The sequence below is a fragment of the Agromyces sp. NPDC057679 genome, from assembly GCF_042799635.1.
In the GTDB taxonomy this organism is placed as follows: domain Bacteria; phylum Actinomycetota; class Actinomycetes; order Actinomycetales; family Microbacteriaceae; genus Agromyces.
Map to the genome: position 1 here is coordinate 112,846 of NZ_JBHVIK010000002.1, position 112,209 is coordinate 225,054.

Annotated in this window: 107 protein-coding genes and 1 tRNA gene (1 of these 108 only partly in view); 71 read left to right on the forward strand and 37 right to left on the reverse strand. The window is 70.3% G+C overall.

All coding sequences use genetic code 11. From position 1 onward, the window contains the following. The 7 genes from ACFVAJ_RS07420 to dnaA all read right to left on the reverse strand — a co-directional run. Positions 1 to 120: the 5' portion of a DUF3566 domain-containing protein gene (locus tag ACFVAJ_RS07420; protein WP_376942686.1), read on the reverse strand. It extends 285 nt beyond the left edge of the window; the window shows 120 of its 405 coding nt (coding positions 1-120); its start codon is at positions 118 to 120; its stop codon lies off the left edge, out of view. After that, entirely contained in the window at positions 113 to 2,638 is a 2,526-nt protein-coding gene (gyrA, locus tag ACFVAJ_RS07425; RefSeq protein ID WP_376944594.1) for a DNA gyrase subunit A, read from the reverse strand. Before gyrA ends, ACFVAJ_RS07420 begins: the two co-directional genes overlap by 8 nt. Positions 2,639 to 2,723: 85 nt before the next feature. Continuing rightward, positions 2,724 to 4,739, reverse strand: a complete 2,016-nt coding sequence (gene gyrB, locus ACFVAJ_RS07430) for a DNA topoisomerase (ATP-hydrolyzing) subunit B (RefSeq protein ID WP_376942688.1) — start codon at positions 4,737 to 4,739, stop codon at positions 2,724 to 2,726. A gap of 123 nt (positions 4,740 to 4,862) precedes the next feature. Beyond that, positions 4,863 to 5,354, reverse strand: coding sequence for a DUF721 domain-containing protein (locus tag ACFVAJ_RS07435; RefSeq protein ID WP_376942690.1), 492 nt, complete (start codon positions 5,352 to 5,354; stop codon positions 4,863 to 4,865). Next, positions 5,347 to 6,591, reverse strand: a complete 1,245-nt coding sequence (gene recF, locus ACFVAJ_RS07440; RefSeq protein WP_376942692.1) for a DNA replication/repair protein RecF — start codon at positions 6,589 to 6,591, stop codon at positions 5,347 to 5,349. The genes ACFVAJ_RS07435 and recF overlap by 8 nt, the downstream gene beginning before the upstream one ends. A gap of 156 nt (positions 6,592 to 6,747) precedes the next feature. Then, a complete protein-coding gene (dnaN, locus tag ACFVAJ_RS07445) occupies positions 6,748 to 7,899 on the reverse strand; it encodes a DNA polymerase III subunit beta (RefSeq protein WP_376942694.1) in 1,152 nt (383 codons plus the stop codon). 508 nt (positions 7,900 to 8,407) lie between these two features. Next, the gene (dnaA, locus tag ACFVAJ_RS07450; protein WP_376942696.1) at positions 8,408 to 9,829 is read right to left on the reverse strand and encodes a chromosomal replication initiator protein DnaA; all 1,422 of its coding nucleotides are present in this window, start codon (positions 9,827 to 9,829) and stop codon (positions 8,408 to 8,410) included. A gap of 440 nt (positions 9,830 to 10,269) precedes the next feature. Here dnaA and rpmH point away from each other — a divergent pair, with 440 nt between their 5' ends. From rpmH to ACFVAJ_RS07490, 8 genes are all read left to right on the forward strand, one after another. Beyond that, the gene (rpmH, locus tag ACFVAJ_RS07455) at positions 10,270 to 10,407 is read left to right on the forward strand and encodes a 50S ribosomal protein L34 (RefSeq protein WP_022889115.1); all 138 of its coding nucleotides are present in this window, start codon (positions 10,270 to 10,272) and stop codon (positions 10,405 to 10,407) included. A 7-nt stretch (positions 10,408 to 10,414) separates the two neighbouring features. Then, positions 10,415 to 10,771 carry a ribonuclease P protein component gene (gene rnpA, locus ACFVAJ_RS07460; RefSeq protein WP_376942698.1) on the forward strand — a complete coding sequence of 119 codons (357 nt, stop codon included), beginning with the start codon at positions 10,415 to 10,417 and terminating at the stop codon, positions 10,769 to 10,771. A gap of 1 nt (position 10,772) precedes the next feature. Further along, positions 10,773 to 11,225 (forward strand): membrane protein insertion efficiency factor YidD, encoded by a 453-nt coding sequence (gene yidD, locus ACFVAJ_RS07465; RefSeq protein WP_376942700.1) that lies wholly within the window; start codon positions 10,773 to 10,775, stop codon positions 11,223 to 11,225. Positions 11,226 to 11,234: 9 nt separating this feature from the next. Further along, positions 11,235 to 12,200, forward strand: a complete 966-nt coding sequence (gene yidC, locus ACFVAJ_RS07470; protein ID WP_376942702.1) for a membrane protein insertase YidC — start codon at positions 11,235 to 11,237, stop codon at positions 12,198 to 12,200. Positions 12,201 to 12,202: 2 nt separating this feature from the next. After that, entirely contained in the window at positions 12,203 to 12,703 is a 501-nt protein-coding gene (locus ACFVAJ_RS07475) for a protein jag (protein ID WP_376942704.1), read from the forward strand. Positions 12,704 to 12,719: 16 nt separating this feature from the next. Then, positions 12,720 to 13,355: a 16S rRNA (guanine(527)-N(7))-methyltransferase RsmG gene (rsmG, locus tag ACFVAJ_RS07480; protein ID WP_376942706.1), complete on the forward strand. Its 636-nt coding sequence runs from the start codon at positions 12,720 to 12,722 to the stop codon at positions 13,353 to 13,355. Positions 13,356 to 16,332: 2,977 nt separating this feature from the next. Next, positions 16,333 to 17,292 (forward strand): ParA family protein, encoded by a 960-nt coding sequence (locus ACFVAJ_RS07485; RefSeq protein WP_376944596.1) that lies wholly within the window; start codon positions 16,333 to 16,335, stop codon positions 17,290 to 17,292. Further along, entirely contained in the window at positions 17,292 to 18,281 is a 990-nt protein-coding gene (locus tag ACFVAJ_RS07490; RefSeq protein ID WP_376942708.1) for a ParB/RepB/Spo0J family partition protein, read from the forward strand. Before ACFVAJ_RS07485 ends, ACFVAJ_RS07490 begins: the two co-directional genes overlap by 1 nt. A gap of 108 nt (positions 18,282 to 18,389) precedes the next feature. Here ACFVAJ_RS07490 and ACFVAJ_RS07495 read toward each other — a convergent pair whose 3' ends face one another. From ACFVAJ_RS07495 to ACFVAJ_RS07520, 6 genes are all read right to left on the reverse strand, one after another. Further along, entirely contained in the window at positions 18,390 to 19,403 is a 1,014-nt protein-coding gene (locus ACFVAJ_RS07495; RefSeq protein ID WP_376942710.1) for an ATP-grasp domain-containing protein, read from the reverse strand. A 39-nt stretch (positions 19,404 to 19,442) separates the two neighbouring features. After that, a complete protein-coding gene (locus ACFVAJ_RS07500; protein ID WP_376942712.1) occupies positions 19,443 to 20,795 on the reverse strand; it encodes a PLP-dependent aminotransferase family protein in 1,353 nt (450 codons plus the stop codon). Between the two features lie 113 nt (positions 20,796 to 20,908). Then, positions 20,909 to 21,232, reverse strand: coding sequence for a thioredoxin (trxA, locus tag ACFVAJ_RS07505; RefSeq protein ID WP_022889105.1), 324 nt, complete (start codon positions 21,230 to 21,232; stop codon positions 20,909 to 20,911). An 81-nt stretch (positions 21,233 to 21,313) separates the two neighbouring features. Continuing rightward, positions 21,314 to 22,300, reverse strand: coding sequence for a thioredoxin-disulfide reductase (gene trxB / locus ACFVAJ_RS07510; RefSeq protein WP_376942714.1), 987 nt, complete (start codon positions 22,298 to 22,300; stop codon positions 21,314 to 21,316). Positions 22,301 to 22,460: 160 nt separating this feature from the next. Then, a complete protein-coding gene (murJ, locus tag ACFVAJ_RS07515) occupies positions 22,461 to 24,077 on the reverse strand; it encodes a murein biosynthesis integral membrane protein MurJ (protein ID WP_376942716.1) in 1,617 nt (538 codons plus the stop codon). Next, entirely contained in the window at positions 24,070 to 26,517 is a 2,448-nt protein-coding gene (locus ACFVAJ_RS07520; RefSeq protein ID WP_376942718.1) for a DUF6049 family protein, read from the reverse strand. Before ACFVAJ_RS07520 ends, murJ begins: the two co-directional genes overlap by 8 nt. A gap of 115 nt (positions 26,518 to 26,632) precedes the next feature. On the opposite strand from ACFVAJ_RS07520, the gene ACFVAJ_RS07525 reads away from it, so the two are divergent. The 6 genes from ACFVAJ_RS07525 to dnaB all read left to right on the forward strand — a co-directional run bounded on the left by ACFVAJ_RS07525 (position 26,633) and on the right by dnaB (position 31,864). Then, entirely contained in the window at positions 26,633 to 28,066 is a 1,434-nt protein-coding gene (locus ACFVAJ_RS07525; RefSeq protein ID WP_376942720.1) for a CCA tRNA nucleotidyltransferase, read from the forward strand. A 212-nt stretch (positions 28,067 to 28,278) separates the two neighbouring features. Further along, positions 28,279 to 28,662, forward strand: coding sequence for a 30S ribosomal protein S6 (rpsF, locus tag ACFVAJ_RS07530; protein WP_376942722.1), 384 nt, complete (start codon positions 28,279 to 28,281; stop codon positions 28,660 to 28,662). Between the two features lie 5 nt (positions 28,663 to 28,667). Next, on the forward strand, positions 28,668 to 29,186 hold the full coding sequence (locus ACFVAJ_RS07535) for a single-stranded DNA-binding protein (protein ID WP_157423766.1): 519 nt from the start codon (positions 28,668 to 28,670) through the stop codon (positions 29,184 to 29,186). Between the two features lie 45 nt (positions 29,187 to 29,231). Next, positions 29,232 to 29,492: a 30S ribosomal protein S18 gene (gene rpsR / locus ACFVAJ_RS07540; protein ID WP_022889097.1), complete on the forward strand. Its 261-nt coding sequence runs from the start codon at positions 29,232 to 29,234 to the stop codon at positions 29,490 to 29,492. 11 nt (positions 29,493 to 29,503) lie between these two features. Then, the gene (rplI, locus tag ACFVAJ_RS07545; RefSeq protein ID WP_376942724.1) at positions 29,504 to 29,956 is read left to right on the forward strand and encodes a 50S ribosomal protein L9; all 453 of its coding nucleotides are present in this window, start codon (positions 29,504 to 29,506) and stop codon (positions 29,954 to 29,956) included. 534 nt (positions 29,957 to 30,490) lie between these two features. Next, entirely contained in the window at positions 30,491 to 31,864 is a 1,374-nt protein-coding gene (gene dnaB, locus ACFVAJ_RS07550; protein ID WP_376944598.1) for a replicative DNA helicase, read from the forward strand. A gap of 67 nt (positions 31,865 to 31,931) precedes the next feature. On the opposite strand, the gene dinB is transcribed toward dnaB, so the two are convergent. Together dinB and ACFVAJ_RS07560 are read right to left on the reverse strand one after the other, a co-directional pair. Beyond that, the gene (dinB, locus tag ACFVAJ_RS07555; RefSeq protein WP_376942726.1) at positions 31,932 to 33,128 is read right to left on the reverse strand and encodes a DNA polymerase IV; all 1,197 of its coding nucleotides are present in this window, start codon (positions 33,126 to 33,128) and stop codon (positions 31,932 to 31,934) included. Between the two features lie 160 nt (positions 33,129 to 33,288). Continuing rightward, positions 33,289 to 33,729 carry an iron chaperone gene (locus tag ACFVAJ_RS07560; protein WP_376942728.1) on the reverse strand — a complete coding sequence of 147 codons (441 nt, stop codon included), beginning with the start codon at positions 33,727 to 33,729 and terminating at the stop codon, positions 33,289 to 33,291. 295 nt (positions 33,730 to 34,024) lie between these two features. On the opposite strand from ACFVAJ_RS07560, the gene ACFVAJ_RS07565 reads away from it, so the two are divergent. The 5 genes from ACFVAJ_RS07565 (at position 34,025) to ACFVAJ_RS07585 (ending at position 37,113) form a co-directional block, all read left to right on the forward strand. After that, the gene (locus tag ACFVAJ_RS07565) at positions 34,025 to 34,363 is read left to right on the forward strand and encodes a PadR family transcriptional regulator (RefSeq protein WP_376942730.1); all 339 of its coding nucleotides are present in this window, start codon (positions 34,025 to 34,027) and stop codon (positions 34,361 to 34,363) included. A 2-nt stretch (positions 34,364 to 34,365) separates the two neighbouring features. Beyond that, a complete protein-coding gene (locus ACFVAJ_RS07570) occupies positions 34,366 to 34,731 on the forward strand; it encodes a DUF1048 domain-containing protein (protein WP_376942732.1) in 366 nt (121 codons plus the stop codon). Next, on the forward strand, positions 34,728 to 35,516 hold the full coding sequence (locus tag ACFVAJ_RS07575; protein WP_376942734.1) for an ABC transporter ATP-binding protein: 789 nt from the start codon (positions 34,728 to 34,730) through the stop codon (positions 35,514 to 35,516). Before ACFVAJ_RS07570 ends, ACFVAJ_RS07575 begins: the two co-directional genes overlap by 4 nt. Further along, positions 35,516 to 36,280, forward strand: coding sequence for an ABC transporter permease (locus ACFVAJ_RS07580; protein ID WP_376942736.1), 765 nt, complete (start codon positions 35,516 to 35,518; stop codon positions 36,278 to 36,280). Before ACFVAJ_RS07575 ends, ACFVAJ_RS07580 begins: the two co-directional genes overlap by 1 nt. Positions 36,281 to 36,528: 248 nt before the next feature. Next, entirely contained in the window at positions 36,529 to 37,113 is a 585-nt protein-coding gene (locus ACFVAJ_RS07585; RefSeq protein WP_376942738.1) for a GNAT family N-acetyltransferase, read from the forward strand. An 83-nt stretch (positions 37,114 to 37,196) separates the two neighbouring features. On the opposite strand, the gene ACFVAJ_RS07590 is transcribed toward ACFVAJ_RS07585, so the two are convergent. After that, the gene (locus ACFVAJ_RS07590; RefSeq protein WP_376942740.1) at positions 37,197 to 37,562 is read right to left on the reverse strand and encodes a cupin domain-containing protein; all 366 of its coding nucleotides are present in this window, start codon (positions 37,560 to 37,562) and stop codon (positions 37,197 to 37,199) included. Between the two features lie 62 nt (positions 37,563 to 37,624). Here ACFVAJ_RS07590 and ACFVAJ_RS07595 point away from each other — a divergent pair, with 62 nt between their 5' ends. The 6 genes from ACFVAJ_RS07595 to ACFVAJ_RS07620 all read left to right on the forward strand — a co-directional run bounded on the left by ACFVAJ_RS07595 (position 37,625) and on the right by ACFVAJ_RS07620 (position 43,779). After that, positions 37,625 to 38,068, forward strand: a complete 444-nt coding sequence (locus ACFVAJ_RS07595; protein WP_376942742.1) for a YdeI/OmpD-associated family protein — start codon at positions 37,625 to 37,627, stop codon at positions 38,066 to 38,068. Between the two features lie 32 nt (positions 38,069 to 38,100). Further along, entirely contained in the window at positions 38,101 to 38,631 is a 531-nt protein-coding gene (locus ACFVAJ_RS07600; RefSeq protein ID WP_376942744.1) for a putative immunity protein, read from the forward strand. Next, the gene (locus ACFVAJ_RS07605; RefSeq protein WP_376942746.1) at positions 38,624 to 39,547 is read left to right on the forward strand and encodes a methyltransferase family protein; all 924 of its coding nucleotides are present in this window, start codon (positions 38,624 to 38,626) and stop codon (positions 39,545 to 39,547) included. Before ACFVAJ_RS07600 ends, ACFVAJ_RS07605 begins: the two co-directional genes overlap by 8 nt. A gap of 136 nt (positions 39,548 to 39,683) precedes the next feature. After that, positions 39,684 to 41,195 (forward strand): MATE family efflux transporter, encoded by a 1,512-nt coding sequence (locus ACFVAJ_RS07610; RefSeq protein ID WP_376942748.1) that lies wholly within the window; start codon positions 39,684 to 39,686, stop codon positions 41,193 to 41,195. 91 nt (positions 41,196 to 41,286) lie between these two features. Further along, entirely contained in the window at positions 41,287 to 41,658 is a 372-nt protein-coding gene (locus ACFVAJ_RS07615) for a hypothetical protein (protein ID WP_376942750.1), read from the forward strand. A 207-nt stretch (positions 41,659 to 41,865) separates the two neighbouring features. Beyond that, entirely contained in the window at positions 41,866 to 43,779 is a 1,914-nt protein-coding gene (locus ACFVAJ_RS07620) for an FAD-binding monooxygenase (RefSeq protein WP_376942752.1), read from the forward strand. A 15-nt stretch (positions 43,780 to 43,794) separates the two neighbouring features. Here ACFVAJ_RS07620 and ACFVAJ_RS07625 read toward each other — a convergent pair whose 3' ends face one another. Continuing rightward, on the reverse strand, positions 43,795 to 44,505 hold the full coding sequence (locus tag ACFVAJ_RS07625) for an IclR family transcriptional regulator (RefSeq protein ID WP_376942754.1): 711 nt from the start codon (positions 44,503 to 44,505) through the stop codon (positions 43,795 to 43,797). A gap of 195 nt (positions 44,506 to 44,700) precedes the next feature. Between ACFVAJ_RS07625 and ACFVAJ_RS07630 the strand changes: the two genes are divergently transcribed. From ACFVAJ_RS07630 to ACFVAJ_RS07650, 5 genes are all read left to right on the forward strand, one after another. Further along, on the forward strand, positions 44,701 to 46,530 hold the full coding sequence (locus ACFVAJ_RS07630; RefSeq protein ID WP_376942756.1) for an oleate hydratase: 1,830 nt from the start codon (positions 44,701 to 44,703) through the stop codon (positions 46,528 to 46,530). 279 nt (positions 46,531 to 46,809) lie between these two features. Next, complete coding sequence (locus ACFVAJ_RS07635) at positions 46,810 to 48,423, forward strand: Re/Si-specific NAD(P)(+) transhydrogenase subunit alpha (protein ID WP_376942758.1); 1,614 nt, start codon at positions 46,810 to 46,812, stop codon at positions 48,421 to 48,423. Beyond that, the gene (pntB, locus tag ACFVAJ_RS07640) at positions 48,416 to 49,837 is read left to right on the forward strand and encodes a Re/Si-specific NAD(P)(+) transhydrogenase subunit beta (RefSeq protein ID WP_376942760.1); all 1,422 of its coding nucleotides are present in this window, start codon (positions 48,416 to 48,418) and stop codon (positions 49,835 to 49,837) included. The genes ACFVAJ_RS07635 and pntB overlap by 8 nt, the downstream gene beginning before the upstream one ends. A 103-nt stretch (positions 49,838 to 49,940) precedes the next feature. Then, entirely contained in the window at positions 49,941 to 50,534 is a 594-nt protein-coding gene (locus ACFVAJ_RS07645; RefSeq protein ID WP_376942762.1) for an HdeD family acid-resistance protein, read from the forward strand. Beyond that, positions 50,531 to 50,827, forward strand: a complete 297-nt coding sequence (locus tag ACFVAJ_RS07650) for a hypothetical protein (RefSeq protein WP_376942764.1) — start codon at positions 50,531 to 50,533, stop codon at positions 50,825 to 50,827. Before ACFVAJ_RS07645 ends, ACFVAJ_RS07650 begins: the two co-directional genes overlap by 4 nt. Positions 50,828 to 50,839: 12 nt before the next feature. Here the strand turns inward: ACFVAJ_RS07650 and ACFVAJ_RS07655 are convergent, their stop codons facing one another. From ACFVAJ_RS07655 to ACFVAJ_RS07665, 3 genes are all read right to left on the reverse strand, one after another. After that, positions 50,840 to 51,745 (reverse strand): hypothetical protein, encoded by a 906-nt coding sequence (locus tag ACFVAJ_RS07655; protein ID WP_376942766.1) that lies wholly within the window; start codon positions 51,743 to 51,745, stop codon positions 50,840 to 50,842. A 114-nt stretch (positions 51,746 to 51,859) separates the two neighbouring features. After that, positions 51,860 to 53,242 carry an adenylosuccinate lyase gene (gene purB, locus ACFVAJ_RS07660; protein ID WP_376942768.1) on the reverse strand — a complete coding sequence of 461 codons (1,383 nt, stop codon included), beginning with the start codon at positions 53,240 to 53,242 and terminating at the stop codon, positions 51,860 to 51,862. Further along, positions 53,239 to 53,766, reverse strand: a complete 528-nt coding sequence (locus ACFVAJ_RS07665; protein ID WP_376942770.1) for a low molecular weight protein-tyrosine-phosphatase — start codon at positions 53,764 to 53,766, stop codon at positions 53,239 to 53,241. The genes purB and ACFVAJ_RS07665 overlap by 4 nt, the downstream gene beginning before the upstream one ends. A 68-nt stretch (positions 53,767 to 53,834) precedes the next feature. Between ACFVAJ_RS07665 and ACFVAJ_RS07670 the strand changes: the two genes are divergently transcribed. The 3 genes from ACFVAJ_RS07670 (at position 53,835) to ACFVAJ_RS07680 (ending at position 56,844) form a co-directional block, all read left to right on the forward strand. After that, positions 53,835 to 54,749, forward strand: a complete 915-nt coding sequence (locus tag ACFVAJ_RS07670; protein ID WP_376942772.1) for an aminoglycoside phosphotransferase family protein — start codon at positions 53,835 to 53,837, stop codon at positions 54,747 to 54,749. 104 nt (positions 54,750 to 54,853) lie between these two features. Continuing rightward, positions 54,854 to 55,273, forward strand: coding sequence for a hypothetical protein (locus ACFVAJ_RS07675; protein WP_376942774.1), 420 nt, complete (start codon positions 54,854 to 54,856; stop codon positions 55,271 to 55,273). Continuing rightward, positions 55,270 to 56,844 (forward strand): hypothetical protein, encoded by a 1,575-nt coding sequence (locus tag ACFVAJ_RS07680; protein WP_376942776.1) that lies wholly within the window; start codon positions 55,270 to 55,272, stop codon positions 56,842 to 56,844. Before ACFVAJ_RS07675 ends, ACFVAJ_RS07680 begins: the two co-directional genes overlap by 4 nt. On the opposite strand, the gene ACFVAJ_RS07685 is transcribed toward ACFVAJ_RS07680, so the two are convergent. Further along, positions 56,810 to 57,193 carry a phage holin family protein gene (locus ACFVAJ_RS07685; RefSeq protein ID WP_376942778.1) on the reverse strand — a complete coding sequence of 128 codons (384 nt, stop codon included), beginning with the start codon at positions 57,191 to 57,193 and terminating at the stop codon, positions 56,810 to 56,812. The two genes, ACFVAJ_RS07680 and ACFVAJ_RS07685, sit on opposite strands and share 35 nt — an antisense overlap. A 52-nt stretch (positions 57,194 to 57,245) precedes the next feature. On the opposite strand from ACFVAJ_RS07685, the gene ACFVAJ_RS07690 reads away from it, so the two are divergent. The 4 genes from ACFVAJ_RS07690 to ACFVAJ_RS07705 all read left to right on the forward strand — a co-directional run bounded on the left by ACFVAJ_RS07690 (position 57,246) and on the right by ACFVAJ_RS07705 (position 62,072). Beyond that, positions 57,246 to 58,355 (forward strand): histidinol-phosphate transaminase, encoded by a 1,110-nt coding sequence (locus ACFVAJ_RS07690; RefSeq protein WP_376942780.1) that lies wholly within the window; start codon positions 57,246 to 57,248, stop codon positions 58,353 to 58,355. 16 nt (positions 58,356 to 58,371) lie between these two features. Beyond that, positions 58,372 to 59,505 (forward strand): thiamine pyrophosphate-dependent dehydrogenase E1 component subunit alpha, encoded by a 1,134-nt coding sequence (locus ACFVAJ_RS07695; protein WP_376942782.1) that lies wholly within the window; start codon positions 58,372 to 58,374, stop codon positions 59,503 to 59,505. Positions 59,506 to 59,621: 116 nt separating this feature from the next. Continuing rightward, positions 59,622 to 60,581, forward strand: a complete 960-nt coding sequence (locus ACFVAJ_RS07700; RefSeq protein ID WP_376944600.1) for an alpha-ketoacid dehydrogenase subunit beta — start codon at positions 59,622 to 59,624, stop codon at positions 60,579 to 60,581. A 57-nt stretch (positions 60,582 to 60,638) separates the two neighbouring features. Beyond that, the gene (locus ACFVAJ_RS07705; protein WP_376942784.1) at positions 60,639 to 62,072 is read left to right on the forward strand and encodes a dihydrolipoamide acetyltransferase family protein; all 1,434 of its coding nucleotides are present in this window, start codon (positions 60,639 to 60,641) and stop codon (positions 62,070 to 62,072) included. Positions 62,073 to 62,102: 30 nt separating this feature from the next. On the opposite strand, the gene ACFVAJ_RS07710 is transcribed toward ACFVAJ_RS07705, so the two are convergent. Beyond that, a complete protein-coding gene (locus ACFVAJ_RS07710; protein ID WP_376942786.1) occupies positions 62,103 to 62,591 on the reverse strand; it encodes a GNAT family N-acetyltransferase in 489 nt (162 codons plus the stop codon). A gap of 163 nt (positions 62,592 to 62,754) precedes the next feature. Here ACFVAJ_RS07710 and ACFVAJ_RS07715 point away from each other — a divergent pair, with 163 nt between their 5' ends. The 17 genes from ACFVAJ_RS07715 (at position 62,755) to ACFVAJ_RS07795 (ending at position 79,749) form a co-directional block, all read left to right on the forward strand. Continuing rightward, positions 62,755 to 63,882, forward strand: a complete 1,128-nt coding sequence (locus ACFVAJ_RS07715) for a metal ABC transporter substrate-binding protein (protein WP_376942788.1) — start codon at positions 62,755 to 62,757, stop codon at positions 63,880 to 63,882. Positions 63,883 to 63,887: 5 nt separating this feature from the next. Further along, on the forward strand, positions 63,888 to 64,673 hold the full coding sequence (locus tag ACFVAJ_RS07720) for a metal ABC transporter ATP-binding protein (protein ID WP_376942790.1): 786 nt from the start codon (positions 63,888 to 63,890) through the stop codon (positions 64,671 to 64,673). Between the two features lie 50 nt (positions 64,674 to 64,723). Further along, positions 64,724 to 65,767 carry a metal ABC transporter permease gene (locus tag ACFVAJ_RS07725; RefSeq protein WP_376942792.1) on the forward strand — a complete coding sequence of 348 codons (1,044 nt, stop codon included), beginning with the start codon at positions 64,724 to 64,726 and terminating at the stop codon, positions 65,765 to 65,767. Continuing rightward, complete coding sequence (locus tag ACFVAJ_RS07730; protein ID WP_376942794.1) at positions 65,767 to 66,609, forward strand: metal ABC transporter permease; 843 nt, start codon at positions 65,767 to 65,769, stop codon at positions 66,607 to 66,609. Before ACFVAJ_RS07725 ends, ACFVAJ_RS07730 begins: the two co-directional genes overlap by 1 nt. Then, positions 66,606 to 67,028 (forward strand): Fur family transcriptional regulator, encoded by a 423-nt coding sequence (locus ACFVAJ_RS07735; RefSeq protein ID WP_376942796.1) that lies wholly within the window; start codon positions 66,606 to 66,608, stop codon positions 67,026 to 67,028. Before ACFVAJ_RS07730 ends, ACFVAJ_RS07735 begins: the two co-directional genes overlap by 4 nt. Positions 67,029 to 67,381: 353 nt before the next feature. Continuing rightward, on the forward strand, positions 67,382 to 68,743 hold the full coding sequence (locus ACFVAJ_RS07740; protein WP_376942798.1) for a glycine betaine/L-proline ABC transporter ATP-binding protein: 1,362 nt from the start codon (positions 67,382 to 67,384) through the stop codon (positions 68,741 to 68,743). Beyond that, positions 68,740 to 69,690, forward strand: a complete 951-nt coding sequence (locus tag ACFVAJ_RS07745) for an ABC transporter permease (protein WP_376942800.1) — start codon at positions 68,740 to 68,742, stop codon at positions 69,688 to 69,690. The genes ACFVAJ_RS07740 and ACFVAJ_RS07745 overlap by 4 nt, the downstream gene beginning before the upstream one ends. Positions 69,691 to 69,778: 88 nt before the next feature. After that, entirely contained in the window at positions 69,779 to 70,672 is an 894-nt protein-coding gene (locus ACFVAJ_RS07750; protein WP_376942802.1) for a glycine betaine ABC transporter substrate-binding protein, read from the forward strand. A gap of 235 nt (positions 70,673 to 70,907) precedes the next feature. After that, positions 70,908 to 72,281, forward strand: a complete 1,374-nt coding sequence (locus ACFVAJ_RS07755) for a glutamate decarboxylase (protein ID WP_376942804.1) — start codon at positions 70,908 to 70,910, stop codon at positions 72,279 to 72,281. A gap of 10 nt (positions 72,282 to 72,291) precedes the next feature. After that, the gene (locus ACFVAJ_RS07760; protein WP_376942806.1) at positions 72,292 to 73,863 is read left to right on the forward strand and encodes an amino acid permease; all 1,572 of its coding nucleotides are present in this window, start codon (positions 72,292 to 72,294) and stop codon (positions 73,861 to 73,863) included. Continuing rightward, complete coding sequence (locus ACFVAJ_RS07765) at positions 73,860 to 74,534, forward strand: YrhK family protein (RefSeq protein ID WP_376942808.1); 675 nt, start codon at positions 73,860 to 73,862, stop codon at positions 74,532 to 74,534. Before ACFVAJ_RS07760 ends, ACFVAJ_RS07765 begins: the two co-directional genes overlap by 4 nt. Positions 74,535 to 74,762: 228 nt before the next feature. Beyond that, entirely contained in the window at positions 74,763 to 74,999 is a 237-nt protein-coding gene (rpmB, locus tag ACFVAJ_RS07770; protein WP_157423720.1) for a 50S ribosomal protein L28, read from the forward strand. Then, the gene (gene rpmG, locus ACFVAJ_RS07775) at positions 74,999 to 75,166 is read left to right on the forward strand and encodes a 50S ribosomal protein L33 (protein ID WP_157423719.1); all 168 of its coding nucleotides are present in this window, start codon (positions 74,999 to 75,001) and stop codon (positions 75,164 to 75,166) included. The genes rpmB and rpmG overlap by 1 nt, the downstream gene beginning before the upstream one ends. A gap of 3 nt (positions 75,167 to 75,169) precedes the next feature. Beyond that, a complete protein-coding gene (gene rpsN, locus ACFVAJ_RS07780) occupies positions 75,170 to 75,475 on the forward strand; it encodes a 30S ribosomal protein S14 (protein ID WP_022889040.1) in 306 nt (101 codons plus the stop codon). Between the two features lie 201 nt (positions 75,476 to 75,676). Further along, positions 75,677 to 77,050: a PxKF domain-containing protein gene (locus tag ACFVAJ_RS07785; RefSeq protein ID WP_376942810.1), complete on the forward strand. Its 1,374-nt coding sequence runs from the start codon at positions 75,677 to 75,679 to the stop codon at positions 77,048 to 77,050. 204 nt (positions 77,051 to 77,254) lie between these two features. Beyond that, positions 77,255 to 77,542 carry an HU family DNA-binding protein gene (locus tag ACFVAJ_RS07790; protein ID WP_022889039.1) on the forward strand — a complete coding sequence of 96 codons (288 nt, stop codon included), beginning with the start codon at positions 77,255 to 77,257 and terminating at the stop codon, positions 77,540 to 77,542. Between the two features lie 230 nt (positions 77,543 to 77,772). Further along, positions 77,773 to 79,749: a cytochrome c oxidase assembly protein gene (locus ACFVAJ_RS07795; protein WP_376942812.1), complete on the forward strand. Its 1,977-nt coding sequence runs from the start codon at positions 77,773 to 77,775 to the stop codon at positions 79,747 to 79,749. 18 nt (positions 79,750 to 79,767) lie between these two features. Here ACFVAJ_RS07795 and ACFVAJ_RS07800 read toward each other — a convergent pair whose 3' ends face one another. Then, positions 79,768 to 80,814, reverse strand: coding sequence for a hypothetical protein (locus tag ACFVAJ_RS07800; RefSeq protein ID WP_376942814.1), 1,047 nt, complete (start codon positions 80,812 to 80,814; stop codon positions 79,768 to 79,770). A 193-nt stretch (positions 80,815 to 81,007) separates the two neighbouring features. Here ACFVAJ_RS07800 and ACFVAJ_RS07805 point away from each other — a divergent pair, with 193 nt between their 5' ends. After that, the gene (locus ACFVAJ_RS07805) at positions 81,008 to 82,315 is read left to right on the forward strand and encodes an ATP-dependent RecD-like DNA helicase (RefSeq protein WP_376942816.1); all 1,308 of its coding nucleotides are present in this window, start codon (positions 81,008 to 81,010) and stop codon (positions 82,313 to 82,315) included. Positions 82,316 to 82,498: 183 nt separating this feature from the next. Continuing rightward, complete coding sequence (locus ACFVAJ_RS07810; protein WP_376942818.1) at positions 82,499 to 83,818, forward strand: serine hydrolase domain-containing protein; 1,320 nt, start codon at positions 82,499 to 82,501, stop codon at positions 83,816 to 83,818. Positions 83,819 to 83,830: 12 nt separating this feature from the next. On the opposite strand, the gene ACFVAJ_RS07815 is transcribed toward ACFVAJ_RS07810, so the two are convergent. Then, a complete protein-coding gene (locus ACFVAJ_RS07815) occupies positions 83,831 to 84,412 on the reverse strand; it encodes a YdeI family protein (RefSeq protein WP_376942820.1) in 582 nt (193 codons plus the stop codon). A gap of 108 nt (positions 84,413 to 84,520) precedes the next feature. Between ACFVAJ_RS07815 and ACFVAJ_RS07820 the strand changes: the two genes are divergently transcribed. The 5 genes from ACFVAJ_RS07820 (at position 84,521) to ACFVAJ_RS07840 (ending at position 88,828) form a co-directional block, all read left to right on the forward strand. Further along, a complete protein-coding gene (locus ACFVAJ_RS07820) occupies positions 84,521 to 85,363 on the forward strand; it encodes a class II glutamine amidotransferase (RefSeq protein WP_376942822.1) in 843 nt (280 codons plus the stop codon). Between the two features lie 127 nt (positions 85,364 to 85,490). Further along, positions 85,491 to 85,997 carry a hypothetical protein gene (locus tag ACFVAJ_RS07825; RefSeq protein WP_376942824.1) on the forward strand — a complete coding sequence of 169 codons (507 nt, stop codon included), beginning with the start codon at positions 85,491 to 85,493 and terminating at the stop codon, positions 85,995 to 85,997. Between the two features lie 88 nt (positions 85,998 to 86,085). Next, positions 86,086 to 86,697 (forward strand): DUF305 domain-containing protein, encoded by a 612-nt coding sequence (locus ACFVAJ_RS07830; protein WP_376942826.1) that lies wholly within the window; start codon positions 86,086 to 86,088, stop codon positions 86,695 to 86,697. 109 nt (positions 86,698 to 86,806) lie between these two features. Then, positions 86,807 to 87,535 carry a DsbA family protein gene (locus tag ACFVAJ_RS07835; RefSeq protein WP_376942828.1) on the forward strand — a complete coding sequence of 243 codons (729 nt, stop codon included), beginning with the start codon at positions 86,807 to 86,809 and terminating at the stop codon, positions 87,533 to 87,535. A gap of 147 nt (positions 87,536 to 87,682) precedes the next feature. After that, complete coding sequence (locus ACFVAJ_RS07840; protein WP_376942830.1) at positions 87,683 to 88,828, forward strand: peptidoglycan-binding protein; 1,146 nt, start codon at positions 87,683 to 87,685, stop codon at positions 88,826 to 88,828. Positions 88,829 to 88,838: 10 nt separating this feature from the next. On the opposite strand, the gene ACFVAJ_RS07845 is transcribed toward ACFVAJ_RS07840, so the two are convergent. Next, positions 88,839 to 89,477, reverse strand: a complete 639-nt coding sequence (locus ACFVAJ_RS07845; RefSeq protein ID WP_376942832.1) for a TetR/AcrR family transcriptional regulator — start codon at positions 89,475 to 89,477, stop codon at positions 88,839 to 88,841. Positions 89,478 to 89,747: 270 nt separating this feature from the next. Between ACFVAJ_RS07845 and ACFVAJ_RS07850 the strand changes: the two genes are divergently transcribed. The 7 genes from ACFVAJ_RS07850 to ACFVAJ_RS07880 all read left to right on the forward strand — a co-directional run bounded on the left by ACFVAJ_RS07850 (position 89,748) and on the right by ACFVAJ_RS07880 (position 98,596). Next, the gene (locus ACFVAJ_RS07850; protein ID WP_376942834.1) at positions 89,748 to 91,385 is read left to right on the forward strand and encodes an ABC transporter substrate-binding protein; all 1,638 of its coding nucleotides are present in this window, start codon (positions 89,748 to 89,750) and stop codon (positions 91,383 to 91,385) included. A gap of 64 nt (positions 91,386 to 91,449) precedes the next feature. Then, a complete protein-coding gene (locus tag ACFVAJ_RS07855; protein WP_376942836.1) occupies positions 91,450 to 92,331 on the forward strand; it encodes an ABC transporter ATP-binding protein in 882 nt (293 codons plus the stop codon). After that, positions 92,328 to 93,134 carry an ABC transporter ATP-binding protein gene (locus ACFVAJ_RS07860; RefSeq protein WP_376942838.1) on the forward strand — a complete coding sequence of 269 codons (807 nt, stop codon included), beginning with the start codon at positions 92,328 to 92,330 and terminating at the stop codon, positions 93,132 to 93,134. Before ACFVAJ_RS07855 ends, ACFVAJ_RS07860 begins: the two co-directional genes overlap by 4 nt. Next, a complete protein-coding gene (locus ACFVAJ_RS07865) occupies positions 93,131 to 94,114 on the forward strand; it encodes an ABC transporter permease (protein WP_376942840.1) in 984 nt (327 codons plus the stop codon). Before ACFVAJ_RS07860 ends, ACFVAJ_RS07865 begins: the two co-directional genes overlap by 4 nt. A gap of 67 nt (positions 94,115 to 94,181) precedes the next feature. Next, positions 94,182 to 95,141: an ABC transporter permease gene (locus ACFVAJ_RS07870; protein WP_376944602.1), complete on the forward strand. Its 960-nt coding sequence runs from the start codon at positions 94,182 to 94,184 to the stop codon at positions 95,139 to 95,141. After that, entirely contained in the window at positions 95,138 to 97,480 is a 2,343-nt protein-coding gene (locus ACFVAJ_RS07875) for a glycoside hydrolase family 3 N-terminal domain-containing protein (RefSeq protein ID WP_376942842.1), read from the forward strand. Before ACFVAJ_RS07870 ends, ACFVAJ_RS07875 begins: the two co-directional genes overlap by 4 nt. 180 nt (positions 97,481 to 97,660) lie before the next feature. Further along, complete coding sequence (locus ACFVAJ_RS07880; protein WP_376942843.1) at positions 97,661 to 98,596, forward strand: CorA family divalent cation transporter; 936 nt, start codon at positions 97,661 to 97,663, stop codon at positions 98,594 to 98,596. An 80-nt stretch (positions 98,597 to 98,676) separates the two neighbouring features. Here ACFVAJ_RS07880 and ACFVAJ_RS07885 read toward each other — a convergent pair. Further along, positions 98,677 to 98,747: transfer RNA gene (locus ACFVAJ_RS07885), tRNA-Gly, on the reverse strand. Between the two features lie 138 nt (positions 98,748 to 98,885). Here ACFVAJ_RS07885 and dcd point away from each other — a divergent pair. Then, positions 98,886 to 99,491: a dCTP deaminase gene (dcd, locus tag ACFVAJ_RS07890; protein ID WP_376942845.1), complete on the forward strand. Its 606-nt coding sequence runs from the start codon at positions 98,886 to 98,888 to the stop codon at positions 99,489 to 99,491. Between the two features lie 130 nt (positions 99,492 to 99,621). Then, a complete protein-coding gene (locus ACFVAJ_RS07895) occupies positions 99,622 to 100,122 on the forward strand; it encodes a hypothetical protein (protein WP_376942846.1) in 501 nt (166 codons plus the stop codon). A gap of 34 nt (positions 100,123 to 100,156) precedes the next feature. Here the strand turns inward: ACFVAJ_RS07895 and ACFVAJ_RS07900 are convergent, their stop codons facing one another. Continuing rightward, a complete protein-coding gene (locus tag ACFVAJ_RS07900) occupies positions 100,157 to 101,092 on the reverse strand; it encodes an alpha/beta fold hydrolase (RefSeq protein ID WP_376942848.1) in 936 nt (311 codons plus the stop codon). A 69-nt stretch (positions 101,093 to 101,161) separates the two neighbouring features. Between ACFVAJ_RS07900 and ACFVAJ_RS07905 the strand changes: the two genes are divergently transcribed. Next, entirely contained in the window at positions 101,162 to 101,818 is a 657-nt protein-coding gene (locus ACFVAJ_RS07905) for a TetR/AcrR family transcriptional regulator (protein ID WP_376942849.1), read from the forward strand. A 142-nt stretch (positions 101,819 to 101,960) separates the two neighbouring features. On the opposite strand, the gene fdxA is transcribed toward ACFVAJ_RS07905, so the two are convergent. Genes fdxA through ACFVAJ_RS07955 form a run of 10 tightly spaced genes read right to left on the reverse strand, consistent with a single transcriptional unit; the run spans position 101,961 to position 112,027 of the window. Then, positions 101,961 to 102,302: a ferredoxin gene (gene fdxA, locus ACFVAJ_RS07910; RefSeq protein ID WP_157423705.1), complete on the reverse strand. Its 342-nt coding sequence runs from the start codon at positions 102,300 to 102,302 to the stop codon at positions 101,961 to 101,963. After that, entirely contained in the window at positions 102,299 to 103,732 is a 1,434-nt protein-coding gene (locus tag ACFVAJ_RS07915; RefSeq protein WP_376942850.1) for an FAD-dependent oxidoreductase, read from the reverse strand. Before ACFVAJ_RS07915 ends, fdxA begins: the two co-directional genes overlap by 4 nt. Beyond that, entirely contained in the window at positions 103,729 to 104,499 is a 771-nt protein-coding gene (cobA, locus tag ACFVAJ_RS07920; protein WP_376942851.1) for a uroporphyrinogen-III C-methyltransferase, read from the reverse strand. Before cobA ends, ACFVAJ_RS07915 begins: the two co-directional genes overlap by 4 nt. Further along, entirely contained in the window at positions 104,496 to 105,428 is a 933-nt protein-coding gene (locus tag ACFVAJ_RS07925) for an ABC transporter permease (RefSeq protein ID WP_376942853.1), read from the reverse strand. Before ACFVAJ_RS07925 ends, cobA begins: the two co-directional genes overlap by 4 nt. After that, positions 105,418 to 106,161: an ABC transporter ATP-binding protein gene (locus ACFVAJ_RS07930; protein WP_376942855.1), complete on the reverse strand. Its 744-nt coding sequence runs from the start codon at positions 106,159 to 106,161 to the stop codon at positions 105,418 to 105,420. Before ACFVAJ_RS07930 ends, ACFVAJ_RS07925 begins: the two co-directional genes overlap by 11 nt. A gap of 4 nt (positions 106,162 to 106,165) precedes the next feature. Then, the gene (locus ACFVAJ_RS07935) at positions 106,166 to 107,257 is read right to left on the reverse strand and encodes an ABC transporter substrate-binding protein (protein ID WP_376942857.1); all 1,092 of its coding nucleotides are present in this window, start codon (positions 107,255 to 107,257) and stop codon (positions 106,166 to 106,168) included. 30 nt (positions 107,258 to 107,287) lie between these two features. Beyond that, positions 107,288 to 108,607 (reverse strand): sulfate adenylyltransferase subunit 1, encoded by a 1,320-nt coding sequence (locus tag ACFVAJ_RS07940; RefSeq protein WP_376942859.1) that lies wholly within the window; start codon positions 108,605 to 108,607, stop codon positions 107,288 to 107,290. Continuing rightward, positions 108,607 to 109,527: a sulfate adenylyltransferase subunit CysD gene (gene cysD, locus ACFVAJ_RS07945; protein WP_376942861.1), complete on the reverse strand. Its 921-nt coding sequence runs from the start codon at positions 109,525 to 109,527 to the stop codon at positions 108,607 to 108,609. The genes ACFVAJ_RS07940 and cysD overlap by 1 nt, the downstream gene beginning before the upstream one ends. Beyond that, positions 109,524 to 110,282, reverse strand: coding sequence for a phosphoadenylyl-sulfate reductase (locus ACFVAJ_RS07950; RefSeq protein WP_376942863.1), 759 nt, complete (start codon positions 110,280 to 110,282; stop codon positions 109,524 to 109,526). The genes cysD and ACFVAJ_RS07950 overlap by 4 nt, the downstream gene beginning before the upstream one ends. Continuing rightward, a complete protein-coding gene (locus ACFVAJ_RS07955) occupies positions 110,279 to 112,027 on the reverse strand; it encodes a nitrite/sulfite reductase (RefSeq protein ID WP_376944604.1) in 1,749 nt (582 codons plus the stop codon). Before ACFVAJ_RS07955 ends, ACFVAJ_RS07950 begins: the two co-directional genes overlap by 4 nt. Positions 112,028 to 112,209: the final 182 nt, after the last annotated feature.

The following is a 112,209-nucleotide window of genomic DNA, read 5'->3' on the forward strand; positions in this document are numbered from 1 at the left end:
CACGAGGAACGACAGCTTCACCGCCGACCAGAAGTCGATGTAGACGAGCCGCAGGCGCACCTGCTTGGCCGGGGCGCGTTTGCTCGACTTGCGGGCCAGCTTCTCGGCGACGCTACTCATTGACGGTTACTCCTTCTCCGGCGGATTCGGCCGCTTCGGTCTCTGCGGCCTCCTCCACGAGATTCCGTTCGGAATTCTTCGCGATGGCGATGATGCGGTCGTCCACCGCGAACTTCGCGAAGACGACGCCCATCGTATCCCTGCCCTTGGCAGGAACCTCGGCGACATCGGAGCGTACCACCTTGCCGCTGGCAAGAACCACCAGCACCTCGTCGTCGGATCCGACGATGAGCGCACCGGCGAGATCGCCGCGATCCTCGTTCAGCTTCGCCACCTTGATGCCCAGTCCGCCGCGGTTCTGCAGGCGATACTGGTCGACCGCGGTGCGCTTGGCGTAGCCGCCCTCGGTGACGACGAACACGTACTGCGCGCCGTCGAGGTCGGCCGCGACATCCGGCTCATTCTCAGCGACCTCACCGGCGGCTCCCGACCCCGGCACGACCGAGGCCTCGAGCAGCGCGTCTCCGTCGCGGAAGCTCATGCCCTTCACACCCGAGGTCGAGCGGCCCATCGGACGCAGCGCCTCGTCGGTCGCCTCGAAGCGCAGCGACATGCCCTTCTTGGAGACGAGGAGGATCTCGTCGTGCTCGTCGACGAGCATCGCCGAGACGAGCTCGTCGCCCTCGCGGAGCTTGATCGCGATGACGCCCCGCGAACGGTTGGTGTCGTACTCCTCGAGCGCGGTCTTCTTCACGAGCCCGTCGTGGGTCGCGAGCACGAGGTACTTCGCCACCTCGTAGTCGCGGATGTCGAGGATCTCGGCGATCTCCTCGTCGGGCTGCATCTCGAGCAGGTTCGCGACGTGCTGGCCCTTCGCGTCGCGGCCGGCCTCCTGGATCTCGTACGCCTTCGCACGGTACACGCGGCCCATGTTCGTGAAGAACAGGAGCCAGTGGTGCGTCGTCGTCACGAAGAAGTGCTCGACCACGTCGTCGGCGCGCAGCTGCGCGCCCTTCACGCCCTTGCCGCCGCGGTGCTGCGAGCGGTAGTTGTCGCTGCGCGTGCGCTTCACGTAGCCGCCGCGGGTGACGGTGACCACCATCTCCTCTTCGGGGATGAGGTCTTCCACCGACATGTCGCCGTCGAAGCCGGGCATGATGTGCGTGCGGCGCTCGTCGCCGTACTTGTCGACGATCTCGGCGAGCTCTTCGGAGACGATCGTCCGCTGGCGCTCGGGCCGGGCGAGGATGTCCTTGAAGTCCGTGATCTCGGCCTCGAGCGCCTCGGCCTCGTCCATGATCTTCTGGCGCTCGAGCGCGGCGAGCCGGCGCAGCTGCATCGCGAGGATCGCGTCGGACTGCAGGTCGTCGATGTCGAGCAGGCCCTTCAGGCCGGTTCGTGCATCGTCGACCGTCGCCGAGGCGCGGATGAGCGCGATGACCTCGTCGAGCGCGTCGAGCGCCTTGAGGTAGCCGCGCAGGATGTGCATGCGCTCCTCCGCCTTGCGAAGGCGGAACTGCGTGCGGCGGACGATGACGTCGATCTGGTGGTCGACCCAGTGCGCGATGAAGCCGTCGATCGAGAGCGTGCGGGGCACGCCGTCGACGATCGCGAGCATGTTCGCGCCGAAGTTCTCCTGCAGCTGCGTGTGCTTGTAGAGGTTGTTCAGCACGACCTTCGCCACCGCGTCGCGCTTCAGCACGATGACGAGGCGCTGGCCGGTGCGGCCCGAGGTCTCGTCGCGGATGTCGGCGATGCCGCCGATCTTGCCGTCCTTCACGAGGTCGGCGATCTTGATCGCGAGGTTGTCGGGGTTGACCTGGTACGGCAGCTCGGTGACGACGAGGCAGGTGCGGCCCTGCAGCTCCTCCACCGAGACGACCGCGCGCATCGTGATCGAGCCACGACCGGTGCGGTACGCGTCGGTGATGCCCTTCACGCCGAGGATCTGCGCCCCGGTCGGGAAGTCGGGTCCCTTGATGCGCTGCAGCAGCGCCTCCTGCAGCTCCTCGCGGGATGCCTCGGGGTGCTCGAGGTACCACTGGGCACCCGAGGCGACCTCGCGGAGGTTGTGCGGCGGGATGTTGGTCGCCATGCCGACCGCGATGCCGACCGAGCCGTTGACGAGCAGGTTCGGGAACCGGGCCGGCAGGATCGACGGCTCCTGGGTGCGGCCGTCGTAGTTGTCCTGGAAGTCGACGGTCTCCTCGTCGATGTCGCGCACCATCTCGAGCGCGAGCGGAGCCATCTTGGTCTCGGTGTACCGGGGGGCGGCCGCGCCGTCGTTGCCGGGAGAGCCGAAGTTGCCCTGCCCGAGCGCGAGCGGGTAGCGGAGGCTCCACGGCTGCACGAGCCGCACGAGCGCGTCGTAGATCGCGGTGTCGCCGTGCGGGTGGAACTGGCCCATCACGTCGCCGACGACGCGGGCGCACTTCGAGAACGCCTTGTCGGGGCGGTAGCCGCCGTCGTACATGGCGTAGATGACGCGGCGGTGCACCGGCTTCAGTCCGTCGCGCACCTCGGGCAGCGCACGGCCCACGATCACGCTCATCGCGTAGTCGAGGTACGAGCGCTGCATCTCGAGCTGCAGGTCGACCTGGTCGATCTTGCCGTGGATGCCGGGGGCGTTCTCGTCGGCGCCGTTCGCGCCGGGATCGATCACATCAGATGTCAAGGAAACGCACGTCCTTCGCGTTCTTCTGGATGAAGTTGCGGCGGCTCTCGACGTCTTCGCCCATCAGGGTCGAGAAGATCTCGTCGGCGGCGGCCGCGTCGTCCATGGTGACCTGCAGCAGCGTGCGGGTCTCGGGGTTCATCGTGGTCTCCCACAGCTCCTGGTGGTTCATCTCACCGAGACCCTTGTACCGCTGGACGCCGTTGTCCTTCGGGATGCGCTTGCCGGCCGCGACGCCCGCGGCGAGCAGGGCATCGCGCTCCTTGTCGGAGTACACGTACTCGTGGTCGGCGTTCGTCCACTTCAGGCGGTACAGCGGCGGCTGCGCGAGGTACACGTACCCGAGCTCGATGAGCGGCCGCATGTAGCGGAACAGCAGCGTGAGCAGCAGGGTCGTGATGTGCTGGCCGTCGACGTCGGCGTCGGCCATGAGCACGATCTTGTGGTACCTGGCCTTCTCGGTGTTGAAGTCCTCGCCGATGCCGGCGCCGAACGCCGTGATCATCGCCTGGACCTCGGCGTTGCCGAGCGCTCGGTCGAGACGCGCCTTCTCGACGTTGAGGATCTTCCCGCGCAGCGGCAGGATCGCCTGCGTCTCGGGGTTGCGCCCCTGGACGGCCGAGCCGCCGGCCGAGTCGCCCTCGACGATGAAGATCTCGGAGAGCGACGGGTCCTTCGAGGAGCAGTCCTTCAGCTTGCCGGGCATGCCGCCCGACTCGAGCAGGCCCTTGCGCCGGGTCGCCTCGCGCGCCTTGCGTGCGGCGATGCGCGCGGTCGCCGCCTGGATGGCCTTGCGGATGATCTCGCGGGCCTGGGTCGGGTTGCGCTCGAACCAGTCGCCGAGCTGATCGGCCGTGACCTTCTGCACGAACGACTTCGCCTCGGTGTTGCCGAGCTTCGTCTTCGTCTGGCCCTCGAACTGCGGCTCGCTGAGCTTCACCGAGATGACGGCGGTCAATCCCTCGCGGACGTCGTCGCCGGAGAGGTTGTCGTCCTTCTCCTTGAGGATGCTCTTCTCGCGGGCGTACTTGTTGACCAGCGTCGTGAGGGCCGCACGGAAGCCCTCTTCGTGCGTGCCGCCCTCGTGCGTGTTGATCGTGTTCGCGTAGGTGTGCACCGACTCGGTGTACGCCGTCGTCCACTGCATCGCGACCTCGAGCGCGATCTTGCGTTCGGTGTCCTCGGTCTCGAACGAGATGATCTCGTCGTTCACGACGTCGGACTTCTTCGCCCGGTTGATGTACTCGACGTAGTCGACGAGGCCGCGCTCGTAGTGGAACGTGTCGGTCCGCGGGCCCTCGAGCGGCGCGTCGGTCACGTTCTCGACATCGGCCGGATCCGCCGGATCGGCGGCGTGCCGGAGGTCGGTGAGCGTGATGCGCAGGCCCTTGTTGAGGAACGCCATCTGCTGGAGGCGCGCCCGCAGCGTCTCGTAGTCGTACTCGACCGTCTCGAAGATCTCGGGGCTCGCCCAGAACGTCGTCGTGGTGCCGGTCTGGTCGCTCGCCTCGTCCTTCGAGAGCGGAGCGAGCGGCACGCCGATCTCGTAGGCCTGCCGCCAGACGTGGCCCTCGCGTCGGACCTCGACCTCGAAGCGCGACGACAGCGCGTTGACGACGGACGCGCCGACGCCGTGCAGGCCGCCCGAGACCGCGTACCCGCCGCCGCCGAACTTGCCGCCGGCGTGCAGCACGGTGTGGACGACCTCGACCGTCGAGCGGCCCTCGGTCTTGTGCACTCCCACCGGGATGCCGCGACCGTCGTCGACGACGAGGATGCCGCCGTCGGCGAGGATCGTCACGTCGATCGCGCTCGCGTAGCCCGCGAGCGCCTCATCGACGGAGTTGTCGACGATCTCGTAGACGAGGTGATGGAGTCCTCGTGGCCCGGTCGAGCCGATGTACATGCCGGGCCGCTTGCGTACCGCTTCGAGGCCCTCGAGAACCTGGATCGCGTCTGCACCGTATTCGGGCGCGCTCTCGGGCTTCGTCGGTTCCGCTGTCATGGGTGAATCAGGCTCCAAACCGTCGCATTGGCGACTCTCGATCCTATCAAAGAGGCCGTCGTGAAAGGCCGTGAAAGGCCGCTCTCGCGCAATGAATCGGGTTCAGTGACCGTTTTCGTCTTCTCAGCCGTAGGTATCGCGTGGGCCGCGCCCTGGAACCGATCTGGGGCCCTTTTTCCAGGTGGGGGCGTCCGGCCCTTGGAAGCGGATGGTCTCGACTCCGGCCCCGGGGTACCTCGAGACGATCTCGGTGACGAGCTGGGTGCGCATCAGTCGGAGCTGCGTCGCCCATGCCGTCGACTCGCACCGCACCTGCAGCACGCCGCCCTCGATCGCGATGGCCTCGGAGTGGCGCGCCGTGTCTTCGCCGACGATCTCGGCCCACGAGGCGAGGACGTCGTGCTGCGACAGGGGACCCGTCCACCCGAGCTGCGCGCTCAGGCCGTCGAGCGTCGCGCCGAGCGCCTTCGGGTCGCGCCCAGGGGTGAACGGCTGGTTCTCGCTGTCGTCGCGGGTGCGCACCCGGGTCGCGCGCCCGGCCCGCAGCCGGGGCTCGCCGCCGAAGATCTCGCGGAAGTGCCGGTACACCCGCGATGCCTCGGATGCGTCAGCCATCGGCCTGGTCGCCCTCTCGATCGGATGCCTCGTCGGCGGCCTGTGCGGCGGCGGCGAGTTCGTTCTGCTGGGGCGCCTCGACGATGCGCCCCGACTCGATGTGCACGATACGCGCGACGAGCGGGGCCGGCACGTCCTCGAGGACGGCCGCGGTGACGAGCACCTGTTCGAATCCGGCGATCGCGCCCGCGAGCCGCTCCCGGCGGAGCCGGTCGAGCTCGGCGAAGACATCGTCGAGGACGAGCACCGGATCGCCCGTGCTCGAGTCGCGTCGGAGCAACTCGGCCGAGGCGAGTCGCAGCGCGAGCGCGAACGACCACGACTCGCCGTGACTCGCATAGCCCTTCGCCGGCAGCCCGTTGAGCAGGAGGAGGACGTCGTCGCGGTGCGGGCCCACGAGGGTGACCCCCCGCTCGAGCTCCTTTCCGCGCAACGCGCCGAGCGCGGCGGCGAAGCGATCGGCGGTGGGCGCCGTCGAACGAGGCGTGCCCGATGCGGCCGGACCTGCATCGGCTCCGTCATCGCCCTCGGCGTCTCCGCCGTCGATCGAGAGCACCGCACGGAGCTCGGGGCGGTGGTCGGCGTCGACGATCGAGCGGTAGGCCGCCGCCACGGGATCGCCGAGCTCGGCGATGAGCGCGAGGCGCTGGTCGATGAGCTCGGAGCCGAGCGCGACGAGTCGTTCGTCCCAGATGTCGAGCGTCGTGAGCTTCTCGGCGGCGAGCCCCCGGGCGCGAGCGCTCTTCAGCAGGGTGTTGCGCTGCTTCAGCACGCGGTCGTAGTCGGCCATGACGCCGCCGAGGCGCGGGGTCCGCTGCACGAGCAGCTCATCGAGCATGCGCCTGCGGACGCCCGGCTCGCCGCGGACGATCGCCAGGTCTTCTGGAGCGAACAGCACGCTGTGCGCGTAGCGAGGGAGTTCGCGGGTCTTCACGGGCGAGCGGTTCAGCTGGGCCCGGTTCGCACCCTGACGGTTGAGCTGCAGCTCGACGAGCAGCTCTCGGTCGCCGTGCGCGAGGAGCGCCCGGACGATCGCCGCGTCGGCACCCGCCCGGATCAGCGCCTGATCGCCCGAGACCCGGTGCGACCCGAGCGTGGCGAGGTAGCCGATCGACTCGACGAGGTTGGTCTTGCCCTGGCCGTTCCGGCCGACGAGCACCGTCGCGCCCGGCCCGAGCTCGAGCTCCGCGCGCTCGTAGTTGCGGTAGTCGGTGAGGGAGAGTCGGGCGACGTGCACGGGCACCGCTCCTCTCGTTCGACCACGCCTACGCTACCGGCGTCCGCCGACACGGAGGCACGCGGCATCCACCCGATCATCGACCGTAGCCGGCGACGCAACACGACCCGGCGCGAGTCGGTCGGACCGGATCGCGTCGGCGCGGCGCCGAGCGGATCAGCGCAGCAGCAGGTTCGGCTGCAGCAGGTACCGGTAGCTGTCGGCGCCGGCCTGCTCGCGCGAGGTCTGGCTCGTGATGAGCACCGGGCCGGGCTTGTTCGGGTTCTCGGTCTTGGTGAACGAGATGCGAACGAACTCCGAGTGCACGGCGCCGAGCCCGTCGAGGAGGAACTGCGGCTTCAGCGACACGACGGTGTCGTCACCGGTCAGGATCGCGTCGATCGACTCGGATGCCTGTGCCTGCTCCGAGCCGATCGCCTCGAGGGTGAGGCCGTCGGCCGTGAAGCTGTAGCGCAGCGCCGCCTCGCGCTCGAGGACGAGGGCGACACGACGCGTCGCCTCGATCAGATCGGCGGTGTTCATGACCGCGTAGTTGTCGACCGTCTCGGGGAAGAGCCGGCGGACAGGCGGGAAGTTGCCCTTGATGAGCAGTGACGTGACGGTCTTCTTGTCGGCGCTGAAGGCGATGAGCTCGCGGTCGTCGCGGCTGGTGATCGCGACGGAGATGTTGCCGGCGTTGCCGAGGGTCTTGCCGACCTCCTGCAGGGTGCGCGCCGGGACGAGCGCGGTGATCGCCTCGTCGCCGGCGGCGACGTTGCCGCCGTCCCAGTCGATCTCGCGCACGGCGACGCGGTAGCGGTCGGTCGCGACGAGGCCGAGGCTGTTCTCGCGCACCTCGAGCTGGACGCCCGTGATGACCGGGGTCACGTCGTCGCGCGACGCGGCGACGGCCACCTGGGCGACCGCGGCCGCGAACTCCTCGGCGGGCACGAGTCCGGACTGCTCGCCGATCTCGGGGATCGACGGATACTCCTCGACCGGCATCGACAGCAGCGTGAAGCTCGCGGAGCCGCAGCTCACCGAGATGCGGCTCTCTTCGGTCGCGATGCGGACGGGGGCGTTCGGGAGCCGGCCGGCGATCTCGGCCAGGAGGCGACCCGAGACGAGCACGGTTCCGGGCTCTTCGACGTCGGCCTGGATCTCGGTCTGCGACGACACCTCGTAGTCGAAGGAGGACAGCACGAGTCCATCGGTGGTCGCCTTGATGAGGACGCCGGAGAGGATCGGCAGCGTCGTGCGCTGCGGAAGCAGCTTCACGGCGAAGGACACGGCCTCACTGAAGACGTCGCGGTTGACCTGGAACTTCACGGTTCTCCCGTCGTGGATGTCGCTTGGTGGCTCCCATGCTATCCGCACGACTGTTGACGGCGTCGGAGAATCCGTCGATCGCGAGGTCGCTTCGACCCGACCGTGCCACCGCTCGAGCCTCGCCGACGACGAGGTTGTGGGAATCGCCCCTTAAACAACTCTCTCTTAACGGTGTTAACCGTTGTGGAAACTGTGGATGGTGTTCAGAGACCCGCGGAACGACGCCGATCGCGGGCTGTTCGATCTGTGCACGGTGTGTGGATTCGAACGCGGTCACGTCGGGGCCGACTCGAACGCAGCACACCGTTCTGCACAGGCCGGCGACGCGTCTCAACAGTCATCAGGCGGTTGCTCGTTAACAATCCACAGGTTCTCCACAACTGTGGGAAGCGTGCTGAGATCGGTCTGCACGGGCGCTGCAGAGCGTTTTCGGGGTCGTCGAACGGGCGTGTCGTCACGCGGGTGAGATCCCGAACCCGCGACGCCGGCACTCGACCACCGAATGGGATCAGCGGTAGCGGGTGGTCTGCTTGATGCGCGCGGTGAGCTCGGTCACCTGGTTGTAGATCGAACGTCGCTCCTTCATGAGCTCCGAGATCTTCTTGTTCGCGTACATCACCGTCGTGTGGTCGCGGTTGCCGAACAGCTGACCGATCTTCGGCAGTGAGAGGTTCGTGAGCTCGCGGCAGAGGTACATGGCGATCTGCCGAGCCGTCGCCACCGCCTGCGAACGGCTCGAGCCGTACAGGTCGTCGACGGTGAGCTTGAAGTAGTCGGCCGTCGCCGTGATGATGTCGACCGGCGCCACCACGTTGTCGGAGTCGTCGGTGATGAGGTCTTTCAGCACCGTCTGCACGAGGGGCATGTCGACCGGCGTGCGGTTGAGGCTCGCGAAGGCGGTCACGCGGATCAGGGTGCCTTCGAGCTCGCGGATGTTCGACGAGACCTTCGACGCCATGTACTCGAGGATGTCGTCGGGCACCTGGAGTCGCTCGGACTGCGCCTTCTTCCGGAGGATCGCGATGCGGGTCTCGAGGTCGGGCGCCTGGACGTCGGTGATGAGGCCCCACTCGAAGCGGCTGCGCATGCGGTCCTCGAAGCCGGTGAGGTGCTTGGGCGGGACATCCGAGGTGATCACGACCTGCTTGTTGTGGTCGTGCAGCGTGTTGAAGGTGTGGAAGAACGCCTCCTGCGTCTCCGCCTTGCCCTGCAGGAACTGGATGTCGTCGATGAGCAGGATGTCGATGTTGCGGTACCGCTGCTGGAACAGCGAGCCGCGGTTGTTCGCGATCGAGTTGATGAAGTCGTTCGTGAACTCCTCGGAGGAGACGTATCGCACGCGGATGCCGGGATACAGGCTCATCGCATAGTGGCCGATGGCGTGGAGGAGGTGGGTCTTGCCGAGGCCCGAGTCGCCGTAGATGAAGAGCGGGTTGTACGCCTTCGCCGGCGCCTCGGCCACGGCGACCGCGGCGGCGTGCGCGAACCGGTTCGACTGTCCGATGACGAAGCTCTCGAACGCGTACTTCGGATTGAGGCGGGTGTCGCGCGAGGAGACCGGGCTCGTGTTCTCGAACACCGACTGCGGGGACGCCGGCATCTCGACGGGGTCGGGCTCGTTGCCGTAGCCCGGCTGCACGTCGGCCGTTCGCGCCGCCTCCTCGAGCTCGGGGTTCACCACCACGTAGAAGGAGGTGACCGGCGACGGCGCTTCGACGGCGCTCATCGCGGAGAGGAGGGACACCCGCATGCGCTGGTTCAGCATGCTCGCGGTGAAGTCGTTCGGCACCTCGAGGTAGAAGGTGCCGGCCGCGATGCCCTTCGGCTCCACCAGGTTCAGGAACCCCTGGAGCATCGGGGTGATCGCGTCGTCGTCTGACAGTCGATCGAGGATCGTCGCCCAAGTGTCGGAAATGGGCTGTTCTGTCATCGTTCCCCGCAATCAGGTTCTGGTGGTCTCGTGCGCCGCTCATCGATCCCCCATCGACGAAAGCAAGCGGCGCGAGGCGAGTGTTCACAGTGTTATCCACCCCCTGTGGGGAGATTCGGGGACTTGCCCGTGTTTCCGCGCACGAAGCTGGGGATAACTGGTGTCAAACGCTATCCGAGGAAGGCCCTGCCGACAAATGCCGATTCGAGGATTCGATGGCGTCGGCGTGTCGTTCCACAGGTGATGTCGAGGTTCACGGGATACTGTCGGGTTCGAACTCCACCTCCATCTCGGCGTCTCGGTTTGACCGTTCGCGTGCGAGGCCGTAGTTTTAATCAGTTGACCCAGCCCTTTCGGGCACCCAGTTTTCCCGCCGCCGAGCTGCAGCACCTGTCGCAGCCACTTCCCGGCGAGGAGATTCGACCAGCCGGAGAAGAAGAATGAGCAAGCGTACGTTCCAGCCGAACAACCGTCGTCGTGCCAAGAAGCACGGCTTCCGCCTTCGCATGCGCACCCGCGCGGGCCGTGCCATCCTGTCGGCACGTCGCGCCAAGGGCCGCACCGAACTCTCCGCATAGTTCTTCGGTGCTCGCCAAAGCCAATCGCATCACGAACGCCGACGACTACCGAGTCATCGTGCGCCGTGGTGCGAAGGTCGCCGGTGCCCACACCGTGAGCTATGTGCGCTCACGGGAGTCGGGCACCGACGCGCGCTTCGGCTTCATCGTTTCGAAGAAGGTCGGCGGCGCAGTTCGCCGAAACCTCGTCCGTCGCCGGCTCAAGGCCGCGTGCCACGAGGTGCTCGGCGACGGTTTCGGCGGAGTCGACATCGTCGTGCGAGCGCTGCCGTCCGCGGCAGCCGCCGACTGGGCGGCGCTCCGTTCGGATGTGTTCGGCGCCGTCTCGGACCGCCGCGTCCAAGACCGGGTGAAGGGCGGATGACATGCGTGATGCCCTGCTCTTCGTCGCGCTCATCCCCCGGAACGCCGGGGTCCTCCTGATCCGCGGCTACCGCAAGCTGATCTCACCTCTCTACGGCGACGTCTGTCGCTACTACCCCTCGTGCTCCGCCTACGGACTCGGCTCCGTGCAGCAACGAGGTCTTCTCGTGGGCTCGGCCCTCACCGCGTGGCGGATCCTCCGCTGCAACCCCTGGTCGCCCGGCGGCATCGACGATGTGCGCGCCGCCCGCCACCAGCGCTACCGCGTCACCGGCTTCGGCTGGGTCCTGCCGGCAGCTTGGGTTCACGCGGATGCCTCGGCGCCCGCGCCGCACGCGCACCTCCACAAGCACGACCACCACGTGGCATCCACCGGTCTCGACCCGGTTCAGTCTTCGACCCGCAACGATGCGGCGATCGTCACCGCCTCCCCCACCATGTCCCGGAAGGACTGACACCGCCAAATGGACATCATCAGCCTGATTCTCTGGCCCATCAAGTGGGTCATCGAGCTGATCCTCGTTGCGTTCCACTCGCTGTGGACCTTCATCGGCATGGATCCCGACGGGGGTGTCACCTGGGTCCTCTCGATCGTCGGTCTGGTGATCGTCGTCCGAGCCGCGCTCATCCCGATCTTCGTCCGACAGATCAAGAGCCAGCGCCGCATGCTCGAGGTGGCGCCGCAGCTCAAGAAGATCCAGGACAAGTACAAGGGCAAGAAGGACCAGTACTCGCGCGAGGCCATGTCGCGCGAGACCATGGAGCTCTACAAGAAGACGGGCACCAACCCGCTCTCCTCGTGCCTCCCCCTGCTGCTGCAGATGCCGATCTTCTTCGGCCTCTTCTCGGTGCTCAACGACGCGCAGCACGACAAGGCCGGCGTCGGCGTCTTCACGCAGGAGCTTGCGAACTCGTTCGCCAACGCCGAGTTCCTCGGCGCCCCGCTGAAGGCGACCTTCATCGGCGAATGGAACCTCATGGTCGCCGGCGACGCCTTCAGCGTCAACGTGATGATCATCGCCCTCACGATGATCGTGCTCATGACCGCGTCGCAGTTCATCACGCAGCTGCAGATCGTCTCGAAGAACATGTCGCCCGAGACCAAGGCGAGCCCCATGTTCCGCCAGCAGCGCATCCTGCTGTACCTGCTCCCCCTGGTCTTCGCGTTCTCGGGCGTCGCCTTCCCGCTCGGCGTCATGTTCTACTGGCTCGTCTCGAACTTCTGGACCATGGGCCAGCAGTTCGTCGTCATCCGCAACATGCCGACGCCGGGCAGTGACGCCGCGAAGGCCCGCGAGGCCCGTCTCGCGAAGAAGGGCAAGCTCGTCGTCGAAGACAAGCCCGAAGGCGCCATCGCCGTCGAAGAGCCCAAGAAGACTCAGCGTCAGCAGCCCATCGGCAAGGCGCGCGCCAAGAAGCAGGGGAAGTAACCATGACCGACGTGCAGCACGACGCAGCAGCCGAGCGCTCGACCTCGCAGCTCGAAGAAGAGGGCGACATCGCCGCCGACTACATCGAGGAACTGCTCGACATCACCGACCTCGACGGTGACATCGACATCGATGCCCGCAACGGCCGCGCGTACATCTCGGTGAACGCCGGTGAGGGTGCGAACCTGAACCTGCTCTCGAAGCCCGACACCGTCAGCGCACTGCAGGAGCTCACCCGCCTCGCCGTGCAGACGAAGACCGGTGCCTTCTCGCGCCTGATCCTCGACATCGGCGGCTCGCGCGACGCGCGTCGTGACGAACTGGCTTCGCTGGTCACCCGTGCCGTCGAGCGCATCGAGGCCGGCGCGGCCGAAGCCTCGCTCCCCCCGATGTCGTCGTACGAGCGCAAGCTCGTGCACGACCTGGTGGCCGAGCACGGCTTCCACTCGGAGTCGCGCGGCGAGGGTGCCGATCGGCACACCGTCATCACCCGCGGCGCCTGAGGTCTCGCACGGAACGATGATCGACGGACTCGAACCCGAACCCGCCGCGGCCGCGGAACTCTTCGGACCGCACCTCGAGAAGGGGCGTGCCTTCACCACGGCGCTCGCGCGGCACGGTGAGGAGCTCGGGCTCATCGGTCCACTCGAACTCCCCCGGCTGTGGACGCGACACGTACTGAACAGTGCGCTCGTCGCGCCGCTGCTTCGACCCGGACGCGTGGGCGACGTCGGCTCGGGCGCAGGCCTCCCCGGTCTGGTGCTCGCGATCATGCGGCCTGACGTCGAGTTCACGCTGATCGAGCCGATGGAGCGCCGCGTCGCGTGGCTCGAGCGTCAGGCGGCGGAGCTGGAACTCGCGAACGTCACGGTCATTCGTGCCCGCGCCGAGGAATCGAAGCTCGGCGACTCGCTCGACCAGGTGACTGCACGGGCCGTGAGCGCGCTGCGCACCCTCATCCCGGTCACCGCTCCCCTGCTTCGTGCCGGCGGCGAGCTCGTGCTCATGAAGGGCGCAGGTGTCGACGGCGAGATCGGTGCGGCCGAGAAGGTCATCCGCAAGTACAAGCTGAGCGACGTCGAGGTTCTGGTCCTCGGCGAGGGAGTCGTCCCTGACTCCGAAGTGACCCGCGTCTTCCGCGCGAAGGTCGACTGACCCGGAGAAAGTCGTCGCCGGCCGCTGCGCCGATGTTTCACGTGAAACACTGCGTCGGGCCCGTGGATCGGAGTTGTACTCCGACCCCACGGGCCCGTTGTCGTCTGGGCGGTTCGTGGCGCGAGAAGGGTGCTGCGGCGACGTGCGCGATTCCTGTCGGCGTGATCGGGGACAGCCTGGTGGCGGTCGCCTTCCTCGCGGCCATCCGTCGTCGAGGTGCTCGCACCCCGGACTGCGTCGGTCCATCGGTATGACGCGTGGCGAAGGGGTCATGCGATCTGTGGCCGTCCACTCCCCTCCCTGCCTCGAACGTCGTAGGTCGAGCCCTCGCGCGAGCGATCCCCGCTGCGTTCTTCTGAACGTGACCGGCTGACGGCTCGCGGAGCAAGCGCGATCACATCGATTGCCGCAGCGGAAATTGAGCTGCGGGCAGCGACGTCGGTGTTCTCGACGGTTGAGAGACAGGGGACTCCGGATGCGGGGCATTGGGTGGTGAGGCGGATGGGCGCCATGAACGCGTCGGTTGGAATGGGCTCCTGCCACGTCGTGGTGCTCGAGCAGGCCTGGCGCGTGGTGAGACGCAGCACGACCGACCGGCGGAGACAGCAGCCGAGTTCATCGATGACAGGGCGCCACAGACTGTACGTGTCGAGGCCGCCCGCGATCGGCTGTGGGAGGAGTACTGGCCCGATCGCATCAACAGAGAACGCTCGAACTGCTCGCGCCCGGATGAGCCGACGATCGTCTGCCTCGGGCTCGCGGTCGGCGCTGCGGTGGTCCATCGCGATGGGCATGCGGTGTTGACGTGTGCTGTTGGGGTGCGGTCAGGCGGTGGAACTCACGTGGTGGTCGCGGCGGTCGATCATCAGGGTCGCCGCGGCGCCGTGGCGAAGGTCCCGCCAATCCACTCGAGGACCAAGATGGCGCGATCGTCGTGCCCGGCATCCTTCCGTTCGCTTGCTTCGCGGTTGCCTGATGGTGCAGGAGGGACGCCCGGCTCTGTCGCTGATGATCGGCTTGTCGCGTGGAGGTGCTTCGTGCACGAGAGCTCCGGCACGTGCGGCGCGCCCGCGGGCTCTGCCATCGAGTGGTTCGAGGCGTTGGAAGTGAGCCGAGGAGATGGTCATTGCAGCGCGCGGCTTGGGGTCGGATCAGGGGTGTGTCTCCGCAAGGCCCGTTGCCCGATCGAGGTACCGGCTGTGACGTGCGCGAGGGCCCTCACCGCCGCTCCCGGACCTCCTCATGGGCTCGCAGCCTGCGGAACTGGTGTGTCGGGAGCCGCCCGCCTTCGCGGAGGAGGGACGGGGGCGGCGGGAGTTCGTCGATGACTGGACGATCGCATCGGATCTGGACCGCCGGCGTCGATGACCTCGCACCGACCCGGTGAGACGAGGCTCCACCTCCTGTGCACGGGGATGGAAATCCAGCGGATGCGAGTTGAGGCGGTGCCCGAGGTCGCGCTCGAGACGACTTCTGCGTTGCTCAGGGCCCTCCCCTCCCGCGTCGCCCGCGACCGACCCGATCCTTCAGTTGTTCGGGCCGATCGAGCACGCGACACATCGACGATGTTTCACGTGAAACGTCAACGCGCCGCGCGGTGGGAACAGCCGTGGTCTCGTCGGCCGTCGTCGCGTAACGAGCACTCAGAGACACCCTGTCACTCGGGGCAGCCGTGCGCATGCTCGCGCAGCGCAGTGAGACTCGATCACGCATCCGGGCGATGAATCTCAGCGGTCGGCGGGAGGCCCGGGCATGGGCGCGAGCGCTCCAACACTCATCACCGTGGGCGCAGGGGTGGGAGCGCAGCCGCTCCCCCGAGCCTCACGGATGTTTCACGTGAAACGTCGAGGACCTGGATCAGCGGGAGGAGGCGTACTCAACTGCAACCGCTGCATGGTGCCGAACGGTGAGGCAACGGCGAAGCGAATGGCGCGCCGTTCTGCCGGAGCACGCCTGCAGGATGCCTTCATCGGCGGACGGGCACGATGCCGAAGCACCTTGGGCCGACCGACTCTTGGGGAACGGAGCGATGCGGAGCGCATGTGCGAGTGGGCAGCAGATGTTTCACGTGAAGCTTCGCGGGCACGCCTTGTCGGGAGCGGCCGCCGTCCATTTTCGGGCGCACGGTTGAGTTGCTCGATCGACATCCTCGATGGCGGCCTTTTCGACCGGCGCAAGTCAGTCGGGCCGGTTAGGCTTATCTCTCGGGTCGCGCCCGCGAAACTGGGCGCAGGCGCATCATCGGTTTGGAGCAGAGGGCATGACACCTGGCGGGGGACGTGGATGGTTTCATCGCAAACGCCCCCACCAGAACGACGCCGCTGCAGACCTGAACACCGCGGATGACTCGTCGGTCGTACCCGACCCGGTCGTTGCCGCCGCTCCCGCCGCGGGCGTCGAGGCCCCGATCGCTCCGGCTGATCAGGCGAGCAACGGATCGGCACCCTCGTCGCTGAATGACGAGTCAACTGAGCAGACCCGGCTGCAGACCCAGGGCACCTCGGCGGGCATCGACTGGGACGCCGCGACGGCCGCGGCGCTCTCGGATGATCCGGTGGAGGGCGGCGCATCGACGGTGTATGCCGTTGAGCACGCGCATGGGCCCGATCGGCTGCTCGAAGATCTCATTCGCGAGATCGTCGGCGACGCCGCGGTCGATACCGCCACTGCCCTGCAGACCGCGCCGGTCGCGGTGCAGCAGCATGTGGATGAGGTCGTGACAGCAGCGGAAACGAGCAGTGCAGCGACTCCCCTCAGTGATGAGAGCACGATCGGCGACCCGCGTCAGACGCTGGAGGATCCGCAGCACGCCGGGTCCACGCCGTCGATGTCTTCGCTCTCGAACCTGACACCGCCCGCGGTGGAGCAGCCTGAGGTCGAGCTCACTGGAGCCACAACGGGAGACTCCATTGCGAACGCAGAGGATGAGCTCGTCGAGCCCGCAGAAATTTCTCCGGCTTCGCCGGTGCAGACCACCATGGAGTCGGCGGTGCCCGCACCGGTCCAGCCGGCCGAAGCCCCCGATGTTTCACGTGAAACATCGATCGATCACGGAGGAACTCCCCTGGCCTACGAACTTGCCGATGAAACGCGTCGGCGCATCGCGCTCGAGGAATCGGTGCTGCCGTTGCCGCCCGCTACACGCGTGCTCACGATCTCGAACCAGAAGGGCGGCGTCGGCAAGACGACCACCGCGGTGAACTTGGCCGCGGCGCTCGCCCGCTCGGGCGCGAAGGTGCTGGTCATCGATCTCGACCCGCAGGGCAACGCCTCGACTGCACTCGGCGTCGACCACCGTTCTGAGCAGAAGAGCGTCTACGAGGTACTCGTCGCCGACCTCCCGCTGGCCGAGGTCATCCGGCCGTCGACCGAACACGAGCGGCTCGACTGCGTTCCGGCGACCATCCACCTCGCCGGAGCCGAGATCGAACTCGTCTCGCTCGTGGCCCGTGAGCAGCGCTTGCGCCGTGCACTCGACACGCACCTCGCAACGATGGAGCGTCCCTACGACTACGTCTTCATCGACTGCCCGCCTTCGCTGGGCTTGCTGACGATCAACGCCTTCGTCGCGGCGCGCGAGGTGCTCATCCCCATCCAGTGCGAGTACTACGCGCTCGAAGGCCTCTCGCAGCTGCTCAGCAACATCGAGTTGATCGAGAAGCATCTGAATCCCGAGCTCCGTCTCTCCACGATCCTGCTGACGATGTACGACTCCCGCACCAACCTCGCCCAGCAGGTCGCTCAGGAGGTGCGCGACCATTTCCCGGTCCAGACGCTGCAGACCATCATTCCGCGGTCGGTGCGCGTCTCCGAAGCTCCCAGCTACGGCCAGAGCGTCATCAGCTACGACTTCGCCTCGACCGGATCCCTGTCTTACCGAGAAGCCGCCGCCGAGATCGCCCGTCGCGGCGCGGCCACCCCTGAGGAGTCGAACTGATGGCAAGCAAGCGAACTGGACTCGGCCGTGGCATCGGCGCGCTGATTCCGAGTGGTGACGACGCGACGCGGGCGAGCCGCCCGGTCGACGTGTTCTTCCCTGACTCCGACACCGCCACATCCTCCTCCCCCGTCGCGGTCGCGGTCGTCGAGCAGGCTGCCGAGACCGAGGGTCTCGTCGCGGTGCCCGGCGCGCGCCTCGCGCGCCTCGATCCGAACGACATCGTGCCGAACGCGGTGCAGCCGCGAAGTGTGTTCGACCCCGAAGACCTCGCCGAGCTCGTGCACAGCGTCCGCGAGTTCGGGGTGCTGCAGCCGATCGTCGTTCGCCCGCACCCCGACCAGGCCGGCAAGTACGAGCTCGTCATGGGCGAGCGACGACTCCGTGCGACCAAGGCCGCCGGCCTCGACACGATCCCGGCGGTCGTCAAGGACACCGCGAACGAGGACATGCTGCGCGATGCGCTCCTCGAGAACCTCCACCGTTCGCAGCTCAATCCCCTCGAAGAGGCGTCGGCCTACCAGCAGCTGCTCTCGGATTTCGGCATCACGCAGGAGCAGCTCGCCACCCGCATCGGTCGCTCGCGACCGCAGATCTCGAACACCCTCCGACTGCTGAAGCTGCCCGAGCCGGTTCAGCTTCGCGTCGCCGCCGGTGTGCTGACGGCGGGTCACGCTCGCGCGATCCTCTCGGTCGGTGACACCGAGGAGATGCAGCGCTTCGCCGACAAGATCGTGAACGAGGAGCTGTCGGTTCGGGCGGCCGAGTCGATCGCCACCAAGGAGCCGAAGCCGTCGCGACTCAAGCCATCTGCTGGCAAGCGGCAGGACTTCCTCGACGACCTGGCGACCCGACTCGGTGATCGCCTCAACACTCGGGTGAAGATCGCGCTCGGCGCTCGAAAAGGCCAGATCAGCATTGATTTCGCGACGGTCCAGGACTTGCGTCGCATCCTGAGCGAGCTCGGCGAGGAACTCGACGGGGTCTGATCGCGATTTCGTCGCAGAATCGCTCCTGACGAACTGAAATCGTAGATTTCGAGCGTCCGGAGACACGAGAACGGGGGTGGCCACGGCCACCCCCGTTCGTCGTTCAGCTCAACTTTCGGACGAGTCCGAACCCGAGTCCGAATCCGCCGACGCGACCGAGCCCGAAACCGACCGAGCGTGCGCGGTGCGGACGAGCTGTCCGTAGATCGACGCCGCGTCCGATCCGGATGCCTCGATCGCGAGGGGCACGAGCGAGGTCTCGGTGAGACCCGGCAGCACGTTCGCCTCGAGGAACCACGGGGTGCCCGAGGCATCCACGATGAAGTCGATGCGAGAGAGGTCGCGCAGGCCGAGGGTGCGGTGCGCGACGACCGCCGCCTCAGTCACGGCCGCGAGCTCGGCCTCGCCGAGTCGCGACGGCGTGTAGAAGGTGGTCTCCCCCGCGTTGTAGCGAGCCTGGAATCCGTAGATGCCCGTGGTCGGCTCGATCTCGACGGCGGGCAACGTGGTGGGGCCGTCACCCGCATCGATGACGGTCACGGCGATCTCGGTGCCGACGACGCGTCGTTCGACGACGGCGACGTCGGCGTAGGTGAACGCCTCCACCATGGCTCGGGGAAGCTCGTCGGTCGTCTCGACGATGGTCACGCCCTGTGCCGATCCGCCCGAGGCCGGCTTCACGACGAGTTCGCCGTCGAGCTTCTCGCGCACGACGCGCAGCACGCTCGAGGCGCCGAGCTCGCGGAATGCCTCGTGCGACAGCACGATCGACTCGGGCACGGCGACCCCGGCTTCGGCGAGCAGCGAACTCGCGACGGGCTTCGACCAGGCGCGCCGCGCGGCCTGCCCTGACGAACCCACGGTCGCGACGCCGAGCGCCGCGAGCAGGTCGAGCAGCGAACCGTCCTCACCGCTCGACCCGTGCAGCGCGGGGAACACGACGTCGGGTCGCTCGGCAGCGAGGTAGGGCAGCAGCCCGGCGTCGGGATCGCGCAGCGTCACTCGGTGCCCGGCCGCGGTCAGGGCGTCGGCGACGCGACGACCCGAACGCAGCGAGACATCCCGTTCATGCGAGATGCCACCCGCGAGAACGACGACGTGCAATCCGTTGGATTCGCTCATGATCAGGGATTCTCCGCTCAGCGAGGTTGGGATCGAGGGCTACTTGAGGTCGGACGGCGGAGCGGACTCGAAGCCCGCGCTCGGCGGCAGCTGCAGCGTTCCCGTGCCGGCGAAGGTGTCGAGCAGGTCGAGTTCGCCGTTCACGACGGTCGCGAGGCGACGGATGCCGAGCCGGATCGCGTCGGGCGTCGGATAGCAGAACGACAACCGCATCGCGTGGCGGCCGCGGCCGTCGGCGAAGAAGGCGGTGCCGGGCGTGTACGCGACGAGCTCCTTCACCGCACGCGGCAGCATCTGCTTCGAGTCGAGCACGTCGGGCATGGTGACCCAGACGTAGAAGCCGCCGTTCGGGTTCGTCCACGAGAGCTGCGGCAGGTACTCCCCCAGCGCCTCGATCATCGCGTCCTTGCGTTCGCGGTAGACACCGCGGAAGGTATCGATCTGCGCGCGCCAGTCGGCGGTGGCCAGGTACTCGGAGACGACGAGCTGGCTGAATGACGACGGCGAGAGGATCGCCGACTCAGCGGCGAGGATGAGCTTCTCACGGATCGCGTGCGGCGCCAGCGCCCAGCCGACCCGGAAGCCCGGCGCGAGGGTCTTCGAGAAGGAGCCGAGGTAGATGACGCCATCGGCATCGAGCGAGCGCAAGGCGTTCGGCGCCGGCTCGTCGAAGTGCAGCAGGCCGTACGGGTTGTCCTCGAGCACGAGGATCTCGTTCGAGCGGCAGATTTCGAGGATCTCGGGGCGGCGCTCGGCGGAGAGCGTGACGCCGGCCGGGTTGTGGAAGTTCGGGATCGTGTAGAGGAACTTGATGCGCCGGCCCTGGCCGCGCAGGTGCGCGATGGTCTGGCGGAGTGCCTCGGGGATGAGGCCGTTCTCGTCCATCGCGACGTGCATCACGCTCGCCTGGTACGAGCGGAACACGCCCATCGCGCCGACGTAGGACGGCGCCTCGGCGAGCACCACGTCGCCGGGGTCGAGGAAGAGCTTCGCGACGAGGTCGAGCGCCTGCTGCGAGCCCGTCGCCGTCACGACGTCGTCGACCGCTCCGCGGATTCCCTCGATGGCCATGACCTCGAGAATCTGCTCGCGAAGCGCGGGAATCCCCTGACCAGAGCCGTATTGCAGTGCAGTCGGGCCCTGCTCGCGCATGACCTTGTCCATCGAGGAGACGATCAGATCCTGCGGGAGGGCGGAGACGAACGGCATGCCGCCGGCGAGCGAGACCACCTCGGGGCGCGACGCGACGGCGAACAGGGCTCGAACCTCGGAGGCGGCCAGGCCGGCGGCTCGCTCGGCGTAGTTCGCGTACCAGGGGTCGAGGTTGTTGCCGGTCCGCTGGGGGACGCCGTCAGAGGTCACTGCGAGTTCCGTTCTGCTCGGGATTTCCATGCTAGTTGCCGGTGAACCGGCGAAATGACGGATGCCACGTGGCATCCGCCGTGGGGATGCGAAAGACCCGCCCGGCATTCGCCGGACGGGTCTTCGTACGAATCGACCGCCGACTACGCGATGTAGGCGGCGAGGTCGGCCTCGAGGGCCGGCTTCGGCTTGGCGCCGACGAAGCTCTGCACGACTTCGCCGCCCTTGAACACCTTGAACGCCGGGATCGCGGTGATCTGGTACTTCATGGCGAGGTTCGGGTGCTCGTCGACGTTGAGCTTGACGATGTCGATCTTGTCGGCGTGCTCGGTCGCGATCTGGTCGAGGATCGGGCTGACGGCGCGGCACGGGCCGCACCACTCGGCCCAGAAGTCGACGATGACGGGCTTGTCGTTGTTGAGGACCTCCTGCTCGAAGGTGGCCTCGGTCACTGCACGTGCGGACATTGCGTTCTCCTTAGTGGAAGCGTGGAAGCTGGGTGGGATCCGGTGACGCGGAACCCCGGTGGGATGCCGCGTGTCGGGCGTCTATTCGGCCGCGACGCCGGCGAGCTCGGGGGCGGCCACTGGAGCAGCCTCCTCGTCGTCGCCCGACTCGAGCGCGGCGAGGTAGTGCTCGGCGTCGAGGGCCGCTGCGGCGCCCGAACCTGCTGCGGTGATCGCCTGGCGGTAGCTGGGGTCGATGACGTCGCCCGCGGCGAACACGCCGGTCACGCTCGTGCGGGAGCTGCGCCCGTCGACCGCGATGGTGCCCTCGGCGGTCAGGTCGAGCTTGCCGTGTACGAGGTGGGTGCGGGGGTCGTTGCCGATCGCGACGAACAGTCCGTCGAGGTCGAGGCCGCGCTCCTCGCCGTTCACGGTGTCGCGCAGGGTGACGCCGGTGACGGCCTCGGTGCCGTGGATCGCCGCGATCTCGGCGTTCCAGATGAACTCGATCTTCTCGTTGTCGAAGGCGCGCTGCTGCATGATCTTCGAGGCCTTGAGGGTGTCGCGGCGGTGGATCACGTAGACCTTGTCGGCGAAGCGCGTGAGGAAGGTCGCCTCCTCCATCGCCGAGTCGCCGCCGCCGACGACCGCGATCGTCTTCTGGCGGAAGAAGAAGCCGTCGCAGGTCGCGCACCACGAGAGGCCGTGGCCCGACAGCACCTCTTCTTCGGGCAGGCCGAGCTTGCGGTAGGCCGAGCCCGTCGCGTAGATGACCGCTGCGGCCTCGTGGGTCTCGCCGTTGCCGAGCTTGACACGCTTGACCGGTCCGTCGAGCTCGAGCTCGACGACGTCGTCATAGACGACCTCGGTGCCGAAGCGCTCGGCCTGCTGCTGGAAGTTCGTCATCAGGTCGGGACCCATGATGCCCTCGGGGAACCCGGGGTAGTTCTCGACCTCGGTGGTGTTCATGAGCTCGCCGCCGATCTCGACCGAGCTCGCGATGAGCAGGGGTTTCAGCTGCGCGCGGGCGGCGTAGATCGCGGCGGTGAAGCCGGCCGGGCCCGAACCGATGATGATGATGTCGCGCAACGATGCTCCTTGATGCTCTCAGCGGTGCGTCAGTGATGCGGCCCCCGGAGATTCCGGAGGTCACGCCATGGTCAACACAGTCTAGGCGCCCGGTATTCCGGCCGCCTGAGCGCGCGCAGTGTGTGACGGATGCCTCGGGCGACCCCGATCGCGGAGCGGCTCAGCGTCGGCGGAGGCGGGTGAGGAGCGGCTCGGCGAAGCCGCGCAGTTCGGGCGAGCGCAGCAGCCAGAGACCGCCGAAGTAGAGCCCGGTCATGACCACACCGATGATCGCCATGGAGACGATCGCGCCCACGCGGCTCGAGACTGCGAAGCCTCCCTCGCTCGTACCGCCGAGGGCGACGAGGAGCACCAGGCCGACGATCACGGGGGCCACGAGCGCGACGAGCGAACGGAAGAGCGCACGGCCGATGCGGCGGCCGTCGAGCGTGCCGAGGCGGCGGCGCAGCAGCACCGTCGCGAGGGTGAACTGGGCGACCACGGCAAGTGTCGTCGCGAGGGCGACGCCGACACCGATCCAGGCGATCGGAAGGAGGAGGCACGCGAACGCGGCGATCGAGAACACGATCACCTGGAACAGCGTGAAGAAGAACGGGGTGCGTGTGTCGTTCAGTGCGTAGAAGGTGCGCTGCACGACGAAGAGCAGGCTGAAGGCCACGAGGCCGATCGCGAGCGCGATCAGGATGTTGCCGATGGCGGACGCTGCCGCGAATCCGGACTGGAAGACCGCGCCGAAGGGGTAGGCGACGACGATGAGTCCGGCGGCGGCGAGGGCGAGGATCACGAGCACGCCGCGCAGGGCGCTCGAGAGGTCGTTCCGCACCTCGTCGAGATTCTCGATGGCCGCGTGCTCGCTCATGCGGGTGAAGTACGCGGTGGCGATCGAGACGGTGATGACCGAGTGGGGCAGCATGAACACCAGCCATGCGGTGTCGAAGGCGGCGACCGAGGCACCCTGACCGGTCGCGACGAAGAGCACGCGCGTCTGCACGATGCCGGCGAGGGTCGTCAGCAGGAGCATGCCGAACGTCCATCCGGCGAGCTTGCCCGCAGTACGCAGTCCGACGCCGCGCCACGCGAAGTCGGGTCGGTAGCGGAGCCCGACGCGACGCCAGAACCAGAACAGCACGACCGCCTGGACGACGATGCCGAGCGTCGCCGAGCCCGCGAGCAGGACGACCATGCCTCCGGTCCAGTCGCCGACGTCGCGAAGACCGTCGGGGTCGAAGCCGAAGGCGAACCCGAATGCCACGAGCCCGGCGATCGCGACGACGTTGTTCAACACAGGCACCCAGGTGAACGGGCCGAAGCTGCGACGTGCGTTGAGCACCTCGCCGAGCAGGGTGTAGAGGCCGTAGAAGAAGATCTGGGGCATGCACCACCAGGCGAACGCGATGGCGAGCGGCAGGATGTCGGCGTTCGAGCCGGCGTAGAGCGAGGTGAGGAGCGGCGCGGCCGCGGTGGCGAGCACGGTGGCGCCGAGCAGGATCACCATCGCAAGGGTGAGGAGTTTGTTGATGTAGGCGCCGCCGCCGTCTGCGTGGGTCGAGGCCCGGACGATCTGCGGCACGAGCACCGCGCTGAGCACACCGCCCGCGACGATCACGTACACGGTGTTCGGCAGGCCGTTCGCGACCGCGAACGCATCGGCGCTGACCGACGGCACCACGCCGATGGTGGCGGCGAGCACGATCGCTTTCACGAAGCCGAGGATGCGGGAGACGAGCGTCCCCGATGCGAGGAACAGGCTCGCGCGGCCGATACGGTCGTCAGTCACGCTTCGGGTCCTCGGGGTCGGAGTCGGGTTCGGTGTGCTCGACGGCGTCGGCAGTGTGCGCCGGAGCATCCGTCGTGTCGAGCGGCTCGGTCGTCTCGACCGCTTCTGCCTCATCGGGGGCGGCGGTTCCGGCCGCATCCGCCGCGCGCTGCTTGCGGCGACGGCGGATGTTGCGCCAGATCCCGAAGCCGAAGAAGAGCACCAGCGCGGTCGCGAGGATGCCGGCGCCGAGGCCCTCCCAGTCGGCCTGCACGTTGCCGGTGATGAAGACGGTGCGCCCGACGGAGACTCCGGTCGGAGACGAGAGGGAGATCGCGATGGTCACCTCGCCGCGTCCGACGCCCGCGGTGATCGGCACCTGCACGGTGCTGCGGGACTCGGCGGGGATGTTCGCGGTGACGCTCTCCTCGACCACGAGTCGGCCGTTCGACGGGTCTGCCGAGACGATCACGGTCACCGGGTACGGAAGCGCGTTCAGCACCGTCACGGGCAGTGGCGTCTCGCGGGCGAAGATGTTGACGCTCGAGGAGGGCACGACCGACACGGATTCGGTCGTCGCGCGGCGCGCGGTGAGCCATTCGGCGACCGCGGTCTCCCACGCCGCCCGGTCGGAGAGCCAGGCCACATCGAGCATCGCGAGGAGGTCGCGGCGGACCGGGTCGTTCAGCAGCGCAGGGTCGTCGAGCACCGTCGAGAACTCGGCGACCGAGTCCGCGGCAGCGAGCATCCGCTGGGCGGAGTCGACGCGAGAGGCGTCCTCGGCGAGGTCGACGAGCGCGCGGGACGTCGGCGGGGCGCCGATCGCCTCGGCCAGGCCCGCGGTTCGTGCCGAGGATGCGCCGGTCAGCTCATCGAGCGTCGCGGCCACCCGGGTCGAGTGGTCCCCCGCGTCGCGGCCGAAGGTCGCGAGCAGCGCCGAGGGTGAATCGCCCGAATCGAGTGCGAGTTCGGCGAGGAGGTGTCCGGTCGCCGAGCGCCACTCCGTGTCGGAGTCGGCGACGGATGCCTCGCGCAGCGGCGCGGTCAGCCGTGCGTCGGCGACGACGGCGGTCGAGCCGTCGATCGAGGCGGCGGCGCCGACGCGGCCGCCGGGGGCGGTGACGTTGCCGGGCGACAGGATGGCCGTCGTGAGCCCCGCCGCGTCGAGCACGGCCAGATCGCCTGCGGCGACGGTGTCGTCGGCGGGCCAGGCGATGTCCGTCCGCGTGTAGGGCCAGTCGAGCAGCATCTCGGTGCTCGGCACCTCGCCTGGGGCGGGCGGAGTGGGTTCGGGCTCGGCGGTTTCGCCGGGAGCGGGCGTCGCCGTGGCGCCGTCGGCCGGCGCCACGGTCTCGCTCGCCGGGTCGCCATCGCCCTCGGGCGCGGGCTGCTCGGGGAAGTCGGCGGGGTCGAGCACGTCGACGAAGCCGGTCGGCGCGAGCAGGTCGTCGAGGCCGAGCTGCGCCTGCAGCGCGACGTCGGCGTCTGCATACGCGAGCGGGAATATCTCATTGCCGGCCTGGCCGAGCCGGTCCAGCCACTCGACGGCCGACGCGGGCGCGGAGCTGCCGAGCACCCGGATCGAGGCGATGATGCGGGGGTCGACGCCGATCGCGACCGGTCGCCCGGCGACCGCGTCGAGCTGCCGGTCGAGGAGACCGAGCGGCGAGGTCCACTCCTCGAGCGTCTCGGCATCGAACAGCCCGGAGGAGCTCGCGGGCACCGTGAGCGGGTAGACGAGCGCGACCGACGTGGCGCTCGTGGCCGGTGCCGCGGACGTGGCGAAGGCGTCGGTGCCGGAGGCGACGAGCATGTCGTCGACCACGAGTTCCGCGCCGAGCCCGAGGACGGGTGCGTCGCCGGCAGCGGCGATCGCCGAAGCCGGCACGGTGAAGGAGACGAGGGTGCTCGATCCCGCCGGGACCGGTCGGGTCTCGGCCTCGCCGAGCGCAACGCCGTCGGGGGCGGTGCCCTCGTCGGTCGCGCCGGCACTCGCCAGCCAGGCGTCGAGCTCGTCGGAGTCGTCGATGTCGCCGTCGGCGCGGGTGAGACGCAGAGTGCCGGCGGCGAGGGCCTCGGCGGTGGCGTTCTCGACCTCGACCTGCACCGTCAGCGGCTGCCCGGCGGTGACCGTCGTCGCGCTCGCAGGCGCGACGTGCAGTGCGATCCCCTCCGGGTCCTCCGCGGGGGCCTGAATCGGGACCGGGGCGGCGCGGCGTTCGCCGTCGGGCCCGCCCGCGACGGCCAGCGCACCGAGCGGTGCGGCGACCACCGCGCACACCGCGGCGGCGGCGATGCCCAGCGCGACGCCGCGACGGCGTCCGGTGCCGGTCGTTCGCGCCGATGCGTGCGCCGCGTCGCCCGAGTGAACGGCCCGCCCCGTGGCATCCGCCTCGCCCACCGACGCCGTCGCCGGAAGCCGATCGCCGCGCGCGCGCGCAGGAGTCGAGTCGGCTGCCATGCAGGCGATTCTACGGTGACCGAGCCCGGCATCCGCTCGACGCGTTCCCGCCCGGCAACCGCTCCCCGCGCCGCCGACCCCGCCCGCTGAACATGGCCCGCTTAACATGGGAGGCATGCAGAGTGTCGCCGCAGCCCTCGACCGCCTGGCCGAGGCGGCGGCTTCGCCGACCGTCGCGAAGCTCGCCGCGGCGTTCGAGCAGGCGGGCCATGAACTGGCGCTCGTCGGGGGCCCCGTCCGCGACGCGTTCCTCGGCCGCGCGATGAACGACCTCGATTTCACGACGGATGCCACGCCCGACGAGATCCTCGCGATCGTCAAGCCGATCGCCGAGGCCCACTGGGACATCGGCCGTGCCTTCGGCACGATCGGCGCGAAGGTGGCCGGCGAGACGGTCGAGATCACGACCTACCGGGCCGACGCGTACGACGGCGACTCGCGCAAGCCCGAGGTGGTCTTCGGCGACTCGCTCGAGGCCGACCTCACCCGGCGCGACTTCACCGTGAACGCGCTCGCGCTGCGGCTGCCCCAGCTCGAACTCGTCGACCCGTCGGGCGGCGTCGAAGACCTCGTCGCGAAGGTGCTGCGCACCCCGGCCTCCCCCGAGCAGTCGTTCGGCGACGACCCGCTGCGCATGCTCCGTGCCGCGCGATTCGCCTCGCAGCTCGGATTCGAGGTCGAGGACGCCACGACGCAGGCGCTGAGCGACCTCGCCCCCGAGATCGACCGCATCTCGGCCGAGCGCGTGCGCGACGAGCTCGCCAAGCTGCTGCTCACCGATGCGCCGCGACCCGGGCTCCGCCTCCTCGTCGACTCGGGGCTCGCCGCCCGGGTGCTGCCCGAGCTGCCCGCGCTGCGCCTCGAACGCGACGAGCACCACCGCCATAAGGACGTGTACGAGCACAGCCTCATCGTGCTCGAACAGGCCATCGACTACGAGCGCGAGCGCGACGTGCCGGGTCGCCCCGACCTCGTGCTCCGGCTCGCGGCGCTGCTGCACGACATCGGCAAGCCGGCGACGCGCCGCTACGAGCCGGGCGGCGCCGTGAGCTTCTACCACCACGACGTGGTCGGTGCGAAGCTCGCCCGCAAGCGCCTGCGCGCACTGCGCTTCGACAACGACACGGTCGCCGCGGTCTCGCGCCTCATCGAGCTGCACCTGCGGTTCTTCGGCTACACCGACGGCGCGTGGACGGACTCGGCCGTGCGCCGCTACGTGCGCGACGCGGGCGATGCCCAGCAGCTCGAGCGGCTGCACATCCTCTCCCGCGCCGACGTCACGACCCGCAACCGGCGCAAGGCCGACCAGCTCGCGTTCGCCTACGACGACCTCGAGGAGCGCATCGCCGTGCTCGCCGAAGAGGAGGAGCTCGCCGCGGTGCGGCCCGAGCTCGACGGCCAGCAGATCATGAAGCTGCTCGACATCAAGCCGGGACCCGTCGTCGGCGAGGCCTACAAGTACCTGCTCGAGGTGCGGCTCGACGAAGGCCCCATCGGTGAGGATGCCGCGGCCGATCGCCTGCGCGCCTGGTGGGCCGCTCGCGAGTGACCGTGGACCGGGCCGCGCGCGTGCTCGCCTTCGCCGCCTCTCGGCGGAGTTCGAGGCATCCTCGCTGTCGAATGGCGCGAGCGCGGGGCATCCGTTACCATTGACAGGTTGCCCGTGCGCCTCGATTGCGAGGCCTCCTCGGTGCGACGTATGCACAACCCTCCTGTTGCAGAGATCCTGCAGCCGCTGAGTCCGAAGGAGGTGGGTTAGTCATGCACCAGTACGAGCTGATGGTCATCCTCGATCCCGAGATCGACGAGCGCACCGTTGCTCCCAGCCTTGACAAGTTCCTCAACGTCATCCGTAACGATGGCGGCACTGTCGACAAGGTCGACATCTGGGGACGTCGTCGCCTGGCTTACGAGATCAACAAGAAGTCCGAGGGCATCTACGCCGTCGTCGACTTCACCGCCGAGTCCGCGACCACCAACGAGCTCGACCGCCAGCTGAACCTCAGCGAGGCCGTCATGCGCACGAAGGTGCTCCGCGCAGAAGAGGCGATCGCCCAGGTCGCCGCTCACGCGAAGGCTCAGGAGGCGAAGGCCGCCAAGAAGGCCGCCGCCGCCGCCAAGGCCCCCGCCAAGAAGGACGCCTAGTCCCCATGGCCGGCGAGACCATCATCACCGTGGTGGGCAACCTCACTGCAGATCCCGAGCTGCGTTACACGCAGAACGGTCTGGCGGTTGCCAACTTCACCATCGCCTCCACTCCTCGTACGTTCGACCGTCAGGCGAACGAGTGGAAGGACGGTGAAGCGCTGTTCCTGCGCGCGAGCTGCTGGCGTGAATTCGCCGAGCACGTCGCGGGTTCACTCACCAAGGGTTCCCGGGTCATCGCTTCCGGGCGTCTCAAGCAGCGTTCCTACGAGACGAAGGAAGGCGAGAAGCGCACCACCATGGAGCTCGAGATCGACGAGATCGGTCCCTCGCTCCGGTACGCCACCGCTTCCGTGACTCGTGCGCAGTCGAACCGCGGTGCGGTCGGCGGCGGTGGCTCCTTCGGGGGCGGCCAGTCCGACGACGCGTGGGCGCCCAGCGCTCCCGCAGCCCAGCAGCAGCAGGGCGGCGGGGATGTCTGGAACACCCCCGGCACCGGCTACGGCGACGAGACCCCCTTCTAATATTCGGCGGGCCCTGCGGCCCGCATCCTCAAGACAGGAAAACCAATGGCTGGAAAGAGCAGCGGCGATCGCCGCAAGCCGAGCCGCGGGAAGGGCGCGAAGAACGCCGCCCCGGCGAAGTCGATCAAGGTCGGCATCATCGACTACAAGGACGTTGCGACCCTTCGCAAGTTCATCTCGGAGCGTGGAAAGATCCGCGCCCGTCGCATCACCGGTGTCTCCGTGCAGGAGCAGCGCCTCATCGCCCGCGCCGTGAAGAACGCGCGCGAGATGGCCCTCCTGCCCTACTCGGGCTCCGGCCGCTAAGGAGCACGACAATGGCAAAGGTTATTCTCACGCACGAGGTCACCGGCCTCGGCACGGCCGGCGACGTCGTCGAGGTCAAGAACGGCTACGCGCGCAACTACCTGGTTCCCCAGGGCTTCGCGACGCCGTGGACCCGCGGTGGCGAGAAGCAGGTCGAGCAGATCAAGGCCGCCCGTGCGGCTCGCGCCCTGCACTCGCTCGAAGACGCGCAGGCCCTCAAGGCCAAGCTCGAGGCGGGCAAGGTCAAGCTGGCCGTCAAGGCCGGCCTCGGCGGCCGCCTGTTCGGCTCGGTGAAGACGGCGGATGTCGCCGACGCCGTCGAGGCCGCTGGCCTCGGCTCGGTCGACAAGCGCAAGATCCAGATCCCCACGCCGATCAAGTCGGTCGGCGACCACGAGGCGACGGTTCGTCTGCACGACGAGCTCACCGCGACGATCATCCTTCAGGTGGTCGCGGCGAAGTAATCGCCCGAGATCGCGAGCGGCGGTCGGGAGCTTCGGCTCCCGGCCGCCGCTTCGTCGTTCCGAACCGTCCGTCCGTCGCACTCGAGCGTGTCCCGGACGGGTGCCGTGCGCGTGCGGAATCCCAGGCGGCACCTACACCCGCGCGGGGTTCGCGCGCAAGTCCACATCCGGGTTCCCTGTGACTGTTGTACACAGGTGGAGAACCGGCTGGGGAATGTTCCTGAAGAAGTTTTTCCCCACAGGTGTGCAAAGTATTTTTACCTGATCAGCACAGAATTCAACTCGTGTAATTCACATGAATTCCACAGTTCTCCACAGGTGGAGTACACATGTTGAACGGCGTTTCGCCCAGATTATCCCCAGAGTTATCCACAGGCTGGCTTGTGCTGTGGACGAGCCGCTCATATCGTGAAGCAGCGTCCCACGAACAGTGGATCTTCTCGCGTCGATGAGCCGGTGTCGGTGGCTCCGATGACACTGAAGTGCGGGCGCGGGACGCTCGCCCGCACGAGCTCGAAAACGGAGGTCATGGAGTTGTCGATCGCGCACATCGGGCTCGCCGAACCGGTCGATGAGACCGACGCCCGACGAGGCGAACGCGTTCCTCCTCACGACCTCCTCGCCGAGCAGAGCGCCCTCGGCGGCATGATGCTCTCGAAGGACGCCGTGGCCGACGTCATCGAGACGATCCGGGGCATCGACTTCTACGTGCCCAAGCACGAGGTCATCTTCAACGCCGTGCTCACGCTGTATTCGCACGGCGAGCCGACCGACGTCATCGCCGTCACCGACGAGCTGACGAAGACCGGCGATCTGCAGCGCGCGGGCGGAGTCGAGTATCTCCACACCCTCACGAGCCTCGTGCCGACCGCCGCGAACGCCGGCTTCTACGCCTCGATCGTCGCCGAGCGCGCGCTGCTGCGCCGTCTCGTCGAGGCGGGCACCCGCATCGTGCAGATGGGCTACGCCGGCGAGGGCGAGGTCGTCGACCTCGTCAACAACGCCCAGGCCGAGATCTACTCGGTCACCGGCTCGGTCGAGACCGAAGACTACGTGCCGCTCTCCGAAGCGGTCACCGTCGCCATCGACGAGATCGAGGCGGCAAAGCACACCGACGGCAAGTTCACCGGCGTCCCGACCGGCTTCGCCGACCTCGACGACCTGACGAACGGGTTCCACCCCGGGCAGATGATCATCGTCGCCGCCCGCCCCGCCATGGGCAAGTCGACGCTCGCGCTCGACTTCGCCCGTGCGGCGTCGATCACCAACGGCCTGCCGTCGGTCTTCTTCTCGCTCGAGATGGGCAAGAGCGAGATCGCCATGCGCCTGCTCTCGGCCGAGTCGAACGTGCCGCTGCAGAACATGCGCAAGGGCACCGTCGACTCCCGCGACTGGACGACGATCGCCTCGACCCGCGGCCGCATCAACGACTCCCCCCTCTACATCGACGACTCCCCCAACATGACCCTCGTCGAGATCCGCGCGAAGTGCCGCCGACTCAAGCAGAAGGTCGGCCTGAAGATGGTCGTCATCGACTACCTGCAGCTCATGACGAGCGGCAAGCGCGTCGAGAGCCGCCAGCAGGAGGTCTCGGAGTTCTCGCGAGCGCTGAAGCTGCTCGCGAAAGAGCTCCAGGTGCCGGTCATCGCCCTCTCGCAGCTGAACCGTGGCCCCGAGCAGCGCGCCGACAAGATGCCCGCGATCAGCGACCTCCGTGAGTCGGGCTCGATCGAGCAGGACGCCGACATGGTGATCCTGCTGCACCGCGAGGCCGCGTACGAGCGCGACAGCCCTCGCGCAGGCGAGGCCGACCTCATCGTGGCGAAGCACCGTAACGGTCCGACCCGCACGATCACGGTCGCGTTCCAGGGCCACTTCTCCAAGTTCGCCGACATGGCGCCGATGTAATTCGGCCCTCGAGCGTCCCCGTGTCGGCGTTCGGTCGAGCGCCCCGCCGCACGAGATGAAGAGCGCGCTATTCGTGTTCGGGCAGCAGCGGCGCCTCGATGCCGGGGTTGCGGCCGAGCTGGGCGGCGCGGGAGACCGATGTCGCACCGAAGCGGTCGCGCACGCTGTCGAGTACGGTGTCGAGGCGGTGCCCGTCGCCCCAGTCGATCGGGAGTTCAGGGGGCATCTCGTCGGAGCGGGACAGCTGTGAGAAGGACACGCCGATCAGGGTGATGCCGCGTGCGTCGATCTGCGGCTGCGCGGCGTCGAGGAGACCGCGGGCGAGGTCCAGCAGCACCGAGGTGCGGTCGGTCGGCGTGCGCAGGCTGCGCGAGCGCGTCGCCCTCGTGAAGTCGCCGAAGCGGAGGCGGAGGACGACGGACCGGCAGGCGCGGTCACGGTCCCGCAACCGGCGCGCGAGCCGGTCGATGATCTGCGTGAGGATGAGGTCGAGCTCCTCGGGCGACCGCGGATGCGCGCCGAGTGCTCGTTGCGACCCGATGGATCCGCGGCGCCGGGTCGTGTCGACGGGTCGGGGGTCGCGCAGGCGGGCGAGTGCATGGAGGTGCGCGCCGACCGCGCGACCCAGCAGCCGCTCGGCCGTCGCGGCCTCGAGCTCGGCGAGCTCGCCGACGGTTCGGATGCCGAGGCGGTGGAGCTTCTCGGCCGTGACGGCACCCACCCCCCAGAGACGTTCGACCGGGAGCGGCAGCAGGAACTCCTGCTCGCGCTCGGGCTCGACGATGAGCAGCCCGTCGGGCTTGCTCACGGCGCTCGCGACCTTCGCGAGGAACTTGGTGCGCGCGACGCCGACCGAGATCGCGAGCCCCGCCTCGGCGCGGACGCGAGCCCGGAGCCGCATGGCGATCTCCTCGGGCGTCCCCGAGAGCCGGCGCAGTCCGCCGACCTCGAGAAAGGCCTCGTCGATCGAGATGCCTTCGACGAGCGGGGTCGTATCGCGGAAGATCGCGAAGACCTCCTTGCTCGCCGCCGAGTACGCGTCCATGCGGGGCGGCACCACGATGGCGTCGGGGCAGAGCTCGCGCGCCTGCCGCCCGCCCATCGCGGTGCGCACCCCCCGTGCCTTCGCCTCGTAGCTCGCGGCCAGTACGACGCCACCGCCGACGATGACGGGGCGGCCGCGCAGGGCGGGCGCGTCGCGTTGTTCGACCGAGGCGTAGAACGCGTCGAGGTCGGCGTGCAGCACGGTCGCCTCGCCCCGCATGGCGTCTCCCGTCGTTCGATCCGCCGTTCGCACGTCGACCGATCACTGGGAGCCGGGGCGCGATCGCGCCCCGATCGCGGCCTCGATCAACGAGAGGATCGTCGCATGGGCCGCCGACATGCTGCGCCGCCGCTCGGCGGGGCCGGCCCCGCCGAGGCGATCAGTGGTCCGAGCCGGCCTTCCGAATGACCTCGGCGATGCGTGCCTCGACCTCGGGGGTCCACTTCAGGAGTGCGAACGAAGTGACCCAGAGGTCGCCGTCGTCGAGGTTCGCGGCCTCCTCGAACCCGAGCGTCGCGTACCGCGTGGTGAACTTCGACGCGGCCTTGAAGAAGACGACCACCTTGCCGTCAGCGTCGGTGTAGGCCGGGAACCCGTACCAGGTCTTCGGCATGAGGTGCGGCGCGACCTCCTTGACGATGCGGTCGATGCCCTCGGCGAGCTCCCGGTCCTCGGCGGGCATCTCGGCGATGGCCTCGCGGATCGCCTTCTCGCCGGCTTCGCGGTTCTTGCCGGCCTTCGCCTGCGCCCGCAGTTCAGCGGCGCGCTGCTTGACGGCGGCGCGTTCCTCGGTCGAGAGTCCGTCGGTCTTGGCGGCCATGATCTGCTCCTTCTTGCGTGTGTCATGCGGTGTGATTCCCACGCTACGGAGCTTTGCCGGCGGGCGCTTCTCGAATCCTGATCGCCTTGATCGCGACCCGCGACCCGCGACCGCGACCGTTGCCGATCGCGGGCGGGGCGTCGCCGTTCGCCGTTCCGCGGAGGCATCCTCGAATCTCTTCGAGAAGTTTGGTATTCGGTGTTGCTAAGTACCGGTACTCAGTGTTACTTTGTAGTGGTAGTCAGCAACACTGATTACCAGCACCACTAAGTAGTGAAAGCGAAAGGAGCGTTCCATGGGCAAGCAGATGACCGAGATGCTCAAGGGCACGCTCGAGGGCATCGTCCTCGCGATCCTCGCCGAGCAGCCGGCTTACGGCTACGACATCACGGCGCGGCTGCGAGAGCGCGGCTTCACCGACATCGCCGAGGGCACGATCTACGCCCTACTGGTTCGGGTCGAGCAGCGCGGTCTCGTCGACGTCGAGAAGGTGCCTTCCGAGAAGGGCCCGCCGCGCAAGGTCTTCACGCTCAACGAGCAGGGCCGAGGCGAACTCGCAGAGTTCTGGAGGACATGGAGCTTCCTCGCAGAACGTATCGAACAGCTCCACCAGACCGACGAATTGGAGAACTGATCATGGCTGCCAAGTGGATCGAAGCCCTCACCGGCTCGCTCGAGCAGAAGAAGCAGTACAAGCAGTACAAGGCCCGCATCGAGGCCCTCCCCGAGCCCTACCGCGGCAGCGCCAAGGCGCTCGACCGGTACTTCATGTACGCCGGCGGCATCACCGACGGCGACACCATGGTGAAGATGCTCGAGGACTTCGCCGACCTGTGGGAGCGCGCGGCGATCGACGGCACGCCCGTCGCCGAGATCGTCGGCGACGACCCCGTCTCCTTCGCCGAGGAGTTCACGCAGGCGTACGGCGGCAAGCAGTGGATCGACAAGGAGCGCACTCGCCTGAACACGGCGATCGACGAGGCGAAGAAGGAGCAGTCATGAGCACCGTCACCGAACCCGCCATCCGGGTCCAGGGCATCGAGAAGTCCTTCAAGGACCTCCAGGTGCTGAAGGGCGTCGACTTCGAGGTCGCACGGGGCAGCATCTTCGCCCTCCTGGGCTCGAACGGCGCCGGCAAGACCACGCTCGTGCGCATCCTGTCGACGCTCCTGAAGTCCGACGCCGGCACCGCGACCGTGCACGGCTTCGACGTCGCCGGGGCGCCCGGCGACGTGCGCGAGTCGATCAGCCTGACCGGGCAGTTTGCCGCGGTCGACGAGGTGCTGAGCGGCCGGGAGAACCTCGTGCTCATCGCGAAGCTGCGGCACCTCAAGAACCCGGGTGCGATCGCCGACGAGCTGCTCGACCGGTTCTCGCTCACCGAGGCGGGCGGCCGCAAGGCCGCCACGTACTCGGGCGGCATGCGCCGCCGGCTCGACATCGCGATGAGTCTGATCGGCAACCCGCCGATCATCTTCCTCGACGAGCCGACCACCGGCCTCGACCCGCAGGCGCGCATCGAGGTGTGGCAGACCGTCAAGGAGCTCGCCGACCGCGGCACGACGGTGCTGCTCACGACGCAGTACCTCGACGAGGCCGAGCAGCTCGCCGACCGCATCGCCATCCTGCACGAGGGCACGATCATCCAGAACGGCACCCTCGCCGAACTCAAGCAGCTCCTCCCGGCCGCCACGGTCGAGTACGTCGAGAAGCAGCCGACGCTCGAAGAGGTCTTCCTCACGCTCGTCGGCGCCGGCGCCGGCAACGACAACGGAAAGGATTCATGATGACCTCCCACGTCCTGAGCGACACCCGGGTTCTCACGGGCCGCTCGCTGACCCACATCCTCCGCAGCCCCGACACGATCATCACCACCGCGGTCACGCCGATCGCGCTGATGCTGCTCTTCACCTACGTGCTGGGCGGGGCCATCAACACGGGGTCCGACGAGTCGTACATCGACTACATGCTCCCCGGCATCCTGCTGATCACGATCGCGTCGGGCATCGCGTACACCGCGTACCGACTGTTCCTCGACATGCAGGGCGGCATCTTCGAGCGGTTCCAGTCGATGCCGATCTCCCGGTCGAGCGTGCTGTGGGGCCACGTGCTCACCTCGCTCGTCTCGAACCTGATCTCGGTCGCGATCGTCATCGGCGTCGCACTGCTCATGGGGTTCCGCACCGGAGCATCCGTGCTGGTCTGGCTGGCGGTCGCGGGCATCCTGGTGCTCTTCACCCTCGCCCTGACCTGGCTCGCGGTGATCGCCGGCCTCTCGGCGAAGACCGTCGACGGCGCGAGCGCCTTCAGCTACCCGCTGATCTTCCTCCCGTTCATCAGCTCGGCCTTCGTGCCGACCGACTCGATGCCCGCTCCGGTCGCCTGGTTCGCCGAGAACCAGCCGGTGACCTCGATCGTGAACTCGATCCGGGCACTGTTCGCGGGGCAGCCCGTGGGCAGCGACATCTGGGTCGCACTGGCCTGGCTCGTCGGCATCCTCGTCGTCGCCTACGTCTGGGCGATCGCGATCTACAAGCGCAAGATGAGCTGACGGCTCCTCGAGCGCAACACCTCGAACGCCGCCCGGCCCCTCAGGGGGTGCGGGCGGCGGCGTCGTTCCGCAAGGTGCAGGTCGCGCTCGCGGACCTGATGACGTCGCGAATATCAATCGAGCGGCACGCCTGAATCGCAGATAGGGTCTCCGAGCATGGACATGCTGAATGGCGAGGAGATCGCGCCGGTGGGGGAAACCACGCGTCAGCGCCTCTGCGTCGCCCGACCTCCTGCGACGGAGTCCCCGTGACGTCGCATGTGATCCGCCCGCTCACGCCCGAGACCTTCCCGGCGTGGCTGGCGCTCGCGAAGAAGCACAACGGGGTGTGGGGCGGTTGCTACTGCTCGTACTTCCACGACGACACCGAGCAGACCGTGAAAGACGAGCACGACCGAGCGACCTTCAAGCAGCGACTCGTTGCGGAGGGCGTCGCACACGCAGCGCTCGTCTTCGACGGCGATGACGCGATCGCGTGGTGCGAGTACGGCAGCCCGGTCGAGCTGCCGAACATCTACCATCGCAAGCAGTACGACGCGGGCGAGACGAAGCCGGCGCCGTGGCGCATCACCTGTTTCTTCGTCGACCGCGACCACCGGCGGTCGGGCGCCGCCCGCGAGGCACTGGATGGCGCGCTCGAGCTGATCGCGCAGGCCGGCGGGGGCGAGGTGGTCTCGTTCCCGAACGAGCTCGCCCCCGGCAAGAAGACGTCGTCGTCGTTCCTTCACAACGGGACGAGGACAATGTTCGAGAAGGCCGGGTTCACCTTCGAGCGTCATATCGGCAAGAGCAAGACGGTGATGCGGAAGACGGTCCTCCCGGCCCACGGCTGAGGCCCGGGGCGTCCGATCCACACCCGCCGGTGGCATGCGCCTCGCCCCCACGGAGGGCGTCGTCGTTTCACCGGTGAAATCGCTCAGTCGAGCTCGCGCAGCGGCGAGGTGCGTTCGCCCCCGGCATCCCCGGTGTTGACGGTGCCGCGGCGCTCGATGAGCACGGCGTGCACCTCGGCGTCGGCCCGCGGGCAGTGCTCCACGCCCTTCGGCACCACGAAGACGTCGTCAGGGCCGAGCACCACCTCGCGGTCTCGCAGCTGGATCGTGAGCTGACCGCTCAGCACGAGGAACAACTCGTCGGCATCTGGGTGCGTGTGCCAGACGAACTCGCCGAGGAGCTTCACCACCTTGACGTCGGTCTCGTCGACGCTCGCGAGCCGGTGCGGCTGCCAGGGCTCGGCGATCGTCGCGAGGGCCGTCTTGAGATTGCGTACGTCTTCGTTCACGGGTCGAGCCTACGAGGGCGGGTCGGATGCCGCGAGGGAGGGCCTGCGGCAGGATGGGCCCCATGGCAGAGCAGTTCACCGCGATCGTCGAACCGCACGAGAAGATGCGCGGCCTCGAGGTGCCGCCCGAGGTCGTGGAGGCGCTCGGCGGCGGCGCGCGCCCGCGCGTGGTCGTCACGATCGGCGACCATTCGTGGCGCACGCGCGTCGCGATCATGCGGGGGCGCAACCTCATCGGCTTCAGCAACGCGAACCGCGCGGCGACCGGCGCGGAGGTGGGCGACGAGGTCGACATCGAGCTCGAGGTCGACACCGAGCCGATCACCGTCGACGAACCGCCTGAGCTCACCGAGGCCCTCGAGGCCGACCCGGCGGCGCGCGCCGCCTTCGACGGGCTGACCCTGAGTCAGCGGCGCCAGCACGCGCGGGTGATCGAGCAGGCGAAGGGCGCCGAGACCCGCGTGCGCCGAGTCGAGAAGCTGCTCGCCGAGCTGCGCGGCGCCTAGGCCGCGTTCCGCCCGGTGGTAGGAATGGCAGGGTGCCGATCCTTCCGAAAGAACGCGACCCCCGGCTCATCACGATCCGTCGTGGCGGAACCCTGAGCGACGAGGACCACCGTCGGCTCGCCCAGTGGGCGATCGCCTGCTCCGAGCACGTGCTGCCGCTCTTCGAGCGCGCCCGGCCCGACGACCCGCGCCCGCGCGAGGTGCTCGAGGTCGCCCGCGCCTGGGTGCGTGGCGAGGTGCCGATGCGCGAGGCGCACCATGCGGCGTTCCACGCGAACGCCGCCGGTCGCGACCAGTCGGCGTCGGTGAAGTTCGCCGCGCTGTCGGTGGGCCAGGCGGTTGCCGTGGCGCATGTCGCCGAGCACGAGCTGGGGGCGGCCGCGTACGCGATCAGGGCGGCGGTGGCCGCCGCGGTCGAGCAGGGCGGTGCGGATGCCGCGGAGCCCGCCCGGCTCGCGGAGCGCGACTGGCAGCGCGCGCAGCTTCCGCCCGAGATCGGCGAGCTCGTGCTCGAGGACCAGCTGCGCCGGAGCCCCATCTGCTGGCACGTCTTCGATGACTGAACGGCTCGGCCGGGCCTACTTCGCGGTGCAGGCCGTCGCCGGTCTGGTGTGGTGGCTCGCGGTGTTCACCGTGCCATTCGTGCGGCAGGCCACGCTCGGCGGGCTCGATCCCGTGATGGTCGCCGTGCTCGACATTCCGCTCTTCGTGGGTGCTTCGGCGGTCGCCGCGCGCGGCGTGCGTGCAGCGGGCTTCGTCGCGACGGGGTGGACGCTCGTGGTCACCGTCGGTCTGGCGGTGTACGCGACGCTGAGCACCGAGGCCGGCTGGGGCGTGCTGCTCATGGGGGCGGCGTCCGTGGCATCCGTGGTGGCGCTCTGCCTGATGGTGCTCGGGCGCGTGCCGACCGAGTGGATGCTCATCGGGCCGTTCCGGTTCCGTCGCGCGGACGCGACGGCGAAGCCGGGCGCGCACCTCGCGGCGACCGCCGCGCAGATCGTGGTCTTCTGGGGAATCCTGCTCGGGGTCGTGCCGGTGGTGATCGCCTGGCTCGAGCGGCGCTGGGGCCTGGCCGTCGACGCGCCCGACTGGCTGGTTCCGTTCGGTGCCGTGGCGTTCGGCCTCGCGAGCGCCCTCGGCATCTGGTCGGCGGTCGCGATGTCGATCCGTGGCGCCGGCACTCCGCTGCCGGCGGCGACGGCGAACCTCCTGGTGATCGCCGGACCGTACCGCTTCGTGCGCAACCCGATGGCGGTCGCGGGCATCACGCAGGGCGTCGCCGTCGGGCTGATGCTCGGCTCGTGGCTGGTCATCGTGTACGCGGTCGCGGGCGGGCTGTTCTGGAACTTCGTGGTGCGCCCGCTCGAGGAGGCCGAGCTCGAGGCGCGGTTCGGCGACGAGTTCCGCCGGTATCGCGCGGCGGTACGGTGCTGGGTGCCGCGGTTCGCGGGGACGGCACTCGAGGTGTCGCGCACCTGACGTCGACGCCGCGTGACGTGGGCACCCTTCAGTGCGCCAGGAGTGAGAGCACGGGCTCGTCCCGTCGAATCGGTTCGATATGCTTTCTGGCAACGCAAACATCTGAAGCCCCCGCAGAGACCCGCCGAGAGTTCACATGACCACCTCCCTCACCACCGGCGCCCCCTGGCGTGTCATCCTCGTCTTCGCGACCCCGCTGCTCATCGGCAACATCGTGCAGCAGCTCTACCAGGTCGCCGACGCGATCGTCGTCGGGCGGTACCTCGGCATCGACTCACTGGCCGCGGTCGGCGCGACCGGGTCGCTGCTGTTCCTGCTGCTCGGGTTCGCGTGGGGCGTGACCTCGGGGTTCGCCATCCCCACGGCGCAGGCGTTCGGTGCGGGTGACCACGACGCCGTGCGCCGTTCGGTGGCGACCGGCACGATGATCACCGCGGTCATGAGTGCCGCGCTCACGGTCGGTGCCCCGTTCCTCGCCGAACCGACGCTGCGGCTGCTGCAGACGCCTGAGGAGCTCATCGTCGAGGCGACCGTGTTCACGCAGGTCAGCTTCCTCGGGGCATCCGCCGTGATGTTCTTCAACTACCTCTCGGCGGTGATCCGGGCGCTCGGCGACTCGCGCACGCCGCTCGTCTTCCTCACGATCGCGTGCGTCCTGAACGTCGGCCTCGTCGTGCTGATGGTGGGTCCGCTCGGCTGGGGCGTCGCCGGAGCCGCGTGGGCGACGGTCGTCGCACAGGGCGTCTCGGTCGTGCTGTGCCTCGTGTACGTGCGTCGCCGCCTGCCCGTGCTCCGGCTTCGCCGCGCGGACTGGCGGGTGTCGGGCGGCGAGGTGCGCGAGCACCTGCGCATCGGCATGGCCATGGGCGTGCAGACCTCGATCATCGCGATCGGCACCCTCACCGTGCAGGTGGCGCTCAACGAGCTCGGCGCCGACGCGGTCGCCGCCTTCACCCTGGGTTCGCGGGTCGAGTCGATCGCGGTCGCGCTGCTCTCGTCGCTGGGCCTGGCCGCCTCGATGTACGCCGCGCAGAACCTCGGTGGCAGACGGCCCGACCGGGTCCGTCGCGGCGTCGTGCAGGCGACCTGGATGGCGATCGGCGCCGCGGTCGCGGTCGGTGCCCTGCTCATCCTGTTCGGCGAGCAGCTCGTGCGCCTCTTCGTCGGCGAGGGATCCGATGCCGTGGTCGAGGCCGCGACCCTCATGCTCTCCATCGACGGCTTCACCTACTCGCTGCTCGGGGTGCTGTTCATCCTGCGCGGCGTGCTGCAGGGCCTCGGCTACACCGTCGTGCCGACGGTGACGGGCGTCATCGAGCTCGTGATGCGCGTCGCGGCCGCGGTCGTGCTGGGCACGATGTTCGGCTTCGTGGGCGTCGTGCTGAGCAACCCGCTCGCCTGGCTGGGGTCGGTCGCGCTCCTCGTTCCCGCCTACATCCGCGAGCACCGACGACTCGGGCGCCTGCCGGTCGAGCCGCTCGCCCCGACCCCGACCACGCCGATCGCCGTGATCGGGCCGGTCGACGGCTCGATGACGGTCGACGCGGTCGTGACGGGGTCGGTGCCGGTGCAACGGCCCGATGCGACGGTCGCGTCGATCGAGGACGACCAGGACCCCGACCTCGCGTCGACCGTCGAGCGCGGCTGACGGGCGGCTACGGGCGGCTCGTGGCTCGCTGCCGCAGAGCGCCCCATGGTGGGGATAGCCGCGCGCGGGCAACGGGCGTACCGTCGAGCGCATGACGAAGCTCATCGAGAACCTGGCGGATTCGGTGCCCAGGTGGGGCGCGAAGGTGGCCTACGGCGAGAAGTCGACGATCGACGGGCGCGAGTTCGTTCCGGTCGCGCTCGTCGCCTTCGGCTTCGGCGGGGGTGAGGGCTCCGGTGACATGCCGGAGACCGAGAAGACCCCGGGCGGTCGTGGCGAAGGCAGCGGTGGCGGTGGCGGCGGTTACGCCGTGCCGATCGGGGCGTACATCGCCGGACCCGACGGACTGAGGTTCCGCCCCAACACGATCGCGCTCGCGGTGGCGGCGGTGCCGCTCGTGTCGGCGATCGGCGCCGGCCTGGCCATGATCATCGGCGCGAGCCGGTTCACCCGCGCCCGCTGACCTGAATCGCGTACTGCCGAGGTGACGATCGTCGCCGCGCCCGGCCGCAACGGCCGGTCCGCGCCGATCGCCGCCCGGCTTGTGCTGCGCCGCGCCGCGATCTACCATTGCCTCGCGCGATAAACGAATAGCACGTTCGATTATCGAATACTGCGAGACATCCGGAACCGAAGGATGCCTCGTCACGACGATGTGAGGAGCCCTCCCGTGCAGTTCCACCACCACGGCTACGTGTCCGGCGACCCGCGGGTGCAGCCCGCAGCAGGCGTCGGCCTCGACCGCCCCGAGGAGCTGCCCGACGAGGTCGACGTGCTCATCGTGGGCTCGGGCCCTGCGGGCATGCTCCTGTCGGCGCAGCTCTCGCAGTACCCCGACGGCGTCACGCGCATCATCGAGCGCCGCGACGGCCGGCTCGTGCTGGGCCAGGCCGACGGCATCCAGCCGCGAAGTGTCGAGACCTTCCAGGCGTTCGGCTTCGCCGAGCGCATCATCGCCGAGGCCTACAACATCGGCTACATGAACTTCTGGGGCCCCGACCCCGCCGAGCCGCAGAACATCATCCGCACCTCGCGCACCGAGGACTACGGGTACAAGATCAGCGAGTTCCCGCACCTCATCGTGAACCAGGCGCGCGTGCTCGACTACTTCGCCGAGGCGGCCGCGCACGGCCCGGGCCGCATCACGCCCGACTACGGCATCGAGTTCACGGGGCTCACCGTGCACGAGGACGGCTCGGCCGAGGCCGGCGAGTACCCGGTCGAGGTGCGGGTGCGGTACACCGCGGGCGAGCGAGCCGGCGAGGAGCGCACGGTGCGCGCGAAGTACGTCGCCGGCTGCGACGGCGCGCGCAGCGGCGTGCGCGAGGCGATCGGCCGCAAGCACGTCGGCGGCATCTCGGCGCACGCCTGGGGCGTCATGGACGTCGTCGTGAACACCGACTTCCCCGACTGGCGCACGAAGTGCGCGATCAACTCGGAGGCGGGCAACATCCTGCACATCCCTCGCGAGGGCGGGTACCTCAGTCGCATGTACATCGACCTGGGGGCCGTGGCCGAGGATGACGACCACGAGGTGCGCAAGACGCCGATCGAGGCGATCATCGCCAAGGCCAACGACATCCTGCACCCCTACACGCTCGACGTGCGCGACGTCGCCTGGTTCAGCGTCTACGAGGTCGGGCACCGGGTCACCGACCACTTCGACGACCGGTCGAGCGACGACGAGGATGCCTCGCCGCGCGTGTTCCTCACGGGCGACGCGTGCCACACGCACAGCGCGAAGGCCGGGCAGGGAATGAACGTCTCGATGCAGGACGGCTTCAACCTCGGCTGGAAGCTCGGCTCGGTGGTCTCGGGCCTCGCACCCGAATCACTGCTCTCGACCTACTCGGCCGAACGGCAGCCGGTCGCGCAGCAGCTCATCGACTTCGACCGCGAGTGGTCGTCGCTCATGGCCCGCAAGCCCGAGGAGATCTCGGACCCGCAGGAGCTCGCGACCTTCTACCTCGGCACCGCCGAGTTCCCCTCGGGCTTCATGACGCAGTACGCCCCGTCGATGATCACGGGCGACGCCGCGCACCAGGCGCTCGCGAGCGGGTTCCCGATCGGCAAGCGCTTCAAGTCGTCCGAGGTGTCGTTCGTGTGCGACGGCAACGTCGTGCACCTCGGTCACCACGCCAAGGCCGACGGCCGCTGGCGTCTCTACGCCTTCGCCGACGCCCCCGCGGCGGGCGAGGCATCCGGCCTGACCGACTGGGCCGAGTGGATCTCGACGTCGCCCGACTCGCCGATCGAGCGGTACACGCCCTCGGGCGCCGACGTCGACGCCGTGTTCGACATCAAGGTGATCTTCCAGCAGGGTCACGAGGAGATCGATATCACTCGGGCGCCCGAGGTGTTCCGGCCGAAGACCGGCCCGCTCGGCCTGATGGACTGGGAGAAGGTCTTCGCGGCGGGGCCGAGCTACTGGTGCCGCACCGACATCTTCGAGGAGCGCGGCATCTCGCGCGACGGCGCGATCGTGGTCGTGCGTCCCGACGGGTACGTCGCGCACGTGCTGCCGCTCACCGCGACAGCCGAGCTCGCCGACTTCTTCGCGGGGCAGATGGTGCCGCGGCGCTGACCGGGCGGTGCGGGCTCAGGCGCCCGACGCCCGCCCCAGGTTCGATGACGCGAGCTGCAGCCGCTCGGCGAGCTCGGCCTCGGGCTTCGGGAACGACACGTGGATCACCGCGATCGCGGCGGGCGGCTGCCCCGGCAGGTTGAGGGGCACGGCGACCGAACGCAGCGAGGGCACGACCTCGTCGTGGCTCACGGTGTACCCGCGCGCCCGGCTCTCGGCGATCTCGGCGCGCAGCGTCTCGGGGACGTCGTCGGGCCAGCGCGACTCGGGCAGGCCCATGAGGATCGCCTTGCCCGGCCCCCCGCGGGTGATCGGATGCCGGTGGCCGGGCCGGTACGACACCGCGGCGGTGCGGCGGGGCGAGGCGCTCACGAGGGTCACCGCCTCGTCGCCGTCGAGCAGCACCGCGAGCAGGCAGGTCATGCCGAGCTCCTCGGCGACGTCGGCGAGCTCGGGGAGCGCGAGCTGCTGCAGGTCGCGCTGCACGCCCGCGGCGAGGGCGGCGAGGCCGGCGCCGAGCCCGATCCGTCCGGCGGCGTTGCGCGAGGCGAGCCCGTGGTGCTCGAGGGTGCGGAGCAGGCGGTAGGCGACCGACCGGTGCACGCCGAGCTCCGCGGCGACCTCGTCGATCGAGAGCGCGCGGTCGGCGTCGGCGACGATCTCCAGAATGCGGATGCCGCGGCTCAGTGTCTGCGATCCCGCCTGCGCCGTCGTGTCTGCCGCCATGCGTCCGATACTAGAACGCCCCGCTCGATCATCGGACGCTCGCGGCGCGGACTTCGGAGACGGATGCAGCAGGCAGGGCGCCTGCAGGTCCGTGTTCCCCCGACCTGCACATCCGTGCGGGTGCATTCGAGGCGTGCGCAGGTAGCGTCGAAAGCGGTGCGCTGCGCATCGTCGCAGCGCGACGAAGGGGGAAGCATGTACTACAGCAGTGGCAATTACGAGGCGTTCGCGCGTCCGCGCAAGCCCGAGGGGGTCGACGGCAAGTCGGCGTGGTTCGTCGGCGCGGGGCTCGCGTCGATGTCGTCCGCGCTCTTCATGATCCGCGACGGGCAGCTGCCGGGCGACCGCATCACGATCCTCGAGCGATTGCCGCTGCCGGGTGGTGCCCTCGACGGCATCAAGCGCCCCGAGAAGGGCTTCGTCATCCGCGGCGGCCGCGAGATGGAGGACCACATGGAGTGCCTGTGGGACGCCTTCCGCACCGTGCCCTCGCTCGAGATCGAGGGCGCGAGCGTGCTCGACGAGTTCTACTGGCTCAACAAGGACGACCCGAACTTCTCGCTCTGCCGCGTCACCGAAGCGCAGGGGCAGGACGCGCACACGAACAATCTGTTCGGCCTCGACGACGCCGCGCAGAAGGACATCGTGCGGGTGTTCCTCGCGACCCGCGAGGAGATGGAGGACAAGCGCATCGACGAGGTGTTCTCGAAGGACTTCCTCGAGAGCAACTTCTGGCTCTACTGGCGCACGATGTTCGCCTTCGAGGAGTGGCACTCGGCCCTCGAGATGAAGCTCTACATCCACCGCTTCGTGCACCACATCGGCGGCCTGCCCGACCTGTCGGCCCTCAAGTTCACGAAGTACAACCAGTACGAGTCGCTCGTGCTGCCGCTGTACACGTGGCTGCTCGACCAGGGCGTGACCTTCCACTTCGACACGCAGGTCACCGACATCGACTTCGCGTTCGAGGGCGGCAACGGGCAGGGTTCGGATGCCACGAAGCGGGCGACGCGCATCCACTGGGTGCAGGGCGGGGTCGAGGGCGGAGCCGATCTCGGAATCGACGACTTCGTGCTCGCGACCATCGGCGGGCTCACCGAGAACTCCGACGAGGGCGACCAGCACACCCCCGCGAAGCTCGACGAGTCGCCCGCGGCGGGCTGGGCGCTCTGGCAGCGCATCGCGGCGAAGCATCCCTCGTTCGGCCGGCCCGAGGTCTTCTGCGGCGACATCGAGAAGACCAAGTGGGAGTCGGCCACAGTGACGACGCTCGACGCCCGCATCCCGGCGTACATCGAGAAGATCGCGCAGCGCGACCCGTTCAGCGGCAAGGTGGTCACCGGCGGCATCGTCACCGCCCGCGACTCGGCCTGGCTCATGAGCTGGACGGTGAACCGTCAGCCGCACTTCACGCAGCAGCCCGCCGACCAGATCGTGGTGTGGGTGTACGGGCTCTTCGTCGACGTGCCAGGCGACTACACGGGCAAGACGCTGCAGGAGTCGACGGGCGAGGAGATCACCCGCGAGTGGCTCTACCACCTCGGCGTGCCCGTCGACCAGATCGACGAGCTGGCCGCGAACGCGGCGACGGCGGTGCCCGTGATGATGCCGTACGTCACGAGCTTCTTCATGCCGCGCAAGGCGGGCGACCGCCCCGACGTGGTGCCCGCGGGTGCGCAGAACTTCGCGTTCATCGGCCAGTTCGCCGAGACCACCCGTGACTGCATCTTCACGACCGAGTACTCGGTGCGCACGGGCATGGAGGCCGCCTACCGGCTGCTCGGCATCGACCGCGGGGTGCCCGAGGTGTTCGGCTCGACCTACGACGTGCGGCACCTGCTCAAGGCGACGAGCCGCCTGCGCGACGGCGCCGAGGTCGGGCTGCCCGGACCGAAGTTCCTGCGCGAGCGGCTGTTCACCCGGCTCGACGGCACCCAGGTCGGCGAGCTGCTGACCGATTTCAAGCTCATCCCCGAGCACGGCGGCACCGTGGTGCGCGAGCGGGCCGACGACGCGATCGAGTGAGCCGTGCGGGGCATCCGGTGGTCGTCGACGACCGGATGCCCCGCATCGCCGCCGCGGCGAAGTTCCGCGCGGCGAAAGATCCGCGATTCCTTCGCGGCGATTCGGCGAGATATTCGTGCCGACGTTCGCCGGAGCGCTCTACGCTGAGGCCAGCACCACCCCGATGTGGTGCCGACATGCAGCACCGTCGCCGCAGCGGCTCAGCCGGCACCGCGATGACGGTGCTGCACGCTGGTCCGCGCACCCGACGCGGACGCTTCGATGAAGAAGGAGAGCCGCATGACGCGCATCGGTGTCGTCACCGAGCAGCCGCCCGAGACCAGGGTCGCTGCGACCCCCGCGACGGTGAAGCAGTTGATCGCCCTGGGGTACGAGGTCGTCGTCGAGGCCGGTGCCGGCCATGCGTCGGCGTTCGCCGACGACGCGTACCGCGAGGCGGGGGCGACGATCGTCGAGGGCGCCGAGGCGCTCGCGAGCGGACTCGTGCTGAAGGTGAACGCCCCCACCGAGGCCGAGATCGCCGGGCTCGAGCCCGGGGCGACGATCGTCGGCCTGCTCGCCCCGGCGTTCAAGCCCGAACTGCTCGAGGCGCTCGCCGCGCGCGGCGTCACGGCCCTCGCGATGGACGCGGTGCCCCGCATCTCGCGGGCGCAGTCGATGGACGTGCTGAGCTCGATGACGAACATCGCGGGCTACCGCGCGGTCGTCGAGGCGGCGCACTCGTTCGGCCGCTTCTTCACCGGGCAGGTCACGGCCGCGGGCAAGGTGCCGCCCGCGAAGGTGCTCGTCGCGGGCGCCGGCGTCGCCGGGCTCGCCGCCATCGGCGCGGCCTCGAGCCTCGGCGCCATCGTGCGCGCGACCGACCCGCGCCCCGAGGTCGCCGACCAGGTGAAGTCGATCGGCGGCGAGTACCTCAAGGTCGAGGTGGAGGTCGAGCAGTCGACCGACGGCTACGCGAAGGCGACGAGCGAGGCCTACGACCGGCGCGCCGCCGAGATCTACTCGGAGCAGGCCGCCGACGTCGACATCATCATCACGACCGCGCTGATCCCCGGGCGCGCGGCGCCGAAGCTCATCACCGCGGCCGACGTCGCGAGCATGAAGTCGGGCAGCGTCATCGTCGACATGGCCGCGGGCATGGGCGGCAACGTCGAGGGCTCGGTCGCGGGCGAGAAGGTCGTCACGCCGAACGGCGTCACCATCCTCGGGTACACCGACCTCGCCTCGCGCCTGCCCACGCAGGCCTCGCAGCTCTACGGCACGAACGTCGTGAACCTCGTGAAGCTCCTCACGCCCGGCAAGGACGGCGAGGTCGTGCTCGACTTCGACGACATCGTGCAGCGCTCGGTGACCGTCACCCGCGACGGCGCGGTCACCTGGCCCCCGCCGCCGGTGCAGGTCTCCGCCGCGCCCGCGGCCGCGGCACCCGCTGCGAACACCGCGCAGGATGCCGCGCCCGCCCCCGAGCCGAAGCGGCCCATGTCGCCCGTGAAGAAGGTCGTGCTCGTCGCCGCGGGCATCGCGGCCCTCTTCGCGGTGAACGCGATCGCGCCGCCGCCGTTGCCGCAGCACTTCACGGTGCTGGTGCTCGCGGTCGTCGTCGGCTTCTACGTGATCGGCAAGGTAGCGCACGCGCTGCACACGCCGCTCATGAGCGTGACCAACGCGATCTCGGGCATCATCGTGGTCGGCGCGATGGTGCAGATCACGAGCGACGTGCTCGTCGTGCAGATCCTCGCAGCGATCGCCGTGCTGCTGGCCAGCATCAACATCTTCGGCGGCTTCGCCGTGACCCGACGCATGCTCGCGATGTTCTCGGCGGGCGCCGCCCCGAGGGGCGCCACGTCGAGCGCCGCCGCGACCGACGCCAAGACTGGAGCCGACCGTGCCTGAGACCACGACCCTGCTGACCCCGGCGTCGATCGCCGGAGCCGCCTACATCGTCGCGGCCCTGCTGTTCATCATGAGCCTCGCGGGGCTCAGCAAGCACGAAACCGCCAAGGCCGGTGTCAGCTACGGCATCGCCGGAATGGTGATCGCGCTCGTCGCGACCGTCTACGCCACCTTCGCCGGCGCCTGGGGTGAGCCGCACGTCACGACGGGGCTGATCCTGCTCGTCGTCGCCGTGCTCATCGGCGGTGCGATCGGCCTCTGGCGGGCCCGGATCGTCGCCATGACCGGCATGCCCGAGCTCATCGCGCTGCTGCACAGCTTCGTCGGCCTGGCCGCCGTGCTCGTCGGCTGGAACGGCGCGCTCGAGGAAACCGGCATGACCGGTGCGCTCCTCGACATCCACCACGCCGAGGTCTTCATCGGCGTCTTCATCGGCGCCGTCACCTTCACCGGCTCGATCGTCGCGTTCCTCAAGCTCTCGGCGCGCATGAAGTCGGCACCGCTGATGCTGCCGGGCAAGAACGCCCTCAACCTCGGCGCCCTCATCGCGTTCGTCGTCCTCACCGTCTGGTACGTCATCACCCCAGAGCTCTGGCTGCTCGTCGTCGTCACGGCGCTCGCCCTGGCGCTCGGCTGGCACCTGGTGGCCTCCATCGGCGGCGGCGACATGCCGGTCGTCATCTCGATGCTGAACAGCTACTCGGGCTGGGCGGCCGCGGCCGCGGGCTTCCTGCTGAACAACGACCTGCTCATCGTCACCGGTGCGCTCGTCGGCTCCTCGGGTGCGTACCTCTCGTACATCATGTGCAAGGCGATGAACCGCTCGTTCATCTCGGTGATCGCGGGCGGCTTCGGCATCGCCGCGCCCACCTCGTCGGGCGAGGTCGAGGGCGAATCGCGCGAGATCACGGTCGAGGATGCCGCGGAGCTGCTGCGCGACGCCTCGTCGGTCATCATCACTCCCGGCTACGGCATGGCGGTGGCGCAGGCGCAGTACCCGGTCGCCGAGCTCACGAGCCGCCTGCGCGAGCGAGGGGTGCAGGTGCGATTCGGCATCCACCCCGTCGCCGGCCGCCTGCCCGGGCATATGAACGTGCTGCTCGCCGAGGCGAAGGTGCCGTACGACATCGTCGAGGAGATGGACGAGATCAACGACGACTTCCCCGAGACGACCGTCGTGCTCGTGATCGGCGCGAACGACACCGTGAACCCCGCCGCCGCCGAGGACCCGGGCAGCCCCATCGCCGGCATGCCGGTGCTGAAGGTGTGGGAGGCGAAGAACGTCGTCGTCTTCAAGCGATCGATGGCCTCCGGCTACGCCGGTGTCGCGAACCCGCTGTTCACCCGCGACAACGCGCAGATGCTCTTCGGCGACGCGAAGCAGCGCGTGGAGGACCTGCTGCGGGTGCTGTGAGTCCCTGAGCGGATGCCTCGTGCGCGGCCCGCACGCGGCATCCGCTCAGTTCGGTCCCGCGTAGGATGGATCGGTAACCCCCTCCGACGTGAAAGAGGTCGCCGTGGCCACCGCCCGCGATGCATCCCCGGAGCGCCCGCAGTACTGGGTCGTCCCGGTCGTCCGCGGACTCCTCGCGGTCGTCCCCGCCGTGGTCATCACCTTCTCGCCGAACCACTCGCCCGAGCTCGGGCTGCTTGTGTTCGGCATCTGGGCGGTCGTCTCCGGCCTCGTCGTCGGGGCGCTGAGCCTGCGCCTGCTGGTCGGTCGCGGCATCCGCTCGCTCTTCGCGATCAACGCCGTCGTCACCGTCGTCGCCGGCCTCCTCGCGCTCTCGGTGCCGGGCGGGCTGCCGTTCCTGCTCTACCTCGTGAGCGTCTGGGCGGCCGTCACCGGTTTCGTCGAGCTCTACGCCGGTCTCCGCTCGCGCGGCCGCACCTCGGCGGCCCGCGACTGGATCGCCGTCGGCGCCTTCACCGCGATCCTCGCGGTGGTGTTCCTCCTCCTCCCGCCCGACGCCGTCACCGCGGTCGGCCTGCTCGGCGGCTATCTCGTGATCCTCGGGGTGTTCCTCGTGATCGGCGGCCTCTCCTTGAAGTGGGCCGCGAACCAGACCGCCGACGGCCCTGCCGCGGCAGGAGCGGAGCAGCAGTCGTGACCCAGTCCCCCGGTGAGTACCAGCCGAGCCGGCAGGACAGGCTCCGCCCGGCCGAGTACGTCGGCGGCGCCGCGATCGCCGCGATCTTCGTCGGCGTGATCTGCCTCGTCGCGACGCGCGACTGGACGATCACCCTCATCGGCGCCGGCGGCGTGTTCATCATCGTGCTCGTCGCGCTCGCGCTCCTGCAGATGGCGATCAAGCCGAACGCCGACGAGCGCGCCGAGCTCGGCGAGGGCGACGGCGAGACCGGCCCGGGCGAGCCGCCCGCACCGCAGGGGCCCGCGCACTGAGCGGAGGCCGCGTCAGCCACCCGCGCGCACGAGGCGCCCGAGTTCGGCGCCCTCGCGATCGAGCAGCACCAGCTCCTCGTCGTCGAAGGCGGCACGGCGGGCGCCCGCGACCCATCCGGGGGCCGGCGCCCCGTCGCATCCGATGAGCGTCGAGGCGCCGGAGATCACGAGCAGTTCGCCGTCGCCGTCGACCGCCCAGCGTCCGCTCTGACCGTTGCAGCCGTCCGACCCGGTCCACTCGCCGGCGGCGAGGAAGACGACGTGCGGGTCGGATGCGTACGATGCTCCGGCGGGCTCCCACCGGCCGAGCAGATCGTCGGCGCCGGCCGCAGCGAGCGTGTCGGGGAGGGGCGCCGCATCGGCGAAGAACGCGCGCACCGCGTCGTCGATCACCGGAGGTTCGGCGAAGAAGTCCGCCACCGTGTCGATCGGGTCGGGAGCGCCGTCGATCGCGAGCGAGGCGACGGGCTCGCCCTCGGCGTCGAGCAGCTGCCACCCGTCGTCGGCGGCCCGGTAGGAGGTCGTCTCGTCGAGCCAGGCGATCGTCGGGAACCCGCCGTTCGCGCAGTCGTCGCTCGCGCTCATGGTCTGCGCGAGGAAGGTCCGCTCCCCCGCGAGCCACCCGCCGCCGATCATGCCGCAGTCGCGCCAGAGCGAGAATTCCGGCGCGTCGAGGCGCAGCCACGTGTCGGGGCCCTCGCCCGCGGCGTCCGAGACGCGCCACATGCCGATGAGTCCGATCGGGTCGGACGTGGCGGCCGTCGACGTGGGCGCCGTCGCGGCGGTCGTCGGGGCTTGCGCCGCGCCGGCGGTCGCGCAGCCGGCGGTGAGGCATGTTGCGACGGTGGCCAGCACGAACGCCGCGAAGCGGCCGCGACGAGGTGAACCGGACGCGGCCCGCTGTGCAGTGCTGGACATGCTCGGCTCCTTCGCGCTCACCCGGTCTGTGTGCCGGAACGTGCCCATCTTGCACGAACGGCAGGCCCCGCACCGAGCGAGGCCCGCCGGAGCCCGGCCTGAGCCGGTGCCGGCCTACGGCAGCCGGTCGACGAGCTCGTCGGCGATGCCGACGTACGACGCCGGGGTGAGCGCGAGCAGGCGCGCCTTCGCCTCGTCGCCGATCTCGAGGCCCTCGACGAATGCGGCGAGATCCTCGGCGCCCACGCGCTTGCCGCGGGTGAGCTCCTTGAGCAGCGCGTACGGGTCGGCGATCGTCGAGCGGCCCGCGACGACCTCGGCGCGGATCACCGTCTGGATCGCCTCGCCGAGCACCTCCCAGTTGCCGTCGAGGTCGGCGAGCAGCAGCGCGCGGTCGAGGTCGATCTCGCCGAGGCCGCGCTGGATGTTGTCGAGCGCGAGCATCGAGTGGCCGAAGCCGACGCCGATGTTGCGCTGCGCCGACGAGTCGGTGAGGTCGCGCTGCAGGCGGCTCGTCACGAGCGTCGCGGCGAGCGAGTCGAGCACGGCGCTCGAGAGCTCGAGGTTCGCCTCGGCGTTCTCGAAGCGGATCGGGTTGACCTTGTGCGGCATCGTCGACGAACCCGTCGCGCCGGCCGCGGGGATCTGCCGGAAGTAGCCCAGCGAGATGTAGGTCCAGATGTCGGTCGCGAGGTTGTGCAGCACGCGGTTCGCGTGCGAGATCTTGCCGTAGAGCTCGGCCTGCCAGTCGTGCGACTCGATCTGCGTGGTGAGCGGGTTCCAGGTGAGGCCGAGCGACTCGACGAACTCCTGCGACACGGCCGGCCACGAGACATCCGGCGCGGCGACGACGTGCGCGGAGAAGGTGCCCGTCGCGCCCGAGAACTTGCCGAGGTACTCGGTCGCCTCGACCTGCGCCGCGATGCGGCCGAGCCGGTGCACGAAGACCGCGAGCTCCTTGCCCATGGTCGAGGGGGTCGCCGGCTGCCCGTGCGTGCGGCTGAGCATCGAGGCATCCCGGTGCTCGATCGCGAGCGCCTGCAGCGTCGCGATGACCGCGCGGTACTTCGGCAGCCAGACCTGCTGCACGGCGTCGCGCACGGTGACCGCATACGAGAGGTTGTTGATGTCCTCGGAGGTGCAGGCGAAGTGGGTGAGCTCGGCGATCGCGTCGAGGCCGAGGTCGGAGAGGCGGCGGCGCACGTAGTACTCGACGGCCTTCACGTCGTGACGGGTGGTCGCCTCGAGGGTCGCGAGCTCGTCGATGTCGGCCTGGCCGAAGTCGGCGACGACCTGGCGCAGGCTCGCCTTCTGGTGCTCGGAGAGCGCGGCGGCGCCGAAGAAGCCGCGGTCGGTCTGGGCGATGAGCCACTCGACCTCGACGTGCACGCGCGCCCGGTTGAGGCCCGCCTCGGAGAGGTGCTCGCCGAGCTCGCCGACCGCCGAACGGTACCGGCCGTCGAGGGGGCTGAGCGGCTGGGGAGGCAGCGAAGTCATCGGATTCCTTGTCTGAGAGCGGGTGCGAGTTGGCGGAAGAGCGCCTGGGTCGACCGTTCAATCATCTCAAGGACTCGATCGAACATTCCCGCATCGGAGTAATAGGGGTCGGGCACGTCCTGCAGGTTCGCGAGTTCGGGCTCGAATTCGAGGAGCAGGCGCACCTTGTGCTGCTCGGCCGAACCGGTCGCCCAGTTGCGCAGGATCCGGGCCTGACCGCGGTCGAATGCGACGACGAGGTCGAGCTCGGGGAAGTCGCCGGCGTCGAACTGCCGGGCGCGGTGGTGGGTGCCGTCGTAGCCGGCCCTCGCGAGCGCCTCGACCGTGCGCTGGTCGGCGGGTTCGCCGACGTGCCAGTCGCCCGTCGCAGCCGATTCGATCGCGAGCGCGCCGCCGAGGCCCGCCTGCTCGGCGAGGGAGCGCAGCACCACCTCCGCCATCGGAGACCGGCAGATGTTGCCGGTGCACACGAACGAGACTCGGAAGGGCTGCGCGGCGTCCCCCGCGGGTTCCGCTCGCGTCATGGCATCCATTGTGGAGGAGAATGCCTCTTTCAGGAACGGGTTGCGCCCCGAAAGCGAGAGGCGATGAGATGACGGATGCTCCTGCGCCCGAGCTGCACGTCGACGCCGAGCTCGTCGCGCGGCTGATCGAGACGCAGCACCCCGAGTTCGCCGGGCCCCTGGAGTTCGTCGCGAACGGCTGGGACAACGCGATGTACCGCCTCGAGGCCGGGGGCGCCGTGTACGGCGTGCGCCTGCCGCGACGGCGGATCGCCTCGCCGCTCGTCGAGCACGAACAGCGCTGGCTGCCCGCGCTCGCCGTGCGGCTGCCCGTCGCGGTGCCGGCGCCGATCCGGGCAGGGCGCCCGGCGCCCGAGCTCGGCTACGACGCACCGTGGAGCATCGTGCCCTGGTTCGACGGAGTGAACGCAGCGGGCCGCTCCCCCGCTGAACGCGCCCAACTCGGCCCGGTTCTCGCCGCCTTCGTCGACGCCCTGCACACGCCGGCCCCCGCGGACGCGCCGCACAACCCCTACCGCGGCGTCCCGCTCGCCGCTCGCGACGCCTCGGTGCGCGAGCGATTCGCCCGCGGGAGCCTCGACGGCGTGCTCGGCGCCCGCACCGCACGCCTCCACGAGGTCTGGGAGGACGCGCTCGCCGCGCCGGTCTGGACGGGCGCGCCGACGTGGCTGCACGGCGACCTGCATCCGGGCAACCTCGTGCTCGAGGCATCCGGCGCCCTCGCAGCCGTGATCGACTTCGGCGACCTCACCGCCGGCGACCCAGCGACCGACCTCGCGACGGCGTGGCTGACCTTCGACGCCGCGGGCCGGGCCGCCTTCGTGCGCGAACTCGAACGGCGCAGGCCCGTCGATGCCGCGACCTGGCGCCGCGCCCGTGGGTGGGCCGTCGTCTGGGGCAGCGCGGTCGTCGATGCGCTCGACGGCTCGGGCCCGATCGCACGACTCGGCCGCAACGCGCTCGAGCAGGTGCTCGTCGACTGACGTCGGCTCGCCGATCGCTCCTCCACAAGGAGCGTCCGGCCTCGCTGCGTACGGCTCGCTCATGCTCCGGCGGCGAACGCCGTCGCGGTCGGCAATCTGGCCGAATGGATGCCTCGGACGCCCTGATCGCCGCCCTCACGGGCCGCACCGCCACCGTGCAGCGCATCGAGTCCGCCGTCGCTGTGCGCACGCGCCTCGTCGCACTGCGCACCGACCTCGGACAGGCCGCGGCGATGCTGCCGCCCGACGGCGGGCGGTGGCGCTCCGAGGCGGCCGATCGCTACGCCGAGCGACTGCACGAGCTGCGAGCGCGGGTGCTCGGCGGCGTCGACCGACTCGATGCCGCCGCCGCCGACCTCGACGAGCGCATCCGCCGTATGGAGGCGGAGCTCGCCGCGTACGAGCAGGCCGAGCGCGACGCGGAGGCGCAGGCTCGGGCCGCTCGTGCGGCGGCGCTTGCCGAAGAGGCACGGCTCGCGCGCCGCGCGGAGGAGCGTTCCGACGGGGTGGAGGCCCGGCCGTGAGCGACGCCATCACGATCTCGGGCGGCGGCTCGACCGTCGTCGCGACCGACGAGCTCTTCACCGACGCCGCACGCCTCGGCGGCGCCGCGACCGCCGTCGCCGCGGCCCGGGCGCAGGCCGGGGTGCTCGCGGCCGAACTCGACGCGATCGGGGCCGACCTGGGCGGCGGCTGGGCCGAGCCGCGGCCGGCAGCGCTGCTGCACGAACTCGAGGGCGAGCTGCGCCGATGCGAGGCCGACGGCGAAGAACTCCGCTCCGCGCTCGTCGCGAGCGCCGAACGATACGGGTGGACGGAGCGCGCCGTCGACGGACTCTGGCAGTTCGGCGGGGGTGTCGTCGCGCATCTGCTGGGCTCGGCGCTCACGACGCCGGCCGGGCTGCTCTTCGCGGGCGGCATCGCGCTGACGGCGGGTCTCGACTCGGCCGCGGCGAACGCGTGGGGCGGCACGCCGCTGCGCGACTGGCTCGCCGCGAACCAGGAGCTGCTCTCCGATCCCAACTTCGTCCGGGCCGTCCGGGCAGCGGTCGACTCGGCCGACGAGTTCGCCGTCGGTGCCGTGCAACTGCCCGGCGGCAGCGGGCTGGCCGCGGCCTTCGGCGACTTCGTGAACGCACCCGAGAGCGCGTCGATACTCCTGGGCGTCGCGGCGCTCATCGGGTCGAGGGCGCTGGTCGACGGGCCGGTCTCGGTGCGCCGGGCCGAGGGCGGTGACCGTGCGGGCGACGGCCGCGCGCCGGCCGGGCACCCGAGCGCCGGCACCGAGCGCAGCGTGCAGGCGCCGCACGGCTTCGCCGAGCTCGCCTCGCGCATCCCCGGCGGCGAGGGGCCTCAGATCCGCATCGAACGGTACGGCGAAGCCGGAGATCCGCGATGGGTGGTCTACGTCAGCGGCACGGTCGATCCCGCGCTCGTCGCGGGCGAGCAGCCCTTCGACATGGTCTCGAACCTCCACGGCATCGCCGACGACTCGCCGCTCGATGCGCTCCGCGGCGCCGGGGCCGAGTCGGGAGCGGGCGAGCGGGCCGTCCGCGCGGCGATGGCGGCCGCCGGAATGGCGCCGGGCGACCCCGTGTACTTCGCGGGTCATTCGGGCGGCGGCATCATCGTGCACGAGCTCGCGAGCGACCCGGGGATCAACGCGATCGGCGGGATGAATCTCGGCGGCCCGGGCGACTCGGCCCCGACGCGCGACGGGGTGCCGGTGCTCGACGTCGCCCACGACGAGGACCTCGTTCCGGCGGTCGGCGGGTCGGGTGCGCCGTCCCCCGAGCGCACGACCGTCACGCGCAGCGTGCTCGGCGACGGGCACCGCTTCGAGGGCGCGCTGCCGGCCCACTCGCTCGAGGCCTACCGCGGCACGGCGGCGCTCATCGACGCCTCGGAGGCGCCGCAGCTCGTCGAGCTCCGCGAGCTGCTCGCCTTCACGGGCGGCGGTACCGGCGCGGTCAGCGAGTGGATCGCCGAGCGCGACCCGGCGGGTACGCCCGAGCCGTCGCCCGAGCCGACGCTGGGGCGGGCGGGCGGAGCCGGGTCGCTCAGTCGCTCGACGGACGCACCACGAGGCCGATGAGCCAGCTGATCAGCCCGAGCACGAGCGCGCCGAGCACGCCCCACCAGAAGCTCTCGACGACGAGGCCGAAGCCCATGAGGCCGCTGATCCAGTCGACGAGCAGCAGCAGGAGGCCGTTGACGATGAACGAGATGAGGCCGAGCGTGAGGACGTAGATCGGGAAGGCGACGATCCGGATGAAGGTGCCGACGATGGCGTTCACCAGGCCGAAGATGGCGGCGACGAGCAGGTACGTGAGCACGGTCGCGAGCTCGGTGTCGTCGTACGGCACCACGCTGACACCCGAGACGATGAGCGTCGTCAGCCAGAGTGCGAGGGCGACGACGATGACCTTGAGGATGAACCGCATGCCTCCACTCTGTCAGACGGGGCAACGGAGGCGAAGGGGTACGGTGGATCGCGTGAACGCACCGGAACCGCGAGGGGCAGGCGTTCGCCTGCGCCCCGAGATCGCCGCACTCCCGCCGTATCGCCAGGGCCGCCCCGCCCCCGCCGACGGGTTCAAGCTCTCGAGCAACGAGAACCCGTTCGATCCGCTGCCGTCCGTCGTCGAGGCGGTCGCCGACGCGGCCTCGACGATCAATCGCTACCCCGATGCCACGGCGCTCGCGCTGCGCGAGCGGCTCGCCGGGCGCTACGGGGTCACCGCCGACGAGGTGCTCGTCGGGGCCGGCTCGGTGGCGCTGCTCGCTGCACTCATCCAGGCCGCGGCCGCCCCGGGCGACGAGGTCGTCTACTCGTGGCGCTCGTTCGAGGCCTACCCGGGCCTCGTGACCGTGTCGGGCGCGACGAGCGTGCAGGTGCCGAACCGGGCCGACCACGGGCACGACCTCGACGCGATGGCCGCGGCCGTGACCGACCGCACCCGCGTCGTCATCGTCTGCTCGCCGAACAACCCGACCGGCGTCATCGTCACGGCTGCCGAGTTCGAGGCATTCATGGCGAAGGTCCCCGCCGACCTGCTCGTGCTGCTCGACGAGGCCTACATCGAGTTCGTCCGCGACGACGCATCCGTCGACGGGGCGACCCTGCTCGGCCGGTACCCGAACCTCGTCGTGCTGCGCACCTTCTCGAAGGCCTACGGCCTCGCCGGCCTCAGGGTCGGGTACGCGATCGGCCCCGTGGCGATCCTCGACGCGGCCCGGGCGACGATCACCCCGCTGAGCGTGACGGCGGCCTCGACCGCCGCGGCACTCGCCTCGCTCGAGCCGGCCGCCGAGGCGGAGCTGCTCGAGCGCGTCGGGGTCATCGCCGAACGCCGCGACCGCGTGCGCGCGGCGCTGCTCGCGCAGGGATGGCCCGTCCCGGTCGCGCAGGGAAACTTCATCTGGCTGCCCGCGGGCGAGGCCACGGCCGAGGTCGCCGAGCGGCTCTTCGATGCCGGGCTCGTGACGCGCGCATTCCCGCCCGCGGGCATCCGCGTGTCGATCGGCGAGGAGGAGGCTGTCGATATCCTCCTCCGGATTCTCGGTGAGCTTGTACCGGCTTCACAAGTAGGGCGTCCCGAGTAGCGGGTAGCGTGGAACGGTGGCAGCCCGCGAGAGAGACTTCACCGCGCCGACGGTTCAGCTCCTGACCCCCGAGGGCCAGTTGCGCCCGACCCCCGAAGCCGAGGCGTACCTGCCGCTCGTCGAAGCACTCGACGACGCGACACTGCAGCGCTTCTACCGCGACATGACGGTCTCGCGCCGGCTCGACGTCGCCGGCGCGAACCTGCAGCGGCAGGGGCAGCTGGCGCTCTGGGTGCCGAGCTCCGGCCAGGAGGCCGCGCAGGTCGGCTCCGCCCACGCAGCACGCCCGCAGGACCACCTGTTCCCCTCGTACCGCGAGCACATCGTCGGCATGATCCGCGGCCTCGACCCCGTGCGCATCCTCGCGCTCCTGCGCGGCATCACGCAGGGCGGCTGGAACCCCGAGGAGAACGGCAACTTCCATCTCTACACGCTCGTGCTCGCCTCGCAGACGCTGCACGCCACGGGCTACGCGATGGGCCTGCAGTTCGACGGCGCGACCGCGACGGGCGACCCCGAGACGGATGCCGCGGTGCTCGTCTACTACGGCGACGGCTCGACCTCGCAGGGCGACGCCAACGAGGCGCTCGTCTTCGCCTCGAGCTACGAGACGCCGCAGGTCTTCTTCATCCAGAACAACCAGTGGGCGATCTCGGTGCCGGTCTCGCGGCAGTCGCGCAGCCCGCTCGCGCTGCGCGGCGGCGGCTTCGGCATGCCGGGCGTGCGCATCGACGGCAACGACGTGCTCGCGAGCTACGCCGTCACCCGGCAGTCGCTCGAGGAGGCCCGCGCGGGCCAGGGCCCGAGCCTCATCGAGGCGCTCACCTACCGCATGGGCGCGCACACCACCGCCGACGACCCCACGAAGTACCGCACCGACGACGAGGTCGCCTACTGGGCCGAGCGCGACCCGATCGCCCGCTACCGCACCTGGCTCGAGAGCCGCGGCGCCTCGGCCGCGTTCTTCGACGAGGTCGACCAAGAGGCATCCGACGTCGCCGCCGACGTGCGCCGACGCGCACTCGAGCTGACCGGCCCGAGCCGCGCCGCGATCTTCGAGCACGTGTACAGCGAGCCGCACCCGCTCATGGTCGAGCAGCACGCGTGGCTCGACGAGTTCGAGAACTCGTTCGACGGAGACGCGGCATGACCGGCCGGATCGACGAGGAGGTTCGCGTGACCGACGCACCCGAGGCATCCGCCCCTGCCTCTGTCCCTGCCCACGAGGAGCCCGCCGGCGACGTGCGCGGCGTGCAGACCCTGTCGATGGCGAAGGCCATCACCGCGGGCCTCCGCGACGCCATGCGCGCCGACGAGAAGGTGCTGCTCATGGGCGAGGACATCGGGCCGCTCGGCGGCGTGTTCCGCGTCACCGAGGGGCTCTCGGCCGAGTTCGGCGAGAAGCGGGTGCTCGACACCCCGCTCGCAGAGTCGGGCATCATCGGCACGGCCATCGGCCTCGCGATGCGCGGCTACCGGCCGGTGTGCGAGATCCAGTTCGACGGCTTCATCTTCCCCGCATTCGACCAGATCACGACCCAGCTCGCCCGGCAGACGCTGCGCCACGAGGGCAGGGTCGCGATGCCGATCGTCATCCGCGTGCCGTACGGCGGGCACATCGGCTCGATCGAGCACCACCAGGAGAGCCCCGAGGCGTATTTCGCGCACACCCCGGGCCTGCGGGTGGTCAGCCCGTCGAACCCGCACGACGCGTACTGGATGATCCGCGAGGCGATCGAGTCGCGCGACCCCGTGCTGTTCTTCGAGCCGAAGAGCCGCTACTGGCCGAAGGGGCCGGTCGACCTCGACCACGCCGGGCTGCCGCTGCACGCGAGCCGCGTGGTCCGCCAGGGCACCGACGTCACGGTCGTCGGCCACGGCGCGATGGTGTCGACGCTGCTCCAGGCCGCCGACGTCGCCGCCGAGGAGGGCACGAGCATCGAGGTCGTCGACCTGCGCTCCCTCTCCCCCATCGACTACGGACCGCTGCTCGAGTCGGTGCACCGCACCGGCCGGCTCGTCGTCGCCCAGGAGGCGTACGGCAACGTCTCGGTCGGCTCCGAGATCGCCGCGACCGTCGCCGAGCGGGCGTTCTACTCCCTCGAGGCGCCGGTGCTGCGCGTGTCGGGCTTCGACACCCCGTTCCCGCCCGCCTCGCTCGAGACCGAGTACCTGCCGAGCCCCGACCGGGTGCTCGAAGCCGTGGACCGCGCGCTGGCCTACTGACACGACACGACTCAGACATGTCGCTGATGGCATGACTCGACTGCGAGGGTAAGACAGATGAGCGAGATCCGATTCCCACTTCCCGATGTCGGCGAGGGCCTCACCGAGGCCGAGATCGTGCAGTGGCGTGTCGCGCCCGGCGATCGCATCGCGCTCGACCAGGTCTTCGTCGAGATCGAGACGGCGAAGTCGCTCGTCGAGCTGCCGAGCGCGTTCGAGGGCGTCGTCTCCGAACTGCTCGTCGAAGAGGGCCGGACGGTCGACGTCGGCACCCCCATCCTGGTGATCCAGACGGATGCCGCGGGAGCGGCGCCGGCCGCCGAGCCGAGCGGTGACGGGGCGGGGGCCGCTGCGTCCGCGGTCGCGCCGGCCGCTCCTGCACCCGCACCGACCGCCGCGACCGCGCCCGCCGTCGCCGAGGAGCGCGGTGGAGCCGTGCTCGTCGGACACGGATCCTCGGGCCCCGTGGCGACCCGTCGCCGCAGGCACCCCTCACCCGGCGGCGCGCACGAGAAGCTCGCGGCCCCGCCCGCTCCCCCGGTCGCCGCTCCCCCGGCGCCCGCTGCGGCACCCGTCACGGCCTCCGCAGCCGCCGCCGCGCCCGCCTCTCCGACCCGCGCCGAGTCGCGCGTGCCGGTGATCGCGAAGCCGCCGATCCGCAAGCTCGCGAAAGACCTCGGCGTCGACCTCTCCCGGGTCGCCCCGACGGGTCCGATCGGCGAGGTCACACGCGACGACGTCATCCGCGAGGCGAGCCAGGCGAGCGTCTTCCGCAACATCCAGACGCCCGAGGCGCCGGCCGATCGCGAGACCCGCATCCCGGTGAAGGGCGTGCGCAAGGCGATCGCGAACGCCATGGTGCAGAGCGCATACTCGGCGCCGCATGTGTCGGTGTTCGTCGATGTCGATGCCACCCGCACCATGGAGTACCTGAAGCGGCTCAAGGCCTCGCCCGACTACGCCGGCATCAAGATCTCGCCGCTGCTCATCATGGCGAAGGCGATGCTCTGGGCGGTGCGCCGCAACCCGACCGTCAACGCGCAGTGGACCGACGACGAGATCATCGTCAAGCACTACGTGAACCTCGGCATCGCCGCGGCGACCCCCCGCGGGCTGATCGTGCCGAACGTGAAGAACGCGCAGGACATGTCGATGGTCGAGCTCGCGGCCGCGCTCGAGCAGCTGACGCTCACGGCGCGCGAGGGCAAGACGCAGCCCGCCGAGATGCAGGGCGGCACGATCACGATCACGAACATCGGCGTCTTCGGCATGGACACCGGCACCCCGATCCTCAACCCCGGCGAGGTCGGCATCGTCGCGCTCGGCACGATCAAGCAGAAGCCGTGGGTCGTCGACGGCGAGGTGCGTCCGCGCTTCGTGACGACGATCGGCGGCTCGTTCGACCATCGCGTCGTCGACGGCGACGTCGTCTCGCGCTTCGTCGCCGACGTCGCCTCGATCATCGAGGAGCCGGCGCTGCTGCTCGAGTAGCGCCCGCCTCCCCAGTGCCGCGTCGCCGCGCTAGAGGCGGTACTCGGAGGTGATCGTGTCGGGCGTGCGGCTGGCCTCGACGAAGCCGACGCGCTCGAGCGTGCGACGCGCGGGCAGGTTCGCGACCTCGGCCGAGGCGCGCACGACGCGGGCGAGACCGGTCGACCGTGCGAGCTCGACGGCGGCCAGCACGGTGTGGAACGCGAGCCCCTGGCCGCGCACCGCCGGGACGAGGCCGAAGTCGAACTCGACAGCGCCGTCGGCGTCGGGAGGGCCGAACAGGTTCACTCCCCCGATGGCGGGACCGTCTTCGCCGCGGCGCACCAGGTAGGGCCCGAAGGGCATGGGGTCGCCGTTCAGGCGCACCGCGCGCACGTACTCGGCGAGGAGCTCGGGCTCGTCGGTGAAGGCGTAGGCGCCCTCCCACCCGTCGTGAGGATCGACCGCGCCGGACAGCACGCGCTCGGCGTCGGCGACGGTGAATCGGTGCAGCGTGATCGGGGCCGTCGTCGTATCCACGTACTTCACTCTCGCATGCGCCGCTGACAGGCGCCAAGTGTTGTTCACAGGATGACGTGGAATGCCCGGTGAACTCTTCGGGTTGCGTCGAGTGGCGGCTCGCACAGTCCGCCGGTGTCCAGATGGTTTTGACAATCATTATCAATAAGCGTAGGTTCGAAGCATGGAAACGCGCACCCGGACCTCCAGCCGTCGCCCCGTGACCTTGATCGGGGCGGGCGGCCTGTTGGCGGCGAGCGTCATCGCCCTCGCGGGCTGCGCGAGCCCCGGTGCATCCGCCGGTGGCGACGGGCCGAAGATCGTCGCGACGACGACCCAGGTGGGCGACTTCACCCGCGAGCTGCTCGGCGGCGACGCCGAGCTCACCCAGCTCCTCTCCCCCGGCCAGAGCGCGCACGGCTTCGACCCGTCTGCGGCGCAGCTGCTCGCCCTCACGAACGCCGACGCGCTCGTCGTCAACGGCGGTGGCCTCGAGAGCTGGCTCGACGACGCCATCGAGGCGTCGGGCTTCGACGGCGTGCTCATCGACGCGAGCACCGGCATCGAGCTGTTCGGCACCGACGACCACGCGCACGACCACGACGACGAAGCGGACGCTGCGGAGGATGCGCGCGACCACGACCACGACCACGACGACGACGCCGGCACGGACGCGGCCGACGCCCACGCCGACGACCACGACCACGCCGACGACCACGAGGGCCACGACCACGGCGACGGGAACCCCCACATCTGGACCGACCCCGAGCTCGCCGAGGACATGGTCGAGAACATCGCCGACGGCCTCGCGACGGTCGACGGCCTCGACGCCGCGAACCTCGAGGCGAACGAGACCGCGTACCTCGCGAAGCTCGAGGCGCTCGACGACTGGATCGCCGACAACGTCGAGCAGGTGCCGGCGGCCGAGCGGCTGCTCGTGACGAACCACGACGCCTTCACCTACTTCGTCGACGCCTACGAGGTGACCTTCGTCGGCAGCATCATCCCGAGCTTCGACGACAACGCCGAGCCGAGCGCGGCCGAGATCGACGATCTCGTCGCGAAGATCGAATCGACGGGCGTGGCCGCGGTGTTCTCCGAGGCATCCCTGTCGCCGAAGGCCGCGGAGACGATCGCCGCCGAATCGGGCGTCGCGGTCTACTCGGGGCCCGATGCGCTGTACGGCGACTCGCTGGGCGAGGCCGGCAGCGAGGGCGCGACGTACCTCGGCAGCCAGCTGCACAACGCGCGGCTGATCCTCGAATCGTGGGGCGTCGTGCCTACCGCGCTCCCCGCCGCCCTGCAAGGATGACTCGCATGAGCGACTCCCCCGTACTCCGCCTCGCCGGTGCGGCCTTCACGCACCCGGGCGGATCGGGCGTCTCGGGGCTCGAGCTCGAGATCGCGCCCGGTGAGGCGGTCGCGCTCATCGGCCCGAACGGCGCCGGCAAGTCGACGCTCTTGAAGGGCGTGCTCGGGCTCGTGCCGCGCACGGCCGGACAGATCGACGTCGGCGGCGTGCAACTCGGTGCGGGCCGGGCATCGCATGCCGCGAGCGGCATGGTTGCGTTCCTCCCCCAGTCGGCCGACCTCGACCCCGACTTCCCGATCAGCCTCGAGCAGGTCGTCATGCAGGGCCGCTATCGCGGCCTCGGCCTGTTCCGGTGGCCGGGCCGCGGTGACCGGGCGGCCGTCGCGCGGGCCCTCGAGACGGTCGGCCTGGGCGATCTCGCGAAGCGCCAGTTCGGCGAGCTCTCGGGCGGACAGCGCCAGCGCGGGCTGCTCGCCCGCGCCCTCGCCTCCGACCCCGCGCTCCTGCTGCTCGACGAGCCGTTCAACGGCCTCGACCAGCCCAACCGCGACGCGCTCGTCGACACCCTGCGCGAGCTGAAGGCCCGCGGCGTCGCCGTGCTGGTCTCGACGCACGACCTCGAGCTCGCGAGACTCGTCTGCGACGCGGTCGTGCTCGTCAACGGCACGCAGCTCGCGTTCGGACCGGTCGACGAGGTGCTCACCCTCGGCAACGTGCAGGAGTGCTTCGAGGGCGTCGAGGTCGAGATCGACGAGCACACCCTCGTCGTTCCCGGGCACGAGGGCCACTGAATGCCGAACGACGCATATAGTCGTCGCCGATCGCGGGGGAGGGGCCGAGGATGTCGCTGACCGACGCGCTCTTCACCGCGTTCTCGATTCCGTTCATGGCGCGCGCACTCATCGTGATGCTCGTCCTCGCGGTCGTCGCCGGGGTCGTCGGGGTGCTCGTGAACCTGCGCGGACTCGAGTTCATCAGCGACGGGCTCACGCACGCCGTGTTCCCCGGCCTGGCCATCGGACTCGCCGTCGGCGGCGCGAGCGGGCTCCTGCCCGGTGCCGCGATCGCGGCCCTCGCCGGCGCGCTCGCGCTGACCTGGCTCGACCGGGCCGGCATCACCTCGGACGCGGCGATCGCGATCGTGCTCACCGCGACCTTCAGCGTCGGCGTCATCGTGGTCTCGAAGAGCGATGACTACGCGGGCGAGCTCGAGGCGCTGCTCTTCGGGCGAGTGCTGACCATTCCGCCCGATCAGGTGGTGCCGCTCGTCGTCGTGAGCCTCATCGCCCTGCTCGCCGTCGTGCTGACGCTCAAGCAGCAGCTCTTCCGCGCCTTCGACGCGCGCGGCAGCCGTGCGGCCGGCGACTCGGTGCTCGTGCTCGACCTGGTGCTGAACGCCGCGATCGCGCTCGTCGTGGTCGCCGCGGCGGCGACGGTGGGCACGCTGCTCGTGCTGGCGCTGCTGATCGTGCCGGGCGCCGTCGCACGGCTCGTGACGCGACGGCTGTGGTGGCTCTTCCCCGCGGCCGCTGCGTTCGCCGCGCTGAGTGCCTGGGTCGGGCTGTCGGCCGGGTTCGCGATCTCGGTGGGGGCGGGGATCGACGTCCCGGCCGGTGCGACGATCGTCGGGGTGTTCGTGCTCGGGTACGCACTGGTGCTCGCGGTCGCGTCGTGCGTTCGTGCCATCGGCGCCCGCCCTGCGGGGAGCCGACCGGCCCCGACGCCGCGACCCCGTTCGGGAGGAGATCGCACGCTCGGGAGGATGGAATCGGGGATCGCCTCCTCCCGATCCGCCGAAGTCCTCCCCAACGCCACGGCGACGGCGGCGGCGGCGGCGACGCCCACTGCGACGCGGAAGCCCGGCTCGACGGGGGAGGAGCGCTGATGGGCTACTTCGAACGCGCCCTGTTCGCCGCCATCGTGATCGGCGTCGGTGCCGGGTTCGTCGGCGCGCTCGTGGTGCTGCGCAAGCGCACCTTCTTCGCGCAGGCGCTCACTCACGGCACGTACCCGGGCGCGGTCGCCGCGGCGGCGCTCGGCGTGAGCGTGCCGGCGGGCGCTGCGGTCGCCTCGGTCGTGCTCGTCGTGATCATGGCCGGCATCGCGCGCGTGCGCCGTCAGGGCGCCCAGGTCGCCGCGGGCATCGTGCTCACCGGCGGCTTCGCCGCGGGCGCGCTCCTGCAGTCCCTCATCCCGGGGCTGCCCGTGCGGGCCGAGAGCCTGCTGGTCGGCTCGATCCTCACCGTCAGCGACGGAGACATTCTGCTCGCGGCATGCGTCGCGCTGCTCGCGGTGGTGCTGGTCGCGCTGTTCGGCAAGGAGATCGCGCTCTCGACGTTCGACCCGGCGGGCTTCCGTGCGATGGGCTACCGGGAATGGCCGATCGAGCTGCTCGTGCTCGGGCTCACCGCGGCCTCCGTCGTCAGCTCGCTCCCGGCGGTCGGCGCGATCCTCGCGATCGCGCTCATCGCGGCCCCGGCAGCGGCCGCGCGCCTCGTGGTCGGCTCCTTCCGCGGGGTGCTCGTCGTCGCCCCCCTGATCGGCGCGGCGTCGGGGGTGCTCGGCGTGCTCGCATCCCGCGCCTTCGCGATCGCCGCCGGCCCGGCGATCGCCCTCGCCGCGACCGCGTTCTTCCTCCTCGCACTGGGACTCTCCAAGCTTCGAGGGCTAGCGTGGAGACGGACCGACATCCCCGTCGAGACCGCGGAGGGCGCACGAATCGCATGAAACGCAACACCTGGCAGCGCGAGGCCGTTCGCGAGGCGCTCGATTCGACCGAGGGCTTCATCAGCGCGCAGGCGCTGCACTCCGCGCTGCACGCGAGCGGTTCGCCGATCGGGCTCGCGACGGTCTACCGCGCGCTCGGCGACCTCGCGACGAGCGGCGAGGCCGATTCGCTGCAGTCGCCCGAGGGCGAGGCGCTGTACCGGGCGTGCTCGACGACGGGACACCATCACCACCTCATCTGCCGCAACTGCGGGCTGACGGTCGAGATCGCGGCCGACGAGGTGGAGGCGTGGGCGAAGGGCATCGCGGCCGAGCACGGCTTCACCCAGGCGGCCCACGTGGTCGACGTCTTCGGGCTCTGCGCGAACTGCACGCAACTCGCCGCCCGAGAGCCCGGCGCCGTCGGCGCGGGGGAGTAGGCCCGAAACGAAAACCCCGATCAGCGCCGAATAGCGCGGCTCGATTGGGTTCTTCCGCGTTTCATCGATAGCGTGGACGACGGTCCTGCGAGACCGATCGCCCAGTCCGCGGTTCGATATTCCCGAACGGGAATCCTCGGAGCGTATGGTTCGGCGGTGAGGCATCCGGCCCCGATGGCCGGACGCGACGACGCCCTGTTTCGCCCGACGATCGCATTTCGCGCCGGGCTTGAGTCCAGGGCGTCCGATTCACCGCCAACCCGGCCGTGACCCACGAGTTCGGCGCACCACCGATTCGACCGCGCAACCCTACGCCTGCGCGGTGATCGGCGCGCCCTCAGGGAGCCCGATCCATGCCAGACAACCCGAACACCGGCTCACCGTTGCCGGAGACCACCGCGCTCGAGGTGCGCCACCTCACCAAGTTCTTCGGACGGAAGCCGCGCGAGGCCCTCGAGCGCCTGAAGCAGGGCGCGGGCCGCGACGCGGTCGCGGCGCTCGGTACCGCCGCCGTCATCGACGCCGACTTCGACGTTCGCCGGGGCGAGATCTTCGTCGTCATGGGCCTCTCGGGCTCGGGCAAGTCGACCCTGATCCGAATGCTGAACGGGCTCGTCGAGCCGACCGACGGCACCGTCACGGTGATGGGGGAGCAGATCTCCGACGTCGCACCCAAGCGCCTGCGCGCCGTCCGTCGGCGCCGGGTCTCCATGGTGTTCCAGCACTTCGCGCTGCTGCCGCATCGGACCGTCCGCGAGAACGCCGCCTACGGGCTCGAGATCCAGGGCGTCCCGCTCGCCGAGCGGCGAGCCCGCGCCGACCGGATCCTCGACCGGGTCGGTCTCGGGGGATGGGGCGACAAAATGCCCGACGAGCTCTCGGGCGGCATGCAGCAACGCGTCGGCCTCGCCCGCGCCCTCGCCTCGGACACCGACATCCTGCTCATGGACGAGGCCTTCTCGGCCCTCGACCCGCTGATCCGCCGCGAGATGCAGGAGCAGCTCGTCGAGCTGCAGCAGGAGCTCGGCAAGACGATCGTCTTCATCACCCACGACCTCAACGAGGCCATGTTCCTCGGTGATCGCATCGCCGTCATGCGCGACGGCCGCATCGTGCAGCTCGGCACCGCCGAGGAGATCCTCACCGACCCCGCCGACGACTACGTCGCCCAGTTCGTGCAGGACGTCGACCGTGCGCGGGTGCTCACCGCGGGCAACGTCATGGAGGCACCGCGCGCCGTGGTGACCGCGTCGGCGGGCCCGCGCGCGGCGCTGCGGTCCATGCGCGACCTGCAGACGTCGATGGTGTTCGTCGTCGGCAACGGCCGGCGCCTCCTGGGTGTCGCCCACGACCGCGACGTGCTGCGGCTCGTGCAGCGCGGGGAGCGGGATCTCGCGGGCGTCATCAGCGACGACCACCCCGTCGTCGGCGTCGACGAGCACCTCTCCGAGCTCTTCGGGAGCGCCGTCGAGAGCCAGCTCCCGCTCGCCGTCGTCGACGACCAGGGCCGTCTCCTCGGTGCCGTGCCGAGGGTCACGCTGCTCGCCGCGCTCGGCAACGTGCCGACCGACACCGCCGAGCAGGCGATCATCGCGACCCCGGCGACCATCCCGGTCGACGTCATCACGGCGACGCTGCATCGCACGGCGGCGGCCGAGGCCGCGACGGCCGATGCCGCACCTGCGCCCGCCGCGGGGGAGAGGAGCCCGGCATGAACGACTTCCGCCTGCCGCTCGGCGAACTCGCCGAGTCGGTCATCGACTTCGTGACCGACGTCTTCGGCGGCTTCTTCGCCGTCGTGCGCGCGATCTTCGCGGGGCTCTACGACACCGTCGACCTCCTGCTCTCGGCCCCGCCGTTCGGCGCGATCATCGCCGTGTTCGCGGCGCTCGCCTTCCTCCTGCGGGGGTGGAAGCTCGCCGTCGGCACCGTCGTCGGCCTGCTCGTCATCGTCGGCGTCGACCAGTGGGAGAACGCCATGGACACGCTCGCACTGGTGCTCGTGGCCAGCGCGATCGCCATCGCGGTCGCCGTCCCCATCGGCATCCTCGCCGCACGATCCGACACCGCGTCGAAGATCATCCGCCCGATCCTCGACTTCATGCAGACCATGCCCGCCTTCGTCTACCTGATCCCGGCGCTCATCCTGTTCCGGGTCGGCGTCGTGCCCGGCATCGTCGCGACGATCGTGTTCGCCATGGCGCCCGGCGTGCGGCTGACCGAGCTCGGCATCCGCGGCGTCGACAAGGAGGTGGTCGAGGCCGGCCACGCCTTCGGCTCCTCGCCGTGGCGCATCCTCCGCCAGATCCAGCTGCCGCTCGCGATGCCGAGCATCATGGCGGGCGTCAACCAGGTCATCATGCTCTCGCTCTCGATGGTCGTCATCGCGGGCATGGTCGGCGCGGGCGGCCTCGGCGGCCAGGTCGTGCAGTCGCTCACCCGGATCGACGTCGGCCTCGGCTTCGAGGCGGGGCTCTCCGTCGTGATCCTCGCGATCATCCTCGATCGGCTCACCGGGGCGCTCGGCGGCCTGCGCGGTCGCCGTGCGAAGCGGGTCAGGCGATCGGATGCCTCGGCGCGCGACCCGCAGCCGCCCGCGCCGGGTTCTGTGCCCGAGCCCGCCGCGAACGGGGCGGGCCCCGTGGCATCCCTCGCGCCCTGACCGCTCGAATCGCTCACCCGACCCGCCGCGCGGAATCGCGCGGCGCTCCCCAACACCCGTGCCACAGCACACGGGAGGAAAGGAACACATGAAGAAGCGCACACTCACCGGAGCACTCGCACTCGGGACGGTCTCCGTGCTCGCCCTCGGCGGCTGCGCCGCCGGCGCCGACGCCGCGACGCTCGAGAACGGCGACCAGCAGGAGGTCACCATCGCCGTGTTCAACGGCTGGGACGAGGGCATCGCCGCGAGCGAGCTCTGGAAGGCCGTGCTCACCGAGCAGGGCTACGACGTCACCCTCGAGTACGCCGACCCCGCCCCGGTCTACTCGGGCCTCACCACCGACGACTACGACGTCACGCTCGACACCTGGCTGCCGACCACCCACGCCGACTACATCGACCAGTACGGCGACGAGCTCGTCGACCTCGGCGCCTGGAACGAGGACGCGAAGCTCACGATCGCCGTGAACGCCGACGCCCCGGTCGACTCGCTCGAGGAGCTCGCCGCGAACGCCGGCGCCTTCGGCAACAAACTGGTCGGCATCGAGCCCGGCTCGGGACTCAACCGGGTCACCGAGGAGGAGGTGATCCCGGCCTACGGCCTCGAGAAGATGGAGTACCTCACGAGCTCGACGCCCGCGATGCTCTCCGAGCTCACGGCGGCGACGAAGGCCGGCGAGAACATCGCCGTCACGCTGTGGCGCCCGCACTGGGCGTACGACGCGTTCCCGCTCAAGGACCTCGCCGACCCCGAGGGTGCACTCGGCGACGCCGAGGGCATCCACGCCTTCGGCGGCAAGACCTTCGTCGAGCGCTACCCGACGCTGGCGATGTGGCTCGCCGACTTCGAGATGGACTCCGAGCTGCTGTTCTCGCTCGAGAACGCGATGTTCAACGAGGCCGACACCGACGACTACGGCCCCGTGGTCGAGGCGTGGATCGACGAGAACCGGGAGTACGTCGACTCGCTGACGGAGTGAGCCGCACGCGCTGACGGCGCAGAACGGGCGAGGGGATGCCACGGAGCATCCCCTCGCCCGTCGTCGTTCAGCCGTGCGTGGGCGCGGATTCACGCGATCTCCATATCGCCGGAGCGGGGTCGCGGACTACGATCGCAAATGGATGCGGATTTCCGGGGGGAACGGATCCGCCCGTCGCGCGTCCGCGGCGCCGTCGACTCGGTGCCGCGAGCACTCACGCCCGGGAGGGATGACGATGGCCGAGCAGGACGACAACGCGTACACGCCGAGGTTCGCACGACCCGGTGAGGCGACGATCACCGACCGGCATCGGATTCCGCCGGGGGAGTCGCTGCCGCAGACGGCCTACCAGATCATCCGCGACGAGGTCATGCTCGATGGCAATGCGCGCCTGAACCTCGCGACCTTCGTCACCACGTGGATGGACGACGAGGCCAAGGCGCTCTACACCGAGGCCTTCGACAAGAACATGATCGACAAGGACGAGTACCCGCAGACCGCGGCGATCGAGGAGAAGTGCTGGCGCATGATGGCCGCCCTCTGGAACTCGCCCGATCCCGAGGGCACGATCGGCACGTCCACGATCGGGTCGTCGGAGGCGGCCATGCTCGGCGGCCTCGCGATGAAGCGCCGGTGGCAGCAGGCGCGCCGCGCCGCCGGGAAGGACGCCTCGAAGCCGAACATGGTGATGTCGAGCGCCGTGCAGGTCTGCTGGGAGAAGTTCTGCAACTACTTCGACGTCGAGCCGCGCTACGTGCCGGTGAGCGACGAGCACCCGATGCTCGACGGTTCGCAGCTCGAGCCGTACATCGACGAGAACACGATCGGCGTCGTCGTGATCATGGGCGTCACCTACACGGGCGCGTACGAGCCGGTCAAGGAGATCTCCGAGGCGCTCGACGCACTGCAGGCGAAGACCGGGCTCGACGTGCCGATCCACGTCGACGGCGCCTCCGGGGCGATGATCGCCCCGTTCCTGCAGCACGACCTCGAGTGGGACTTCCGCCTGCCCCGGGTGCACTCGATCAACACCTCGGGGCACAAGTACGGCCTCGTCTACCCGGGTCTCGGCTGGGTCGTCTGGCGCACCGCCGACGTGCTGCCCGACGACCTCATCTTCCGGGTCAGCTACCTCGGCGGCGAGATGCCGACGCTCGCGCTCAACTTCTCGCGACCGGGCGCGCAGGTGCTGCTGCAGTACTTCCTCTTCCTGCGTCTCGGCGTGACGGGGTACACCGCCGTGCAGCAGGCCTCCCAGGACGTGGCGCTGTACCTCTCGAAGGGGATCGGCAAGATCGACGCGTTCGAGCTCATCAGCGACGGCAGTGACATCCCGGTGTTCGCGTGGCGGTTGAAGGCCGGCCACACCGACAACTGGAACCTCTATCACCTGCAGGACCGCCTTCGTCAGAAGGGATGGCTCGTGCCCGCGTACCCGCTGCCCGACGACCTGAGCGACCGCACCGTGCAGCGCATCGTCGTGCGCAACGGCCTCAGCATGGACCTCGCCGCGGAGCTGCTGCGCGACATCGAGACCGAGACCGCGTACCTCGACGCGCTCGAGTCGCCGATGCCCGTCGAGGGTCAGCGGCCCGGATTCCACCACTGAGGCGGCCGGCATGTCCGCAGATGCGACCGCCTCGACGGATGCGTCGGGGCGGGCCGCCTCCAACCATCCGCTCGCCCCGCGCAGCGCCGTCACGAGCTTCCTCGGGGTGGGACAGCTCGCCCTGCTCACCCTCGTCGTCGTGGCGAGCCTGCGCTCGCTGCCGGCGATGGCGGTCTTCGGCCTCGGCAGCGTGACGCTCTACATCATCCCGGCGATCTTCTTCCTCGTCCCGACTGCGCTCGTCGCCGCTGAACTGGCCACCGGGTGGAAGGGCGGGGTCTACATCTGGATCCGGGAGGCGCTCGGCAACCGCTGGGGGTTCACGGCGGTCTGGTTGCAGTGGATCCAGAACGTCGTCTGGTACCCGACCCAGCTCTCGTTCATCGCGGCGGCGCTGGCGTTCGTGTTCTTCGATCCGAAGCTCTCGAACTCGGGGTTCTTCACCGCCGTGGTGATCCTCGTGCTCTACTGGGGCTCGACGCTCATCACGCTGCGCGGCGGCAACCTGTTCGCGAAGCTCGGATCATGGGGCGGCATCCTCGGAACCGTGCTGCCGGCGGCACTGCTCATCGTCTTCGGCGCGATGTGGGTGTTCGGCGGGGAGAAGAGCGAGGTGCCGCTGGAGGCCTCGGCGATCATCCCGCCGTTCACCGGACTCGCCTCGATCGTGCTCATCGTCTCGAACGTGCTCGCCTATGCGGGCATGGAGGTGAACGCGGTGCACGTGAACCAGATGAAGGATCCCGGCAGGGGGTATCCGCGCTCGGTGTTCCTCGCGGCGATCCTCATCCTGCTCGTGTTCATCCTGCCGACCATCGCGATCGCGGTCGCCGTGCCGCAGAAGGAGCTGGGGCTGACGAACGGCATCATGCTCGCCTTCCAGGAGTACTTCAGTCACTGGGGCATCGGCGAGTGGGCCACCGCGGTCGTGTCGGCGCTCATCGCGGCGGGCGCGCTCGCCTCGGTGGTCGCCTGGATCGCCGGACCGTCGAAGGGGCTGCTCGCCGCCGCCGAGACCGGGCTGCTGCCGCCGGCGCTGCAGAAGCGCAACCGCGAAGGCGTGCAGACCGGCATCCTCGTGCTGCAGGGCTCGATCGTCACGCTGCTCGCCGCGATCTTCATCATCGTGCCCGACGTCAGTGCCGCGTTCGTCGCGCTGATCGACATGGCCGCCGCGCTCTACCTCATCATGTACATGCTGATGTTCGCCTCGGCGATCGTGCTCAGGCGCACGGCGCCCGACGTGAAGCGCGCCTACCGCGTCCCCGCGATGAACCTCGTCGCGGGGATCGGGTTCGTCGCCTGCCTCGCGGCGTTCCTGCTGGCGTTCATCCCGCCCGACGGCTTCACGGCGTTCCCTGCTGCGGCGTACCCCTGGATCGTGGGCGCGGTCATCGTCGTGCTCGGGGTGCCGCCGCTCATCTTCTATGCGGCGCGACGGCCGGGCTGGGATCGGCGCAGCGACGCCGAGAAGGCCAGGCGCGGCACGCATGAGGAGGATGACGGCACCGCGACGGGCTCGGCACCCGGCGCCGCGCGCGGCTCGGCATCGTCGTCGCAGCCCGGCTCGGACGCGACGTGAGCCCGGCCGACGGAACGGCGACGGCGGCCGAACCCCGGCGCCGGCTCCGCCTGCGCCGCGAGGCCTGGGGCTTCGCGATCGGCTCGCTCTGCTTCCTCGTCGGCGCCGTCCCCTTCTACGCGGAATGGGCGGGCGCCGTCGGCGTCGGCGTCACCTTCTTCGTCGGCTCGATCTTCTTCACGCTCGCCGCGTTCATCCAGTTGAGTCTCAGCGGGCGGAGGGTGCCGAGGCGGGGGACCAATCGGGCCGACTTCTGGGACTGGTGGGCCGCCGCCGTGCAGTTCGCCGGCACGCTCTGCTTCAACGTGAGCACGGCGGTGGCGCTGGCGGCCGCGGTCGCCGATCCGACCCGTCTCGGGGCCGGGTGGCGCCCCGACGCGTACGGATCGGTCGCGTTCCTCGTCTCGAGCGCCTTCGCGATCGTCGCGACGCGGGATCGCGGCGAGCTCTGGGACCGCGACGCCCGCTCGTGGCACGGCACGTGGCTGAACATGCTCGGGTCGATCGCGTTCGCGGTGTCGGCCGTCGGTGCCTATGTCGACCCCGAGAGCGGCACGCTCGTGAGCATGTTCTGGGCGAACCTCGGCACGCTCATCGGCGCCCTCTGCTTCCTCGTGGCGGCGCTGCTGTCGCGGCGGGCGATCGGGGGCGACGCCGCACCGCCTGCCTGAGCCCAACTGAATCCGCATGGGGGAGCGGCGTCGCCCCCGAGGCATCCGTGCTCGATTCGGCTGCGACCGGGCACTCTGCTAAACTGGCTCGTTGGCTGGGTACATCCACTGCCCAGACCGCGACAATCCCCTTCGTGCTCCGCGAGAAATCGCGGGATTCGGCGTGGGAACGTCAGCAGACAAGAGACCTTGGGAGGGGCATCCGCCCCTCGGTATTGGAGGAAACCAATGGCAGCAGTGTGCCAGGTGACCGGAGCCGTTCCCGGCTTCGGACACAACATCTCGCACTCGCACCGCCGGACGAAGCGCCGCTTCGACCCGAACGTGCAGAAGAAGACGTACTTCGTTCCGTCGCTCCGTCGCAACATCACGATCAACGTGTCCGCCAAGGGCATCAAGGTCATCGATGCTCGCGGCATCGAGGCGGTCGTTCGTGACATGCAGGCTCGTGGGGTGAAGTTCTAATGGCGAAGCAGCAGGACGTCCGTCCCATCATCAAGCTCCGTTCGACGGCAGGCACCGGGTTCACCTACGTGACCCGCAAGAACCGTCGCAACAACCCCGACCGTCTCGTGCTCAAGAAGTACGACCCGGTGATCCGCAAGCACGTCGACTTCCGAGAGGAGCGCTAAATCATGGCGAAGAAGAGCAAGATCGCTCGCAACGAGCAGCGCAAGGTGATCGTCGACCGCTACGCCGAGAAGCGTCTCGAGCTGAAGAAGGCGCTCGTCGACCCGAACGGCACCGACGAGAGCCGCGAGGCCGCTCGCGTGGGCCTGCAGAAGCTGCCCCGCAACGCATCGCCCATCCGCGTGCGTTCGCGTGACGCCATCGACGGCCGCCCCCGTGGCGTGCTCACCAAGTTCGGTGTCTCGCGTGTCCGCTTCCGCGACATGGCGCACCGTGGCGAGCTGCCCGGCATCACCAAGTCGAGCTGGTAAGCACGTAGCTTCACGCTTCACGAAGAGGGGCGCTCCGGAGGAATCCGGGGCGCCCCTCTTCTCGTCGTTTCGGGGGACTCCCCGTTGTGGTGGCACCACCACGGGGGCCTGCTGCCGGACGAACCGGTTCACCTAGCGTTGACCCACCCGTGCGGGTGGATGCGCATGCATGGGAATGCGCCGTCAACGGAGAGGAACGCGATGAAGCGCTGGAGCAGATCGATCCTGGGGGCGGCCGCGGCCGCCGCACTCGTGCTGGGCGGTGGTGCGATCGCGTACGCCGACGATCTCGAGACGACGGTCACAGGAGACGAGCTGACCGTGTCGGCGACGGACGTCGACCTCGGCGTCCTCGGCTGCGAGGCGAGCAAGAGCCTCCGCGTGACGATGAGGATCGATCGCGCCGGCGGCGGGTCGGCCGTCTTCAAGAACGGGTCGTTCGTGACCTTCACGGCCGGCGCCGACAGTGCGCAGGTGACGGCGACGCAGCCGGCACCGATCCAGATCCCCGGCGGATGGGAGGCCCTCCCGCCGCAGTCGACGACGGACAGCGACGCCACGACGTCGACGATCATCGTGGATGCGGGCGCCGTGAGCGGCGACTTCTCGGCCCACGTCACCTACGAGGCGATCGGGCCGTTGGCGAACCCCACCCCGGGCAACTCGACCCGGGAGCTCAGCGAGACCGTGAACCTCGAGTGGAGCGTCGACTGCGGAACCGGAGCGCCCGCCGACACGATCGCGCCGATCGTCGCGCTCGCCTGCCCGACCGAACCGATCCCGCAGGGCGAGGCGGCCGTCGCGACGTGGACGGCGAGCGACGAGGCGGGCGGTTCGGGTCTCGCGACCGCCGCGAGCGGCTCGATCGTGCTCGACACCTCGGTGCTCGGTGAGCACACTGCCACCGCCCCGGCCGGCACCGCCGTCGACAACGAGGGCAACGCCTCGGCCGAGGCCTCCTGCAGCTTCACCGTCGTGGACGTGACACCACCGGAGGTCGCGCTCAGCTGCCCGGCCGCACCGGTCCTGCTCGACTCGGTCGCCGAGGCGACGTGGACGGCGAGCGACGAGGACGGCGGTTCGGGTCTCGCGACCGCCGCGAGCGGCTCGATCGTGCTCGACACCTCGAGCGTCGGCGCGCACACCGCGATCGCCCCTGCGGGCACCGCGGTGGACAACGCCGGGAACGAGTCGGCCGAGGTGTCGTGCGAGTACTCGGTGATCTACGACTTCGCCGGGTTCTTCCGCCCGGTCGACATGAACGGCGTGGTGAACTCGGTCAAGGCGGGCAGCGCCGTGCCGATGAAGTTCAGCCTGGGCGGCGACGAGGGTCTCGACATCATCGCGGCCGGGTATCCGAAGGTGACCTTCTCCTCGTGCGACGCGAACGCCCCGGTCGACGCCGTCGAATCGACCGTGACCGCCGGCGGCAGCAGCCTGAGCTACGACGCGACCGCCGGCCAGTACGTCTACGTCTGGAAGAGCGACAAGAGCTGGGCGGGCAAGTGCGGCACCTTCGAGCTCGGGCTCGACGACGGGGTCGTCCGCACCGCGAAGTTCAAGTTCCTGAAGTAGCCGGGAGGCTCCGGAGGGGCGCAAACCCCTCCGGAGCGTCCGACACGCCGTGGGAAATCACCCAAGAAGCCCGGAAATCCGCGAGATTCCGCGGATCTCTGTTACATTCGAGGCGGCCTCAACGGCCACGGGGGCGGCGCAAGCTCGTTCCCGAATCTTCAACAAAGTGCTGTACATACAGCGAACGTCCGAGGAGGACATTCAATGGCTGACAAGTCGCTGAACAAGACCGAGCTCGTCGCGAAGATCGCTGCGTCGACCGGCCAGAGCCAGGCCACCGTCGACGCCGTGCTCGGCGGTCTGTTCGAGGCGCTCGCCGAGTCCGTGGGCTCGGGCACCAAGGTCTCCATCCCGGGCTGGCTCGCCGTCGAGCGCACGCACCGCGCTGCGCGCACCGGCCGCAACCCGCAGACGGGTGCCACCATCGAGATCCCGGCCGGCTACTCGGTCAAGGTCTCGGCCGGTTCGAAGCTCAAGGCTGCTGCCAAGTAACCAGAGCCTTCCGAAGGGGCGTGCGGCGTGAGCCGTGCGCCCCTTCGCCGTCCCGAGGCATCCCGACCCTGTTTCTCAGGAGCCGTCGCGTGTTTCTCAGGAAGTTTCGCGCGGAATCGGCCGCTGAGCGCCGATCCATCCTGAGAAACATGCGATTCTCGCGCTGGTCTCCTGAGAAGGGGTGACGAGTGCTCGGCAGACGTGCGGGTAGCGCCGTCTAGGCTGGTTCGGTGCCCCGCTCAGTCCGAGTGCTCGGTCCTGCCGTGCTCACCGCCGTCGCCCTCGCGGCGACCTTCGCCGCACTCTCGTTCGGCGGAGGCGCCGCCGAACAGCTGATCCAGGACCCGGGGCCGCTCGCCCGTTACGGCGTGCCGGTCGCGAAGCTCTTCGTGAACCTCGGCGCCGCCGGCATGATCGGCGCGCTCGTGCTCGCCGTCTGGGCGCTGAGCCCGAAGCGCCGCGAGTTCGACCTCGCGCTCGACGTCGCCGCCGCCTCGGCCGCGGTGATGACCGTCGCCAGCGCTGCGACCGGGCTGTTCACCTTCATCCTCGTCACGGCGGTGCCGTTCGACCTCAGCGACGCGTTCGGGCAGAAGCTCGGGCAGTTCGTCACGACGATCGAGCTCGGCCAGTCGTGGCTCATCACGACGCTCGTCGCGGCCGCCGTGACGGTGCTCTGCTTCGCGGTGCGCAACCACACGGCGCTCGTGTTCGTGACGGTGCTCGCGGTCGCCTCGCTCGTGCCGATGGCGCAGCAGGGTCACGCGGCAGGCGCCGCGGGCCACGCGGCCGCCGTCACGGGCCTCGGCCTGCACCTCGTCTTCGCAGCCGTCTGGCTCGGCGGACTCGTCACGATCGTGCTGCTGCAGCGCGAGCTCGGCGCGAAGCGCCTGCCGGTCGTGCTCGCGCGCTACTCGACCGTCGCGCTCATCTGCTTCATCGTCGTCGCGGTCTCGGGGTACGCGAGCGCGGCGCTGCGCATCGGCACCCTCGACCAGCTCGCGACGCCGTACGGCGCGCTCGTCGTCGTGAAGGTCGCGGCGCTGATCGCGCTCGGGCTGTTCGGTGCCGCGCAGCGCCGGTGGTTGATCGGTCGGATGACCCGCGGTACGGGTTCGGGGTCGGGCACGTTCTGGTGGCTCGTCGTCGCCGAGCTCGCGTTCATGGGCCTCGCCTCGGGTGTCGCGGCGGCGCTCGCGCGCACCGCCACCCCGGTCTCCGAGGAGGCCGGCGAGCTCGCGCGCACGCCCGCCGAGATCCTCACGGGCGAACCGCTGCCGCCGTGGCCCGAGACGTTCCGCTACTTCACCGAGTGGAATCCCGACCTGATCTGGCTGCTCGCGTGCGGCTTCGGCATCTTCTTCTACCTCGCCGGCGCCCGGCGCCTCCGCAAGCGCGGCGACAAGTGGCCGGTCTACCGCACCGTGCTCTGGGTCTCGGGCCTGCTGCTGCTCGCGTACGTGACCAACGGCGGCGTGAACGTCTACGAGCAGTACCTGTTCTCGGCGCACATGCTCGCGCACATGGTGCTGACGATGGCGGTGCCCGTGCTGCTCGTGCCGGGTGCGCCCGTCACGCTCGCGGCGCGCGCGATCAAGCCCCGCAAGGACGGCTCGCGCGGCGGCCGCGAGTGGATCATGCTTGCGGTGCACTCGAAGTTCGCCGGGATCATCGCGAACCCGATCGTCGCCGCGGTGCTCTTCGCCGGATCGCTTTGGGTGTTCTACTACTCGCCGCTGTTCCGCTGGACGATGTTCGACCACATCGGCCACGAGTGGATGATCGTGCACTTCCTCATCACGGGGTACCTCTTCGTGCAGTCGCTCATCGGCATCGACCCGGTGCCCTACCGGCTGCCGTACCCGTTCCGGCTGCTGCTGCTGCTCGGCACGATGGCCTTCCACGCCTTCTTCGGCCTCGCGATCATGACCGGCACGGGGCTGCTGCTCGCCGACTGGTACGGCGCGATGGGCTGGGGCACCGACGCGCTCGCCGACCAGCAGCTCGGCGGCGGCATCGCCTGGTCGATCGGCGAGATCCCGACCGTGGCGCTCGCGATCACGGTCGCGTTCCAGTGGTCGCGCAGCGACGAGAAGGAGTCGAAGCGCCGCGACCGCCACGCCGACCGCACGGGCGACGCCGAGCTCGAGGAGTACAACGCCCGGCTCGCCGCGATCGCCGAGCACGACAAGAGCTCCGCCGGCTGAGCTCGGTGGAACCGGACGCTACTCGAGCTGGATCGCGATCGACCCGTCGGGGCGGATCGTCGCAGCGAGCGCCAGCGTGAACGGGCGGTCTTCCTCGAGGGTGTAGTAGTGGCCGTCGAAGAGGTCCTGCACCTCGACGGAGATGTGCGCGACGCCCTCGGTGGGCGGCATGTCGAACGAGTCCTCGCCGGCGGTCAGCGTCACCTGCGGGGTCGTGAGGATGCTCCACGCCGGTTCGCTCGTGACCCGGTCGTCGATCTCGATGCCGAACGGGCAGTCGGCCGGCTGCAGCACGGGCTGGGCGGCGCACGCGGCGAGGTACTCGTCGACCTTCGTCTGCACGCGTTCGACGAACGCCGGGGTCGGCTGGGCGTCGACGGTGACGGAGACCTGCTCGCCGGCGCTCGCCGGCACGGTGACGTGCGGGGCCGCGAGCAGCGGCGAGTCGTACGAGAACTCGTACACGGCCGGGGCGATCGCGAGGTACTGGGCGACCTGCGTGAACGCGGTCAGCTCGTCGCCGGTCTTCGTCGCTCGGGTGTCGAGCGTCAGCGTGCCGACGGTGAAGAGCGGGTTGTGGGCCGCGGTCACGTCGATCACCGCGAGAGGGCTGTCGGAGAACTCCCATCGGGCGAGCACGCCGTAGAGGGCGTCGATGGGGCGCACCTCGAAGGTCGATTCGGCGATCTCGGTGCCGAGGCGGTAGCTCGCGGTCACCGAGTGGCTGCCGTCGGAGTGCGTGATGTCGTCGACGATGCTGATGTCTTCGGGCGCGGACTGGACGACACCGGAGCGCAGCATCGCCTTCGAGATGTCGGCGGGCAGGCCGAGATCCTCGAGGGTGGCGTCGTCGAGCGCCACGCCGGGGGTCGTCGACGCGGTCGCGATGTCGTCGTCGGCGATGGCCTCGAGGTAGCCCTTCACGAAGCTCGAGGCGCCGTAGATCGACTGGTTCAGCCCGCCGAGCGCGGCGAGGAAGGCGGCGATGAGGAGGGCGGCGAGCCCGGCCCACCCGGCGACGGCCAGCAGCGAGACCCGGCCCTTCACCTCGCTTGCGTTCCCCACCCGCACAGTCTATGTTTCGCGATGCCGGGAAGCTGAGCGTCTCCACAGCCGGGCGCGAAGGTCGCGGATGCCACGGAGTCGGCGCCGCGACCCCGGGCCGCCTCCGTCCGCGGTTACAGTGGGAGCGCCGCCGCGCGGGCTCCCACCCGGTTCGGCGCCGGCCCGAGACATCCGCCCCCTTCGAAAGACCGCCGTGCAGAACGTGACCCTCTCCCGCGAACAGGCCGCGGTGTTCCAGGCGATCGAGAGCACCCGCGAGCACGTCTTCGTGACGGGCCGCGCCGGCACCGGCAAGTCGACGCTGTTGAATCACCTGAACTGGCAGACGAAGAAGCAGATCGTGATCTGCGCGCCGACCGGGGTGGCGGCGCTGAACGTCGGCGGGCAGACGATCCACTCGCTCTTCCGCCTGCCGATCGGCGTCATCGCCGACCACGACATCGACCAGAACGACGCGGTCCGCAAGATCCTGAACGCGATGGACACCCTCGTCGTCGACGAGGTCTCGATGGTGAACGCCGACCTGATGGACGCGATGGACCGCTCGCTCCGGCAGGCGAGGCAGCGCCCGCTCGAGCCCTTCGGCGGCGCCCAGGTGGTGCTCTTCGGCGACCCGTACCAGCTCGCGCCCGTACCGGGCGATGCCGACGAGCGCGCCTACTTCGCCGACACCTACGACTCGATGTGGTTCTTCGACGCGAAGGTGTGGCGAGAGGCCGACCTGAAGATCTTCGAGCTCGGCGAGATCCACCGGCAGCACGACGACCAGTTCAAGCAGCTGCTGAACGCCGTGCGGCACGGGCGGGTGACGGCCGAGATGGCCGGCGTGCTGAACGGGGTGGGGGCCCGGCGCCCGCTGCCCGAGCAGGGGGCGATCACCCTGGCGACGACGAACAGCACGGTGAACCGCATCAACGCGACGGCGCTGAAGCGCCTGCCTGGCACCTCGAAGGCGAACGCGGCCGAGGTGAACGGCGACTTCGGCGGGCGGGCGTTCCCGGCCGACGAACGGCTCGAGCTGAAGGTCGGGGCGCAGGTGATGTTCCTCCGCAACGACACCGCGATCGGGCCCGAGGGGCAGCGGTGGGTGAACGGCACGATCGGCACGATCACCTCGCTGAAGCGCGAGGTGCGCGTCGAGATCGACGGCGAGGAGCACGAGATCGAGCCCGTCACCTGGGAGAAGTACCGCTACACCTGGGATCCGACGCGCAAGAAGCTCGAGAAGGAGATCGTCGCCGAGTTCACCCAGTTCCCGTTGCGGCTGGCCTGGGCGGTGACGATCCACAAGTCGCAGGGCGCGAGCTACGACACGGCGATCGTCGACCTCGGGCCGCGCGTGTTCAGCCCCGGGCAGACGTACGTCGCGCTGAGCCGGCTCACCTCGCTCGACGGGCTGTACCTGCAGCGGCCGCTGCGCCCCAGCGACATCATCGTGGACCGCAACGTCGAGCGCTTCATGGCGGGTGCGGCACGCGAGATCGGCACCGCCGCGCCCTGAGCCGGGGTGCGCCGACGGTCGTCCTGGTGCGGCCGACGCGGAGCGTCGAATCGGGAACCATCCGGGCCCGTCCGGACATAACCCTCTGAGAGGGATGCTCCGCCGCCCCCTCGCCGACCGCCCGCCGGGCGATTCCCGCATCGCGGGTTACAATTTCAGCGGACACACGGCTGAGGGGGCACGGTGGCTGACCGTACTGGGGGCAGGCGGCGAGCGGCTTCGGCACTCGCGGCGATCATCGCCGTACTCGCGCTCGCCGGATGCACCGGGGGATCCGTCGACCCGGCGGGGCGGTTCGAACCCGTCGATGCCGCCTATTCGGACGAGGTGGTGGAGCAGCTCGACCAGGTGCTCGAGCAGGCCGTGGCGCTCAGCGGATCGAGCGGCGGCGTCGCCGGCGTGTGGGCGCCGTGGGCTGGCGGGTGGACCGGGGCGTCCGGCACCGTCGACTTCCGCGAGAAGTCACGACCGGTGACCGAGGAGACGGACTTCCACCTCGCGACGGTGACCTCCGAGATCACGTGCCTCATCCTCCTCCGGCTCGTCGACGCGGGCACGGTCTCGCTCGACGACCCCGTCGCCGAGTACGTCGACCGGATTCCCGGACTCGAGGGGATCACCCTCGAGCAGCTGTGCCGTCACACCTCCGGTCTCGCCGACTACTACCCGGGGCTCGAGCCGCACGTCGTCGCGAACCCCGAGCGCATCTGGTCGCCGAACGAGCTCCTCGCCGGGGGCCTCGCGACGAAGCGCACGGGACAGCCCGGCGAGGCCTGGTCGTACTCGCGCACGGGTGTGCTGCTGCTCGCCCGCGCCCTCGAGGAGGCGACCGGCCGGGACTGGAACCAGCTCGCCGAGGAGTACGTGCTCGAGCCGCTGGGCCTCGACGACACCGGGATCCCGGCGCCCGACGACACCGGCCACCAGGGCGCACTCGGCGCGTATGCGGCGGGCATCGGCGGCGACGGCAAGGCCGATTGCGCGGTGATCCACGACGACTCCGCCCAGTCGAGTTCGATCGGCGCCGCTGCGGCGGGTGCGGTGTCCGACCTCGACGACACGCGGAAGCTGAGCGAGGCCTTCGCGACGGGCGTGCTCGTGGGCGAGCACAGTGCCCGCGAGCTCTGGACGACGGAGCATCTCGGCGGCGACGCCCCGGTCTGGGAGGAGTTCGGCCTCGGCGGCGCGCAGTACGGGCCGCTGCGCGGCACCGCGGGCGAGTCGGCCGGGTCGCTGACCGCCGCGTTCACCGACGCGACGACCGGACTGACGGTCGTCATCGCGCTCAACAACTCGACCTCGGGCGCCGCCTTCGTGCGCGAGACGGCGTTCGCCCTCGCCTCGATCGGGTCGAAGGCGGCCGCGATCGACGGTCGGGAGCAGCCGCTCGTGGAGCTGCCGTGGTCGCTCGAGCAGTCGACGACGAAGATGCAGGAGCTCGCACTCTGTCCGACCGCGCCCGAGGCCGCTGAGGCCGCGGGCGAGGAGCCTGCCGAGGGATAGCTCGGGGACGGCTCAGGGCGGGCCGGGGCGCTCGCCGGCGGCCGTCTTGCGGGCGATCTCCGCGATGCGCTTGGCCTTCGTCTCCGGCCGCTGCGCGAGGGCGATCTGCGAGAGCGCCCAGCGCCGCACCGACGCCGGGAACGACTCCCAGTTGGCGCGGGTGCCCGCGTCCGCGTCGAGGAGTGCCGAGAGTTCCGCGGGCTCGATGAGCCGGTCGGCGTCGTCGAACACGGTCCACATGCCGTTCGCCTTCGCCGCCTCGATCGCGGCGCGACCGCCGGGCTGCATGTAGCCCTCGGCCTCGATCCGCTCGACGCGCGCCTTGTTGGTCGCCGCCCAGGGGCTGCGCGGCTTGCGCGGGGCGAACCACTGCCCGTGCCGCTCGTCGTCGAGGGTCTTCGCCTGCCCGTCGATCCAGCCGACCGCGAGCGCCTCCATCACGGCGTCCTCGTAGGGGATGCGCCCCCGCCCGGTGGTGGTGCGCCACGAGACGAACCAGACGCCCTCGGCGCGCGCCTGGTGTTCGAGCAGCCACGCGCGCCACTCCTCGCGGGACTCGGGCTGGAAGTACTCGGGAGCGTCGCCGTCGGCCATGGCGACAGGCTAGCGAACCCGCAGTCCGACGGCCGGGTCTGCCGCGCGGTGGCGAATCGGCGTACTCTCGACCCAGAGGCATCCGTAACCCCCTGGGGAGGAAGCATCATGTGTCGCTGGCTGGCGTACTCGGGTGAGCCGATCCAACTCTCCAAGCTCATCCTCGATACACAGAACTCGCTCGTCGCGCAGTCGCTGAACTCGCCGCTCGGCGCCGAGACGGTCAACGGTGACGGTTTCGGCGTCGGCTGGTATCCGAAGGATGCCGAGATCGGCACCGCTCCCACGTTCTTCCACAGCATCGAACCCGCCTGGCACGACGAGAACCTGCGCGAGATCACCCACGCGATCGAGAGTCCGCTGTTCTTCGCGCACGTGCGCGCGGCTGCCGGGCCGCCGATCCAGCAGACGAACTGCCACCCGTTCCGGCATGACAACTGGCTGTTCATGCACAACGGCAGCCTCGCCGGCATGAGCCTCGTGCGACGCGACCTCGCCCTCGCGGTCGCGCCCGAGTTCTACCCGCTCATCCGCGGCACCACCGACTCCGAGGTGCTCTTCTACCTCGCCCTCACCCTCGGCCTCCGCGACGACCCCGTCGCGGGGATGGCCGCGGCGATCCGCAAGGTCGAGGAGATCGGCCACGAGCACGGGGTCGAGTTCCCGATGCAGGGCACGGTCGCGGTCTCCGACGGTGGGATCGTCTGGGCGTTCCGCTACTCCTCGCAGGGACGGACGCGCACCCTCTTCCACTCGATCGCCATGGCGACGCTGCAGGAGATGTACCCGGAGGAGGAGCGGCTGCGGGGGTTCGGCCGGCACGCGCGGGTCATCGTCTCGGAGCCGCTGAGCGATCTGCCGGGCGCCTTCGTCGAGGTGCCCGAGGCGACGGTCGCGATCCTCGAGCAGGGGCAGTACCGGCACGAGCCGTTCCTCGCGAACGCGGAGTAGCCCGCGCCGCAGCACGGCGCCTCCGGTGGATTCCCAGCCCCGCGCACGAGGCCGTGGAGTACGCTCGGGGGGTATTCGTCCGCGGTGGCCCCGCGGTGACCTGCGAGTGATCCGGCCGGGAGGTGCGATGTCGTCGAGCGCGGTCCGTGCATCCGGCCGTTCCGGCATCGGCGCCGTGCGCCGCGTCGTCGTCGCACTGCTCGGGGTGGCCGCCGTGCTCGTGGGCCTGCTCGCGATGCACACCGCGGGATCGGGCGCAGAGCACAGCGCCGCCGCGGCGGTCTCGCACGGCTCGCACGCGTCGCTCGAGTCAGGCGCCGCCGGCCACGCGACGCCGTCGGGCGCCCAGGGCTCGACGGCGGAGCATCCCGCCGTCTCGACCCTCGTCGCCTCGATCGGCGGCGCTCTCGCCTGCGACGAGGCGTGCATGAGCGCGCTGGGCGACTGCGCCCTCATGGTGATGGGCTGCGCGATGCTGCTCGTGCTGGTCGCCTTCGCGTTCGTCGCGGGCGGGCCCGCCATGTTCCGTCGGCTGCTCGACCGCGGCGCCGTCGACCTCTCGGCGTTCCTCCGGGTCATCCCGTCGCATCTGCATCGACCCGACCTCACCGTTCTCTCGATCAGTCGGACCTAGGCCGACCCCGGCCTCCGCCCTGCGGGCGTGGCTCCGCCGTGCCCGCAGGGAGTCACTCGACCGACTCCGACGAACGGAAGAAACACTGATGCGAACTGCACGAAAGCTCCTGATCACGGCCGCTGCGGCGGCCACCGCGCTCGCCCTCGCCGGCTGCGCCGACACCTCCATGTCCGGCATGGACCACGGCGACGGGGCCGGGGCTCCCGCGGCCGACTCGGCCGACCCGGTGGCCGGTGCGAGCGGCGCCGACGTCGCCTTCGCGACGATGATGATCCCGCACCACGAGCAGGCCGTCGAGATGAGCGAGCTGCTGCTCGCCGAAGCCGAGCTCAGCGATCCGGTGCGCGTGCTCGCCGAGGGTGTCATGGCGGCCCAGCAGCCCGAGATCGACCAGCTGCGCGAGTGGCTCGCCGAGTGGGGCCAGGACGAGGTCGACATGGGCGGCATGGATCACGGAGACGGCATGATGTCGGGCGACGACCTCGCCGCGCTCGAGGCCGCGACGGGCGCCGAGGCCGAACGGCTCTACCTCGAGCAGATGATCGTGCACCACGAGGGCGCCGTCGCGATGGCCGAGGTCGAGATCGCGGACGGCGAGCACCCCGACGCGATCGCGATGGCCGAGCGGATCGTCGCCACCCAGTCCGACGAGATCGCGCTGATGCAGGAGCTGCTCGGCGAGGCCCCGCGCGGGTAGCGGACCGCCGCGCACCGCACCCTGTCGCGCCGCGCCGCCCTGGAACCCGGAGGCGGCGCGGCGCGGAACCCACTCGACCCCGACCCCATCGAAACCGGAGAACCACCCCATGACCCCGACCGACCCGAAGCGCCCGACGAGCGGGAGCGCAGCCGAGGCATCCCGCCGCAAGCGGATCGTCTGGGTGAACGTCGCCCTCGTGGCCGCGTTCATCGCCGTCGTCGCGCTCGCCTTCGCCCTCCTCAGGCCGCAGGCGGCACCGCCGGAGACCGGCGGCCCGTCGTCGGCGGATGCCGCGGCGCCGACCGTCCGCGCCGATAGCCACGTGCTCGGCGAACCCGGGACGAGCGGGGTGACGGTCGTCGAGTTCCTCGACTTCGAGTGCGAGGCGTGCGGGGCGTTCTTCCCGCTCGTCGAGCAGCTGCGCGAGGACTACGCGGGCGAGGTGACGTTCGTCACCCGCTACTTCCCCCTCGACGGCCACCTGAACTCCCGGAACGCGGCCGTCGCCGCCGAGGCCGCCGCCCAGCAGGGCGCATTCGAGCCGATGTACGCGAAGCTCTTCGAGACGCAGGCCGAGTGGGGCGAGCAGCGGGAGTCGCGGGCGCCGCTCTTCCGCGAGTTCGCCGCCGAGCTCGGACTCGACCTCGACGCGTACGACGCGGCCGTCGCCGATCCCGCGACCCTCGAGCGCGTCGAATCCGACCGCATCGACGGCCTCTCGCTCGGCGTGCAGTCGACGCCGACGTTCTTCGTCGACGACGAGATGCTGCGGCTCGAGGCCTACGACGACCTCGCGGCCGGGATCGAGGCGGCACTGGGCGCGGCGAACGGGTAGCCGGGCTGCTCCCGGCGGCACGGCGGCGCGGGGGCCGGGAGCGTCCGAACCCGCGTCTCGGCGATTCCTCCGGAGATGCGGCGATGCGGGGCGCCCGGGTGCCAAGATGAGCCAGGGGTTTCTGATCACGATCGGGGGCGACGTGTGATGTTCGAACGGACGAGGGCGTCAGGGCGGGTCGCGGTCGCCGCCGCGTGCGCCGCGATCGCCGCGGTCGGGCTCGCCGGCTGCACGGAGGGCATGAGCAGCGTCGATCGGGCCGAGGCCCAGGTCGCCGCGAAGGAGCGGGCCGTCGCCGAGGCCCAGGCGGACCTCGCGGGCGCGTCGGACGAGTTCTGCGGCGCGAGCAAGAGCTACATCGCCGCACTCGACCGGTACGGCGACGTCCTCACCTCGACCGCGCCGACCGTCGGCGATGTACGGGAGGCGGGCGCCGACCTCTCCGAACCCCGGGACGACGCGTTCGACGGCGCCGAGGCGGCGGTCGAGGCCCAGCAGGACCTCCTGGTCGCCGAGCAGGAGCTCGCGGACGCCCGTGCGGCGCTGGCCGCGGCGGAGGCCGGCCCGACCGGCTCGCCGAGCGTCACGGCGACCGAACCGTCGAGCCCGGCGCCGCTCGCGCCGACCGCGTCCGTCGACCGGGTGAAGCAGGCCGACGCGGAGTTCGCCGACGCGCAGGCCGCCGTCACCGAGCAGACGCCGCTGGCGGAGGCATCCGAGCTGTTCAACAGCGCGGTGGTCGCGCTCGAGATGGCCTGGCTGAACCTGTTCGCCGACGCCGGCTGCCTGACCGACGAGCAGCAGCTGGAGGCCGAGGCTGCGGTCGGCGCGTACACGCTGGCGCTCCAGGAGGACCTCGCGGCGACGGGCTACTACTCCGGCACGGTGGACGGGATCTCGGGGCCGATGACCGTCCAGGCGGTGGAGGACCTGCAGGAGGCGAACGGCCTGCCGGTCACCGGCACCGTCGACAAGGCGACCGCCGCCGCCCTGCAGGCCGAACTCCTGGCACTCGGCGGCGCCGCGGCACAGGATTCGCTGGCCTCGACCGCCGCGATCCAGCAGACCCTGAAGCTCGCCGGGTTCTGGGACGGCCCGGTCGACGGGAAGTGGACGGACGCCCTCACCGAGGCGGTGAAGGAGTTCCAGGCGGCGCTCGGGGTCGAACCCACCGGGGCGGTCGACGCCGCCACGATCGCCACGTTCGAGCGGGCGATCGCCGAGCATCAGCAGGCGGACGCCGCGAGCCCGGAGCCGATGCCGTCGACGGCGCCGCCCAGCGCGGAGGGCTAGGCGCCCGCGTTCAGTCGTCGGCGAGCGGCGACGGCCGGGGATCGAGGACGGCGGAGACGATCGCCCCGATCGCGAACTCGGTCGCCTCGGCGAGCTCAACCTCCTCGGGTGCGTGCAGCCACTGCACCTGCAGGCCGTCCATGACGGCGATGATCGCGCTCGCCGCGTGCGCGACGCTCGCGGTGTCGGTGACGCCGCGCTCGGCGCAGACGACGTCGAATGCCTCGACGACCTGGCCCCGGAGCACCCGGTAGCGTTCGGAGAAGTAGGCCTGCGCGGGGTGGGCGTCGGTCACCGACTCACCCGAGAGCACGACGAACGCCTGCACGATGCCCGCCCGCTGCGCGTTGGCGAACGCCGTGCGCACGAGGTGGCGGAACAGCTCGAGCCCGCCGGGGATGTGCTGCTCCTCCAGGTCGGCGACATCGCTCTGATCGCGATACGTGAGGACCTCCATCAGCAGTTGGTCCTTCGAGCCGAAGTGGTGCAGGATTCCCGCGTGCGTCATTCCGACGTGTTCGGCGATCTCGACGAGCGTGCCGTTCGTGAAACCCTTGTTGCCGAAGACCTCCGTCGCCGCCTGCAGGATCTCGCGGCGCTTCGCAAGCGTTTCCGGGCGCGAGCGGGGTCGCTTGACGCTGTCCGACATCCTGCCCCTCTCGACGACCTTCCGACCGGTAAGTCTATGCCGATCGGGGGGCGCGGGAGAGGCGGCGCGGCAGGGTTTCGAGGGAGCCGCTTGCAATTTGCTGACTTGTCAGTAAGGTAAATCGCGAGCACCAACCATGCTGCGACAGCGCCGTCCGCTCCGCCCGAAGGGCACCAGGGGTACGCGCCGCGCAGTGACGATCACATCCGATCCGGCCGAGCCGGACGACGAACCCCTGAGGAGACAGCAGTGAGGCTGAAGCCCGCATTGGTGGCCGCGAGTATCGCGGCCGCGCTCGTGCTCACCGGATGCACGAGCGGAAACTCGAACGAAGGCAGCCCCGAGGCCGGGGCCGCCCTGACCATCGCCAAGCCCGACGGCCCGATCACGACCGAGGGCAACAACCCCTGGATCAACGACTCGTCGGCGATGCGCCTCGGCTACGCGAACGCGATCTTCGAGCCGCTCGGCATCGTGAACCTCGTCGACCCGAGCGCCGACGTCGTGCCGTGGCTCGCATCGGAGATCGCGTGGTCCGACGACTACACCTCGGTCCAGCTGACCGCGCGCGACGGCGTGAAGTGGAACGACGGCGAGGACTTCACCGCCGACGACATCGCCTTCACCTTCGAGCTGATCAAGGGCAACCCGGCGCTCGACACCAAGGCGCTCGGCATCTCCGACGTCGCGATCGACGGCAACGTCGCCACGATCACCTTCGCGACGCCGATGTTCGTCAAGCAGGACAAGGTGCTGCACACGCTGATCCTCCCCGAGCACGTCTGGGCGGACGTCGAGGACCCCACCACCTTCGTGAACGAGGAGCCGGTCGGCACCGGCCCCTACGTGCTCAGCACGTTCGACAGCCAGGCCGTCGAGCTCACCGCGCGCGACGACTACTGGGGCGGAGAGCTCGCCGTGCCGACGCTGTACTACGTCTCGTACGCCGACAACACGGCCCTCACGACCGCCCTCGCGAACGGCGACGCGGACTGGGCGCAGGCATTCATCCCGAACGTGCAGTCGGCCTACCTCGACAAGGACCCGGAGCACAACGTCTACTGGGCGGCCGCGGGCCTCGGCACCGACTCGATGTTCGTGAACACGACGACCAAGCCGTTCGACGACGTCGCCTTCCGCAAGGCCGTCAACCTCGTGGTCGACCGCCAGAAGCACCAGGAGATCGCCCGCGAAGGCGGCGTTCCCGAGCTCACGAGCGTCACGGGCCTCCCCACCCCCGCCGGTGACGCCTACATCGCCGACGAGTTCGCGGGCGAGGAGTACTCGGTCGACGTCGACGCCGCCAAGAAGGTGCTCTCCGACGCCGGCTACACGTGGGACGGCGAGGCGCTCGTCGACCCCGACGGCGAGCCGGTGACCTTCACCCTCACCGTGCCGCAGGGCTGGAACGACTACGTGACCGGCATCAGCCTCATCTCCGACTCCGTCAAGGAGCTCGGCGTCGAGGCCGCCGTCGACACCCCCGACGCCGACAGCTGGTGGGCGGCCAAGAGCGAGGGCGACTTCCAGGCGATCCTGCACTGGACGGACTCGGGCGCCACGCCGTACGACCTCTACAGCGACCAGATGGACGGCCGCTTCCTGAAGCCGATCGGCGAGGCCGCCGACTTCAACTTCGGTCGCTTCGACAGCCCCGAGGCCACGGCCGCGCTCACCGAGTACGCGACCGCGACCGACGACGCCACGCGCGCCGCCGCCCTCGAGACCGTGCAGAAGATCTTCGTCGACGAGGTGCCGACGATCCCCGTCGGCACGCGCCCCTTCATCGGCCAGTACAACACCCGCAACTACGTGGGCTGGCCCGGCGAGGACGACCCCTACGTCCCCGCCGACCCGACGCAGCCCACCTCGGTCTACATCCTGACCAAGCTGCAGCCGGCCGACTGATCCACCCCAGCGGGAGCCGGGCCGGCGACGGCCCGGCTCCCGCACCACGTGAGAGACACGACACATGAGCGACGACGCCCTCCTCAGCATCACCGACTTCAGCGTCACCTACGAGAGCGATCCGCCCGTCGAGGCGGTGCGCGAGGTCACCCTCGAACTCCGCCGGGGTGAGATCCTCGGGCTCGCCGGAGAGTCCGGGTGCGGCAAGACGACCCTCGCCTACGGCGTGCAGCGGCTGCTCAAGCCGCCGGCCGTGATCACGGGCGGCGAGGTCGTCTTCCACGACGCAGCAGGCGAAGACGTCTCGATCGGTGCGCTCACCGACGACGAGATGCGCCGCTTCCGCTGGAACAAGGCGTCGATGGTCTTCCAGGGCGCGATGAACGCGCTCAACCCGGTGCTGCCGATCGGCCGCCAGCTCGCCGACGTCTTCACGACGCACCGACCCGGCATGAGCCGCGCCGAGCGCACCCGCGAGTGCGGCGAGCTGCTCGAGATCGTCGGCGTCGGACGCGAACGGCTGAAGTCGTTCGCCCACGAGCTCTCGGGCGGCATGCGCCAGCGCGTCATGATCGCGATGGCGCTCGCCCTGCGGCCGCAGCTCATGATCATGGACGAGCCGACGACGGCCCTCGACGTGCTCGTGCAGCGGGACATCCTGCGCAAGATCTCGGAGCTGCGACACGAGTTCGGCTTCTCGGTCGTCTTCATCACGCACGACCTGCCGCTGCTCCTCGAGATCTCCGACCGCATCGCGGTCATGCGCGAGGGCCGCATCGTCGAGCTCGACACCGCTGAGCACCTCTACCGGAACCCCCAGCACGAGTACACGCGCACGCTGCTGAGCTCGTTCCCGAGCCTGACCGGCGACCGCGGCGACTTCGTGCGCGCCGCGGCGATCGCCCCGCTCACCACCTCCACCGTCGCCCAGGAGCTCTCGGCATGACCGTCCTCGAATTCCGCAACGTCACGAAGCGCTACCGGGTGCGCGGGGCCGGCCAGATGCTCGCCCTCGACGACGTCGACTTCACGCTGCGCAGCGGCCAGACCCTCGCCCTCGTCGGCCAGTCGGGCAGCGGCAAGTCGACCATCGCGAAGATCATCACCCAGCTCGAGCGGCCGAGCGAGGGCCAGGTGCTGCTCGACGAGCGCCCGATCCCGCGCTCGGGCGGCGCACTGCGCCGATATCGCGCGCAGGTGCGCATGGTCTTCCAGGACCCGTTCGCCTCGCTGAACCCGTACCACACGATCCGCCATCACCTCGAGCGGCCGCTGCGGCTCGACAAGGTGGTGCCCCGCGACCAGGTCGACGCCGAGGTGCACCGCCTCCTCGAGCGGGTGCGGCTCGACGCCGCCCGCGTCATCGACCGCCGCCCCCACGAGCTGTCGGGCGGCCAGCGCCAGCGGGTGGCGATCGCCCGCGCGCTCGCCTCGCGGCCGAGCCTCCTCGTCGCCGACGAGCCGGTGTCGATGCTCGACGTGTCGATCCGCCTCGGCGTGCTGAACCTGCTCGCCGAGCTCCAGCGCGAGTCGCAGCTCGGCGTGCTCTACATCACGCACGACCTGGCGACCGCCCGTCACTTCAGCGACGAGATCATGGTGCTCCACCACGGCCGGGTGGTCGAGCAGGGCCCCGCCGACGACGTCATCCTGCGCCCGACGCAGGAGTACACCCGCGCCCTGCGCGATGCATCCCCCGACCCCGACCGCCATTTCGCGGCCCCGAGCGCCGAAGGAGCCCGCTCGTGAGGTTCATCGTCCGACGCGTCGTGTTCTACCTCGTCACCCTGTGGGCGGCGATCACGATCAACTTCTTCCTGCCCCGCATGATGAAGGGCGACCCGGTGTCGGCCTTCCTCGCGAAGAACCAGGGCAAGATCAGCCCCGAGGCCGCCGACGCGCTGCGCACCCTGTTCGGCCTCGACCACGAGACCCCGCTCTGGCAGCAGTACCTCGACTACTGGCGGCTGCTGCTGAGCGGCGACCTCGGCCGCTCGTTCTCGCACGGGCTGTCGCCGGTGACCGACGTCATCGCGGTCGCGCTGCCGTGGACGATCGGGCTCGTGGGCCTCGCGACGATCATCTCGTTCCTGCTCGGCACCGCGGCGGGCGCCTTCATCGGCTGGCGGCGGGGCAGCAAGGCCGACGCAGCCCTCCCGATCGCCACGTTCTTCTCGACCGTGCCGTACTTCTGGATGGGCCTCATCGCGATCGCGATCTTCTCGACGACGCTCGGCTGGTTCCCCGCGTCGCACGCGTACGACAAGGGCGTGACCCCCGGCTTCAACGCGGAGTTCATCGGCAGCGTCATCTACCACGGCACCCTGCCGGCGCTCACGATCGTCGTGGCCTCCCTCGGCGGCTGGATCCTCGGCATGCGCAACATGATGATCACGGTCCTCGACGAGGACTACATCACGGTCGCGCAGGCGAAGGGACTGCCCGAGCGCGAGGTCGTCACCGGCTACGCCGCCCGCAACGCGATGCTGCCGCAGCTCTCGAGCTTCGCCCTCTCGCTCGGCTTCATCGTCGGCGGCACCCTCGTGATGGAGCTCGTCTTCTCCTACCCCGGCGTGGGCAAGCTGCTGCTCGACGCCACGAACGCCAAGGACTACCCGCTCATGCAGGGCCTGTTCCTGGTGATCACGCTCGCGGTGCTCGCGGCGAACATCCTCGCCGACATCGCCTACGCGATCCTCGACCCGCGCGCCCGCCAGCTGGAGGCCTGACATGACGATCCCGACGACGACCGCCCTGCGCGAGTCCGCCCCAGAGGGCTCGCGCCCCGGCCGCAACATGTGGAAGCGCATGGGCGCCTCGTTCTCGATGTTCCGCAACGGCAAGTCGCTCACCGGCCTCGCGATCCTCGGCTTCTTCACCGTGCTCGCCGTCTTCGGCGACCTGATCGCCCCGTACGGCCCGCTCGAGAAGGACTACTCGGCCCTCAAGCAGCCGCCCTCGCCGGCGCACTGGCTCGGCACGACGCACATGGGCGAGGACGTGCTGAGCCAGATCATCTACGGCACCCGCGGCGTGCTCGTCGTCGGGTTCCTGGCCGGGGTCATCGCGACCCTCATCGCGATCATCGTGGGCGTGACCTCGGGCATGCTCGGGGGCTGGCGCAGCGAGTCGCTGTCGATGCTGACGAACGTGTTCCTCGTCATCCCCGGGCTGCCGCTCATGATCATCATCGCCTCGCAGTACGAGAATCCGAGCCTGCTGCTCATCTCGGCGGTGCTCGCGATCACCGGCTGGGCGTGGGGCGGTCGCGTGCTCCGCGCGCAGACGATGTCGCTGCGCAGCCGCGACTTCGTGCAGGCGGCCCGCGCCAACGGCGAGCCGCTGTGGCGGGTGATCGCGGTCGAGATGCTGCCGAACCTCATGGCGATCATCGCCTCGAGCTTCGTCGGCACGGTCACCGCGGCGGTGCTCGGCCTCACGACGCTCGCGTTCATCGGCGTCATCCCGATCACGAACCTCAACTGGGGCACCATCCTGTTCTGGGCGCAGCAGAACGGCGCCTTCCCCGACTACTGGTGGTGGTACGTGCCCGCCGGCCTCTGCATCGCGCTGCTCGGCACGGCTCTCGCGCTCATCAACTTCGGCATCGACGAGTACGTCAACCCGCGCCTGCGCTCGGCGGGCGAGCGCGCCCGCGCGCTGCGCAAGCAGGGGCTGAGCGCCACGAGCGCGGTGACCGCGGTGCGCGCACCCGCCGCCACGACGACGGATGCCGCGAAGGCGACCACCTCATGACCGACATCGACGCACGACCGAGGAGCACCACCGTGACCGCCCTGCCGCTCGAGGACCGGGCCCCGGCCTTCCGCGACCCCGCCCTGCCCATCGCCGATCGGGTCGCCGACCTCGTCGCCCGCATGACCGTCGAGGAGAAGGTCGGGCAGATGCTGCAGCTCGACGCCCGCGACGACCTCGACGACCTCGTGCTCGGCAAGCACGTCGGCTCCATCCTGCACACCTCGCCCGAGCGGCTCGACCGCGCGCACGAGCTCGTCGCCCAGACGCGCCTGGGCATCCCGCTGCTCGTCGGCGAGGACTGCATCCACGGCCACTCGTTCTGGGAGGGCGCCACGATCTTCCCGACCCAGCTCGGCATGGCCGGCAGCTGGAACGCCGACCTCGTCGAGCGCGCCGCCAGGGCGACGGCCGTCGAGGTCGCCGCCACCGGCATCCACTGGACCTTCTCGCCCGTGCTCTGCATCAGCCGCGACCTGCGCTGGGGCCGCGTCGACGAGACCTTCGGCGAGGACCCCCACCTCATCGGCGAGCTCGCCTCGGCCATGGTGCGCGGCTACCAGGGCGACGGGCTCGACGACCGCCGGGCCATCCTCGCGACGGCGAAGCACTTCGCCGGCTACTCCGAGACGCAGGGCGGCCGCGATGCGAGCGAGGCCGACCTCTCGCCGCGCAAGCTGCGGTCGTGGTTCCTGCCGCCGTTCGAGCGCGTGGCCCGGGAGGGCTGCCGCACGTTCATGCTCGGCTACCAGACCACCGACGGCGTGCCGATCACCCTCAACGAGTGGCTGCTCACCGACGTGCTGCGGGGGGAGTGGGGCTACACGGGCACGCTCATCACCGACTGGGACAACGTGGGCCGCATGGTGTGGGAGCAGCAGATCCAGCCCGACTACGCGCACGCGTCGGCCGCGACGGTCAAGGCCGGCAACGACATGGTCATGACCACGCCCGGGTTCTACCGCGGCGCGCTCGACGCGATCGAGCAGGGCCTCCTCGCCGAGTCGGAGCTCGACGCGGCGGTCGCCCGCATCCTCACCCTCAAGTTCGAGCTCGGCCTCTTCGAGGACCCGCGGCACCCCGACCGCGAGCGCATCGCGACCGAGATCGCGACGCCCGACCACCGTGCGCTCAACCTCGAGCTCACGCGCCGTTCGCTCGTGCTGCTCGAGAACGACGGGCTGCTTCCGCTGGGCGGCGGCTTCGAGGCGGATGCCACGGGGCGGGCGCTCGCCGGCCCGGCGGCCGCGACTCGGACGATCGCCGTCGTCGGCCCCCTCGCCGACGACGCGCAGACGCAGCTCGGCGACTGGGCGGGCAGTTCGGGTCAGGCCGGATGGCTCGACGGCCAGCCGCGCGAGATGATCACGACGGTGCTCGACGGCTTCCGGCGCTTCGCGCCCGACGGCTGGGCGATCACGCACGCCCGCGGCGCCGACGTGCTCACCCTCGAGCAGGACCCGGCCGGCGCGACCTTCCCCGACGGACAGCCCCGGCCGCAGATCGTGGTGCCGTCGGCGCCTGACGAGGCGATGATCGCCGAGGCGGTCGAGCAGGCGAGCGCGGCCGACGTGGCCGTCGTCGTCGTCGGCGACGTGATCGAGCTCGTCGGCGAAGGGCGCTCGACCGCGACGCTCGACCTCATCGGCGGCCAGATCGCGCTGCTCGACGCGATCGCCGAGACCGGCACGCCGTTCGTGGTGGTGCTGCTCGCCTCGAAGCCGCTCGTGCTGCCGCCCTCGGCGCACCGCGCCTCGGCCGTCGTCTGGGCGGCGTCGCCGGGCATGGAGGGCGGGCGGGCGATCGCCGAGCTCGCGCTCGGCCTCGTCGAGCCGAGCGGGCGCCTGCCGATCTCGTTCGCCCGCCACGTCGGCCAGCAGCCGACCTACTACAACCAGATCCGCGGTCAGCACGGCACCCGCTACGCCGACCTCACGCAGTCGCCCGCGTGGGCGTTCGGCGAGGGGCGCTCGTACACCGAGGTCGAGTACTCGGGGTTGGTGCTCGAAGCGACCGAGCTCGATGCGGGCGACGTCGTGCGCGCGACCCTCACGCTGCGCAATACGGGCGCGCGGCCGAGCCGCGAGACCGTCCAGGTCTACGTGAGCGACACCGTCACCTCGGTGAGCTGGGCCGACAAGGAACTGAAGGCGTTCCAGCAGGTCGACCTCGAGCCCGGAGCCACGGCGACGGTCGCGATCGAGCTCCCGGTCACGGAGTGCTCGATCGTGAACGCCCGCGGTGAGCGCCTGGTCGAGCCGGGCGACTTCGAGTTGCGCGTCGGTCCGTCCTCGCGGGAGGAAAGGCTGCTGCGGGCGACGTTCACCGTCGCGGGATGACGGCGGCGGCAGCACACTGCCCAGGGGTTGCCGCGAGGCGCGCGGCGCGCGGCGTGCTCGGCGTCGTCGCGACGACCGAACGGCTAGCCCGATCGAGCGGCGAGGGCAACCCCGTGTACGGACTCGGCGTGCGCGCATAGCGTGGCAGGTGGCACAGCGGGTGCAGAGACGAGGTCGGCGATGACTGACACGCGCACGAACCCCGGAGTCTGGGCGAGATCCGTCAATCCCGACGCGGGCGAACTCGGACGGCTCGCGGAGCGGTTCGGCCTGCACCCGTTGATCGTCGACGACCTGGCCGAAGGCCGCCAGGAGCCGAAGCTCGAGCGGCTCGCGGAGCATCTCCACCTCACACTCTGGGATGTGAACTGGAACGGCACCGACCCGGCGACGCATTCCGACATCGTCGTGATCTTCAACGAACGCGACTGCCTGGTGGTCCAGCAGGGACCCGCAGACGAGCTCCGGGACATCGATGAACTGCTGCGGTCCGACGGGCTCGTGCCGGTCACCTCGCCGATCTCGGCGGTGTACCGCATCCTCGACGCGGTCGTGCGCGATTTCGTCGAGCTCGGCGCCGGCGTCGAGCGCGAACTCGAGAAGGTCGAGGAGGAGGTGTTCGACAGCCGGGTCCACGAGGACTACCGGCGCATCTATCGCCTCCGGCAACGCATCGGGCGAATCGATCGTGCCGTGACGGGGCTCTCCGAGGCGATCAGGTCGAGCAGGGGCGAGATCGAAGACCTGATGGGACCTGAGCTGGGTGAGTACTTCACGCACCTCGAGCACGACATCGAGGGCGTGGCCAAGCTCGCCGGCGCTGAGCATGCTGCGCTCGACGCGGCGGTCACGAGCCACGAGAGCAATGTCTCCACCCGGCAGAACCAGGACATGCGCACCATCTCCGCGTTCGCGGCGCTGCTCGCCATTCCGACCGTGATCGGCGGGATCTACGGCATGAACTTCAAGAATCTGCCGCTGGTCCAGTGGGAGTTCGGCTGGTTGGCGGTGGGTGCAGCGATGATCGTGCTCGATCTCATCGCCTACGCGATGTTCCGGCGCAGGGGCTGGCTCGGCGGTCGGCGAGGCGGACGCCCGAGCGGGAACCGCACCTGAACCAGGTGGCTGCATCGCGTCCAAGCCCTCAGGGCCGGCGCTGTGGCCCCGTCCGATGCTTCCGCGAGGCCGGGTATCGGAGCCGATGACGGGAATCGAACCCGCGCTGTCTGCTTGGGAAGCAGAAGTTCTACCATTGAACTACATCGGCGTGCGGCATCCGAAGGGTGCAGCGGTGACCATCGTAGCAAGGGTCTCGAGTCGCTTCGCTACCCGACCGGGCATGACGGGTCTCGATGCGCTTCGCTCCCCGCCCATCGCGATCACCGGCGCTCGGTAGGCTGGGCGGGTGCTTCTCTCGGATCGTGACATCAGGGCCGAACTCGACCTGCAGCGCATCAAGCTCGAACCCTCCGACGCGTCGATGCTGCAGCCGTCGAGCGTCGACGTGCGGCTCGACCGGTACTTCCGGCTGTTCGACAACCACAAGTACCCCTTCATCGACCCGGCAGAAGACCAGCCCGAGCTGACCCACCTCATCGAGGTGAAGCCCGACGAGGCGTTCATCCTGCACCCGGGCGAGTTCGTGCTCGCCTCGACGTTCGAGGCCGTCACCCTGCCCGACGATGTCGCCGCGCGCCTCGAGGGCAAGAGCTCGCTCGGCCGGCTCGGCCTGCTCACGCACTCGACCGCGGGCTTCATCGACCCCGGCTTCACGGGGCACGTCACGCTCGAGCTCAGCAACGTGGCGACCCTGCCGATCAAGCTCTGGCCGGGCATGAAGATCGGGCAGATGTGCTTCTTCCGCCTGTCGTCGCCCGCCGAGAAGCCGTACGGCTCGGCCGACTACTCGAGCCGCTACCAGGGCCAGCGGGGGCCGACGGCCTCGCGCTCGTTCCACAACTTCCATCGCTCCGACGTGAGCGTCACCGACGCCGGCGCGAAGGGCGAGTAGCGCCCGACGGGCCGTCGCGACGGCGCTCGCGCCGCCGGATCATCCCGCACATCAGCGGGATCCGCAAGGCGTTGCCGCTGCGGTCGCGCCGCGGTTCGATGGGGTGATCGAGCTGAGGAGGCCGATCACCGTGGACACCAGCACCATCATCTGGATCGTCGTCGGAATCGTCGTGGTCATCGCGATCGTGGTCATCGTCGTGATGGCCACCAATCGGCGGCGCCGGGAGGCACAGGCCGAAGCCGGTCGGCGCAAGGCCGCCGAACTGCGGCAGAGCGCAGCCGAGACGGATGCCGCCGCGCGCCAGCGCGACGCCGACGCCGCCCGGGCTGCGGCCGACGCGAAGCAGGCGCAGGCGGCAGCCGCCGAGGCCCGTCTCGAAGCCGATCGGCTCGATCGGGAGAGCGTCGAGCGGCAGTCCGCCGCCGAGGAGCTCCGCGCCGAGGCGGACGACCACCTCAGGAAGGCCGACCGCGTCGACCCCGATGTCGACGCCGACGCGGACCGCGACCGCGACGCCGATGCGACCACGACCTCGAGCGCGGACTCGGCGAGCACCGACCGACCGGTCGCCGAACCTCTCGGCCGTCACTCGGGCGGGAACGGTCCTGGCAACGGCCGCGTGCGCTGACGGCCGTCGGTTCGGCTGACGCCCGCCGCGCAGCTCAGGCCGGCGGGCCGACTCGGGTTGCGAGTTCGGCGTCGGCGTCCGCGTCGACGCGCGCCGGCGCGGCGAGCGCCGCGTCCGGCGCGGTGAGGAAGTCGACGACGGCGTCGAGCGTCACATCTGCGCGGAGCACCCGGTTGTGGCCGAGACCCTCCGTCGGCACCAAGCGGGCACCGGGGTTCACGGCGAGCAGTCGCTCGGACTCGGCGTAGGGAACGCGGCGGTCGCCGCGGTCGTGCACGAGCAGCAGCGCGGTCTCGGGCCGAAGGGGATGCCTCGCCGCCGAGTACCGCTCGAAGGGGTCGCCGCCGCCCGGGAACAGCTTCGCGGAGAACCGCGCCGCGAGCGCGTCGCGGGTGCGTCGGTCGAGGCGGAGCATCTCGCCGAACCCCTCGATGAATGTTCGCGGGTCGGCCGCGCCGGCGATGCCGACCACCCGGTGGGTGTCGAGGCCGTCGTGCGCGGCCATGAGCGCTGCCAGCGCACCGAACGAGTGGCCGACGACCGCGTGGAAGCGGCCGTGGCGGCGCTGCAGCTGCTCCATCGCGTCGAGGTGGTCGATGAGGTACGTGCCGCGACCGGGCGAGTCGCCGTTCGCGGGGCCGTCGAACGCGACGATGCGGAAGCCTTCGCTGCGCAGCTCGCGGATGAGCGGGGCGAAGACGCTCGCACGCGACTGCCAGCCGTGGGCGAGCAGCACGGTGTCGTCGCCCGTGCCCCACTCGTAGCTCACCACGTCGACGCCGCGACGGTGCAGGCCGGGAATGCGCACGGTGCTGCGCCGCGCCGAGTCGTGGGTGGCGCGGTCGGCCGGCGCGACGGGGGTGCGCGGGCCGACGCGCATGAAGAGCGGGTAGGCGAGTGCGCCGCCTGCGGTCGGCGAGACCGACCCGGTCAGGCGGACTCCTGCGGCGATGGCGGTTGCGGCGGACATCTCGACTCCTCAAACAATACGAACGGTCGTACTCCCACTATACGAACGATCGTGCGTAAAATACAAGACATGGAACAGCACGACGGCCGACGCGCACGGGGCGACGCCTCGCGACGCCTCGTGCTCGAGCGAGCCGTCGACCTCGCCTCGGTCGAGGGGCTCGACGGGCTCTCGATCGGGCGGCTCGCCGAGGCGGCCGAGGTGTCGAAGAGCGGGGTCGCGACGTTGTTCGGCAGCAAGGAGCGCCTCCAGCTCGCCGCGGTCGATGCCGCGGTCGAGCGATTCACCCGCGTCGTCATCGAGCCCGCGCGCGTCGAGCCGCGTGGCGTTCGGCGCATCGTCGCCTTGGTGGATCGTTGGATCGCCTACTCGCGCGACCGAGTCTTCCCGGGCGGATGCTTCTTCGCCGCCGCCGCGGCCGAGTTCGACGCCAAGCCGGGGCCGGTGCGCGACGCCCTCGCACGAGCCCTCGCGACCTGGGGCGGTTACCTCGCGGCGTCCTACGGCTACGCCGTCGCGCAGGGCGAGCTCGAGGGCGACCCCGCCCAGTTCGCCTTCGAGGCCACCGCACTGCTCGACGCGGCGAACACCCGCTCGGTCATGAGCGGATCGAGCGAACCGTACCTCTTCGCGCGGCGCGCGCTCGTCGACCGGCTCGCCGCGGCGGGCGCCGACCCGGCCGTGCTCGCACCGCTCGCGGGCGTCGACGACCGGGTGCTCGCCTGACGCGACGCGCGGGGCCGTGCTCGCACGATTCGGTGCGTGAACGAGCTCCGCGCACCGCGGTATTCAGGACGAGCGCGTCGATACCGCCCGTGTCGGGCTCATCGACGCGCTCGTCCTGAAAAGCGCGGAAGCGCGAGTGCGACTACTCGCCCTGGGGTGCGAGCGCCGCGACGAGCGGGTGGTCGTACGCGAGCGCGCCCGTCTTCGCCGCGCCGCCGGGCGAGCCGAGCGGCGGCACGCCGCCGGGGGTCACCTCGAAGAACTCGACGTTCGCCTTGTAGTAGTCGGCCCACTCGTCGGGCAGGTCGTCTTCGTAGTAGATCGCCTCGACCGGGCACACCGGCTCGCACGCACCGCAGTCGACGCACTCGTCGGGGTGGATGTAGAGCGAGCGCTCACCCTCGTAGATGCAGTCGACCGGGCACTCGTCGATGCAGGCGCGGTCCTTCACATCGACGCAGGGCAGCGCGATGACGTACGTCACGACAGTGCGAGCGCGCCGTCGCGCGAGATCGCCACCTGCTCCTCGCGGGGCACGACCTTGACGCGCTCCCGCACGACGCCGGCGTACTGCTCGGGTGCCTCGAACGACTCGCCGAGGCTGCGCTCGTGCGCGTCGAGTCCGAGCCATCCCTGCCAGGTCGTGAACTCGACCCCGCGTGAGGCGAGCAGCTCGAAGATCTCCTCGCCGTCGGCGGCGTCGACCACCGGCGCGGCGAGCACGCCCTCGTTCGCGTCGGCGACGAGGTTCGTGATCGTCTCGAGCGCGTCGCCCTTGGTGTGGCCGATGAGGCCGACGGGGCCGCGCTTGATCCAGCCGGTCGCGTAGATTCCGGGAATCGGTGCGCCCGAGGCATCCAGCACCCGGCCGCCCTCGTTGGGGATGACCGCCGCCTTCTCGTCGAAGGGCACGTCGCGGATCGGCGAGCTCGCGTAGCCGACGGCGCGGTAGACCGCCTGCACGGGGTAGTCGACGAACTCGCCGGTGCCCTCGACCGTGCCGTCGCCGACCGGGCGGGTGAGCTCGAAGCGGAGGCCCTCGACGCGTCCGTCGCCGGTGACCTCGACGGGGGCGTGCAGGAAGTGCAGGTGCAGGCGGCGCGACGCCGTGCCGGTGCCGGTCGAACCCGGCGAGGTGCGCCAGCCGTTCAGGGTGCGGGTCATGACCTTGACCTGGTTGTTCGAGGCGTGCAGGGCCTCGGCGTGGGCGTCGCCCTCGGCGCGCTCGAAGTCGTCGTCGTAGACCACGATGTCGACGTCGGGCACCTCGCCGAGCTCGCGCAGCTCGATCGGCGTGAACTTCACGTGCCCCGGTCCGCGGCGGCCGAAGACGTGCACGTCGGTCACGGGCGAGGCCTCGAGGCCGGCCACGACGTTCGCCGGGACATCCGTCGAGAGCAGGTCCTTCGGGTGCTTCGCGAGCACGCGTGCGACGTCGAGCGCGACGTTGCCGTTGCCGATGACCGCGATCGACTGCGCCTCGAGCGGCCAGGTGCGCGGCACGTCGGGGTGCCCGTCGTACCAGGCGACGAAGTCGGCGGCGCCGTAGGAGCCGGGCAGCTCGATGCCGGGGATGTCGAGGGGGGCGTCGCGCAGCGCGCCGGTCGCGAAGATGACCGCGTCGTAGCGTTCGGCGAGCTCGCCGACCTCGACGTCGCGGCCGACCTCGACGTTGCCGATGAGGCGGATGTCGCCCGCGTCGAGCATCTCGTGCAGCGAGTTGACGATGCCCTTGATACGGGGGTGGTCGGGGGCGACGCCGTAGCGGATCAGTCCGTAGGGCGCCGGCAGCGACTCGAACAGGTCGATCGCGACCTCGCCGCCCTGCTCGGCGACCTGGCGGCGGAGGATGTTGCCGGCGTAGATGCCGGCGGGGCCGGCGCCCACGATCGCGACGCGGAGGGAACGGGTCATTGCTGCGATGCCTTTCGAGTTGTGCTGGGGGAGAGCGCTTCGGGCGCGTAGGGGCTCAGGGTCACCACGTCGCCGACGACGACGACCGCGGGCGACCGGATGCCCCGGCGCGCCGCCTGCAGCGCGATCGAGTCGAGCGTGCCGATGGTGACGCGCTGGTGCTCGCCGTATCCATCTTCGACGATCGCGACTGGGCATTCGCCCCCGCGCTCGCCGCGGGCGAGGGTGATCGCCGAGTTCGCGAGGGTGCCGATGCCCATGAGGAGGACGACCGTGTGGTCGCGCCCGCCGCCGAGCGACTGGATCTGCTCGTGCCCGGTGACGACCGTGAACGTCGTGGCGAGGCCGCGATGGGTGAGGGGGATGCCCGCGATCGCCGGCACCGAGATCGCGCTCGTGATGCCAGGCACGACCTCGACGGCGACGCCCGCCTCGCGGCAGAAGGCGAGCTCCTCGCCGCCGCGGCCGAAGATGAACGGGTCGCCGCCCTTCAACCGCACGACCCGCTTGCCGTCGCGGGCGAGGGCGACGAGCAGCGCGTTGATCGCGTCCTGCGGAACCGCGTGATGCCCGGGCAGCTTGCCGACGTCGACGACCTCGGCGCGCAGCTCGACGCCCTCGGCGGCCAGGCCGTCGAGCACGCCGCGGGCGCCGAGCCGGTCGGCGACGATCACGTCGGCGGCCTCGAGGGCGCGCAGGCCGCGGATGGTGAGGAGCCCGGCGTCGCCCGGCCCGGCGCCGACGAGGGTGACGGTCCCGGCGCTCATCGCGACGCTCCCTGCAGCAGGCCCCGGCGGCGGAGCATCCGGCGCTCGAGGGGGGCGAAGAACACGAGTTCGATGAGGATGCCGATGGCGAGGATCACGAGGATCGTCGCGAGCACCGCGGAGATGTCGGCGAGCTCGCGGCTCTGGTCGAGCATCGACCCGAGCCCGAAGCCGATCGTGCCGCCCATCGCGATGATCTCGGCGGCCATCAGCGAGCGCCACGAGAACGCCCAGCCCTGCTTGAGGCCGGCGACGTAGCCGGGGAGCGCGGCGGGCAGCACGACGAGCGTCGCGAGGCGTCCCGGTCCTGCGCCGAGCACCGTGCCGACCCGCCGCAGCTGCGGCGGCACCTGCTCGACGCCCGAGATCAGGCCGTTCACGATCGACGGCACGGCGCCCATCAGGACCACGAAGTAGACGGTCGCGTCGCTGAGCCCGAACCAGAGGATGGCGGCGGGCACCCACGCGACCGAGGGCAGCACCTGCAGCCCCGAGATGATCGGGCCGACGGCGCGGCGCAGCGGCTTCACCTCGGCGAGCAGGAGGCCGAGCGGCGTGCCGACGATGACGGCGATGACGAAGCCGAAGACGCCGCGCTCGAGGCTCGTCGCGACGGCGAGCTGCAGGCGGCCCGACTCCCAGGCATCGCCGAGCGCCGCGGCGACGTCGAGCGGACCCGGCACGATGTCGGGTCGCGGCTGGGCGATCACGACGTAGAGCTGCCAGGCGACGATGAGCACGACGACGAAGAGGATGGGCGGCAGGACGCTGCGCGTGAAGACCTTCCAGGGGCCCGGGCGCGCGTCGGCGTCGGTCTGGAGGCGGTCGAGGCCCGCTTCGAGCGCGCGGAGCTCGTCGTGCTCGGCGGGAGCTCCCCCGGGAGCTCCGGGCGCCTCGGGCGGATCGAGCAGGGAGGTGTCATGCGGCATTTCGGCGGATCTCCTTCCGCAGCTCGGCGGTGATCTCGACGGAGAGCGCCGCCACTTCGGGCGACTCGATGCGCCGGCCCTCGACGGCGTCGATGCGCCATTCGCCGGCGACCCGGCCGGGCCGGCTCGACAGCAGCACGATGCGCTGCCCGAGTCGCGCCGCCTCACGCACGTTGTGCGTGACGAAGACGATGGTGCGGCCGGTCAGGCGCCACACGCGTTCGAGCTCCTCGTGCAGCAGGTCGCGCGTGATCGCGTCGAGTGCCGCGAAGGGCTCGTCCATGAGCAGCACGGGGCGGTCCTGCGCGAGCGCCCGGGCGAGGGCGACGCGCTGGCGCATGCCGCCCGAGAGCTCGTGGGGGCGCTTCGCCGAGGCATCCGCGAGATTCACGGTCGCGAGCAGCTCGAGCGCCTGCGCCTTGCGCTCGGTGCGCGCGACCCCGCGGAGCCGCAGCGCGAGCTCCACGTTCTGCGCCGCGGTGAGCCAGGGCATGAGCGCCGACTCCTGGAACATGACGGCGGCGCCCTCGGGCGGCGTCGTGATGCTGCCGGTGGTCGGCCGGTCGAGTCCGGCGATGAGGTTCAGCAGCGTCGACTTGCCGCAGCCCGAGGCACCGAGCAGGCAGACGAACTCACCCGCCGCGACGTCGAGGTTCACGTCGTCGAGCACGACCGGGCCCGCGCCGAAGCGCTTGCCGAGATGCTCGATGCGGATGGCCGTCTGCCCGCTCATGCGACTACTCCTCGCCGAGGCCGCCCGCGGAGACGGGCTCCTCGCCGGCCTCCTCGCGCAGCTCGTTCAGGATGCGGAGGTCGAAGAGCCCGTCGATCGAGCCCTCCTTCTGGGTGCCGGCCTCGAGGCCGTTCGCGACGAGGGCCTCGAAGGTCTCGGCGTGCGGGTCGACCGAGAAGACGACGTGCTCGAGCGCGCGGTCGATGACCGCGTCGGCGAGCGGCTTGCCCGTCTCCGCCTCGATGCCCGCGTTGATCACGCCGGCGGCTTCATCGGCGTTGTCGGCGAGCCAGGCGACGGATGCCTCGTGCCCCTCGAGGAGCGCCTTCACCGTCTCGGGGTGCTCGGCGAGGAACTCGGCCCGCACGAGCAGCACCGTCGTCGGGAAGGCGCCGTCGTCCCACAGCTCGGCCTCGTCGACGAGCACGTGCGCGCCCGCGTCGACGATGAGCCGCGACACCCAGGGCTCGGGCAGCCACGCGCCGTCGAGCTCGCCCTGCTGGAAGAGGGTGAGCGTCTGCGCGTTCTCGGTCGGCGTGATGTGCACGTCGCCGCCGCCCTGCGTGTCGGTCTCGAAGCCCTCGTCGGCGAGCCAGGCGCGCAGCGCCACGTCCTGCGTGTTGCCGAGCTGCGGCGTCGCGAGGGTGGTGCCCTCGAGATCGTCGACCGAGTCGATGCCGTCGCGCACGACGAGTGCGGCGCCGCCCGTCGCGGCACCCGCGACGATGTGCGCCGACTGCCCGCCCGACTGGATGAAGGTGTTGATCGACGGGTTCGGGCCGATGTAGGTCGCGTCGATCGCACCGGCCGAGAGGGCCTCGATCGCGGCCGGGCCGGCGTTGAACACCGAGGTGGTGAGCTCGGTCTCGCCGAGCGCGTCCTGCAGCAGGCCCTCCTCGAGCCCGACGATGGCGGGCGCGTGGGTGACGTTCGCGAAGTAGCCGAGACGCAGCTCGGCGGCGGGCGAGGTGCTCGCCTCCGCGTCGTCGTTCGGGGACGCTCCCGCGGCGGCGGAGCAACCGGCGAGCATCATCGCCGCCACTCCAAGTGCGGTGATCGTCAGGGTCTTGCGGATGGTGCGGGTGGTGCTGTTCACGGTTGTCGCCTCCTTACGGATCGTTGGTGCCTACTGTTCGGTGATGCCGGCGGCCAGGGTGCGGCCGTCGGACGGATGGATGACGAGGAACGACCCGGCGTGCCGGTTCTCGCCGTACGGCTCGAGGGGGAGGTCGGCGGCGACGCGGATCGTCGCGCGGCCGATGTCGTTCACCTCGAGCGAGGTCGCGGGCACGTGCTCGAGGGTGTCGAGGTCGCGCTTCGCGTCGATGGAGGCCACGAGTCCCTGCACGGTCGTGGTGCCGTGCTTCACGAGCACGCGGGTGCCCGGGGTGAGGGCACGCGGGTCGAGCTGGAACAGCTCGGCCTCGAACTCCCGCCGGGCCTCGGGCAGGGTGCCCGCCGCCGCGATGACGGCGCCGCGGGCGGCGTCGATCTCGTCGGCGAGGCGCAGCGCCACCGACTGCGGGGCGACGGCCTCGTCGAGGGATGCCCCGGCCTGGTCGATGCCGGTGACGGTGGTCTCGATGCCCGCGGGGAAGACGGTGACCCGGTCGCCGACCCGCACCCGGCCCGAGCCGATGCGGCCGGCGAAGGCGCGGTAGTCGCGGAAGGCCTCGGCCCGCCCGGGGTCGTCGGCGACGTCGGGCGCGAAGCCGCCCTGCGGGCGCAGCACGAGCTGCACGGGCAGGCGGAACGGGTCGTACTCGGTGTCGAGCTCGTCGTGCGAGGGCAGCGACTCGAGCAGTTCGAGCAGGGCCGGCCCGTCGTACCAGGGCGTGTTCGGCGAGCGGTCGACGATGTTGTCGCCCTCGAGGGCCGAGACGGGCAGCACGTGCACCCCGTCGATGCCGAGTTCGCCGGTGACGCGGCGCACCTCGGCCGCGACCTCCTCGAAGGCGCTGCGGTCGTAGCCCAGCAGGTCGATCTTGTTGACCGCGACGATGACGTGCGGCACGCGGAGCAGCGCGACGACCGACAGGTGGCGCCGGGTCTGCTCGAGCACGCCCTTGCGGGCGTCGATGAGCACGACGACGGCGTCGGCGGTCGTCGCGCCGGTGACCATGTTGCGCGTGTACTGCACGTGGCCGGGGCAGTCGGCGAGGATGAAGCTGCGCGCGCCGGTCGAGAAGTAGCGATAGGCGACGTCGATCGTGATGCCCTGCTCGCGCTCGGCGCGCAGGCCGTCGGTGAGGAGGGCGAAGTCGAAGCCCGTGCCGGCGCCGAAGCCGCGCTCGGCCGAGGTGCGGGCGACGGCCTCGAGCTGGTCGGCGAGGATCGCCTTCGAGTCGTGCAGCAGGCGCCCGACGAGCGTCGACTTGCCGTCGTCGACGGAGCCCGCGGTCGCGAAGCGGAAGAGGGTGCTGGGGGCGGTGGTCGTCTCGGTCATCAGAAGTACCCGTCCTTCTTGCGGTCCTCCATGGCGGCCTCCGAGATGCGGTCGTCGGCCCGGGTCGCGCCGCGCTCGGTGAGGGTCGACTGCGCGACCTCGCGCACGACGGCCGTCACGTCCGCGGCATCCGATTCGACCGCGCCGGTGCAGCTCATGTCGCCCACCGTGCGGTACCGCACCGTTCGCAGCTCGACGTGCTCGTCGGGTCGCGGCTGAGAGACCTCGCCGACCGCGCGCCACATGCCGTCGCGGCGGAACACCTCGCGCTCGTGCGCGTAGTAGAGCGGCGGCAGTTCGATGCCCTCGCGCTCGATGTAGCTCCAGACGTCGAGCTCGGTCCAGTTCGAGATGGGGAAGGCGCGCACGTGCTGGCCGGGTGTGTGCCGGCCGTTGTAGAGGCTCCAGAGCTCGGGGCGCTGGTTGCGCGGGTCCCACTGGCCGAACTCGTCGCGCAGCGAGATGATGCGCTCCTTGGCGCGCGCCTTGTCCTCGTCGCGGCGGGCGCCGCCGAAGACGGCGTCGTGCTTGCCCGCGGCGATCGCGTCGAGCAGCGGCTGCGTCTGGAGCGGGTTGCGGGTGCCGTCGGCGCGCTCCTGCAGGCGCCCGTCGTCGAGGTAGCGCTGCACCTCGGCGACCTCGAGTCGCAGGCCGAGCCGCTCGACGGTCGCGTCGCGGAACGCGAGCACCTCGGGGAAGTTGTGTCCCGTGTCGACGTGCAGCACCGGGAACGGCACGCGCCCCGGCCAGAACGCCTTCGCCGCGAGGTGCAGCACGACGACCGAGTCCTTGCCGCCCGAGAACAGCAGCACGGGTCGCTCGAACTCGGCGACGACCTCGCGGATGATGTGGATCGCCTCGGCCTCGAGCAGGTCGAGCGTGTCGAGGGCGCGCGCCGGGGCGGTGAGGACGTCGGTCATAGGTGCAACCCGCATTCCGTCTTGTCGAGGCCCGACCAGCGGCCGGATCGGGGGTCTTCGCCCGCGGCGACGGGCTTCGTGCAGGGCTCGCAGCCGATCGAGGGGTAGCCCTCGGTGAGCAGCGGGTTCACCGTCACGCCGAACGCGCCGGCGTAGTCGATGAGGTCGTCGAAGCTCCACGCGGCGAGGGGGCTGACCTTCACGAGGCCGTTGCGCTCGTCCCACGAGACGAGCGGCGTGTTCGTGCGGGTGGGGGCCTCGTCGCGGCGCACGCCCGTGAACCAGAGCTCGTAGCCGGCGAGCGATCGCTGCAGGGGCTCGACCTTCCGCATCGCGCAGCAGGCGCCGGCGTCGCGGGCGAAGAGGTCCTTGCCGTACTTCGCATCCTGCTCGGCGACGGTGAGCTCGGGAAGCACGTCGACGATGCGCACGTCGAGCGAGGCGGCGACGCGATCGCGCGTCTCGACCGTCTTCGCGAAGTGGTAGCCCGTGTCGAGGAAGAGCACGTCGACCCCCGGCAGCGACTGCGCGACCACGTGCGGCAGCACGGCGTCGGCCATCGAGCAGGCGACGGCCGCGGCATCCACCGAGAAGTTGCGCGCCACCCAGGCGACCACTTCGTAGGCGGATGCCTCGCCGACGGCCAGGCTCCGGAGCTCCGCGTCGCCGGCCTCGGCCAGGGCGCGCAGCTCGTCGTGCGAGCGTTTGGCGCCTCGCGTCGGGTTCGTCGTGGCGCCGAGGTTGCGGGCGCTCATCGCAGCTCCTCCTCGTCGGCGCGGTGCGCCCACTCGGCGAAGGTCTCGTCGACCGAGGCATCCCGCTGCGCGAGGAAGCGGCGCACGACGGTCTCGACGTAGTCGGCGAGGCCGTCGGCGGTGACCTTGAGGCCGCGCACGGTGCGGCCGGTGCCGGCCTCCTCGCGCGTGGCCGAGGCGAGGCCGCCGCCGAGGTGCACCTGGAACCCGGGCGTCTGGCCGCCGTCGCCGTCGGGCAGCAGCTGGCCCTTCAGGCCGATGTCGGCGGTCTGGATGCGGGCGCACGAGTTGGGGCAGCCGTTGACGTGCAGGCTGATCGGGTGCGGCAGCTCGATGCCGGCGAGCCGCTCCTCGAGGGTGATGACGGCGTCGGTCGCGGTCTGCTTCGTCTCGACGATCGCGAGCTTGCAGAACTCGATGCCGGTGCAGGCGATCGTGCCACGGCGGAAGAGGCTCGGGCGGGCCTGCAGGCCGAGTTCGTCGAGCTCGGCGACGACCTGCTCGACGTGCGCCTCCTCGATGTCGAGCAGCACGAGCTTCTGGTGCGGGGTCGTGCGCAGGCGACCCGAGCCGACGCGTTCGAGGAGCTCGGCGAGGCGCGTGAGCGTCGTGCCCGAGATGCGGCCGACGAAGGGCGTGACGCCGATGTAGAAGCGTCCGTCGTGCTGGCGGTGCACGCCGACGTGGTCGCCCTGCGTGAGCGGCTTGGGCGCGGCCGGGCCGTCGGGCAGCGGGGCATCGAGGTACTCGGTCTCGAGCACCTGTCGGAACTTCTCGGCGCCCCAGTCGGCGACGAGGAACTTCAGGCGCGCCCGGTTGCGGAGGCGCCGGTAGCCGTAGTCGCGGAAGATCGCGGTGACGCCGTACCAGACGTCGGCGACGCGCTCGGGTGCGACCCACGCGCCGAGGCGCACCGCGAGGTGCGCGTTCGTCGAGAGGCCGCCGCCGACCCACACGTCGTAGCCGATGCCGAGCTCGGGGTGCTCGACGCCGACGAACGCGACGTCGTTGATCTCGTGCACGATGTCCTGGCTGGGGTGGCCGGTGATCGCCGACTTGAACTTGCGCGGCAGGTTCGCGAGCTCGGGGTCGCCGATGTACTTCTGCTGGATCTCGAAGATCTGCGGCGTCGGGTCGATGAGCTCGTCGGCGGCGATGCCGGCGACCGGCGAGCCGAGGATGACACGGGGCACGTCGCCGCACGCCTCGGTCGTGGAGAGGTCGACCGCCTCGAGACGGCGCCAGATCTCGGGCACGTCCTCGACGCGGATCCAGTGCAGCTGGATGTTCTGCCGGTCGGTCAGGTCGGCCGTGTCGCGCGCGAACTCGGTCGAGATCTCGCCGATGACGCGCAGCTGCTCGGTCGAGAGCTGGCCGCCGTCGATGCGCACCCGCAGCATGAAGAACTCGTCCTCGAGCTCGTGGGGCTCGAGGGTCGCGGTCTTGCCGCCGTCGATGCCGGGCTTGCGCTGCGTGTAGAGGCCCCACCAGCGGAAGCGGCCGTGGAGGTCGGTGCCGTCGATCGACGCGAACCCGCCCTTGGCGTAGATCGTCTCGATGCGCTCGCGCACGCTGAGGCCGCCGTCGTCCTGCTTCCACTGCTCGTTCGCGTTGAGGGGCTCGGTGCCGTCGACCTTCCACTGCCCGTTGGGGCGGTTCGCACCCGGGCGGGCGGGGCGGCCCTCGGGGCGTGCGGGGCGCTCGGCGCGGCCCTCGGCCCGCGGTGCGCGGGTCGTCTCGCTCAGCGTCACGGCTGCCTCCCGATGGTCGGAATCGCGACGGAGGCCCCGTCGCTGAGCCGACGCTAGGCGAGGGATGCTCGTGCGGCACGTTCGTGACGACGGCGCCCGTCACGGTGCGTCACCGGCGGTCGCACAGCGCCGCATTGCGTCACATGCTTGACGTCGGCGCGAACCGCGAGGTACTC

What these genes read in the sequence shown, in the direction of transcription:
- trxA (WP_022889105.1), bottom strand. Translation starts at nt 21,232, where the DNA reads ATGTCCGCACGTGCAGTGACCGAGGCCACCTTCGAGCAGGAGGTCCTC.
- ACFVAJ_RS07855 (WP_376942836.1), top strand. Translation starts at nt 91,450, where the DNA reads ATGAGCGACGACGCCCTCCTCAGCATCACCGACTTCAGCGTCACCTAC.
- ACFVAJ_RS07495 (WP_376942710.1), bottom strand. Translation starts at nt 19,403, where the DNA reads ATGAGCGAATCCAACGGATTGCACGTCGTCGTTCTCGCGGGTGGCATC.
- ACFVAJ_RS07595 (WP_376942742.1), top strand. Translation starts at nt 37,625, where the DNA reads ATGGCAGAGCAGTTCACCGCGATCGTCGAACCGCACGAGAAGATGCGC.
- ACFVAJ_RS07820 (WP_376942822.1), top strand. Translation starts at nt 84,521, where the DNA reads ATGTGTCGCTGGCTGGCGTACTCGGGTGAGCCGATCCAACTCTCCAAG.
- ACFVAJ_RS07605 (WP_376942746.1), top strand. Translation starts at nt 38,624, where the DNA reads ATGACTGAACGGCTCGGCCGGGCCTACTTCGCGGTGCAGGCCGTCGCC.
- ACFVAJ_RS07525 (WP_376942720.1), top strand. Translation starts at nt 26,633, where the DNA reads ATGCAGAGTGTCGCCGCAGCCCTCGACCGCCTGGCCGAGGCGGCGGCT.
- rpmG (WP_157423719.1), top strand. Translation starts at nt 74,999, where the DNA reads ATGGCGAAGCAGCAGGACGTCCGTCCCATCATCAAGCTCCGTTCGACG.
- ACFVAJ_RS07475 (WP_376942704.1), top strand. Translation starts at nt 12,203, where the DNA reads ATGACCGACGTGCAGCACGACGCAGCAGCCGAGCGCTCGACCTCGCAG.
- ACFVAJ_RS07905 (WP_376942849.1), top strand. Translation starts at nt 101,162, where the DNA reads ATGGAACAGCACGACGGCCGACGCGCACGGGGCGACGCCTCGCGACGC.
- ACFVAJ_RS07560 (WP_376942728.1), bottom strand. Translation starts at nt 33,729, where the DNA reads ATGGCCGCCAAGACCGACGGACTCTCGACCGAGGAACGCGCCGCCGTC.
- ACFVAJ_RS07825 (WP_376942824.1), top strand. Translation starts at nt 85,491, where the DNA reads ATGTCGTCGAGCGCGGTCCGTGCATCCGGCCGTTCCGGCATCGGCGCC.
- ACFVAJ_RS07490 (WP_376942708.1), top strand. Translation starts at nt 17,292, where the DNA reads ATGGCAAGCAAGCGAACTGGACTCGGCCGTGGCATCGGCGCGCTGATT.
- rplI (WP_376942724.1), top strand. Translation starts at nt 29,504, where the DNA reads ATGGCAAAGGTTATTCTCACGCACGAGGTCACCGGCCTCGGCACGGCC.
- ACFVAJ_RS07860 (WP_376942838.1), top strand. Translation starts at nt 92,328, where the DNA reads ATGACCGTCCTCGAATTCCGCAACGTCACGAAGCGCTACCGGGTGCGC.
- ACFVAJ_RS07790 (WP_022889039.1), top strand. Translation starts at nt 77,255, where the DNA reads ATGGCTGACAAGTCGCTGAACAAGACCGAGCTCGTCGCGAAGATCGCT.
- ACFVAJ_RS07670 (WP_376942772.1), top strand. Translation starts at nt 53,835, where the DNA reads ATGACGGATGCTCCTGCGCCCGAGCTGCACGTCGACGCCGAGCTCGTC.
- rpmH (WP_022889115.1), top strand. Translation starts at nt 10,270, where the DNA reads ATGAGCAAGCGTACGTTCCAGCCGAACAACCGTCGTCGTGCCAAGAAG.
- ACFVAJ_RS07435 (WP_376942690.1), bottom strand. Translation starts at nt 5,354, where the DNA reads ATGGCTGACGCATCCGAGGCATCGCGGGTGTACCGGCACTTCCGCGAG.
- ACFVAJ_RS07715 (WP_376942788.1), top strand. Translation starts at nt 62,755, where the DNA reads ATGGAAACGCGCACCCGGACCTCCAGCCGTCGCCCCGTGACCTTGATC.
- ACFVAJ_RS07565 (WP_376942730.1), top strand. Translation starts at nt 34,025, where the DNA reads ATGGGCAAGCAGATGACCGAGATGCTCAAGGGCACGCTCGAGGGCATC.
- ACFVAJ_RS07720 (WP_376942790.1), top strand. Translation starts at nt 63,888, where the DNA reads ATGAGCGACTCCCCCGTACTCCGCCTCGCCGGTGCGGCCTTCACGCAC.
- ACFVAJ_RS07705 (WP_376942784.1), top strand. Translation starts at nt 60,639, where the DNA reads ATGAGCGAGATCCGATTCCCACTTCCCGATGTCGGCGAGGGCCTCACC.
- ACFVAJ_RS07750 (WP_376942802.1), top strand. Translation starts at nt 69,779, where the DNA reads ATGAAGAAGCGCACACTCACCGGAGCACTCGCACTCGGGACGGTCTCC.
- ACFVAJ_RS07610 (WP_376942748.1), top strand. Translation starts at nt 39,684, where the DNA reads ATGACCACCTCCCTCACCACCGGCGCCCCCTGGCGTGTCATCCTCGTC.
- ACFVAJ_RS07685 (WP_376942778.1), bottom strand. Translation starts at nt 57,193, where the DNA reads ATGCGGTTCATCCTCAAGGTCATCGTCGTCGCCCTCGCACTCTGGCTG.
- ACFVAJ_RS07675 (WP_376942774.1), top strand. Translation starts at nt 54,854, where the DNA reads ATGGATGCCTCGGACGCCCTGATCGCCGCCCTCACGGGCCGCACCGCC.
- ACFVAJ_RS07745 (WP_376942800.1), top strand. Translation starts at nt 68,740, where the DNA reads ATGAACGACTTCCGCCTGCCGCTCGGCGAACTCGCCGAGTCGGTCATC.
- rsmG (WP_376942706.1), top strand. Translation starts at nt 12,720, where the DNA reads ATGATCGACGGACTCGAACCCGAACCCGCCGCGGCCGCGGAACTCTTC.
- ACFVAJ_RS07735 (WP_376942796.1), top strand. Translation starts at nt 66,606, where the DNA reads ATGAAACGCAACACCTGGCAGCGCGAGGCCGTTCGCGAGGCGCTCGAT.
- ACFVAJ_RS07580 (WP_376942736.1), top strand. Translation starts at nt 35,516, where the DNA reads ATGACCTCCCACGTCCTGAGCGACACCCGGGTTCTCACGGGCCGCTCG.
- ACFVAJ_RS07755 (WP_376942804.1), top strand. Translation starts at nt 70,908, where the DNA reads ATGGCCGAGCAGGACGACAACGCGTACACGCCGAGGTTCGCACGACCC.
- ACFVAJ_RS07840 (WP_376942830.1), top strand. Translation starts at nt 87,683, where the DNA reads ATGTTCGAACGGACGAGGGCGTCAGGGCGGGTCGCGGTCGCCGCCGCG.
- yidD (WP_376942700.1), top strand. Translation starts at nt 10,773, where the DNA reads ATGCGTGATGCCCTGCTCTTCGTCGCGCTCATCCCCCGGAACGCCGGG.
- gyrB (WP_376942688.1), bottom strand. Translation starts at nt 4,739, where the DNA reads ATGACAGCGGAACCGACGAAGCCCGAGAGCGCGCCCGAATACGGTGCA.
- purB (WP_376942768.1), bottom strand. Translation starts at nt 53,242, where the DNA reads ATGACTTCGCTGCCTCCCCAGCCGCTCAGCCCCCTCGACGGCCGGTAC.
- ACFVAJ_RS07485 (WP_376944596.1), top strand. Translation starts at nt 16,333, where the DNA reads ATGGAGTCGGCGGTGCCCGCACCGGTCCAGCCGGCCGAAGCCCCCGAT.
- ACFVAJ_RS07520 (WP_376942718.1), bottom strand. Translation starts at nt 26,517, where the DNA reads ATGGCAGCCGACTCGACTCCTGCGCGCGCGCGCGGCGATCGGCTTCCG.
- ACFVAJ_RS07730 (WP_376942794.1), top strand. Translation starts at nt 65,767, where the DNA reads ATGGGCTACTTCGAACGCGCCCTGTTCGCCGCCATCGTGATCGGCGTC.
- ACFVAJ_RS07700 (WP_376944600.1), top strand. Translation starts at nt 59,622, where the DNA reads ATGGCGAAGGCCATCACCGCGGGCCTCCGCGACGCCATGCGCGCCGAC.
- ACFVAJ_RS07915 (WP_376942850.1), bottom strand. Translation starts at nt 103,732, where the DNA reads ATGACCCGTTCCCTCCGCGTCGCGATCGTGGGCGCCGGCCCCGCCGGC.
- cobA (WP_376942851.1), bottom strand. Translation starts at nt 104,499, where the DNA reads ATGAGCGCCGGGACCGTCACCCTCGTCGGCGCCGGGCCGGGCGACGCC.
- ACFVAJ_RS07575 (WP_376942734.1), top strand. Translation starts at nt 34,728, where the DNA reads ATGAGCACCGTCACCGAACCCGCCATCCGGGTCCAGGGCATCGAGAAG.
- ACFVAJ_RS07830 (WP_376942826.1), top strand. Translation starts at nt 86,086, where the DNA reads ATGCGAACTGCACGAAAGCTCCTGATCACGGCCGCTGCGGCGGCCACC.
- ACFVAJ_RS07630 (WP_376942756.1), top strand. Translation starts at nt 44,701, where the DNA reads ATGTACTACAGCAGTGGCAATTACGAGGCGTTCGCGCGTCCGCGCAAG.
- ACFVAJ_RS07950 (WP_376942863.1), bottom strand. Translation starts at nt 110,282, where the DNA reads ATGAGCGCCCGCAACCTCGGCGCCACGACGAACCCGACGCGAGGCGCC.
- ACFVAJ_RS07845 (WP_376942832.1), bottom strand. Translation starts at nt 89,477, where the DNA reads ATGTCGGACAGCGTCAAGCGACCCCGCTCGCGCCCGGAAACGCTTGCG.
- ACFVAJ_RS07760 (WP_376942806.1), top strand. Translation starts at nt 72,292, where the DNA reads ATGTCCGCAGATGCGACCGCCTCGACGGATGCGTCGGGGCGGGCCGCC.
- ACFVAJ_RS07635 (WP_376942758.1), top strand. Translation starts at nt 46,810, where the DNA reads ATGACGCGCATCGGTGTCGTCACCGAGCAGCCGCCCGAGACCAGGGTC.
- rpsR (WP_022889097.1), top strand. Translation starts at nt 29,232, where the DNA reads ATGGCTGGAAAGAGCAGCGGCGATCGCCGCAAGCCGAGCCGCGGGAAG.
- gyrA (WP_376944594.1), bottom strand. Translation starts at nt 2,638, where the DNA reads ATGCAGCGCTCGTACCTCGACTACGCGATGAGCGTGATCGTGGGCCGT.
- ACFVAJ_RS07900 (WP_376942848.1), bottom strand. Translation starts at nt 101,092, where the DNA reads ATGTCCGCCGCAACCGCCATCGCCGCAGGAGTCCGCCTGACCGGGTCG.
- ACFVAJ_RS07625 (WP_376942754.1), bottom strand. Translation starts at nt 44,505, where the DNA reads ATGGCGGCAGACACGACGGCGCAGGCGGGATCGCAGACACTGAGCCGC.
- ACFVAJ_RS07665 (WP_376942770.1), bottom strand. Translation starts at nt 53,766, where the DNA reads ATGACGCGAGCGGAACCCGCGGGGGACGCCGCGCAGCCCTTCCGAGTC.
- ACFVAJ_RS07500 (WP_376942712.1), bottom strand. Translation starts at nt 20,795, where the DNA reads ATGGAAATCCCGAGCAGAACGGAACTCGCAGTGACCTCTGACGGCGTC.
- ACFVAJ_RS07655 (WP_376942766.1), bottom strand. Translation starts at nt 51,745, where the DNA reads ATGTCCAGCACTGCACAGCGGGCCGCGTCCGGTTCACCTCGTCGCGGC.
- ACFVAJ_RS07615 (WP_376942750.1), top strand. Translation starts at nt 41,287, where the DNA reads ATGACGAAGCTCATCGAGAACCTGGCGGATTCGGTGCCCAGGTGGGGC.
- ACFVAJ_RS07925 (WP_376942853.1), bottom strand. Translation starts at nt 105,428, where the DNA reads ATGCCGCATGACACCTCCCTGCTCGATCCGCCCGAGGCGCCCGGAGCT.
- ACFVAJ_RS07880 (WP_376942843.1), top strand. Translation starts at nt 97,661, where the DNA reads ATGACTGACACGCGCACGAACCCCGGAGTCTGGGCGAGATCCGTCAAT.
- ACFVAJ_RS07835 (WP_376942828.1), top strand. Translation starts at nt 86,807, where the DNA reads ATGACCCCGACCGACCCGAAGCGCCCGACGAGCGGGAGCGCAGCCGAG.
- cysD (WP_376942861.1), bottom strand. Translation starts at nt 109,527, where the DNA reads ATGACCGACGTCCTCACCGCCCCGGCGCGCGCCCTCGACACGCTCGAC.
- ACFVAJ_RS07785 (WP_376942810.1), top strand. Translation starts at nt 75,677, where the DNA reads ATGAAGCGCTGGAGCAGATCGATCCTGGGGGCGGCCGCGGCCGCCGCA.
- ACFVAJ_RS07570 (WP_376942732.1), top strand. Translation starts at nt 34,366, where the DNA reads ATGGCTGCCAAGTGGATCGAAGCCCTCACCGGCTCGCTCGAGCAGAAG.
- yidC (WP_376942702.1), top strand. Translation starts at nt 11,235, where the DNA reads ATGGACATCATCAGCCTGATTCTCTGGCCCATCAAGTGGGTCATCGAG.
- dinB (WP_376942726.1), bottom strand. Translation starts at nt 33,128, where the DNA reads ATGCGGGGCGAGGCGACCGTGCTGCACGCCGACCTCGACGCGTTCTAC.
- ACFVAJ_RS07875 (WP_376942842.1), top strand. Translation starts at nt 95,138, where the DNA reads ATGACCGACATCGACGCACGACCGAGGAGCACCACCGTGACCGCCCTG.
- ACFVAJ_RS07740 (WP_376942798.1), top strand. Translation starts at nt 67,382, where the DNA reads ATGCCAGACAACCCGAACACCGGCTCACCGTTGCCGGAGACCACCGCG.
- ACFVAJ_RS07725 (WP_376942792.1), top strand. Translation starts at nt 64,724, where the DNA reads ATGTCGCTGACCGACGCGCTCTTCACCGCGTTCTCGATTCCGTTCATG.
- ACFVAJ_RS07930 (WP_376942855.1), bottom strand. Translation starts at nt 106,161, where the DNA reads ATGAGCGGGCAGACGGCCATCCGCATCGAGCATCTCGGCAAGCGCTTC.
- rpsF (WP_376942722.1), top strand. Translation starts at nt 28,279, where the DNA reads ATGCACCAGTACGAGCTGATGGTCATCCTCGATCCCGAGATCGACGAG.
- ACFVAJ_RS07940 (WP_376942859.1), bottom strand. Translation starts at nt 108,607, where the DNA reads ATGACCGAGACGACCACCGCCCCCAGCACCCTCTTCCGCTTCGCGACC.
- ACFVAJ_RS07815 (WP_376942820.1), bottom strand. Translation starts at nt 84,412, where the DNA reads ATGGCCGACGGCGACGCTCCCGAGTACTTCCAGCCCGAGTCCCGCGAG.
- ACFVAJ_RS07870 (WP_376944602.1), top strand. Translation starts at nt 94,182, where the DNA reads ATGTGGAAGCGCATGGGCGCCTCGTTCTCGATGTTCCGCAACGGCAAG.
- rpmB (WP_157423720.1), top strand. Translation starts at nt 74,763, where the DNA reads ATGGCAGCAGTGTGCCAGGTGACCGGAGCCGTTCCCGGCTTCGGACAC.
- rpsN (WP_022889040.1), top strand. Translation starts at nt 75,170, where the DNA reads ATGGCGAAGAAGAGCAAGATCGCTCGCAACGAGCAGCGCAAGGTGATC.
- ACFVAJ_RS07535 (WP_157423766.1), top strand. Translation starts at nt 28,668, where the DNA reads ATGGCCGGCGAGACCATCATCACCGTGGTGGGCAACCTCACTGCAGAT.
- dnaA (WP_376942696.1), bottom strand. Translation starts at nt 9,829, where the DNA reads ATGACAGAACAGCCCATTTCCGACACTTGGGCGACGATCCTCGATCGA.